General features: G+C 34.8%; 90 protein-coding genes, 1 tRNA gene and 1 pseudogene (2 of these 92 only partly in view). 57 read left to right on the top strand and 35 right to left on the bottom strand.

What is annotated here, in order from left to right; translation table 11 throughout:
* Together BJB63x_RS06200 and BJB63x_RS06195 are read left to right on the top strand one after the other, a co-directional pair.
* Positions 1-202, top strand: a pseudogene (locus BJB63x_RS06200) (response regulator transcription factor) (it extends 522 nt beyond the left edge of the window).
* A 39-nt stretch (positions 203-241) separates the two neighbouring features.
* Positions 242-2,014 (top strand): sensor histidine kinase, encoded by a 1,773-nt coding sequence (locus tag BJB63x_RS06195; protein ID WP_078719677.1) that lies wholly within the window; start codon positions 242-244, stop codon positions 2,012-2,014.
* A 524-nt stretch (positions 2,015-2,538) separates the two neighbouring features.
* On the opposite strand, the gene grpE is transcribed toward BJB63x_RS06195, so the two are convergent.
* Together grpE and hrcA are read right to left on the bottom strand one after the other, a co-directional pair.
* On the bottom strand, positions 2,539-3,201 hold the full coding sequence (gene grpE / locus BJB63x_RS06190) for a nucleotide exchange factor GrpE (RefSeq protein ID WP_078719441.1): 663 nt from the start codon (positions 3,199-3,201) through the stop codon (positions 2,539-2,541).
* A 120-nt stretch (positions 3,202-3,321) separates the two neighbouring features.
* Positions 3,322-4,392, bottom strand: a complete 1,071-nt coding sequence (gene hrcA, locus BJB63x_RS06185) for a heat-inducible transcriptional repressor HrcA (RefSeq protein ID WP_078719440.1) — start codon at positions 4,390-4,392, stop codon at positions 3,322-3,324.
* 490 nt (positions 4,393-4,882) lie between these two features.
* Between hrcA and rdgB the strand changes: the two genes are divergently transcribed.
* Both rdgB and hemW read left to right on the top strand, forming a co-directional pair.
* Positions 4,883-5,530, top strand: a complete 648-nt coding sequence (rdgB, locus tag BJB63x_RS06180; protein ID WP_078719439.1) for an RdgB/HAM1 family non-canonical purine NTP pyrophosphatase — start codon at positions 4,883-4,885, stop codon at positions 5,528-5,530.
* Complete coding sequence (hemW, locus tag BJB63x_RS06175) at positions 5,527-6,726, top strand: radical SAM family heme chaperone HemW (RefSeq protein WP_078719438.1); 1,200 nt, start codon at positions 5,527-5,529, stop codon at positions 6,724-6,726. The genes rdgB and hemW overlap by 4 nt, the downstream gene beginning before the upstream one ends.
* Positions 6,727-6,784: 58 nt before the next feature.
* Here hemW and dapE read toward each other — a convergent pair whose 3' ends face one another.
* The 3 genes from dapE to BJB63x_RS06160 form a co-directional block, all read right to left on the bottom strand.
* Positions 6,785-7,954, bottom strand: a complete 1,170-nt coding sequence (dapE, locus tag BJB63x_RS06170; RefSeq protein WP_078719437.1) for a succinyl-diaminopimelate desuccinylase — start codon at positions 7,952-7,954, stop codon at positions 6,785-6,787.
* A 189-nt stretch (positions 7,955-8,143) separates the two neighbouring features.
* The gene (locus BJB63x_RS06165; RefSeq protein ID WP_078719436.1) at positions 8,144-8,875 is read right to left on the bottom strand and encodes a M48 family metallopeptidase; all 732 of its coding nucleotides are present in this window, start codon (positions 8,873-8,875) and stop codon (positions 8,144-8,146) included.
* A gap of 34 nt (positions 8,876-8,909) precedes the next feature.
* A complete protein-coding gene (locus BJB63x_RS06160; protein WP_078719435.1) occupies positions 8,910-9,689 on the bottom strand; it encodes an alpha/beta hydrolase in 780 nt (259 codons plus the stop codon).
* A 203-nt stretch (positions 9,690-9,892) separates the two neighbouring features.
* Between BJB63x_RS06160 and infC the strand changes: the two genes are divergently transcribed.
* Together infC and BJB63x_RS06150 are read left to right on the top strand one after the other, a co-directional pair.
* Positions 9,893-10,411 carry a translation initiation factor IF-3 gene (infC, locus tag BJB63x_RS06155; protein ID WP_078719434.1) on the top strand — a complete coding sequence of 173 codons (519 nt, stop codon included), beginning with the start codon at positions 9,893-9,895 and terminating at the stop codon, positions 10,409-10,411.
* A gap of 190 nt (positions 10,412-10,601) precedes the next feature.
* Positions 10,602-12,371, top strand: a complete 1,770-nt coding sequence (locus tag BJB63x_RS06150; RefSeq protein ID WP_078719433.1) for an ABC transporter ATP-binding protein — start codon at positions 10,602-10,604, stop codon at positions 12,369-12,371.
* A gap of 36 nt (positions 12,372-12,407) precedes the next feature.
* Here BJB63x_RS06150 and BJB63x_RS06145 read toward each other — a convergent pair whose 3' ends face one another.
* Together BJB63x_RS06145 and BJB63x_RS06140 are read right to left on the bottom strand one after the other, a co-directional pair.
* Positions 12,408-17,054, bottom strand: a complete 4,647-nt coding sequence (locus BJB63x_RS06145) for a translocation/assembly module TamB domain-containing protein (RefSeq protein ID WP_078719432.1) — start codon at positions 17,052-17,054, stop codon at positions 12,408-12,410.
* Positions 17,054-18,994 (bottom strand): autotransporter assembly complex protein TamA, encoded by a 1,941-nt coding sequence (locus tag BJB63x_RS06140; RefSeq protein ID WP_194284787.1) that lies wholly within the window; start codon positions 18,992-18,994, stop codon positions 17,054-17,056. Before BJB63x_RS06140 ends, BJB63x_RS06145 begins: the two co-directional genes overlap by 1 nt.
* A gap of 447 nt (positions 18,995-19,441) precedes the next feature.
* On the opposite strand from BJB63x_RS06140, the gene BJB63x_RS06135 reads away from it, so the two are divergent.
* Positions 19,442-20,974 (top strand): YifB family Mg chelatase-like AAA ATPase, encoded by a 1,533-nt coding sequence (locus BJB63x_RS06135; RefSeq protein WP_078719431.1) that lies wholly within the window; start codon positions 19,442-19,444, stop codon positions 20,972-20,974.
* An 11-nt stretch (positions 20,975-20,985) separates the two neighbouring features.
* Here BJB63x_RS06135 and BJB63x_RS06130 read toward each other — a convergent pair whose 3' ends face one another.
* Positions 20,986-21,849 carry a transporter substrate-binding domain-containing protein gene (locus BJB63x_RS06130; protein WP_078719430.1) on the bottom strand — a complete coding sequence of 288 codons (864 nt, stop codon included), beginning with the start codon at positions 21,847-21,849 and terminating at the stop codon, positions 20,986-20,988.
* Positions 21,850-22,560: 711 nt separating this feature from the next.
* On the opposite strand from BJB63x_RS06130, the gene gyrB reads away from it, so the two are divergent.
* The 16 genes from gyrB (at position 22,561) to rlmN (ending at position 48,789) form a co-directional block, all read left to right on the top strand.
* Complete coding sequence (gene gyrB / locus BJB63x_RS06125) at positions 22,561-24,990, top strand: DNA topoisomerase (ATP-hydrolyzing) subunit B (protein WP_078719429.1); 2,430 nt, start codon at positions 22,561-22,563, stop codon at positions 24,988-24,990.
* A gap of 123 nt (positions 24,991-25,113) precedes the next feature.
* Positions 25,114-25,896 (top strand): bifunctional demethylmenaquinone methyltransferase/2-methoxy-6-polyprenyl-1,4-benzoquinol methylase UbiE, encoded by a 783-nt coding sequence (gene ubiE, locus BJB63x_RS06120; RefSeq protein ID WP_078719428.1) that lies wholly within the window; start codon positions 25,114-25,116, stop codon positions 25,894-25,896.
* 2 nt (positions 25,897-25,898) lie between these two features.
* Complete coding sequence (gene ubiB, locus BJB63x_RS06115; RefSeq protein ID WP_078719427.1) at positions 25,899-27,485, top strand: 2-polyprenylphenol 6-hydroxylase; 1,587 nt, start codon at positions 25,899-25,901, stop codon at positions 27,483-27,485.
* 81 nt (positions 27,486-27,566) lie between these two features.
* Positions 27,567-28,967 carry a bifunctional phosphopantothenoylcysteine decarboxylase/phosphopantothenate--cysteine ligase CoaBC gene (gene coaBC, locus BJB63x_RS06110; protein WP_078719426.1) on the top strand — a complete coding sequence of 467 codons (1,401 nt, stop codon included), beginning with the start codon at positions 27,567-27,569 and terminating at the stop codon, positions 28,965-28,967.
* Positions 28,968-29,093: 126 nt separating this feature from the next.
* Positions 29,094-29,810, top strand: a complete 717-nt coding sequence (locus BJB63x_RS06105) for a sulfate transporter family protein (RefSeq protein ID WP_078719587.1) — start codon at positions 29,094-29,096, stop codon at positions 29,808-29,810.
* Positions 29,811-30,337: 527 nt separating this feature from the next.
* Entirely contained in the window at positions 30,338-31,243 is a 906-nt protein-coding gene (gene accD, locus BJB63x_RS06100; protein WP_078719425.1) for an acetyl-CoA carboxylase, carboxyltransferase subunit beta, read from the top strand.
* A 32-nt stretch (positions 31,244-31,275) separates the two neighbouring features.
* Positions 31,276-32,580, top strand: a complete 1,305-nt coding sequence (locus BJB63x_RS06095) for a bifunctional folylpolyglutamate synthase/dihydrofolate synthase (protein WP_078719424.1) — start codon at positions 31,276-31,278, stop codon at positions 32,578-32,580.
* Between the two features lie 41 nt (positions 32,581-32,621).
* On the top strand, positions 32,622-33,620 hold the full coding sequence (locus tag BJB63x_RS06090; protein ID WP_078719423.1) for a complex I NDUFA9 subunit family protein: 999 nt from the start codon (positions 32,622-32,624) through the stop codon (positions 33,618-33,620).
* Positions 33,621-33,942: 322 nt separating this feature from the next.
* Positions 33,943-35,340 carry an adenosylhomocysteinase gene (ahcY, locus tag BJB63x_RS06085; protein ID WP_078719422.1) on the top strand — a complete coding sequence of 466 codons (1,398 nt, stop codon included), beginning with the start codon at positions 33,943-33,945 and terminating at the stop codon, positions 35,338-35,340.
* Positions 35,341-35,376: 36 nt separating this feature from the next.
* On the top strand, positions 35,377-37,839 hold the full coding sequence (locus BJB63x_RS06080) for a sensor histidine kinase (RefSeq protein WP_078719586.1): 2,463 nt from the start codon (positions 35,377-35,379) through the stop codon (positions 37,837-37,839).
* Positions 37,840-37,897: 58 nt separating this feature from the next.
* Positions 37,898-39,418: a tRNA (adenosine(37)-N6)-threonylcarbamoyltransferase complex ATPase subunit type 1 TsaE gene (gene tsaE, locus BJB63x_RS06075; protein WP_078719421.1), complete on the top strand. Its 1,521-nt coding sequence runs from the start codon at positions 37,898-37,900 to the stop codon at positions 39,416-39,418.
* A gap of 200 nt (positions 39,419-39,618) precedes the next feature.
* Positions 39,619-42,735 carry a double-strand break repair protein AddB gene (addB, locus tag BJB63x_RS06070; RefSeq protein ID WP_078719420.1) on the top strand — a complete coding sequence of 1,039 codons (3,117 nt, stop codon included), beginning with the start codon at positions 39,619-39,621 and terminating at the stop codon, positions 42,733-42,735.
* On the top strand, positions 42,732-46,190 hold the full coding sequence (gene addA / locus BJB63x_RS06065) for a double-strand break repair helicase AddA (RefSeq protein ID WP_078719676.1): 3,459 nt from the start codon (positions 42,732-42,734) through the stop codon (positions 46,188-46,190). Before addB ends, addA begins: the two co-directional genes overlap by 4 nt.
* Positions 46,191-46,292: 102 nt before the next feature.
* Positions 46,293-46,616, top strand: coding sequence for a thioredoxin (gene trxA, locus BJB63x_RS06060; RefSeq protein ID WP_078719419.1), 324 nt, complete (start codon positions 46,293-46,295; stop codon positions 46,614-46,616).
* A 396-nt stretch (positions 46,617-47,012) separates the two neighbouring features.
* Complete coding sequence (locus BJB63x_RS06055) at positions 47,013-47,516, top strand: invasion associated locus B family protein (RefSeq protein WP_078719418.1); 504 nt, start codon at positions 47,013-47,015, stop codon at positions 47,514-47,516.
* 40 nt (positions 47,517-47,556) lie between these two features.
* Entirely contained in the window at positions 47,557-48,789 is a 1,233-nt protein-coding gene (gene rlmN, locus BJB63x_RS06050) for a 23S rRNA (adenine(2503)-C(2))-methyltransferase RlmN (RefSeq protein WP_078719417.1), read from the top strand.
* On the opposite strand, the gene BJB63x_RS06045 is transcribed toward rlmN, so the two are convergent.
* On the bottom strand, positions 48,786-49,424 hold the full coding sequence (locus BJB63x_RS06045; RefSeq protein ID WP_078719416.1) for a LysE family translocator: 639 nt from the start codon (positions 49,422-49,424) through the stop codon (positions 48,786-48,788). The genes rlmN and BJB63x_RS06045 overlap by 4 nt on opposite strands.
* Positions 49,425-49,618: 194 nt before the next feature.
* On the opposite strand from BJB63x_RS06045, the gene BJB63x_RS06040 reads away from it, so the two are divergent.
* The 3 genes from BJB63x_RS06040 to BJB63x_RS06030 all read left to right on the top strand — a co-directional run bounded on the left by BJB63x_RS06040 (position 49,619) and on the right by BJB63x_RS06030 (position 54,471).
* On the top strand, positions 49,619-50,842 hold the full coding sequence (locus tag BJB63x_RS06040; RefSeq protein WP_078719415.1) for an argininosuccinate synthase: 1,224 nt from the start codon (positions 49,619-49,621) through the stop codon (positions 50,840-50,842).
* A 378-nt stretch (positions 50,843-51,220) separates the two neighbouring features.
* The gene (locus BJB63x_RS06035; protein ID WP_078719414.1) at positions 51,221-52,882 is read left to right on the top strand and encodes a lysine--tRNA ligase; all 1,662 of its coding nucleotides are present in this window, start codon (positions 51,221-51,223) and stop codon (positions 52,880-52,882) included.
* A complete protein-coding gene (locus BJB63x_RS06030; protein WP_078719413.1) occupies positions 52,882-54,471 on the top strand; it encodes a peptide chain release factor 3 in 1,590 nt (529 codons plus the stop codon). Before BJB63x_RS06035 ends, BJB63x_RS06030 begins: the two co-directional genes overlap by 1 nt.
* Positions 54,472-54,810: 339 nt before the next feature.
* Here BJB63x_RS06030 and lptB read toward each other — a convergent pair whose 3' ends face one another.
* The 3 genes from lptB to lptC all read right to left on the bottom strand — a co-directional run bounded on the left by lptB (position 54,811) and on the right by lptC (position 56,804).
* Positions 54,811-55,605, bottom strand: coding sequence for an LPS export ABC transporter ATP-binding protein (gene lptB, locus BJB63x_RS06025; protein ID WP_078719412.1), 795 nt, complete (start codon positions 55,603-55,605; stop codon positions 54,811-54,813).
* A 6-nt stretch (positions 55,606-55,611) separates the two neighbouring features.
* Entirely contained in the window at positions 55,612-56,211 is a 600-nt protein-coding gene (locus BJB63x_RS06020) for an LptA/OstA family protein (protein WP_078719411.1), read from the bottom strand.
* Between the two features lie 65 nt (positions 56,212-56,276).
* On the bottom strand, positions 56,277-56,804 hold the full coding sequence (lptC, locus tag BJB63x_RS06015; RefSeq protein WP_335617797.1) for an LPS export ABC transporter periplasmic protein LptC: 528 nt from the start codon (positions 56,802-56,804) through the stop codon (positions 56,277-56,279).
* Positions 56,805-57,137: 333 nt separating this feature from the next.
* On the opposite strand from lptC, the gene BJB63x_RS06010 reads away from it, so the two are divergent.
* The 7 genes from BJB63x_RS06010 (at position 57,138) to BJB63x_RS05980 (ending at position 62,629) form a co-directional block, all read left to right on the top strand.
* A complete protein-coding gene (locus BJB63x_RS06010; protein ID WP_078719585.1) occupies positions 57,138-57,416 on the top strand; it encodes an integration host factor subunit beta in 279 nt (92 codons plus the stop codon).
* A 15-nt stretch (positions 57,417-57,431) separates the two neighbouring features.
* Positions 57,432-57,743 (top strand): LapA family protein, encoded by a 312-nt coding sequence (locus tag BJB63x_RS06005; protein WP_078719409.1) that lies wholly within the window; start codon positions 57,432-57,434, stop codon positions 57,741-57,743.
* A gap of 134 nt (positions 57,744-57,877) precedes the next feature.
* A complete protein-coding gene (locus BJB63x_RS06000) occupies positions 57,878-58,810 on the top strand; it encodes a class I SAM-dependent methyltransferase (protein ID WP_078719584.1) in 933 nt (310 codons plus the stop codon).
* A gap of 2 nt (positions 58,811-58,812) precedes the next feature.
* Positions 58,813-59,661, top strand: a complete 849-nt coding sequence (locus BJB63x_RS05995; protein ID WP_078719408.1) for a TrmH family RNA methyltransferase — start codon at positions 58,813-58,815, stop codon at positions 59,659-59,661.
* Positions 59,658-60,161, top strand: coding sequence for a signal peptidase II (gene lspA, locus BJB63x_RS05990; protein WP_078719675.1), 504 nt, complete (start codon positions 59,658-59,660; stop codon positions 60,159-60,161). Before BJB63x_RS05995 ends, lspA begins: the two co-directional genes overlap by 4 nt.
* A gap of 715 nt (positions 60,162-60,876) precedes the next feature.
* Positions 60,877-61,650, top strand: coding sequence for a Bax inhibitor-1/YccA family protein (locus BJB63x_RS05985; protein WP_078719406.1), 774 nt, complete (start codon positions 60,877-60,879; stop codon positions 61,648-61,650).
* Between the two features lie 91 nt (positions 61,651-61,741).
* Complete coding sequence (locus BJB63x_RS05980) at positions 61,742-62,629, top strand: endonuclease/exonuclease/phosphatase family protein (protein ID WP_194284786.1); 888 nt, start codon at positions 61,742-61,744, stop codon at positions 62,627-62,629.
* Here the strand turns inward: BJB63x_RS05980 and polA are convergent.
* From polA to BJB63x_RS05955, 5 genes are all read right to left on the bottom strand, one after another.
* Positions 62,626-65,529, bottom strand: coding sequence for a DNA polymerase I (polA, locus tag BJB63x_RS05975; RefSeq protein WP_078719405.1), 2,904 nt, complete (start codon positions 65,527-65,529; stop codon positions 62,626-62,628). The genes BJB63x_RS05980 and polA overlap by 4 nt on opposite strands.
* A gap of 310 nt (positions 65,530-65,839) precedes the next feature.
* The gene (gene dnaQ / locus BJB63x_RS05970; protein WP_078719582.1) at positions 65,840-66,547 is read right to left on the bottom strand and encodes a DNA polymerase III subunit epsilon; all 708 of its coding nucleotides are present in this window, start codon (positions 66,545-66,547) and stop codon (positions 65,840-65,842) included.
* A 19-nt stretch (positions 66,548-66,566) separates the two neighbouring features.
* Entirely contained in the window at positions 66,567-67,160 is a 594-nt protein-coding gene (coaE, locus tag BJB63x_RS05965; RefSeq protein WP_078719404.1) for a dephospho-CoA kinase, read from the bottom strand.
* 212 nt (positions 67,161-67,372) lie between these two features.
* The gene (locus tag BJB63x_RS05960) at positions 67,373-67,969 is read right to left on the bottom strand and encodes a Maf family nucleotide pyrophosphatase (protein ID WP_078719674.1); all 597 of its coding nucleotides are present in this window, start codon (positions 67,967-67,969) and stop codon (positions 67,373-67,375) included.
* On the bottom strand, positions 67,935-68,798 hold the full coding sequence (locus BJB63x_RS05955) for a pyruvate, water dikinase regulatory protein (protein ID WP_078719403.1): 864 nt from the start codon (positions 68,796-68,798) through the stop codon (positions 67,935-67,937). Before BJB63x_RS05955 ends, BJB63x_RS05960 begins: the two co-directional genes overlap by 35 nt.
* Before the next feature lie 626 nt (positions 68,799-69,424).
* Here BJB63x_RS05955 and rho point away from each other — a divergent pair.
* The 6 genes from rho (at position 69,425) to BJB63x_RS05925 (ending at position 76,425) form a co-directional block, all read left to right on the top strand.
* On the top strand, positions 69,425-70,690 hold the full coding sequence (gene rho, locus BJB63x_RS05950) for a transcription termination factor Rho (protein ID WP_078719402.1): 1,266 nt from the start codon (positions 69,425-69,427) through the stop codon (positions 70,688-70,690).
* A gap of 28 nt (positions 70,691-70,718) precedes the next feature.
* Entirely contained in the window at positions 70,719-72,026 is a 1,308-nt protein-coding gene (gene mnmE, locus BJB63x_RS05945) for a tRNA uridine-5-carboxymethylaminomethyl(34) synthesis GTPase MnmE (RefSeq protein WP_078719401.1), read from the top strand.
* Between the two features lie 120 nt (positions 72,027-72,146).
* Positions 72,147-74,015: a tRNA uridine-5-carboxymethylaminomethyl(34) synthesis enzyme MnmG gene (gene mnmG / locus BJB63x_RS05940; RefSeq protein WP_078719400.1), complete on the top strand. Its 1,869-nt coding sequence runs from the start codon at positions 72,147-72,149 to the stop codon at positions 74,013-74,015.
* Positions 74,015-74,674, top strand: coding sequence for a 16S rRNA (guanine(527)-N(7))-methyltransferase RsmG (rsmG, locus tag BJB63x_RS05935; RefSeq protein WP_078719399.1), 660 nt, complete (start codon positions 74,015-74,017; stop codon positions 74,672-74,674). Before mnmG ends, rsmG begins: the two co-directional genes overlap by 1 nt.
* The gene (locus tag BJB63x_RS05930; RefSeq protein WP_078719398.1) at positions 74,671-75,468 is read left to right on the top strand and encodes a ParA family protein; all 798 of its coding nucleotides are present in this window, start codon (positions 74,671-74,673) and stop codon (positions 75,466-75,468) included. Before rsmG ends, BJB63x_RS05930 begins: the two co-directional genes overlap by 4 nt.
* Before the next feature lie 48 nt (positions 75,469-75,516).
* Complete coding sequence (locus tag BJB63x_RS05925) at positions 75,517-76,425, top strand: ParB/RepB/Spo0J family partition protein (RefSeq protein ID WP_078719397.1); 909 nt, start codon at positions 75,517-75,519, stop codon at positions 76,423-76,425.
* Positions 76,426-76,508: 83 nt separating this feature from the next.
* Here BJB63x_RS05925 and gloB read toward each other — a convergent pair whose 3' ends face one another.
* From gloB to dapF, 5 genes are all read right to left on the bottom strand, one after another.
* The gene (gene gloB / locus BJB63x_RS05920) at positions 76,509-77,270 is read right to left on the bottom strand and encodes a hydroxyacylglutathione hydrolase (RefSeq protein WP_078719396.1); all 762 of its coding nucleotides are present in this window, start codon (positions 77,268-77,270) and stop codon (positions 76,509-76,511) included.
* Between the two features lie 73 nt (positions 77,271-77,343).
* Complete coding sequence (locus tag BJB63x_RS05915) at positions 77,344-78,018, bottom strand: septation protein A (RefSeq protein ID WP_078719395.1); 675 nt, start codon at positions 78,016-78,018, stop codon at positions 77,344-77,346.
* Entirely contained in the window at positions 78,015-79,226 is a 1,212-nt protein-coding gene (ftsY, locus tag BJB63x_RS05910; protein WP_078719394.1) for a signal recognition particle-docking protein FtsY, read from the bottom strand. The genes BJB63x_RS05915 and ftsY overlap by 4 nt, the downstream gene beginning before the upstream one ends.
* Before the next feature lie 14 nt (positions 79,227-79,240).
* Positions 79,241-80,524: a tRNA (N(6)-L-threonylcarbamoyladenosine(37)-C(2))-methylthiotransferase MtaB gene (gene mtaB / locus BJB63x_RS05905; RefSeq protein ID WP_078719393.1), complete on the bottom strand. Its 1,284-nt coding sequence runs from the start codon at positions 80,522-80,524 to the stop codon at positions 79,241-79,243.
* On the bottom strand, positions 80,524-81,375 hold the full coding sequence (dapF, locus tag BJB63x_RS05900; RefSeq protein WP_078719392.1) for a diaminopimelate epimerase: 852 nt from the start codon (positions 81,373-81,375) through the stop codon (positions 80,524-80,526). Before dapF ends, mtaB begins: the two co-directional genes overlap by 1 nt.
* 268 nt (positions 81,376-81,643) lie before the next feature.
* Here dapF and BJB63x_RS05895 point away from each other — a divergent pair, with 268 nt between their 5' ends.
* From BJB63x_RS05895 to lpdA, 8 genes are all read left to right on the top strand, one after another.
* Positions 81,644-82,180: an AprI/Inh family metalloprotease inhibitor gene (locus BJB63x_RS05895; RefSeq protein WP_078719391.1), complete on the top strand. Its 537-nt coding sequence runs from the start codon at positions 81,644-81,646 to the stop codon at positions 82,178-82,180.
* Positions 82,181-82,308: 128 nt separating this feature from the next.
* Entirely contained in the window at positions 82,309-83,475 is a 1,167-nt protein-coding gene (gene zapE, locus BJB63x_RS05890) for a cell division protein ZapE (RefSeq protein ID WP_078719390.1), read from the top strand.
* A gap of 294 nt (positions 83,476-83,769) precedes the next feature.
* Positions 83,770-84,732 (top strand): malate dehydrogenase, encoded by a 963-nt coding sequence (mdh, locus tag BJB63x_RS05885; protein WP_078719581.1) that lies wholly within the window; start codon positions 83,770-83,772, stop codon positions 84,730-84,732.
* Positions 84,733-84,827: 95 nt separating this feature from the next.
* Positions 84,828-86,024 (top strand): ADP-forming succinate--CoA ligase subunit beta, encoded by a 1,197-nt coding sequence (gene sucC / locus BJB63x_RS05880; protein ID WP_078719389.1) that lies wholly within the window; start codon positions 84,828-84,830, stop codon positions 86,022-86,024.
* A gap of 3 nt (positions 86,025-86,027) precedes the next feature.
* A complete protein-coding gene (gene sucD / locus BJB63x_RS05875) occupies positions 86,028-86,930 on the top strand; it encodes a succinate--CoA ligase subunit alpha (RefSeq protein ID WP_078719388.1) in 903 nt (300 codons plus the stop codon).
* Between the two features lie 144 nt (positions 86,931-87,074).
* Complete coding sequence (locus BJB63x_RS05870; protein WP_078719387.1) at positions 87,075-90,074, top strand: 2-oxoglutarate dehydrogenase E1 component; 3,000 nt, start codon at positions 87,075-87,077, stop codon at positions 90,072-90,074.
* Between the two features lie 32 nt (positions 90,075-90,106).
* On the top strand, positions 90,107-91,306 hold the full coding sequence (gene odhB, locus BJB63x_RS05865; RefSeq protein ID WP_078719386.1) for a 2-oxoglutarate dehydrogenase complex dihydrolipoyllysine-residue succinyltransferase: 1,200 nt from the start codon (positions 90,107-90,109) through the stop codon (positions 91,304-91,306).
* Between the two features lie 32 nt (positions 91,307-91,338).
* A complete protein-coding gene (gene lpdA / locus BJB63x_RS05860) occupies positions 91,339-92,745 on the top strand; it encodes a dihydrolipoyl dehydrogenase (RefSeq protein ID WP_078719385.1) in 1,407 nt (468 codons plus the stop codon).
* Between the two features lie 122 nt (positions 92,746-92,867).
* On the opposite strand, the gene BJB63x_RS05855 is transcribed toward lpdA, so the two are convergent.
* Both BJB63x_RS05855 and BJB63x_RS05850 read right to left on the bottom strand, forming a co-directional pair.
* On the bottom strand, positions 92,868-94,118 hold the full coding sequence (locus BJB63x_RS05855; protein ID WP_078719673.1) for a saccharopine dehydrogenase family protein: 1,251 nt from the start codon (positions 94,116-94,118) through the stop codon (positions 92,868-92,870).
* Positions 94,119-94,174: 56 nt separating this feature from the next.
* Entirely contained in the window at positions 94,175-95,272 is a 1,098-nt protein-coding gene (locus BJB63x_RS05850) for a carboxynorspermidine decarboxylase (RefSeq protein WP_078719672.1), read from the bottom strand.
* A gap of 164 nt (positions 95,273-95,436) precedes the next feature.
* On the opposite strand from BJB63x_RS05850, the gene BJB63x_RS05845 reads away from it, so the two are divergent.
* Positions 95,437-95,925, top strand: coding sequence for a BA14K family protein (locus BJB63x_RS05845; RefSeq protein WP_078719383.1), 489 nt, complete (start codon positions 95,437-95,439; stop codon positions 95,923-95,925).
* Between the two features lie 218 nt (positions 95,926-96,143).
* Here the strand turns inward: BJB63x_RS05845 and BJB63x_RS05840 are convergent, their stop codons facing one another.
* From BJB63x_RS05840 to BJB63x_RS06760, 3 genes are all read right to left on the bottom strand, one after another.
* The gene (locus BJB63x_RS05840; protein ID WP_078719382.1) at positions 96,144-96,509 is read right to left on the bottom strand and encodes an MliC family protein; all 366 of its coding nucleotides are present in this window, start codon (positions 96,507-96,509) and stop codon (positions 96,144-96,146) included.
* A 541-nt stretch (positions 96,510-97,050) separates the two neighbouring features.
* Positions 97,051-97,242: a shikimate kinase gene (locus BJB63x_RS06690; RefSeq protein WP_442855956.1), complete on the bottom strand. Its 192-nt coding sequence runs from the start codon at positions 97,240-97,242 to the stop codon at positions 97,051-97,053.
* 52 nt (positions 97,243-97,294) lie between these two features.
* Positions 97,295-97,393 (bottom strand): hypothetical protein, encoded by a 99-nt coding sequence (locus BJB63x_RS06760; RefSeq protein WP_442855955.1) that lies wholly within the window; start codon positions 97,391-97,393, stop codon positions 97,295-97,297.
* Between the two features lie 215 nt (positions 97,394-97,608).
* Here BJB63x_RS06760 and BJB63x_RS06605 point away from each other — a divergent pair, with 215 nt between their 5' ends.
* The 4 genes from BJB63x_RS06605 to BJB63x_RS05820 all read left to right on the top strand — a co-directional run bounded on the left by BJB63x_RS06605 (position 97,609) and on the right by BJB63x_RS05820 (position 100,519).
* Entirely contained in the window at positions 97,609-97,770 is a 162-nt protein-coding gene (locus tag BJB63x_RS06605) for a hypothetical protein (protein ID WP_194284785.1), read from the top strand.
* Positions 97,767-98,705, top strand: coding sequence for a site-specific tyrosine recombinase XerD (locus tag BJB63x_RS05830; protein WP_078719381.1), 939 nt, complete (start codon positions 97,767-97,769; stop codon positions 98,703-98,705). The genes BJB63x_RS06605 and BJB63x_RS05830 overlap by 4 nt, the downstream gene beginning before the upstream one ends.
* 78 nt (positions 98,706-98,783) lie before the next feature.
* Entirely contained in the window at positions 98,784-99,740 is a 957-nt protein-coding gene (locus tag BJB63x_RS05825; protein ID WP_078719380.1) for an acetyl-CoA carboxylase carboxyltransferase subunit alpha, read from the top strand.
* Positions 99,741-99,769: 29 nt separating this feature from the next.
* Positions 99,770-100,519 carry a L,D-transpeptidase family protein gene (locus tag BJB63x_RS05820; protein ID WP_078719379.1) on the top strand — a complete coding sequence of 250 codons (750 nt, stop codon included), beginning with the start codon at positions 99,770-99,772 and terminating at the stop codon, positions 100,517-100,519.
* Between the two features lie 153 nt (positions 100,520-100,672).
* Here BJB63x_RS05820 and BJB63x_RS05815 read toward each other — a convergent pair whose 3' ends face one another.
* The 3 genes from BJB63x_RS05815 to BJB63x_RS05805 all read right to left on the bottom strand — a co-directional run bounded on the left by BJB63x_RS05815 (position 100,673) and on the right by BJB63x_RS05805 (position 103,757).
* Positions 100,673-101,734 (bottom strand): CobW family GTP-binding protein, encoded by a 1,062-nt coding sequence (locus BJB63x_RS05815; protein ID WP_078719378.1) that lies wholly within the window; start codon positions 101,732-101,734, stop codon positions 100,673-100,675.
* A gap of 8 nt (positions 101,735-101,742) precedes the next feature.
* Positions 101,743-102,846, bottom strand: a complete 1,104-nt coding sequence (locus BJB63x_RS05810) for a D-alanyl-D-alanine carboxypeptidase family protein (RefSeq protein ID WP_078719377.1) — start codon at positions 102,844-102,846, stop codon at positions 101,743-101,745.
* Positions 102,847-102,941: 95 nt separating this feature from the next.
* Positions 102,942-103,757, bottom strand: a complete 816-nt coding sequence (locus BJB63x_RS05805) for a lysophospholipid acyltransferase family protein (RefSeq protein ID WP_078719376.1) — start codon at positions 103,755-103,757, stop codon at positions 102,942-102,944.
* 116 nt (positions 103,758-103,873) lie between these two features.
* Between BJB63x_RS05805 and thiD the strand changes: the two genes are divergently transcribed.
* Positions 103,874-104,737 (top strand): bifunctional hydroxymethylpyrimidine kinase/phosphomethylpyrimidine kinase, encoded by an 864-nt coding sequence (gene thiD / locus BJB63x_RS05800; protein ID WP_078719375.1) that lies wholly within the window; start codon positions 103,874-103,876, stop codon positions 104,735-104,737.
* Positions 104,738-104,809: 72 nt separating this feature from the next.
* Here the strand turns inward: thiD and BJB63x_RS05795 are convergent.
* Positions 104,810-104,884, bottom strand: a tRNA-Gly gene (locus BJB63x_RS05795).
* Positions 104,885-105,615: 731 nt separating this feature from the next.
* Here BJB63x_RS05795 and holA point away from each other — a divergent pair.
* Entirely contained in the window at positions 105,616-106,668 is a 1,053-nt protein-coding gene (gene holA / locus BJB63x_RS05790; protein ID WP_078719374.1) for a DNA polymerase III subunit delta, read from the top strand.
* A gap of 1,065 nt (positions 106,669-107,733) precedes the next feature.
* Here the strand turns inward: holA and BJB63x_RS05785 are convergent.
* The gene (locus BJB63x_RS05785; RefSeq protein WP_078719373.1) at positions 107,734-109,365 is read right to left on the bottom strand and encodes a hypothetical protein; all 1,632 of its coding nucleotides are present in this window, start codon (positions 109,363-109,365) and stop codon (positions 107,734-107,736) included.
* 1,267 nt (positions 109,366-110,632) lie between these two features.
* Between BJB63x_RS05785 and tsaD the strand changes: the two genes are divergently transcribed.
* Both tsaD and BJB63x_RS05775 read left to right on the top strand, forming a co-directional pair.
* Complete coding sequence (gene tsaD, locus BJB63x_RS05780; protein WP_078719372.1) at positions 110,633-111,727, top strand: tRNA (adenosine(37)-N6)-threonylcarbamoyltransferase complex transferase subunit TsaD; 1,095 nt, start codon at positions 110,633-110,635, stop codon at positions 111,725-111,727.
* Positions 111,728-111,765: 38 nt separating this feature from the next.
* Positions 111,766-112,194 carry an EVE domain-containing protein gene (locus BJB63x_RS05775; RefSeq protein WP_078719371.1) on the top strand — a complete coding sequence of 143 codons (429 nt, stop codon included), beginning with the start codon at positions 111,766-111,768 and terminating at the stop codon, positions 112,192-112,194.
* On the opposite strand, the gene BJB63x_RS05770 is transcribed toward BJB63x_RS05775, so the two are convergent.
* Positions 112,191-112,754, bottom strand: coding sequence for a L,D-transpeptidase family protein (locus BJB63x_RS05770; protein ID WP_078719370.1), 564 nt, complete (start codon positions 112,752-112,754; stop codon positions 112,191-112,193). The two genes, BJB63x_RS05775 and BJB63x_RS05770, sit on opposite strands and share 4 nt — an antisense overlap.
* Positions 112,755-112,820: 66 nt before the next feature.
* Between BJB63x_RS05770 and BJB63x_RS05765 the strand changes: the two genes are divergently transcribed.
* Complete coding sequence (locus BJB63x_RS05765; RefSeq protein WP_078719369.1) at positions 112,821-113,504, top strand: response regulator transcription factor; 684 nt, start codon at positions 112,821-112,823, stop codon at positions 113,502-113,504.
* A gap of 66 nt (positions 113,505-113,570) precedes the next feature.
* Here BJB63x_RS05765 and BJB63x_RS05760 read toward each other — a convergent pair whose 3' ends face one another.
* Both BJB63x_RS05760 and BJB63x_RS05755 read right to left on the bottom strand, forming a co-directional pair.
* Entirely contained in the window at positions 113,571-114,335 is a 765-nt protein-coding gene (locus tag BJB63x_RS05760) for a class I SAM-dependent methyltransferase (RefSeq protein WP_236823886.1), read from the bottom strand.
* A 217-nt stretch (positions 114,336-114,552) separates the two neighbouring features.
* A protein-coding gene (locus BJB63x_RS05755) for a TIGR02302 family protein (RefSeq protein ID WP_078719671.1) crosses the window boundary here: on the bottom strand, positions 114,553-115,343 show its end. The gene runs 1,627 nt beyond the window's last position; the window shows 791 of its 2,418 coding nt (coding positions 1,628-2,418); the start codon falls outside the window, past its right edge; the stop codon is at positions 114,553-114,555.

Below are 115,343 nucleotides of genomic sequence, written 5' to 3'. Positions count from 1 at the left end.
GCAAACTTTAGCACAACGGCCAGGAGTTGTCAAAAGTCGTGATGCTTTAATGGATGCTGTCTATAACGATCAAATTTATGTCGATGATCGCACTATTGATAGTCACATTAAGCGTTTACGTAAGAAATTTAAACAAGTAGATAATAATTTTGCAATGATTGAAACGCTTTATGGTGTAGGCTACCGTTTTCATGAAATATAAAAGCATTTTGCCGCAACAGCTTAAACGGCGAAGAACTAGATGAAAAAAAATACTCTACTTAACAAATCATCAAGCAATTCTTCTCCGATACAATTTTCTATGTTTGTTCATTTGTATTTTCGGATACAACGCCTTTTAAGGCAATTATTTTTTTCTAGTCTAACACGTCGTATTGTTATTTTAAATTTTGCGGCCCTTGGCATTTTAGTTACAAGTATTTTGTATCTTAATCAATTTCGCAATGGTTTGATTGAAGCGAAAATTGAAAGTTTGCGTACTCAAGGAAAAATTATTGCTGGAGCTATTGCAGCATCTGCAACAATAGACACGAATTCTATTTTAATTGACCCTCAAAGACTTTTGGAATTACAAGCTGGAGAAAGTGTTACACCAACACTTCAATCAACTGACACTTGGGATTTCCCAATTAATCCCGAACAAGTTGCCCCACTTTTGCGACGTCTTATTACACCAAAAACAACAAGAGCACGAATATATGATCGGGATGCGACTTTGCTTCTTGATTCACGTGTTCTTTATTCAAGTGGTGAAGTTTTTACCTACAATTTACCTCCTATTGAAATGAAACAAAATTTGTGGGAACACTTAAAATCCTTTTTTTTCAATGTATTCTATAGCAACAGTATTACTGTTGATAGGAGACAAGTAAAAGATAATGAAGCCATCCACCCAGAAGTTTATCTAGCATTAAATGGCTCTTCTGCCACTGCTAAACGACTTAACAGACAAGGTCAATTAATTGTTTCGGTTGCTGTACCTGTTCAACGTTACCGTGCAGTAGTCGGTGCTCTTTTGCTTTCAACTACTGGTTCAGATATTGATGATATTGTAGAAAGTGAAAAATTGATCATTTTTAAAATTTTTGCTGTTGTTGGAAGTGTGTTTTTGGTTCTTTCTATATTTTTAGCTCATACTATTGCTCATCCATTAAGTAAATTATCTTCCTCTGCTAATCGTGTGCGTCATGGCCGTAGTAAGCGAATAAAAATTCCTGATTTTTCAAAACGTGAAGATGAAATTGGTCGTCTTTCCACCTCTATTAGCGATATGACCAATGCTCTTTATACACGCATTGAAGCTATCGAACGTTTTGCAGCTGACGTAAGCCATGAATTAAAGAATCCTCTCACTTCACTGCGAAGTGCTGTTGAAACACTACCACTGACTAAAAATAAAGAGCAACAGACAAAATTGCTTGAAATTATTCAACATGATGTGCATCGTCTTGATCGTTTAATTACCGATATTTCTGATGCGTCGCGGTTAGATGCAGAACTTGCCCGCGAAACTGCTAAAATAGTTGATATGAACTCACTATTGAAAAGTCTTATCCAAGCTATTCGTGAAGTTCATTGTAATAAACAAAATATTGATATTAATTTTAATATTATCCCACGAACTAATGGTAAACCCTATCTTATTGTAGGACATGAATTACGTTTAGGTCAGGTGATTTCAAATCTCATTGAAAATGCACGTTCCTTTGTTCCCCGTAAAAATGGTAAAATTTGTATTACAATGAAAAATAATGCTTCAACTCTCATTTTAACTGTTGAAGACAATGGTCCTGGTATTTGTTCAGAGAATATCGAGCGTATTTTTGAACGTTTCTATACTGATCGGCCAAGTAAAGATGCTTTTGGACAACATTCAGGACTCGGTCTTGCAATTAGTCAGCAAATTATTGAAGCTCACAATGGAACTCTCACAGCAGAAAATATTTTTGATCCCAAATCTAAAAAAGAAAAAATTGGTGCTCGATTTATCATCACTCTTCCGCTTGCCAAATAACTTTTTTTCTAAATGCAAAATAAAGTAATTAACTTTTTATAATCATTTAGGTACAATAAGTTACTAATTATAAAATATCTAGAAAATTATTTTCACCAATCTTCCTGCTACCATTATAAATATATTTAAAGAAGAAAAAAGAAGTCTTAGATAAAATATTAAATAGCCCCTCTATAAACATTTTAGAGAAAGCATATTCTTTAAGATGATTGTACCAAATCAAATAAAACGCAAAGCCATTTATGAAACTGGAAACAAAAAATAATTGAAGTAATTTAAACTATTCATAGTGAAATTTATAATTGCAGGTCTCAATTCACTTAACACCTAAAAACTTTCCCAAATAATTTATTGTTGATGTCCTTAATTTCAAGCAGAACTTTTTGCATAAAAGTATGCACTAAAACACTTGAGCAATTTCTTTTCACAATCAAAAAAGCTTTTTAAACTACTTAGCACAATATTTTATACAGACATAGATTGAAAAACTGCTGACTCACGACAAAATTTCCTTTCCGATATATTTATACCTTTTCAGACTCAACAGAAGTTTCCTTTGTTCCCCCTTTAGTTACACCAACTATTGCAGGACGTAAGACACGTTCACCAATAATATAACCGGCTTGAACAACTTGCTGAACAGTATTCTCTGGCACATCAGCATTGGGAATTTCAAACATCGCTTGATGAAAATGAGGATCAAATTTTTGCCCCTCTGGATCAATTCTTTTCACCCCATGACGCTCTAAAGCTGTCATCATTGCACGCTCGGTCATTTCAACACCTTCAACTAATGTTTTTAAACCGGAATCATTCTCACCTGCATCCTTCGGAATTGCTTCTAATGCGCGATGCAAATCATCAGAAACAGAAAGCATATCACGGGCAAAATTGGCAATTGAATATGTTTTGGCATCAGCTACATCACGCGCTGTCCGACGCCGAAGATTTTCCATTTCTGCTGCGAGACGTAAAATCTGATCTCTCAATTCCTTATTTTCATCTTGCAAAACAACTAAAGGATCAGCAGGCTCAATTTCCTCTGCCTCAGCATCTGGACAAATTTCTTCCTCATGCATCTTTAAAAACTCATCAGCAGCTTGTTTAAGTACGTCACTATCACCCGACTCCTTCAAATTGCAATTTTCAAATGAAGTATCATCAAACCTATTTTTTTCATTAGACATAAAAATTCTATTCCTTCATAAAATTCTATACTCTTGATATCGAAATTTTTCAAACAAAAATCAAGAGCTCTTTAACTTATTCATTAGTACAATGATCACTCCTAGAACTATTAAACCGTACTAACGTAGCAACTGTGATACAAGTTGAGCTGTATAATCAACCATAGGTACAATCCTTGCGTAATTAAGACGTGTTGGCCCAATAACACCCACAGCACCAATAACTCTTTTATGTGTATCGCAATAAGGAGCCACTACCAAAGAAGAGCCAGAAAGTGAAAATAATTTATTTTCTGAACCAATAAAAATACGCACTCCTAATCCTTCATCTGCTAAATCAAGCAACTGCGCCATGCTTTCACGTGTTTCGAGGTCATCAAATAAATGTCGCAAACGCTCTAAATCTTCTCCTGCCTTCACATCTTCAAGTAAATTACTCCTACCACGAACAATCAGATGCATTTTATTATCTGCATCTTCACCTCCCCAAAGAGCTAACCCAGTTTCAACAAGGTGTTGAGAAAATTGATGAAGAGCAGCTCGTGTTTCCGAGCATAAACGTGCAATTTCTAATTTTGCCTCATTAAGTGTACGTCCCCGTATATGGGCATTAAGAAAATTTGTTGCTTCCGTCAGTTGTGCATGAGTCACGCCTTCTGGTAAATGAATAATACGATTCTCAACATCACCTTTTTGTGTGACCAAAACTGCAAGAGCATGCTCTCCATCAAGACTTACAAATTCAATATGCTTTAGTGTACCTTCCTGTTTTGTTGCAAGAACTAATCCTGCCCCTCGTGAAAGATCTGAAAGAATTTGGCTCGCTTGAATTAAAAAATGTTCAACTGATTGTGTATTACCAGCTTCTTTGACTTGATTTTCAATATTCTCACGTTCCTCGGTTGGTAAATCTCCCACTTCCATAAATGCGTCAACGAAAAATCGCAAACCCGATTGTGTTGGCATTCTTCCTGCAGACACATGAGGCGCATAAATCAAACCAAGATGTTCAAGATCACTCATTACATTGCGAATTGTTGCAGGTGATAAAGTCTGTTGTAAAAGTCGCGAAAGATTACGTGAACCCACCGGTTCACCATCATTAAGATAAGCTTCAACGATATGACAAAAAATATCACGTGAACGTTTATCAAGAATTTTTAACGCATCATCAAGGGGTATTTGCTTCATCACAATTGTTTCACCATTTTAAAAATACTTTTTTCTTATATAAGTTTTTCCAAGATATGGTCAAATAATCTAAAATATAGTGCGAAAATATATATCGCGTATTTATTATAATAATACCATTATCAAATACGAATAATCATTTTGGAATAAATATAGAATTATATCTTTTAAACCTAAGAAATAACTATTTTTCTATTGTTTAAACTGATTGCAAACATAGTCAATCGTATTCTGCAATAAATTTTTAAAAACCATTTGAAGCCTATTTATTATGATATATAAATTAATCCATACTATAAAAAATTCACAAATTAAAACCAATATCAATTTTGTTACTTAATAAATAAAAGCATTTATATAAAAAATTTAATGATGATGCATTTTCATTATATTGGAATTATCAAAACTACTGCCATCAAATTTTTTATCCTATACAAATAAATCCTTATTCAAACAGAGATTATCGCCTCATTTTAGGAGACACATACACATGAGAAGTATAGCAGTCAAAAAACTCGTCATTGCTACACATAACACTGGTAAAATCCATGAATTTACCACATTGATTGCTCCTTTCGGTGTAACAACACAATCAGCAAAAGAACTCGGCTTGCCTGAACCAAAAGAAACAGGAATAACATTTGAAGAAAATGCTTATATCAAAGCTTTTGCAGCTGCAAAAGCCACAAACCTTCCTGCTTTATCTGATGATTCTGGCATAGAAATAGACGCCTTAAATGGTGCACCAGGTGTTTATACAGCTGATTGGGCTCTCCAACCCGATGGTACATGTGATTTTTTAAAAGCTATGCAAAAAGTAGAAAATGAATTACAAAAAGTTGGCTCTTTTAAAAAAAATCAACGTAAAGGCAGATTTATATCGGTTATTTGCATTGCATATCCGGATGGATATGTAGATTATTTTCGCGGTAGTGTTGAAGGTACATTCATTTGGCCACCACGTGGAAATAAAGGTTTTGGCTTTGATCCTATTTTTTTACCTGATGGATACAAAAATACCTTTGGCGAAATGTCAACAGAACAAAAACATAGCTGGAAACTCAATGGTCAAATCCCTCTCTCACATCGTGCACGTGCCTTTAAACTCTTTGCAGAAAACCTTTTAGCTCTTTCATGACGAAACCCTTTGGCATTTACATTCATTGGCCATTTTGTGTTAGCAAATGTCCTTATTGTGATTTTAATTCGTATGTCCGTATAAATGGAGTAGATCAACCGCGTTTTGCAGCTGCTTTTGAGCGCGAAATGACAACACAAGCCCATGAAATAGGCCTTCGTCATATTACAAGTATTTTTATCGGTGGTGGAACACCTTCCCTTATGACACCTCAAACTGTCGATCGTTTATTACAAGCTATCGCAAAAAACTGGACAATCGATGATAAAGCTGAAATAACACTCGAAGCTAATCCCTCCAGTGTGGAAGCAAATCGCTTCCGTGATTATCACCTAGCAGGTGTTAACCGTTTATCTCTCGGTGTACAGGCACTCAATAATAAGGCATTACATCAACTTGGCCGTCTTCATGACGTTAAACAAGCTCTTTATGCTATTAATTTAGCGCGTGAAATTTTCCCACGTTTATCTTTTGACTTAATTTATGCGCGCCCCAAACAAACACTTAAACAATGGGAATCTGAACTTTTACAAGCTATTAATTTAGCAGCAGACCATCTATCTTTGTATCAACTCACCATAGAAGACGGAACTACCTTTAAAAAGCTTCATACAGCAGGAAAGCTAATCTTGCCAGCATCAGAGCAAGCGGCAAATCTTTATACTCTTACCCAAGAAATAACCACCATGTATGGTCTTCCAGCCTATGAAATATCAAATCATGCGATTCCTGGTGCTGAATCGTGTCATAATCTCCTTTATTGGCGTTACCATGAATATGCAGGATTTGGTCCAGGAGCGCACGGACGTTTTATTAAGCAACCACTGAAAAATTCCTCTCTTTTTTCAGAAACATTACAATCAAAAACTGAAAATCATAACCGTTATGTCACAATAAACGAAAAACATCCTGAAAATTGGCTTAAATTAGTAGAAACTAAAGGCCATGGTTGTATCGACACAGAACAATTGACTCAAGAACAACAAGCTAACGAAATGTTGCTCATGGGCTTGCGTCTTTCAGAAGGACTTAATCTAACACGCTACGAAACTCTAAGTCACCGAAGTTTATCGCCCAAAAAACTTATCAGTTTACAACAACAAGGATTGGTAGAAATGACGAGTAATCAACATTTAAAAGCCACAACAACAGGACGCATTTTGCTTGATCATATTATTTGTCAATTAGCAAACTAAAATCTCTAAAGTCTCATCCCATCATCACACTAAAATAATTACCACCTACATTTACCATTTACGCAAAAAAATCAGTGATAAAACGTTCATAAATAGATGTTAGGTTTTCTATAGCATCAAGAGTCACACATTCATCTACCATATGCATAGTTTGCCCTGGCAAACCAAATTCAACAACTGGGCAATAATTTTTAATAAAACGCGCATCAGAGGTGCCACCAGAAGTTGAACATTCCGGGATGTTCCCTGTTACACTTTTAATAGCATTCGACAAAATTCCAACCAATTTATCATTTTTGGTCAAGAAAACACCCCCTAAACCGTGTATCCATTCAAGCTGATAATATGGTAGTAAGTGATTATTTTTAGAATGCACAGAAGCAAGACGCTTCTCAAGCTCAGCAATGAGTGTTTTCTCTGTCCAAAGATCATTGTAGCGTACATTAAAGCGAATGACTGTTTGTGCTGGAATAATATTGACAGAAAAATTTCCTGTATCAATGCTTGTTAATTCCAAATGACTTGCTTGAAAATCCTTTGTTCCTTGATCCAAGGCAATTTGTGTCAACGCTTGAATAAGCTTACTTGCTAAAGGCAATGGATTTGCTGCTCGCTCAGGAAAAGCAACATGACCTTGGCAACCTTTAACAGTAATAATACCAGAAATAGATCCTCGCCGTCCGATCTTGATCGTATCACCAACAATATTGACGCTTGTTGGCTCACCTACAATGGCTGCATTCCATCTTTCACCTTTTTGTACTGCCCACTCTAAAAGCTTTACTGTACCGTTTATCGCAGGACCTTCCTCATCGCCGGTTATTAAAAAGCTTACCATTCCCTTGAGTGATTGTTTCTCCAAAAACCGAGCCAGCGCTGCTATAAAACAAGCGATCGCACCCTTCATATCAACAGCACCTCGCCCATATAATTTTCCCTGGTTTATTACTCCCTCAAAAGGAGGATAAGTCCAGTTTTCTAGTTCACCGGGCGGAACCACATCACTATGACCAGCAAACATAAGATGCGGACCTTCTTTGCCTATTTTTGCATAAAGATTTTCAACATCTTCTGTATTTTTATCAACAAAAACAGGACGCTCAACAAAAAAACCCATTTTTTTTAAAAAATACTCTAAAGTAGATAAAACTCCTGCTTCATGAGGTGTAATAGAAGGGCAACGAATAAGTGCCTGTAAAAGATGAACAGGATCTTTAAGAACAAGCATAAATGCTATTCCAATCTAAAAAAGTAATTTTAAAAATGCTAAACTTAATCATAAAAAAGATAAAGTGAAAATATATCCAAAATAAAGCAAAGCTTTATTACTCCATCCCTACATAACTAAGCACATATAACAGAATACTACACAGCATACAAAAAACAATACGGACCTAGAAAAGATTGTACTTTTACATTAATGAAAATTAATCCTTTGAAGTGTATAGCCATTTTTTTTTAGCCAAGCCTGATAGGTTTTTCTTTCAGGACAAAGTTTTTCACAAAGAGCCCAAAATCTTTCTCCATGATTCATCTCGATAAGATGAGCTACTTCATGTGCAACAACATATTCAACAACTTCTTTTGGTGCCATAATAAGACGCCATGAAAAAGAAAGGCGGCCATCCGTTGAGCATGATCCCCAACGACTTTTAGTATCTTTATAGCTAATTGATTTGACCTTGCGCCCCACCTTATATGAATAATCAGCTACTAACGGTGCTATAAAAATTTTAGCTTGTTTTTTCAAAACATCAGCAACCCGTCTTGGAAGATGTTCTAATCGACTATAAATAATGATCTGTGACTCTTGTTCAGCATCACCTGCGATAATTTCAGCTACTCCGCGCTCTTCTTTGCGCAATATAACATGTGAATCACCCAATATAGGGATTCTTGAACCCTCTCTGAGATGAAAACCTTCGCTGATAATTCCTCTATGAACAAGATTCTTTTCAATCCAAGATCGATGCTTTTCAATGAAAAATTGAACTACACGAAGCTCGACTGCAGGTGGGGTTGTCAAAGAAATCTCTTGTCTACCTATATCAATACGTAATATAAGGCGACGTGCACTTTTGTGTTCTTTCACCCGCAAAGGTATAATACGATTACTAGAAACAATAAAGTCCTGTTCATAAATAGCCATATACTATATCTCTTATCATCAATGAACATAACCTTTATTTAGCATTGATTTGATCAATCAAAGACATCAATGTCTTTTCAAGACAATCCAAATCTTGGGAACGTGAAAATCGATGATCTGCATCACGAACAAGCGTTAATGTTACATCATGCAAAGGCAAATAATTAAGCAAAGTTAAAGTATGCTGATAAGGTATCTTGTCATCTTCCATCCCTTGTAGAATATGAATTGGACACCCAACATCTATGCATTCTTTCATAACGCAATTGTTTCGACCATCTTCAATCAATGCTTTTGTAAAAAGTAATGGTTCTAAACCATCAGCCGAAGGTCGTTCACAATAACCTTTTTCCTCTAGCATCTTCCATTCCTCTGTACTTAAAGCAGGTTCCACCAAAGTCTGCGTAAAATCAGGAGCAGGTGCAATTAAGATCATACCAACAGGCGCCTTGTTTTTTTGGGTTTGCATCATAGCAAGCCTTATAGCAATCCATCCGCCCATAGAAGAACCAATCAAAATTTGCGGGCCTTCACAATAAGCTTCAATAACAGCTAAACTTTCTTTAACCCAGCGCGAAATTGTTCCCTGAAAAAAATCTCCTTTCGACTCTCCATGACCAGAATAATCAAAACGCAAACAGGAAAAATCATTTTTTTGAGCAAAACTATTAATTCTCGTCGCCTTGCTCCCTAACATATCAGACCGATAACCAGAAAACCAAATTAGACCAGGAGAACGATTGCCTTTGTGATAACGGACAGCAAGAATCGTATCTTCAAATGAAAAAAACTGGCAAGGAATATTTTGATCCATTATCACCCTTTCTCCAGATAATATTCTTTGTTATAAAAATTATAAAAAGAAAATCACTGCATTTCATAATAATATAACAAATAATCTTTATAATGATAATGAAAAAACACGAATTCTAGTTGTTTTTCTCTCTATATATTGTATACTGCTGCGCTACGATTAATTGAAATTAAGGAGCATAGACCATTCGCCGACCATTTAAAATAACTTCTACCTCAAAAGATGGGTTGCGTTCAAATCAAGATATTCGAGTTCCTCGTGTTCAATTAATCAATGATGAGGGACAAAATAAAGGGATAGTTACAACACAAGAAGCGCTAGCTATGGCAGCAGATGCTGGCCTTGATTTAGTTGAGATTGTTCCAAATGCAGAGCCACCTGTGTGTAAAATTGTTGATTTGGGAAAATTAAAATACCAAAATCAAAAAAAGGCAGCTGAAACACGTAAAAAGCAAAAAGTTATCGAAATCAAAGAAATTAAAATGCGGCCAAATGTTGATATTCATGATTATGAAGTCAAACTGAGAGCTATACGCCGTTTTATTGACAATGGCGATAAAGTGAAAATTACTTTGCGTTTTCGTGGTCGTGAAATGACTCACCAAGATCTTGGAATAAAGCTTCTTCAGCGGGTTAAAGAAAATACAAGTGAAATTGCCAAAATCGAGTCTGAACCAAAACTTGAAGGTCGCCAAATTATGATGGTAATAGCACCTAAATAATTTTTAATAATAATTTCGATCATACAAAGTTTATTTAAAGTGCATGAAATGTAATATTTTCAGCGTGAAGGATGTTGTATTTTGCTTTTTAATAAAAAAAATTAATAAGGGTGTTATTTATCCAGAAGCCCTAAAAATTCTTCTATAAAGAATTCTTTGATATTACATAAAAAAATGATAGAAGTGCTGTATGGCCAAAATACAAATATCCTCTTCTGATAAACATCTCATCTTTCGGCTTCTAAAAGACAATTTTCATAAACATGTGCACTTGTACAGTTTAGCCATTATTTCAATGATCATTATTTCCTTTACCACTGTAATCAGTGCATGGATCATACGCGATGTTGTCAATCATATTATTGATGGACAAAATTTTAATATGATTGTTTTTATTTCTAGTGTTATTGCTTTTATTTTCATTCTCAAGGGAATTGCAACTTTTGCTCAAACTTACTTTCTAAACAAAGCAGGCAACAGTATCATCGCTGAACAGCAAAGAAAAATTTATGCACGCCTCATGAAACAAGGCATTTCTTTTTATCAAAATAACACCTCATCTGATCTTCTTGTACGTGTAACTCACAGCGCAACAGCAGCACGCAATATTATTGATATAATTATCACAACATTTGTGCGTGATTTACTTTCTGTTGTTGGTCTTTTGTTTGTTATGTTTATTCAAAATTTCACATTAATTGCCATTACCTTAATAATAGGTCCATTAGCATTTTTAGGAATTCGAATAGCCTTAAAACGGGTTCGCAGCCTCATGGAAAAAGAACTTCTTTCACTCGGGGAAATTATCAAAATCGTGCAAGAAACAGCTATTGGTATTCACGTAATAAAAGCTTTCTCACTCGAAAAATTAATGCAAAAACGCATGAACAAAGCTATTTATAACGTTGAACGACAAGCAAACAGTATTGCAATGCTTGAAGCTGCTACCAATCCAATTATGGAAACACTTGCTGGTATTGCTATTGCAGGCATTATTTGTTTTTCCGGTTATCTTGCAAACCAACGTACAGGTGTTCAAGGTGAATTAATGTCCTTTATTGTTGCTTTACTTCTAGCCTATGAACCAGCCAAAAGATTGGCAAATGTGTGTGTTAAAATTGAATCTGGTCTGGTTAGCATCCGCACGATGTTCGAAATACTTGATCATCCTCTTACAGTTACGGAACATAAAGAAGCTAAAGATCTTAATAAAATGCAAAATTCCATCCGCTTTGAACATGTTTCATTTGCTTATACTGATGATAAGATGGTGTTAAACGATATCAATCTAGAAATTGAAGCAGGAAAAATGACAGCATTAGTAGGACCATCGGGTTCAGGAAAATCGACCTTTATTAGCCTTCTTATGCGCCTTTATGACCCTACTCAAGGACGTATATTGATTAATGATCAAGATATTCGCTATATCACATTTCGTTCCCTTAGGAATTTGATGGCCTACGTAGGACAGGATACTTTTCTATTTCAAGGAAGCGTTAAATATAATATCGGACTTGGAAAAGAAGGAGCAAATGATAGCGATATTATTAAAGCAGCAAAAGCAGCGAATGCTCATAACTTTATTATAGATTTGCCAAACGGTTATGATACACAAGTCAGTGATAATGGCAATAATTTATCAGGTGGACAAAAACAACGTATTGCCATCGCCCGAGCAATGCTTCATGATAGTGAAATCTTGCTTCTTGATGAAGCAACAAGTGCATTAGATTCACATACTGAAGCACAAATCAATGAAGCTCTTGATCACCTTACAGAGGGACGTACAACTATTGTTATTGCTCATCGCCTTTCAACGATTGCACGTGCTCATAAAATTGTTGTGATGCAAAATGGTCATCTCGTTGAACAAGGAACCCAACAGGAATTACTCGCAAAAGAAGAAGGCGTTTATAAAAAACTCCATCACATTCAATTTAAAGAACAGAATTTTAAATAATAGACTTTAGCACTAGTTTTTCACTAAATTTTTCAGTTAATAATCTTTTTCATAGAACAAGCCAAAACTCGTATTTTCTTCACCTCCTATAGCCCCTTTAGCTTTAAGATGGCGTGAAACATCCAAATTAATTGTTCCTTTTGTTGTTCCATTGGATCCTGCTTCAAAACCCAAGTAAATATCATCATGGATATAGCGTCCAACACGTAAACCTGTATTACCTTTTTTATCAACAACAACATCAAGATCATCGAGACCAATACGGGTGCGTAAAGTGTTTAATAAAGATGTATTAGAAGTACTAAAAAGCTCAGCTGCCGCTGCTGTAAGCTGAATAATCTGAAATGGCGACAATTCGTTAAGAGAGCGATTAAAAATCAAACGCGCTAATATTTCATCCTGTGGCAAAACAGGTTGTGAAGAAAACTGAATATCAAGATTATTAATTGTTCCGCTTATTATCATATTAACACGAATATCGCCATTATTACTGTTGGTAATAAAATAAACAGTAGGATTAAGATTACCGTTAAAGCTTGCTTGTCCTTTATCGAAATTAAGACGTCGTGAAAGGATATCAAACCTTCCGCGAATCATTTGCAGTTCACCAACCGGATGCACACCATGCAAAGGACCTTTTAAATTAATGCTTCCTCCTAATTCAGCATCTACCCCTCGACCACGGACAAAAAATTTGTTGTGTGCATTAATTTTTATATCCAACTGCACAACAGAAGAAGATTTTTCAGAAGCATTTTGGTTATGATTGTAATTTTTAACATTAGCTCGTTCAAGTGTTTTTTGAATCGGCACGATTAAATTCTTATGTTTAAAATCCAGAAATGCAGCATTTTGAAAATTATCAGGAATAAGAAGCTCTGCTTTTTCAACTATGATATCACCACCAATAACAAGATCACGTAAAAAATAACCAGTTACTGCCATTTTGCCTGTTAATGTTGCAAAAATCATAGACCCATCATTATAATGGGCATGATCGAGATAAATAACTAAATCTGTCTGTAAATCATTAAAGATGCGACCTGATGCAGAAAGAGATCCTCCATAAAATGAAGAAGCATAAGCATGCTCTAAAATCATATGATCGCCATTCAGTTTGGCTTCAAGCCTTATATTATTCAATTCTAAATTTGTTTGCGTATCTAAAAAATGGCCATTAGATACAGAAAAATGGCCTCCCAACTGTGGTTTAGACAATGCACCACTGAGAGTGCTATCTATTTTTAACGTTCCCGTTACATTTGCACCACGCTCAGCTATAAATTGATTCATAAAAGTAAGAGGCATCGTGCCTTTAACATTCAATTCAGCTCTCGAATCATTTAGAGAAATCTGTCCATTAACAGAAAGATCCAATTCCTTTGCACCGAATGCTATCATATGCTCAATATGAAATGTCGATTTTTTATAAGAACCAAGGATATTCATATTAATTGACTCTAGTCCTTTATGAGTCATTACTGTCAAATTTTGACTATAAAGCTCAAAATGGGTAGACAAACTCTTCCAATCCCCACCAATATCAACTTTACCGACTACTTCTCCTCCAAGAGGTTGCCCCTTAATAAAACCATTGATCAAACGGACAGGGAAATTTTTTAAATTAACATGCAAATCAAAATCGCTCTTATCTAAAGGAACTTTTCCTTCTGCTTGCGCTTGCAATCCGTCTCCACTTAATTCTGCATATAAAAGAAGAGCCTGATCGACTGTTTTTCCTTTGGCAGAAAAAGCAAAAGGCATTATTTTCTTTTCTTGAAAAGAAGCAATCGTCAAATCTTGGCCCTTTACATCGTAGATTATCTCAGGCTTTATTAAACTCCCACAAATCATAATATCTCCTGTCAAAGTCCCGATAGCACCAAGATCTGATTTCCAAAAATTAGCTAAATTAGCAGGAACAGCACTCATTGTAAGATGCAAATTAAGAGTATCTTGAATATTGCCTGCAAGAGCAATTTCACCTTCATTGATAGAAATTCCTAACTTGCTTATTGTTATTTCATTTTTATCAAAGATGATGGTTGCTGGTTTAAGTAATGCTGCATGAAAATTGGCTTGTTTTACATCTATAGTTTCAAGCTGCACTTTTTGTTTCACACCTGTGGATAACCTTTCCGCAATAACGCGCCCAGAAAACTTTGCATTCGTATTATTATGGAATGACGCCTGAACATTAAAAACTGTTTGTCCATTGTTATTTATAGCCTGAGCATTCAAACGATTTATTATCATTAATGGCGTTCGGATATGTTCTGCATTAAAAGAACCTTTAAATTGTATTGCGCCAAAAGGATCGAATATATCAGCTTGTATTGCTAATTTTTTTATTTCATTTTTTGCAAGTATCAAATGGTCAACATTCGCTTTTAAATTTGCTATTTGTTGGTTATTTATTTCATCAAAGATAAAATCTCCCTTCACTTTTCCATTCCCTTTTTGCAAAAATAGTGCAGAAAGTGTTGAAATATCGTTCGCATCAATATGCAAGTTTCCTTTTAAAAAACGTTCAAATGTTTGAGCAATATTACCGGTTATACTTCCATTACCTCCTTTAATATTAATACCTTGAAACTTCCAAATATGGTTGGTGTTATCAAAAGCAGCAGATAGCTGCAATGGTTTCTCAGCAAAAGTTCCCTTTCCTTCTATAAAACCTGTTAAATAGGAGGCAACTGGTGATGTATTATCCATAAGAGCATTCACATTTAATATTGTATTTTGAAGCTTCTTACCAACCAAAAAGGCTTCCGCAATATGAGCATTTGTACTGATTGTTATAAGACTATTATGTCCTCTAGCAGCCCCTTTAATCGTAAGAGTACCATCCATTCTTGGATCTAAAAGAGCTAGTTTAGATATTTGAGCAGAAAAATCTATTTCAGCACTTTCTCTGGAAAAATGGCCATCAGCTTTTATATCGGCAAACTGATTTTTTAAATGGAAATCGTGTATAATTAAACCCATTGTATTCCACGCAATATCACCTGAAAGAAGAAGTTTTCCTTTTAAAAAATGATCAACTGCTTCCCTTCCTATTTTAGCATTGTTGGTAGTGCTTAATAGTTTAAGATCAAAAGCCCCTTCAATTAAATTAAAACTTCCTCTCGCTTTAATATCTGCACTGCCAGAAAATGACTTTCCATTCAATAAACCCAAAGGTGCTAATGTCTGTGCTTGTATACCAAGATCACCTTTAAAAATGAAACGATCCATTTGCCCTTTTAACCAAATAGAAAAATCCTGAGCTGTAATACTAAAATCATGAATTAACATTGGCTTTCCAGAGAGAATATCCGTATCAAAATGTATATGAACTGGTTGATTTAGATTTTCTGCAAAACCATCCTTAATACTTTTAATTCCTTGAAGAGTACCATTAATCTGAATACCTACATGACGAGAAACTAAATTATCAAGATTTTCACTCATACCCCCCATATCAAAAACTGCATCACGAATATGAACATTGTCATTGTTCAAATTATGTATAGCAAGCCGACCTTTCCAGGTTTTTTGTCCTTTACGGCCATAATCAATTGTTAAAGCAAGATTATTCAAATGTATTTTTGTCTCTCGTGGTAAGCGAGTAGATGATTTTCCTTTATCAAAAGCTATTTTGCCATCAACAAAAAGACGTCGTAAAAATCCATCATTCGTTATCTCAGCATTAGCCACAACATCAATTGCATCTCCTTGAATAGTCATATGATTAAGCTGCATCGCACCTTCATTTGTCATCGTTGTTTTTGCTTTTAATGCAACATTAGATTCAAATAGACTACGATATTGAGCAGGCATTAAAAGACCAATTTTTCCCCCTAAATTAGTTAAAAGACTATGGCCTTCTGAAACACCTGTAAGAATAAAATTACCCTCTAAAATAGGCTGCTGATTAGCTTCTAAATGAAGCATAACAACCAAATCATCAAAAGTTCCATTACCTTTAACAGTGAGGTTTAATGCAGGACGCTTTTCAAGCTCAAGAATATTAGCCATAATACCATTTTGTGGCTCATCAGCAATAATATCAATTTTAGCTGTACGACTGTTATTCGATATTCTTGTCAAGATAGAAAAATAACCTGATTCATCTAAACGTTGAACCTCTATATTGGAATCAAACTCATCACTATCTAAGGTTAAATGTCCTTTTAATGATACATCAGAAGCAAGGCCAAAAATATCTTTTTCAAAGGTTACACAATCAACCATCAGTGTATTGACAAAAATTGCTATAGGCAATTTGGGTATGGAAAACTGATCAGCTGCAAAAAAAGAAATTGAGGAAGAACTCTGTGGTTTGCGTAAAAATATAATTTTTTCTGCTGATAGTTGATTAATCTCAACATGTCCTCGCAGTAACGCTAAACGATTCCAATCTACCTTAGTATTTTTAATTTTAAGCCAAATACCTTTATTATCACTCACAGTAATCGTATCAATCGACGCTTGTGAAGATAATGCTCCTTTGATATTATGTAAACGAATTTGTCGATTAGGTGTTGAAAGTTTACGCTCAATAAAAGAGACAAGCCATGAACCACTATCACCTATTTCCTCTTTAGCTAATGAATTTCCTCTCTGAGCAAATATAAAAGAGCTCATCATAAAAAAAGAAAATCCAAATAAAAAAAACCTTAAATACCATATTTTTTTCATTAGAACGCTTGTCCTATACCTACATAAAAACCAAAACGGGGATCACCTTTTTCTCGTTTAAAAGGGAAAGCTACATCAAACCGAAAAGGGCCAAAACCAGTCATATAACGACCTCCAATACCCACTCCCCATTTCATTTGTTGTGAAAAATTAAAATGCGTTTTTTCCCCTACAAAACCACCATCAATAAAACTCACAAATCCTATTTTCTTATTAAAAGAAAGACGTAATTCAGCTGATCCTTCAACAAGAGAACGCCCACCAATAATAGTATTATTTTTTGTTTTAATGCCAATATTGCGATAAGCGTAACCTCTAACAGACCCACCACCACCAGCAAAAAAAAGCGTATCCGAAGGTAATTCAGCTATATCACCCCCGATAATTGTACCAAGTTTTACTCGTGTTGAAAAAATAAAATGATCTTTTGCATCAAACGTCCAATAAGAACGACCTTCTATCGTCATTTTTGTCACAAAATTATCAAAATGCGTTTCATAAAGTGGTTCAAGAATCGCTTCACTATATAAACCTTTTGTTGCATTAACCGTACTATTACGTCCGTCATAAATTAAACCACTCAATAATCCAATCGTAGTGAACTGACGGCTTCCAAAATAATCATCACGTGAATAACCATTAAAAGCAGCTAAGGCAACTCGTCCTGATAACTGATCATTGAAGATATGTGTAATGCCCAACTGTCCTCTGAGAGCTGTTGTAGTATAATTACCTAAAACATCTTGTTCTCCTTTTAATTCTGCTGCAAAATCCGTATCAGGAGTAATGATGCCAGGCTTAATGAATGTTGCTCCCAAAAGATAATCAAAATTCTTCAGACGATAAGATTCTTTTTTTCTACTACTAATACCACTTATTTTAGTTTCAATTTTAAAGCGTTCTGCATGACCAAAAAGATTACTATGCATCCAATAAGCTTCAAGCCCCACACCATCTAATGTTGAATAGCTACCACCAATACCAAAACGTCGTGGCTTACGTTCTTCTAAAATAAGCGTAAGCGGTAAATGACCATCAGGATTAATTGTTTCAGCTTCACGCACAACAACTGCACGAAAAACATCAAGTCGTGCAAGCCGTTTATTTGCTTTGATCAACGCATCAGGATCATATTGCTGACCTGATTTTAATCCTGTCATCCATATAATATAGGCTGAATCGATAAGTGGTTGTTCACTCACATTACGCACATTTAAAGAACTATAATAAGCCTTTTTCCCAGGATTAACTATAATCTGCGCGTCAACAAAGCGCTTAGCATGATCAGCAACTACATCACGACTAACAACACTTGCTTTAGCATAACCTTGTTGACGCCATCTTTCTATTAACCATTGTTCTGCTTTAAGAATAGTTTCAGATTTTGCAATAGAGCCAACCTTATAACCTAAATTTTCCACTGAGAAAATTTCACCTATTTTATATCTTTCAAGAAAAAAAGTTTTATTGAAATTCGCAACATTAAAAACATATTGTGGACCAGCATCAATTGTAATAACGATACTCGATTGAGTTGGTAATTGAGCCAAAGGGCTTAAATCAGCAACTTCTAAACCATTAATCTTAATACTAATGACACCGCCATAACGCCCATCAGCATAGAGAGCAGCAAGTATTGTCCGATAATTTGAACGAGCTTTAGCTAACAAACCAGACGAACTTGCTAATGATTTACCTTGATCAGAAACAAGAGAAGATACAGCTTTAGCTATTTTAACCCCTTCTGGTGGAGCCCCCGGTGGAGCAACCACCTCAATTGTATAAGATTTTTCTGCACCATTTATTCCATATGAGGAAGAAGAGGATTTTTCTTTACCAAATAAATGAAAACCAAAAAGCTCAAATGCTACAACTGACTGCGTAAAAGTAAAGATTAAGCATAAACCTACCACTACGCTATATGCAGTTCTTAATTTCAACGAAATTCTTTTCTGACATATTATCAAATCGGATACTCTTAATAAACATTTTGATATTTTTTTATAAATAAAATCGACTAAAGAATGATAAATCTAATTTTCTATTTAAGTTCTTCATCCATTTAATTAAATAATAGACTTTACTTAAAATATTTGGTTGTCATATTTCTTTTCCGTTTTTCCCTTGTATTCAGAAAATTTTGAAGAACTTTTAGTAAAACAAAATTATGTCTCTATATTTTAATCATTCATTTAGATTACTTTAAATACTTTATTAAAGCATATCTTATCATAGTTAAATTTATGCAAATGCCCCTCTATCATCGCGCTATAAAAATCCTGCATATATATTAAATCTCTTCATCAAAAAGAATATAGAGACAATTCTTGATTTTTATACATAGATATGATTGTCTCTTTTAAAGAAAAGAAGAGGAAAATAAAATAATGGTCGCGCATATTACAACGGTTGCTTTTCGTGGTCTAGAAGCAATTCCTGTTGATGTACAGGTTATGATTTCCTCTGGCAAAATAGGAATGGCTATTGTTGGATTGGCAGATAAAGCGGTCGCAGAAAGTCGAGAACGGATACAAGCAGCTCTTCATGCTTGTGGGCTTTCTATGCCAAATAAACGCGTTACTGTTAATCTTGCGCCAGCTGATTTGCCTAAAGAAGGTTCACATTACGACCTGCCCATTGCAATAGGCTTAATGCTCGCTATGAATCTTCTTCCTTCAGAGATAGCGCAAAAATACATCATTTTAGGTGAACTATCACTTGATGGATCTATTAACTCTGTTAATGGTGTTTTACCAACTGCAATGACAGCATTATCCCTTGATAAAGGATTGATTTGCCCTAACAAATGCGGACCTGAAGCTGCATGGGCAAATGCAGAAATGGATATTCTTGCCCCTGAAACTCTTCTTACTATAATCAACCATTTTAAAGGAACACAAATTCAAAAAAGACCACAACCACATCAATATAACACACAAACCGACTTACCAGATCTCTGTGAGATTAAAGGACAAAAGGCTGCAAAACGCGCACTAGAAATTTGTGCAGCTGGACGGCATAATCTTTTATTTGTAGGTCCTCCTGGTTCAGGCAAATCTATGCTAGCCCAATGCCTACCTTCTATTTTACCACCTCTCGATAGCCGTGAACTTCTAGATGTCGCTCTCATTGCCTCCATTACAGGAGAAACCACATATAATGCCATATCCCACCATCGTCCCTTTCGTTCTCCGCATCACTCCGCCTCTATGGCAGCCATGATCGGTGGTGGGATCAAAGGACGACCAGGAGAAGTATCACTTGCTCATAATGGTGTTTTATTCCTAGATGAATTTCCTGAATTTTCTCCTCAAGTTCTTGATTCTCTTCGTCAACCTTTAGAGAATGGAGAATGTATTATTGCCCGTGCCAATCATCATATCAACTATCCTGCTCGTATCCAACTCATCGCCGCAATGAATCCCTGTCGATGCGGTATGGCTGGTGAAAAAGGCCATGTTTGTTCCAAAGGTATACGGTGTCAAATTGATTATCAATCCCGTATCTCTGGTCCTCTACTTGATCGAATTGATTTACGTATTGATGTCCCTGCTTTAACAGCAATGGATCTCATGCAACAAAAACAGTCGGAAAAAAGTTTTAATGTTGCGAAACGCGTCGCACAAGCGCGCTCTATTCAAGCCAAACGTTTTGCAGCACTAGATCTTCCCCACATCCGAACCAATAGTGACTGTCCTGCAAAAATAATTGAACAAATTGCTATTCCCGATCAAAATGCAGCTAAATTACTACGAGATGTTAGCGAAAAGATGCACATTTCCGCACGTGCTTATCATCGTATTCTTAAAGTTGCACGCACTATCGCTGATCTCGATCAAGCACAGCAACTCGCATGCCATCACCTTGCAGAAGCCATTTCTTATCGGTTAAACAATGAAAGACTCGTAGCCATCGCCTAAGGAATTTTGAATTAATAAAAACTAATTGGAAAATAACGTAAATAAAGCTCCGTAAGCTTGCCATCACGCTCTAAAGATTTTAGAGCATAATTAAGAATATCAACTAATTTTGCATTCTTTTTTGCAACAGCGATCCGCATTCCTGCTCCTAAAAATTGTGGAGCCATATAAGCCCCTCCAACAAAATGACAACAATCCATTGATTGTGGATCATTTATCCATAAAGATAAAACCAATCCATCATCAAAAATAAGATCAATTTCATGATTCTGTAATGCTTTATAAAGCATTTTTCTATCAGTAAATCCCTGCCATTTAGATTTAGAAAAATAACTATGAAATAGTTTTTCATGTGCACTTTTTATCAAAAATCCACTCTTTAAATGATCAAGTTTATCACTTATTGGCTCATTAAGATTCAAAGATTTATATGATACAAAACGTGCAGGAAAACGCAAATAAGTTTGAGTAAAAATAAGATATTGATGCATTTCCATTGTTTCTTCTAAACTAGTAATAATTGCTTCTGCTCCATCATTTTTGAGATGATTTACCAATTCTTCCCGAGGAAGAACTTCCACCTCACATAATTTTTCAAGCTTCAGTTTTACGCAAATAGCACGTAATAAATCAGCATTATAACCTGCAAGATGACCTGTTTTATTAAGAAAGTTAAAAGGAGGAAAATCAAATGTTGTAACAAAACGTAAACGCGCTATATCGGTTATATCAGGCTGTATAAAATGTTCGTATGCATTAAAAAAAGAAGGAAGCCTTCCTCCCGTCCTAGCCTGCACAAAAGGAGAAAAAAAAAAGAGTGATATTATAAAAAAAATTCCAATAAAAGAATTTAATATATCGATAAATTTATTCATTTTTAAAATCTTCCCTCACAAATTACTCATAGCTAACTTGCTATTTTCTTTTTGCCATAGTGTTAAAAACTTAACTAAAAGAGTTTGTATTTTAAATAGGCTAAAATATTCGATATTCTCTAAAATTATTAAAATAATTTAACAGTTTCGATATATTTTTAAAATATCTCTTAATATTAAGATGGATTTTATGGTGTGCTTTTTGGAAATAAAAATATATAAAATTAGTCTTTTAGTGTAGAATAAAGAATTTTCTATAGTAATATTGCCTTTATTCATGTTTTCTTTTTAAATTGTAATTTCTTTTCCATTCCGTAAGAGCGATAATTTAATTTTGTAAATAACAATTATTTTTATCTGTTTCTAGACACGATAAATGCAAAATAGTAAGCTAATGATTTTCTTTCCAAGTAACTTAAATCTCATTTTAAATTTCAAACTATAACCAAGATAACCATTTACTTTTTACAAGAAAAATCTGTTTTCCTCATCATCTTATTATAAAGCAATAATCATGCAATATGTATTTATAAAAAAATTACCATTCGAATATGAAAAAACCTTTATGTCTAATACAGACATAACACATGTTGAATATAGATTTGATATACGGTAAACATCTAATGTTGTTATTCTATAAATAAATGACTAAAATATTAAGTGAAAAAAACTGATGAAATATTGAAATTAAATACAGAAATGGATTGACCTATGAGTGATGAAACAATCTCGCCAATGTGTGGTGACTATGGTGCATCTTCCATTAAAGTGCTTAAAGGTCTTGATGCTGTGCGTAAACGTCCTGGCATGTACATTGGCGATACTGATGATGGTTCAGGTCTACACCATATGGTTTATGAGGTTGTGGATAACGCTATTGATGAAGCCTTAGCAGGTTATGCTACTCTTGTAAATGTCACACTTCATGCTGATGGATCCTGTTCTGTTCGTGATAATGGACGCGGAATTCCAACTGATATTCACCCAACTGAGGGTGTTTCAGCAGCTGAAGTCATTATGACGCAACTTCATGCTGGTGGAAAATTTGATCAAAATTCTTACAAAGTTTCTGGAGGATTGCACGGTGTTGGTGTTTCCGTTGTTAATGCACTTTCTGTTTGGTTGCGGTTACGAATTAAGCGTAATGGCAAAATTCATGAAATGTCGTTTACCAATGGGGTAGCAGATTCTGCATTAAAAATTGTTGGTGATTGCGATTCAGAAAGCGGAACAGAAATAACTTTTTTACCAAGTTCTGAAACCTTTACAATGATTGAATTTAATTTCGAAACTTTAGAGCGTCGTTTACGAGAGTTAGCTTTTTTAAATTCAGGTATACACATCCTTCTTACTGATCAACGTCGTGCTGATGTTCAATCAGTAGAATTGCATTATGAAGGTGGATTAGTTGAATTTGTTAAACATATTGATCAATCAAAAAAAGCTCTTATTGATAATCCTATTTATATCGCAAACGAAAAAGATGGCATGAGCGTAGATGTTGCTTTATGGTGGAACGATTCTTACCATGAAAAAGTATTGTGTTTCACTAATAACATTCCGCAACGGGATGGAGGAACTCATTTAGCAGGTTTCCGTAGCGCTTTAACACGTCAAATTAATGGTTATGCAGAATCCTCAGGTATTGCAAAAAAAGAAAAAATTAATTTAACCGGTGATGATTGTCGTGAAGGATTGACAGCTATTCTTTCCGTCAAAGTACCTGATCCAAAATTTTCCTCTCAGACAAAAGATAAATTGGTTTCTTCTGAGGTGCGTCCTATTGTTGAAAATTTGGTAAATGAAGGTCTTTCATCATGGTTAGAAGAACACCCTAATGAAGCAAAAATTTTTATTAGTAAAGTAGTAGAAGCTGCAGCAGCCCGTGAAGCAGCCCGTAAAGCACGAGAACTTACACGGCGTAAAGGAGCTCTCGATATCACTTCTTTACCAGGAAAACTTGCTGATTGTCAGGAACGTGATCCTACAAAATCAGAAATCTTTATTGTCGAGGGAGATTCAGCCGGCGGATCAGCTAAAAGTGGACGTTCACGTCAAAATCAAGCGATTTTGCCCTTGCGTGGTAAAATTCTCAACGTTGAACGAGCGCGCTTCGACCGGATGCTTTCATCTGAGATGATTGGCACGCTCATCACCGCTCTTGGTACCTCCATTGGGAAAGATGAATTTTCACCAGATAAAGTACGTTATCATAAGATTATTATTATGACGGATGCAGACGTTGATGGAGCACATATCCGCACTCTACTTCTCACTTTCTTTTTTAGGCAAATGCCTGAATTGATTGAACGTGGACATCTTTATATTGCTCAACCACCTCTTTATAAAGTATCACGTGGTAAATCTTTTCAATATATAAAAAATGAAGCAGCATTTGAAGAATTTTTAATTGATGCTGGATTGGAAGAAACAACACTAGAACTTTCAACAGGTGAAGTCTTTGCCGGCACTGATTTGCGTAAACTTGCTGAAGATGCTCGTATGTTACGCCAACTTCTCAATGGTCTTCATACCCGCTACAATCGTAATATTGTTGAGCAGGCAGCAATTGCTGGTATTTTTAGCTCTAAAGCCTTTACAACACCAGAAAAAATTCAAAAAACAGCAGACAATGTGGCAAATCGCTTGAACCTAATTGCCGATAATATGGAGCGTGGTTGGAGTGGTACATGTGCACCAGAAGGAGGACTGCGTTTTGAACGTATTTTGCGTGGTGTTAAAGAGGTTATTACACTTGACGCAGGACTTATAAATTCAGCAGACGCGCGCCAAATTGATCGTATTGCTCAAAATCTCATAGAAATCTATAGTCCTCCTCCTCTCTTACATCGCAAAGATAAATCAGAACGCATCTTTGGACCTATTGGTTTATTAGAAAGCATTTTTAAAAACAGCAAAAAAGGTTTGACTTTACAGCGTTATAAGGGTCTTGGAGAAATGAATGCTGATCAATTGTGGGAAACAACCCTTGATCCTGATGCACGTACTCTTTTACAAGTTAAAATCAATGATGCAACTGATGCAGATTCACTTTTTTCTCGTTTAATGGGTGATGAAGTTGAACCACGGCGAGCTTTTATTCAAGATAATGCCCTAAGTGTCACTAATCTTGATATTTAAAAGCACTCTTTTGTCTTAAGCTGTATATAAACATTATGATTTTATCTGTTATTTTTTCGTATTTGAGCATTTTTTCTATATGTTATTTACGATAAAAGCAAAAACAAGAAAGGTCATGTATCTATGACAGCGGAAACAGAACGCATAGGAATAGAAGGAGGAATGGAACACTCCTTTGGTTTTACAAAAATTGATGAAATGCAAAAACAATCTATGGTTGACAATGTATTTCATTCTGTTGCTGAAAACTATGACAAAATGAATGATATCTTATCTCTTGGGCTCCATCGTATATGGAAAAATTCGATGGTGGCTTGGTTGTCGCCACCAGCTATTTCTAACTGGAAAGCTCTTGATGTAGCCGGTGGCACTGGTGATATTGCTTTTCGTATTCTCAACGCCTCACGCAGAAAAGCTCATGTTACAATCCTTGATATCAATGATTCAATGCTGAGCGTTGGTAAAAAACGTGCACAAAAAAATAATCTTGCCTCCCTTATTGACTTCATTGAAGCCAATGCAGAACTCTTGCCCTTTGAAGATCAAAGTTTTGATGCTTACACTATCGCCTTTGGAATTCGCAACGTACCACATATTGATAAAGCTCTCAAAGAAGCTTTTCGTATTTTAAAACCAGGTGGACGTTTTTTATGTTTAGAATTTTCAAATGTTGAAATGCCTCTACTTGATAAAATTTATGACCTTTGGTCTTTCCATACTATCCCTAAACTGGGTCAACTCATTACAGGTAACCGTGATGCATATCGTTATTTGGTTGAATCGATTCGCAAATTTCCTAAGCAAAATGATTTTGCCCATATGATCAGAAATGCAGGTTTTTCCTCGGTATCATATCGCAATCTTACAGGTGCTATTGCAACACTGCATTCAGGTTGGAAGATTTAAAAATGGTGCCAATTTCTACCTATCTTCAACTGCTACGTGCATTGTTTATCTTTACGCGAGAAGGAGTTATCAGTGCTCTCCCTCGCGATAACCTTCAAGGATTTCCAGCAGTATGTCACCGTATAGCGAGTGCCTTAGCGCGACGCAAAACACAAAAAAAGCACCGATCTGAAAATATATCACACGCTATCAATAAACTTGGTCCGTCTTACGTCAAACTTGGTCAATTTCTTGCTACTCGACCTGATATTGTTGGGCGCGATATTGCAGCTGATTTAGCTCAACTCCAAGACAATGTTCAAACTTTTTCCTGTGCCGATGCAATTATTCAAATTGAAAATTCCCTTGGCCAATCTATTAATGATCTATTCACAGATTTTTACCCACCTATTGCTGCTGCTTCTATTGCTCAAGTTCATCCGGCTGAATATTATGATAAAACAGGTCACAAAAAGAAATGTGCTGTTAAAGTTATCCGTCCTAATATTAGAAATCGTTTTGCAAAAGATCTTAAAGGTTTTTATCTCATTGCTCATTTACAAGAACGTTATATACCTACCTTCCGACGTTTACGTCCTGTTCGCGTCGTTGATACTTTGGCACAAACAACACAAATTGAAATGGATTTGCGTTTAGAAGCAGCCGCCATATCAGAAATGGCTGAAAATACCCAGCATGATGCAGGTTTTCGGTTACCCGAGATTGATTGGGGACGAACAGGACGGAATGTTTTAACAATGGAATGGATCGATGGCATAAAAATGTCCAATATTCCAGCACTTAAAAAAGCTGGTTTCGATTTAAAAGCTTTAGCAGTTACACTCATTCAATCTTTTCTACGCCATACTTTACGCGATGGCTTTTTTCATGCTGATATGCATCCTGGTAATTTATTTGTTGATCCACAAGGATGTATTGTTGCGGTTGACTTAGGAATTACAGGACGGCTTGGAAAAAAAGAAAAGCATTTTCTTGCTGAAATTCTTTATGGTTTTATTACTCGCGATTATTATCGTGTAGCATACGCTCATTTTGAAGCAGGTTATGTCCCATCATATCATAATATTGAAAGTTTTGCTCAAGCTAACCGAGCTATTGGTGAGCCTATTCACGGACAATCAGCGCAAAGTATTTCTATGGCTAAATTGCTCACACTCTTATTTGAAGTTACTGAACTATTTGATATGAAAACGCGACCTGAACTTTTATTATTGCAAAAAACCATGGTTGTTGTTGAAGGGGTAGCACGCTCATTAGATCAAGATTTTAACATGTGGAAAGCTTCTGAACCAATTGTCAAAGAATGGATTAGCAAAAATTTAGGACCCGTAGGACTCGTAAAAGATTTAAGTGAAGGAACACAAGCATTGCTCTCACTGGCACGTCAAACTCCGCAATTGATACAAAATTTCCAGCGGATAGAAGAAGGATTAAGTAAAATGACAAAGACAGGACTTTATCTTTCTCCTGCTACTCTTAAACAATTTGCTTTTGAACAAAGCCGTACCAACCGTTATGGTCGTTATAGCTTATTCATCATTGCTTTTTGTTTGTTTATTTTAACTTTTTTTCTTTTCCCTTCTTTCTAACTTACGCAATATATTAAAAGAAGATGCAATTAATGAAATTATTGCTATCATTTTAATGTCTAGGATACTTGGATATATATTATGGCTAATATTACCCTTCGAAATGTATCACTTGAAGTTCAAGAATTTCTGCGTATACGCGCTGCACAAAAGGGTATTTCTGTAGAAGAAGAAACCATTCACCTATTAAATAATCTCGCAGAAAAATCCATCATATCACCACTACAAGCAAACACTATTGAAAAAAAATCATTAAAATCAAAATCTATCCTTCTTATTATTGGTGGAAGTATTGCAGCCTATAAAACACTTGATTTGATTCGCCGTTTGAAAGAACGTGGAGCACATTTAAATATTGTTATGACAACAGCAGCTCAAAAATTTATTACTCCTCTAGCTGCCGAAGTTCTCAATGGTGGCAGTGTATATAGCGATTTATTCTCACGTGAAGAAGAACAAGATGTTGCTCATATCCGATTAGCGCGTCAGGCTGATTTAATTATTATAGCACCAGCAACTGCTAATCGTATTGCAAAAATAGCTACTGGAATAGCTGATGATTTGGCCAATTGCATCATTTTAGCAGCGCGTTGTCCACTTTTAATTGCTCCTGCAATGAATCCAGCTATGTGGAAGCATCCAACAACTATTCGTAACATTGCAAAATTGCATACAGATGGAGTCCACATGGTAGGACCAGAAGTTGGAGAAATGGCTGAACAAAACGAAAGAGGTTGTGGACGTATGAGTGAACCTCTAACCATTATAGCTTCAGCAGAAGCAATTTTGGGTGCACAAAAAAAATCACTTTGTGGTCGTCACTTCATTGTAACTTCGGGACCTACGCATGAACCAATCGATCCGGTGCGTTACCTAGCTAATCGCTCATCAGGTAAACAAGGACATGCAATTGCAACGGCCTTAGCTAACTTAGGTGCAACAGTGACACTTATTTGCGGACCTGTTAATCTTCCTGATCCAGAAAGAGTAAAAACTATTCACGTAGAAACAGCTTGCCAAATGTTACAAGCTGTGCAAGAAGCATTACCTGCTGATGGTGCTATTTTTGTTGCTGCTGTTTGTGACTGGCGCAACAAAACGCAACATTTACAAAAAATAAAAAAGGAATCCAACCAAACACCATTCTCCTTGCATATGATCGAAAATCCTGACATCTTAGCTACGATCAGTCATGGTCCAAATCGCCCGCCACTTGTGATTGGTTTCGCTGCTGAAACTTCCGATCTTATTACTAATGCACAAAAGAAATGTATTCAAAAAGGGGCAGACTTCATTCTTGTAAATGACGTTTCTTTCCATGTTGATGGTACAAATGTTATGGGTTCTGATACAAATGAAATTTTTTTCGTGAGTAAAAATAATATTGAACACTGGCCAAATATGAGTAAACAAAAAGTAGCTGAAAAATTAGCAGACGTTGTTGTATCATTTTTCTCTTTTTTTTCTCCCATTTCTGAATAAAAAACGAAAAATTTGTTTAAAATGAAAATAATTGACTTTAAATATATAATTTAAGCTGCAAATATTATATATAAGATGTTTTTCATTTCACATCTTTTTTTACTATTTCTTTTTTACCTGTTATTCATGATTTTTACTGCTGCTTATTACGCTCTACAGCACCTTTTCACACAGCAATATCGCACTATGATATGGAAAGTACTAGAACTTACCTTTTTTGTCCTTTTTATAATATGGTTATGTACATACCAGTTTTTTATGCCCTACTTTGCTCTTTGGGTTGCTCATTTTATTCCTGGACTAATAATCTATTGGACAAAATGGATAGAGTTAAGCATACTTATTATTTTTAACCTTGGTCTGTCTTTTTTTATAGCTTTTTTTATTGCTCCAATCGCAGCAATGATTGGGAGTTTTTTCATTGATAACGCTGCTGAAATTATTGAAAAAGAAAATTATCCAAATGAGCCTATTGGAAAATCTATGTCATTTGGATATTCTTTTATTTTTGCTTTAAAATTTTTTATTTTAAGCCTTTTCGGAAATGGAATTGCTTTTTTCTTGTTTTTTATACCCGGTATCAATTTAATTACCTTTTATGTCATTAATGGTTATCTATTTGGTCGTGAATATTTTATATTCACTGCCTATCGTTTTCGATCTAAAAAAGAGGCTCATGCTTTTTTACGTACTCATCACACCACTGTTTTTGGTGCAGGTTTATTGATAGCATTTTTTGTTTCTATTCCTATCCTTAATTTAGTTACACCACTTTTTGCAGCTGCCTTTATGACGCATTTACACAAAATGGTTTCACATCAGACTCCGCGCTCTTCATATTAAAATGATAACATTTGATCAATTAAAATCAGAAAAATAAATGAATAAAAAACATACTTTTATAAAATCAATCCGACTTCATACAATTTTATAATATGAAAAACACGCATTCAAATTTAAACTATGACATTTTTAAATCATTGAAATAACCAATGCTATAATAAAAGCTTGAACCTATTTTTCTAATTATATTTTTCTCAAAATTCCTTACAATAAAGTCTTATTATCAATTATTCATACAATAGCACCATAACGCGATTTGACATTAAAACAAAAAACTAACAAAATAAATTATCTTAATTGATAATAACTTTATTATAGAAAGCATTTTCTAAGCTATTATCATCGCATTCAATGAACAGAGGAAAGCAAACATGATAAATTAAAGCTGTGTGCTCATCCATAAAATAATTAAATGAAACAGTTTATTATCTGTTTTGCACAAAGAAAAAAATAAGTTTAACCATTCAGTCCTACATTCCCTCAACCCACACATAAAGTTTATAACATTTCATAGAGAGGCGACAAAGATGAACTGGATTACAAATTATGTCCGCCCTAAAATCAATTCTATATTAGGGAACCGTGAAATTCCAGATAATCTATGGATCAAAGATCCCACCAATGGCCAAATGGTCTTCCATAAAGATTTGAAAGCTAACCAATATGTGATTCCTAATTCTGGCTATCATATGCGCATTAGTGCCAAAAATCGTCTTATGCATTTCTTTGATGATGGAATTTACACGCTGATTGAAAATCCAAAAGTTGCCATAGATCCATTAAAATTTCGTGATGAAAAACGTTATATTGATCGGTTAAAAGATTATCGTTCTAAGCTTGGTATTGATGATAATATTTTAAATGCAAAAGGTACTATTGAAGGTTTACCAATCATTGCTACTGTTCAAGATTTCGCTTTTATGGGCGGATCACTGGGTATGGCTTCAGGAGAAGCTATTATAAAAGCTTTTCATACTGCCATTACAGAAAAATGCCCTTTAGTTCTTTTTGCAGCTTCAGGTGGAGCACGAATGCAAGAAGGAACATTATCACTCATGCAAATGCCACGTACAACGGTAGCAATCGAAATGATGAAAGAAGAAAAATTACCTTATATCGTGGTTCTTACTAACCCCACTACTGGCGGTGTTACCGCTTCTTATGCCATGCTAGGTGATATCCACATTGCTGAACCTGGTGCTATGATCGGCTTTGCAGGACCACGTGTTATACAACAAACAATCCGTGAAACTTTACCCGAAGGTTTCCAAAGTAGTGAATATCTCTTTGAACATGGTATGATTGATATGGTTGTCTCTCGTTTACAAATGAAAACCACTATTGCAAGGCTTTTACGCTTAATGACAAAAAGTCCTGCAACTCTTAAATCTTCTAATCCATCATCAATTAAATCGGCAAATCCTAACTCTTGAAACAAAATCCATTAAATTATGAAAAAAGCTGTATGCAACAGGTAGTAGATGATTTACTAAAGATCTATCCTAAAAAGTGTGATCTTTCTTTAGATCGTATTTCATGTCTTTTAGAATGTCTCGGTAAACCACATTTAAATCTTCCACCTATTATTCATATTGCCGGAACAAATGGTAAAGGGTCTGCTTCAGCTATTTGCCGAGCTCTCCTGGAAAGTGCAGGCTATCGAGTTCATGTATACAGTTCTCCTCATTTAGTTAATTGGAATGAACGTTTTCGACTCAGTCACAAAGGAGGAAGCCAATTTGTCACAGATAACCTATTGATTAAAACAATTCATCAAATTACAGAAGTGAATTGTAACAAACCTATCACTTTTTTTGAAGTTTTTACAGCAGCTGCCTTTATGTTGTTCAACACACATCCAGCTGATGCAATCATTTTAGAAGTTGGACTAGGAGGGCGTTTTGATGCCACAAATGTCATTAAAAAGCCAGCTGTATCACTTATCATGCCTATTGACTATGATCATGAATTTTTTCTTGGCAATACAATTGAACAAATTGCTTTTCAAAAAGGGGGGATCATTAAATCAGAAGTTCCTGTAGTTATTGGTAAGCAAGATCATGATACAGTTTCTCCTCTTTTAAGTGCTCTTGCTGCCAAAAACAAAGCACCCTATTACATTTTTAACCAAGATTACCAAAGCTATAAAGAACATGGGCGCATGATATTCCAAAATAATCAAGGTCTAATTGATCTTCCACTACCTAAGCTTATTGGCGATCATCAAATTGCCAATGCGGGTGCTGCTATTGAAGCAGTTTACCAAGCAGGCTTTCGACTTTCAGAACAAATCATAAGCAATGCTTTGCAAAATCTTTATTGGCCAGCACGAATGCAGCATCTTACTTACGGACAATTGGTTAATCAACTTCCTCCTGATTTTGACTTATGGTTAGATGGTGGTCATAATCCTGCTGCTGGAAAAGTCATTGCAGAAATATTAGCCCAATGGAAAAAAAGATCAAATTGCCCTATTGTGATGATTGTTGGCATGCTTAATACCAAAAATAGCATTGGTTATTTTAGTCCTTTAGTTAATCTCGTCAAAACAGTATATACAGTCCCTTTGGTTTCCAGCAACATGGGTGTTTGTCCAAAAATTTTAGCAGAATCAGCTCAAAAAGCAGGACTTATCGCTGACCCACAGGTTAATCTAAAAGCTGCATTTCACAAAATTAGTTTAGAACATAAAAAGGCTATTGTCCTAATTGGTGGTTCTTTTTACCTTGCAGGCGATATTTTGCGTGACAATCAAACACCACCATGTTAGCAATCAGGTGTTTTAGCGCTTTAATAGATAGGACTTTGATCATGAAACTTGATTACTCCCTTTATCAAAATCCTAAACTTATCACTGTTTTTGGCGGATCAGGTTTTGTAGGGCGACACATTGTGGAGACTTTAACTAAGCGAGGTTATCGAGTACGTATCGCTGTGCGTTGTCCACAAAAAGCTTATTACATGTTACAAATAGGCGAAGTAGGACAAACACAAATGCTTAAAACTGACGTCAGGAATTATGCTTCAGTCGCACGTGCATTATCCGGAGCAGATGGTGCAGTTTTTCTTCCTGGAAGTTTAGCGCAAACAAACAAACCAAATTTTCAAAATATACAAGTTGATGGTGCACGAAACGTTTCTCAATTAACAACCAAAGCTGGTATTCCTCTCATCTATATGTCAACACTTATCACCGATGAAAATGCTTCATTTTCTTATGCACGTGCTAAAGCTCTGAGTGAGCAAATAGTTCGTAATACACATCCCCAAGCAATTATTATGCGCTCATCTGTTATTTTTGGGCCAGAAGATTGTTTTTTCAACGTTTTAGCAAATTTTTCTCGTTTTATGCCAATTATACCACTTTTTGGTGGTGGACAAAGTAAATTACAACCTGTTTATGTTGGTGATATTGCTAAATTTGTTGTACATGCCTTAGAAGAACATGTTATTTTAGGGAAAAGTTATGACCTTGGTGGACCAAAAGTTCTTACTTTCCAAAGTGTTATTGAAGAGATATTAACAATTATTCACCGAAAAAAAAGAACACTTCCTCTCCCCCTTGCTGCTGGACTTTTTATCGGAGGTTTTTTTGGAACTCTTAGTAAATTACCCCTCTTTCCAACATTCATAACAGCTAATCAAATACGCTTTTTACAAAGAGATCATATTATTTCTCAAGAAGCTAAAGATAATGGATATACTTTAGAAGGAGTAGGAATTACCCCTAAATCGATAACTGCTATTTTACCAAGTTATCTATGGCGGTTCCGTCCAAAAGGTCAGTTCTCTCATAATGTATCAATTTAATATATCTCCTTTTTATAATCAAATTCACTTTCACATTAAAAAAATAAATAGGCCCAGGATAGTAAAGTATCCGTAGGTTTTTTATTTTTTTCAAAATGCAATTTTATTATAATTTTTTCTTGTATCTAATATCCAAAGAACTTCTATAAATTTCTACCCAGCTTTTCACATCATCATTTAAAGTTAATACTTTTCCTGTCGCAAAAACCTATGAGTATTTAAAAAGATTTTTTCATATAAGCAAATACAAATATTTGTATTTGCTTGCATTTTTTTTTAATTTCTCCTACCGTTTTGAAAAAATAATTTTGAAAGAACAAAAATGGCTGCTCAAGATTATATTATCAAAGATATCGCACTTGCTGCTTATGGTCGTAAAGAACTTGATATTGCGGAAATGGAAATGCCTGGTTTAATGGCTTGCCGTAAAGAATTTTCTTCCAGTCAACCTTTACGTGGAGCGCGTATTTCTGGTTCATTACACATGACCATTCAAACAGGTGTTTTGATTGAGACATTAAAAGCAATTGGTGCCGATATACGATGGAGTTCTAGTAATATTTTTTCTACACAAGATCATGCAGCAGCAGCTATTGCAGCTACAGGTACTGCCGTTTTCGCAGTCAAGGGAGAAACACTTGAAGAATATTGGGCTTATATTGATGCAATTTTTCAATGGCCTGATGGCAAGCTTTCCAATCTTATATTAGATGATGGAGGCGATGCTACCAACTACATTTTAATAGGTAGCTGTGCAGAGGAAAACAAAAATATCTTATCTCATCCTACAACAGAAGAGGAAGATTTTTTTTTCAAACAAATTCAAAAACGTATAGCTACCACACCAGGATTTTTTAAGCGTCAGCGTGCAGCAATAAAAGGTGTCAGCGAAGAAACCACAACGGGAGTACACCGCCTTTATCAATTACAAAAAAAAGGGCTTTTGTTTTTTCCTGCCATTAATGTCAATGACAGTGTTACAAAATCAAAATTTGACAATAAATACGGATGTAAGGAATCACTAGTAGATGGTATTCGGCGTGGAACAGATGTGATGATAGCCGGTAAAATAGCTATTGTTTGTGGTTATGGTGACGTCGGTAAAGGTTCAGCAGCCTCTCTTTCAGGTGCTGGAGCACGTGTAAAAGTAACAGAAATTGACCCAATTTGCGCTCTTCAAGCCGCTATGGATGGTTATGAAGTCGTTACTTTGGAAGATACAGCCTCTAGCGCCGATATTATTATAACCACAACTGGAAATAAAGATGTTGTCCGCTTAGAACATATGCGACAAGTTAAAGATATGTGTATCCTAGGAAATATTGGTCATTTTGACAATGAAATTCAAGTATCAGCTCTTAGGAATTTACCATGGACAAATATTAAACCACAAGTTGATATGATTACTTTTCCTGATGGAAAACGCGTAATTTTATTATCTGAAGGGCGTTTGTTAAATCTTGGTAATGCTACAGGCCATCCTTCTTTTATCATGTCAACTTCATTTACTAACCAAGTTTTAGCGCAAATCGAACTCTTTACCAATTCAGAAAACTATAAAAATGAAGTAACGTTTTTACCTAAACATCTCGATGAAAAAGTTGCACGTTTTCACCTTGATCGGTTAGGAATAAAATTAAGCATTTTATCAGAAGAACAAGCGGCCTATATTGGTGTTTCTCCAGAAGGACCTTATAAACCAGATCATTACCGTTATTAGGATATTTTCTTAGTGCAAAAGAAAAAAAGACGCATTGTGCATAGCTTTGGCAACTATATATTCAAAGAAAAAACACAAAAAATTGTTCAAATTTGTATTGGTATTTTTTATTTCTTATTCCTTTTATCTCCAGTAAATGTTGTCGCTCAAACATCAGTATTTCATCTTCTTCCTTCTTTCACTTTGCCAGATGAAATGTGGCTTATCATAGTGTTCTTTGGAAGTATTTCTTGCTCGTCACTTCTCATATCCATAATAGTTATTATAAATACAAAAAGAGCTTTATGGAAATCTTGGAAAATGATTCAGGTTAATCTTTCTGAAAAGCTCAAACATTATGAATGGCTTCTAGAAGAAACAGGCCAATGCCTCTTTATTTGGGACAATCCAACAGCCTTACCCCGTATAATTGGTAGTATTCTGACATTGCAAAAAGCAGGTGTTCATCAAAAAGATTTTCATTGTTTTGAAAAATGGCTTGAAAAAAACTCTTTACAACAATTTGATCAAGCACTTACTCAACTGCGTTGTAATGGTTGCTCTTTTGAACTTTCCGTCACCACTATAAGTAAAATACTATTGCAAGTTACAGGAATTATCGCTGGAACAGTAGCAATCGTTCGATTTCAAGACATTTCAGAACAGCAGAGTGAAAATATTCGATTACAGAAAGATACTATCCAAATTCTCACGGAATTGAAAATGCAACGTAATCTTCTTGATCATATTCAAGAACCAGTATGGATTCGAGATTGTGAAGGAAAAATCTGCTTCACCAACCACGCCTTTCGGGAAATGACAAATTTTCAAGAAGATAATAATATTGTTGATCTTTTCAATGAAACAACACAATGCACAACAGATGAAACAGAAGCAATTTTTCAAAAGCATGTTTATACAGTGGTTAAAGGAGAACGGCATCAATTTCATCTCACACGTATTACAACAAAAGAAGGAATGGCAGCCTTTGCTCGAGATGATAGCTCATATGAAAATCTTGTCAAAGAAATGAGACGTATTCTTCAAAGTCATTGTGAAACACTCGACAAAATTTCAACGGCTGTAGCAATTTTTGATGCCAATCAAAAATTAAAATTCTGCAATCACGCTTTTAAAATTTTATGGCCATTAGAAATCTCTTTTCTAGAAAGTGAACCAAGTCATTCATTGCTTCTTGAACGTTTGCGTGAAAAAGGGTTTATCGGTGAACATCCTGATTGGCGAACATGGAAAGAAGAGCTTTTTAAAGCTTATCGACAAACAGAATCGAATCAACAAATTTGGAATCTTCCTGATGGACGTACAGTGCGTGTTATCTCTAGTCCTCATCCTCAAGGAGGTGTTACCTGGCTTTATGAAAATCTTACAGAAAAAATTGACCTTGAGCGACGCTATAATACACTAATTAAAATACAAGGTGAAACACTTGACAAACTATCTGAAGGAGTTGTGGTTTTTGGTACTGATGGACGTCTGCGTTTATCAAACCCAGCTTTATCGAAATTATGGTCTCTCCCTCATAATTTAATAGTAGAAGGAACGCATATTACCCAATTACAAAACCACTGTTCTAATTTAACAATAGGAGAAGAATGGAAAAAATTTACACAATTCATTACTGGCTTTTCTGAAAAACGTGATGCATATTCAGGCCGCATAGATTTAAAAAGTGGAATAATAATTGATTATACACTCGCACCTTTGCCTAATGGACAAACAATGCTAACTTTTGTTAATGTTACTGACACTGTCCATATCGCACGAGCCCTACAAGAAAAGAATGAAGCGTTAGAAAAATCCGATCGCCTGCGTAATGAATTTGTCCAGCATGTTTCTTATGAATTACGCACACCTCTTACTAATATCATAGGATTTTCTGATATTTTGCGCGATCAAATTTTCGGCTCTATCAATGAACGTCAACAAGAATATCTCGGTTATATTCATTCAGAATCAGGAGTTCTTTTAAATATTGTCAATGATATTCTTGACTTGGCAACTCTTGATGCAGGTATAATGATATTAAATATAAAACCCGTTTACATTGCTGAGGCGATGGCACAAGCAGTAGCACGAGTAGAGGAACGTCTCCATGGACGTCAAATCACACTTTCACAACACATTTCTTCTTCCCTAAAATTTATTTCTGCTGATGCAACACGTTTACATCAGGTTTTTGTGAATGTTCTTAGTAATGCTATTAATTTTGCAACGGAAAAAAGTACAATTGAATTTTGTGCTGATATAAAAGATGATCATATAATATTCAGTGTTCATAATGATGGATCTGATATTCCAACTGATATTCTTGATCGGATTTTTAAACGTTTTGCTTCTCATTCCCATCACGGTGGACGTGCAGGAGCAGGTCTTGGTCTTTCTCTTGTTAAAAGCTTTGTTGAACTCCACGATGGACGCGTTGAAATTTTTACTGGCATGGGTCAAGGGACAACAGTTAAGTGCTTTTTCCCCAATAAGAAAGAAATAGGAGTTTTGTAACCTTGCCTTTTATTGCTGTTGTAAATAAAATTTTTCTCATCAATTTATGGAAATTTGAATGAATTTTAGTTTTTTTCTTGAAAATGAAGAAGCAACTATACTTTTCGCACAAGATTTAGCTCTTGCCCTAAAACCTGGTGATCTTGTAACGTTTCAAGGTGACCTTGGAACAGGAAAATCGACCCTTATACGCTCACTCATTCGTACACTTGCCAATAATTGCACTATGGATGTCCCAAGTCCTACCTTCACTCTTGTTCAAAGCTATAAACTTCCACAATTTGAAGTGCTTCATGCTGATTTTTATCGCCTTTCAAGCATTGAAGAAATTGATGAGTTAGGACTTCATGAATTACGTAAAGAAAATGTTTTGCTCATTGAATGGCCAGAAAAAATAGGAGAGGTTTTAGGACCGGTTACTTTTGCTATTACTTTAAAACATAAACATTTTGGACGTCATATCACCCTTACCTCTGCAGTACATGCTACTGAACGTCTGCAGAGATCTTTTGCAATTCGTAATTTTTTAATAACTCATGGACGCAACCACATTCAGCGTCGTTTTTTAGCTGGTGATGCCTCAGCACGTTCCTATGAACTGTTAGATAATGGAAACCATCAAGAAATCCTAATGAATGCACCAACTATTCAAATGGCACAAGACGTAGACTCTTCCTATGCAGACATAACACATCTCGCAAAAGAGATCAGTCAATTTGTAGGCATTAGTCAACTCATTTTAGATAATGGCTTCTCTGCCCCTCATATTTTTGCCAAAGATCTTGAAAATGGTATCTTGATTTTAGAAGATTTAGGATGTGAAGGACTTTTAGATCAATCAGGTAATCCTATAGAAGAACGTTATATTGCTTGTAGTGAATTGCTAGCTACTTTTCACCAAAAGTCATGGCCTTTAGAAAAGCAATTTGCAACATTTCAACTTCAGATTCCCTTCTATGATTGCCAAGCCATGCAAGCAGAACTTTCCTTATTACTGGATTGGTATCTCCCTTTTCAGAAGAAAAAAACTTTAAACAAAGAACAGCGTGAAATTTTTTTTACCTGTTGGCAACCTTATCTGGATCTTTTAACTCAAGGAGAAAATACTTTTGTTATGCGCGATTATCATTCGCCCAATATTCTTTGGCGTAAACATAAAAAGGATATCGACCGCATTGGTCTCATTGATTTCCAAGATGGTGTAAGTGGGCCAACAGTTTACGATCTTGTTTCTTTAGCACAAGATGCACGTCTTTTTATTTCACCAGAACTTGAAGATAAAATTCTCAACACATATTGCAGTGCACGTCATCAAGCACTCCGCCCTTTTGACGAAGATGAATTCCGCAAACTTTATGTATTTGCAGGTACTCAGCGGGTTTCAAAAATTTTAGGAATTTTTGTACGCCTTCACCAACGAGATGGGAAATCATCTTATCTCAAACATCTACCCCATCTTCAAAATTATCTTATCCGTAATCTTTCACATCCAATCCTTACTCCTTTACAAAGCCTTTATCAAGAAATGGGACTTTTATCAGAAAGTGAAACTCTTAACAGAGATATTTTAAACGTCTAACTATTTTAGACTGAAAAATATCTCCCTGTAACAATTATTTATTACAATGGGATGTGATTATACATGATATTATTTTCACTCACTTCTCCTCAACTTTTGATTAAAATAAATCAACAGGACTTTTCAGTTTCCCCCTGAATAAAAACTAGTATACAGTGAAAAATAATCAATAAGAAAATTATGAATCAAAATAAAGCCAAATGACTCGTAAACCTCGTGTATTTTCTATTTCTCCCGGAACTCCCTTTTTGCCTCATTTTGTTGATGCCCTCCTTTCTGGAATTCTTATTGATAACTTTGCATCAAATGGGAATATCCAAGCTACTCTTGCTGATACTCTTATTTATGTACCAACACGCCGCGCTGCTCGTGCTTTACGTACAGCTTTTTTTGAAAAAAGCCATATGCAGTCTAGCTTTTTGCCAACTATATGTCCTTTAGGGGATATAAATGAAGAAAGTTGCCTTTTTATTGAAAGTAATACAAATACTCTAATCAATACTCCCCCTATTGGAGAAAGTGAACGTCTTCTTCTTTTAGCGCGTCTCATCCGCCTTTGGCGTGAAAATTTGCCTACTCATCTACAATCTATGTTTGGCACAGAAGATGTTTTTATTCCTGCTACTACTGCTGATGCAATCTGGCTTGCACAAGATTTAGCATGCTTGATGGATGAAATGGAAACAGAATCTGTAGATTGGTCAAGACTTAAAGAAATTGTACCCGATATGGTTGCCGAATGGTGGCAAATAACCTTAGATTTTCTCACTATTGTGACACAAAGCTGGCCACAAATTTTAAAAGAAAGACAAAAATCTAATCCTGTTGAATGGCGTAATCAAGCATTTAAAATGCATGCAGATATTTTACACCGCACACAACCTCATAAACCTATTATCGCTGCTGGTGTAACAAGTTCCATTCCTACAATTGCAAATTTTTTAAAGGTAATTGCCTGCTTACCAAAAGGAGCTGTCATTCTTCCAGGCCTTGATCTTCAAATGGATGAAACACAATGGGATGCCTTAGGTGCATTTAATAAAGAAAAAACAATCTTTGATCCTTCTCACCATACTGCTGCTTTTAGCCATCCTCAATATCATTTAAAAAAGCTTTTATCTCTAATGAAATGCCAACGCATTCATGTCCGCGAAATTGGTCAAAAAAGTGCTATAAAAATTCGACGTGCTGCTCTTTTATCAGAAGCGCTGCGACCAGCCTCTACGACAGATTTATGGGCACAAATCGTACGTGATGATTATGAAGATATTTGCGCAGATTGGTCATTAATTGAGGCTCCTAATGAGCGTGAAGAAGCTTTAGCTATTTCTATTGCTTTACGAAACGCTATTGAAGACCCTAAAAAAACTGCAGCTCTTATTACAAATGACCGCAACTTAGCCCGTCGTGTATCAGCTGAATTACAAAGATTCGGAATTGAAGCAAATGATTCAGGTGAAATACCACTTGCGCAAACATTACCTTCAACCCTATTACGACTTCTTTTAGAAAATATTTTTAAACCTGGCGATCCCATTGCTTTTCTTTCTCTTCTCAAGCATCCACTCACAACATTGGAATACAATCGTAATTATTTGCGTGAGATGGCTGAGAATTTTGAATTACTTGTCCTTCGAGGGAACGCCAGTCGTATTAATCTTTGTGAATGTGACCAATTTTTTAAAACATGGATGAAAACACATTCTCATAAAATTTCTAATAATTGTACCCTTTATTTACAAAAAATTGAAGAAGCAGATTTTCTTTGTCATCTTTTAGTCAAAGCAGTTGAACCGTTAGTGTCTTTGATAAAACAAGATAGAGAATGCACCATCAATGAAGCCGCTATAGCAACTGTTGAAGTTTTTGAAAATTTTGGTCGTGATGTTGATAATTCTCTTGAACATCTCTATCAAAATGAGGCAGGCAAAGCTTTAGTAACTTTTTTGCGTGAATTGGTTAGTGATCAATCAGGATTAAAATTTCGTCTTCACGAATGGCCTGCTCTGTTTTCAGCTCTTATGGCTACCCGTTCTGTAAGTCCTTCCCCTGGAGGACATCCGCGTTTATTCATCTGGGGAACTTTGGAATCGCGTTTGCAAACCGTTAATACAGTGGTTATTGGTAGCTTGAATGAGGGATCATGGCCGATAAAAACTCACAATGATGCTTTTTTATCGCGACCAATGAAAATGACTTTAACTCTTGAACCACCAGAACAGCGTATTGGCCTTTCCGCACATGATTTTCAATGGGCTATGGGAATGGATAAAGTGATAATGAGTCGAGCCACACGTGTTAATCATACTCCTTCTGTTCCCTCACGTTGGTTACAGCGTTTAGAAACGGTTGTAGGCAAACAAGTTTGGAAACAAATCTGCACACGAGGAGAAATATTACTGCATTGGGCAAAAATGCTGGATAACACAAACAGCATCACCGCTTCAGAACGACCTTGCCCTGTGCCACCACTTGATATACGTCCACGCCACTTTTCAGTAACCGAAATAGAAATATTACGACATGATCCTTATGCCATTTATGCAAAAAAAATCTTACGACTCAAACCACTTAAAGCACTCATTCATGACCCTTGCTCTGCCGAGCTTGGAACACTTTATCATACTATTCTTGCTGTTTTTTGCACACAAATAAAAAATCAAAACGCCACCGATATGCTGGATATATTGCTGACTATTGGACGTAAAGAATTTGATAAATTAAATTTACCTCCTGATATTGAAGCAATTTGGTGGCTAAATTTTGAAAATTTTGCTCCTTTTTTGATTCAATGGGAACAGAGCCTTGGATCACGAAAACGACATGCTGAAGTCATTGCTCAAAACACACTGATAGGAGAAACAGGAGTAACTCTTTCAGGACGAGCTGATCGTATTGATATTTTGTCAGATAAAACAGTTGAAATCATTGATTTTAAAACTAGTATCCCTCCTTCATCTACACAGGTTATCAACTTATTTTCTCCACAATTAGCTTTAGAAACAGCTTTATTAATTCAAGGAGCTTTTATAGACTTCAAAGATCTCACTCCTTCAAATTTACTTTACATTCCCTTAAAAAGAAAAGGTGAAATTAAGCCCATAGCCATTATAAATAAAAAGGATCAACAAAATGCAATCTCTCTTGGTAAAAAAGCATGGAAACACCTTATCTCACTGATAAATTATTATCAAAATCCACAACAAGGCTATCTTTCACATGCAGTTCCTTTTAAAAAATCTTATGAAAGTGACTATGACCATTTAGCGCGATTATTGGAATGGTCTATTGGTTTCGATAAAGCAGATCAATCATGACTATTTTTTCTATTCCTCAACCAGCTCTTGATACACAAGCAAAAGCCACCCATCCCACAACAAGTGTGTGGGTTTCTGCTAATGCGGGATCTGGAAAAACTCATGTTTTAACCGAACGTGTCATCCGCTTACTTTTAAATGGAACACCTCCAGCTCGTATTTTATGTCTTACCTATACCAACGCAGCTGCTTCTGTTATGCAGTCGCGTATTTTTCGCACACTTTCCAGCTGGAGTGAGTTTGATGATAAACAGCTTCAAATAACCTTATCTAATCTCGAAAATAAACCTGCTAATGCACAAAAACTTGCCAATGCGCGTCAATTATTTGCCCGTGCCCTTGAAACACCAGGTGGTTTAAAAATCCAAACTTTTCATGCATTTTGTGAATCTTTATTACACCAATTTCCACTAGAAGCTAACATTGCTGGCCATTTTGAATTGTTAGATGATATAAACAAAAAAAAATTATTACAGCAAGCCCGTCGTAAACTTTTAACTCATCGTGATGCGCAATTAGCGTTAAAAGAATTGTTTAAAATTATCAATGAAAATAAACTCGACCAATTGCTCTATGAGGCTACCCAAAAACAGCACGAATTATCTGATTTCTTATCTTTTATTCTTTCTGAAAATGGAAAAGAACATTTACGTGCATTTTTTAATTTAGGACCAAATGAAACAAACCAACAACTGCTAGAAAAAATTCAACAAACTGCTGCACTCCCTTCTTATGCAATCAAATATTGTCAAACCTATAGTACCCCAAAAAACAAAGATATAATCGAGAAATTTTTACAGTTAGCAACAGCATCTGATGAAACAAATATCATTAATCTTGTTTCAAGTATTTATTTTTTAAAAATAGGAAAACCACGTAATTTTTCACGATTGTTCTCTAAAAAGTCAGACGAAATTTGGCCCTTTATTGAAAAGGAAATTGAAGACAAACAAAACCAACTTTCCATTCTTTTAGAAAAATATCAATGTGTAAAACTCATTAAACTTAATATAGCTGCTTTTCAGCTTTGTGATATTTATCTCAAAATCTATGTGGATTTAAAAAAAGCCAATAGCCTTTTAGACTTTGACGACCTCATTGAATGTACACTCAACTTATTGCATCACAAAGGTGCAAGCCAGTGGGTACAGTATAAACTCGACCGTGGAATCGATCATATTTTGCTTGATGAAGCACAAGACACTAATCCTAAGCAATGGCAAATTATTCAACTCTTAGCACAAGAGTTTTTTGCAGGTCATAGTCAACGCATAAATACACGTACTGTTTTTGCTGTTGGTGATGAAAAACAATCCATCTATTCTTTTCAAGGTGCTGTACCAGAAAATTTTGCTGAAAATGGTCGAATGATCCAAAAAAAAGTCCAACAAGTTGGACAAAAATTTGAAAAAATACAACTCAATTACTCTTTTCGTTCTACAGCTGACATACTTAAAAGTGTTGATCTTGTGTTCGAAACTCCTGAAAATTATAAAGGACTTTCAGAAGAAAATGTAAAGACAGTACATGAACCTATCCGTATTCATAGTCCAGGGGATGTCATCATATGGGACGCCATCTCCCAAAAAACAAACGAACTTCCTGATGATTGGCTCTCAACTGTTGATGATCTAGATACACCTCAAATACGTTTAGCAGAAAAAATTGCTGAAACCATTGCCAATTGGTTGAAAAATGGTGAAATGCTTCCAGCAAAAAAACGTTTATTGCGTGCTGGTGATATTATGGTTTTAGTTCGTAAACGTGATCAATTTATTCCTGCCCTTTCTCGTGCACTAAAACTACGTCATGTTCCTGTAGCTGGTGCTGATCGTTTACAATTAACTGCCCATATTAGTGTGCGTGATTTAATGGCACTTGCGCGTTTTGTTTTGCAACCGCAAGATGATCTTTCTCTTGCTTGTGTTTTAAAAAGTCCACTTTTTGACCTTAATGAAAATGAACTTTACCAGCTTGCCGCTCAACGTACGGGGTCTCTTTGGGAAAGCCTTTGTATTCATACTTCATCACATACCTCTTTTAAAATTATTTTTGATCGTCTCAATACATATCGTGCTTTAGTTGATAAAATGCCAATTTTTGAATTTTATAGCTATATTCTTAACAATGATAAAGGACGACAAAAAATCCTTGCTCGTTTAGGAACTGAAGCGAATGAAGTGCTTGATGCTTTTATGGATCACACACTCACTATTCAAAAAACTGGATTACCTGGATTACAAGCCTTTTTGGAAATATTGAGTATAAATGAACCAGAAATCAAACGTGAACTTGATCAAAACTGTGAAGAAGTAAGAATTATGACGGTTCACGCTGCCAAAGGGCTGGAAGGAGCTGTTGTCTTTCTGGTTGATCCAGGGAGTGCAATATGGCATCCACAATATGCACCATACTTTCTTAAATTCTCCTTAGGAGATAAACAAACTTTCATCTGGCGTCCAAATGCACAACACCACACAAAGCATTTTGACCAATTGCTTTCACGCTTAAAAGAATGTGCTGAAGAAGAATATAAACGTCTTCTCTATGTTGGTATGACACGTGCTGAAGATCGACTAATTATTTGTGGTTATAGTAATCAGAAAAAAAACTCTAACACATGGCTGCAATTAGTGAAGAAAGCTCTTAAACCTCATGCAGTTTCTATAAAAGGTCCCGCAGAAGATATTGCGGCTTGGCGTTACTGCATCACATCTTCATGTTCAACACCAATGTATCAAGAAATACCCTGTGAAGCTCACCAAGTTTTTCCACCTTTACCGGCTTTTTTTCATGATAAAATGCCTACAAAATCAACTTTATCAAAACCTTTAAGACCCTCTGTTGCTGGAATCATTGATGCCAAGAGTAAATTTTCTCCCAATAAAAAACATCTTAGTCTCTCACCTGTCTTAGGAGAAAAAAATACCAAGGGAATTTTTTCTATTGAATATGGTAATTTTATTCACAAATTGCTGCAACATCTGCCTGATTATCCCCCCAAAAAGCGCCAAGATTATGCGCAATTTTATTTAAATACAAAAGCTTCTCATTGGCATAAAACTCAAAGAGAAAATGCCATTAATCATATTTGGAAAATCTTAGATAATCAAAAACTTAAGCCACTTTTTTCTAACCTTTCATATGCTGAAGTCCCTATAATGGGTATCGTAAAAATTAATGGTAAAGAACAAATGATTTCTGGTCAAATTGACCGTTTATGTATCACCTGTAATAGTGTTTTTTTTGCTGATTTTAAAACTGGTTTTCCACCAAAAAACGATACTGATATTGCTCAACATCATTTATTACAAATGGCTCTTTATAAGAAATTGTTGCAAAATATCTATCCTGATAAAAATATGCAAGCTCTTCTTATTTATATTAAAAAAGCCAAGATCTTTAAACTTCTTCCTGAAAAACTTGATGCACTTCTTGATGAAATCATTTTATAAACATAAAAAAGAAAATTTTTTCTAAAAAATCTATTATAATTTATTTTTGTAATAACTTAAATAAATTATACTCATGTATAAAAAGTAGTAGAGGATAAATCAATGACATGTATAAAAATTGATAATAGCAACTTTGAGAGTGAAGTTCTCACTTCTTCTCTTCCTGTCGTTGTTGATTTTTGGGCAGAATGGTGTGGTCCTTGCAAAAGCATTGCGCCAATCCTTGATGAAATTGCAAAAGAAATGCAAAGCCAGATTAAAGTTGCTAAAATTAACATTGATGAAAGTCCAGAACTAGCTACCCGATATGGAATACGGTCAATTCCTACTTTGTTAATTTTTAAAAATGGAGAAGTATCATCGAATAAAGTTGGAGCTTCCTCTAAAAGACATCTTGCTGATTGGATTAAAAATAGCCTTGGTTAAATTCCTTTGTAATTCTTTTTCCAAATAGAAAGAAGCTCAAGTCGCTTCTTTCTATTTTTGTTTTAAAAAATAAATCAAGTTAAAAATTTTATGGAAAATCAATATATTTTTTCTGTTTTATTCTGGAATCGCATTATAAAAAGCATTAAGCTTTTATATAAAAAAATTTGATTGGATTGAAATTAAAATGTTTTAAAAAAAATCTAGTTATTGAATAAAATAATTCATGTTTTAGTAATAACTAAAAGGTCACAATTGAATCAAAGACTTATTTTGACTAGAATAATATCTTCTTTTTTGAACAATTGAAAGAATTAAGACGTATTACTCCGGCCTTTATTAAACTTTGCTAATGAAAGAAATTTTTTAGAAAATAAAAAAGTGAGCGAGATGAAGATGTTTAAAAAGATTTTTATTGTTGTATGTATTATGATTATGACTTTTTCCAGTCCGGCGTGGACGCAAACACCAAACCGTTTACAGCAGTTTGAAGCGTGGGGAGCTTATTCTTATAAATCACCAGAAAGCACGATTTGTTATATATTATCAGTTCCTTTAAAGGCACTCCCAACAAATGTTAAGCACGGCGATAATTTCTTTTTGGTTACTAAACGTTCTAATTCCCCTGTTTCTTTTGAGCCACAGTTTATGGCTGGTTATACGCTCAAAGAAGGATCAAAAGTTACAGTCACCATTGGAGATAAGAATTTTGACTTTTTTACAAAAGATTCATCAGCTTGGTTAACGTCATCAGGAATGGAAAAACAACTTGTTTCTGCTATGCGTTCAGGAGCAAATATGACAGTAAAAGCTATTTCAAAAAGAGGAACTAACACCATTTATACTTATTCTTTAAAAGGAGTAACTGCTGCTTTAAATATGGTACAAAAATGTAATTAAAATATTTATAATTCTAAAACAACTGACAAAATGGAAAGTCATGGCCATTTCATATGATATTAGATCTGTCGGAACATACAAAGTAAAAGCAGAAAGTACCATAGTAACAAAAGAGTCTAAGTTATCTTTAATTGGTTTAACGCGCGATGAAATGGCACAAGCTTTACAAGTCATTGGTGTACCAGAACATCAAATGCGGATGCGTATACGTCAACTTTGGCATTGGCTTTATGTGCGTGGTGTTTCTCATTTTGATAAGATGTTAAATATTTCTAAGCCAATGCGGGGAATGCTTAAAGATCATTTTTCCATAGCGCGTCCTGAAATTATTGCGGAACAAATATCACAAGATGGTACTCGCAAATGGCTTTTACGATTTCCAGCCTCTGGAGCTGGAAGACCTGTTGAAATTGAAATGGTTTATATCCCTGAAGAAGGGCGTGGTACTTTGTGTATATCATCTCAGGTAGGGTGTACGTTAACCTGTTCTTTTTGTCATACGGGAACACAAAGACTTGTTCGTAACCTAACAGCTGAAGAGATTTTAATGCAATTATTGGTTGCTCGTGATTGTTTAGGTGATTTCCTTGATAAAAATATACCTGATAGTGCAATTATCCCAGTTAAAGGACGTAAAATTACTAATATTGTTATGATGGGTATGGGAGAACCTCTTTATAATTTTGAAGCGGTGAAAAAAGCTTTATTGATTGCTTCTGATGGAAATGGGCTTTCTTTGTCGAAACGCCGAATTACTCTTTCAACCAGTGGAGTGATTCCTGGAATTATAAGAACAGGAAAAGAAATTGGTGTTATGTTAGCTATTTCACTCCATGCGGTACACGATACATTGCGAGATATACTTGTTCCAATCAATAAAAAATATCCTCTTGCTTTTTTAATGGAAGCCTGCCGTAATTATCCTGGTCTTTCGAATGCTAAGCGCATTACATTTGAATATGTTATGCTGAAAGATGTAAATGATAGTTTGGATGATGCAAGACGGTTAGTTAAATTGATTAAAGGTATTCCTGCTAAAATCAATTTGATTCCTTTTAATCCATGGCCTGGGAGCAATTATCAATGTTCTGATTGGGAGCAAATCGAACGTTTTGCTGATATCGTTAATAAAGCAGGTTATGCTTCACCTATTCGCATGCCACGTGGGCGTGATATTTTAGCTGCATGTGGACAACTTAAATCGACTTCAGAGCGCTTACGCAAATCTGAACGTATGCAGCTTGAAAATAAGATTGATAATGAATATGCTTAATTTTTTGACATAAGCAAGCGCAGAGCAAAAATGGTAAAAACTCCCGCAATAAACCAATTTAAAAAACGGGTATAAAAAGGGTTTTGCAATAAACTTTTAGAAAGTTTATTAACCATAAAAATCATAGAAATTGTAATGGGCAAAGAAATAAGAATATAAGAAAATCCTAAAATAAATAATTTTTGTGTAGCCATAGGGTCATTAGCATTGATAAATTGTGGTAAGAACGTCACGTTAAAAAGGATAACTTTAGGATTTAATAGATTAATTCCAATACCAGTTAAATAATTGTGTTTAAGACTATGACATTCTGAAGATGTTTCTTTTAAAGAAAATGTTGAGTGTTGACGCAATGCTTGAAAGGCAAGCCATAAAAGATAAAAAGCGCCAACAATTTTAAGTAGAAAAAAAGCGTATGGTGAGGTAAAAATAAGCGCTGATAGACCAATAGCTACAGCGATAACTTGAATGGTAAAACCCGTTGCACTTCCAAAAGCACAAATAATTCCAGCTTTTTTACCTTGTGCAATAGTACGCCCCACTGAGAGCATAATATCAGGTCCTGGAATAAGAGCAAAAATTAACGCTCCTAAGGAAAATTGTATAATGATAGACCATTCGGGTAAAAATGACATATCAATCTCCTCTATACTTGAAAATAAGTGGTCATGACTTATACCTTTTACATATTTTCTTTTTACACTTTTTCATCTTTTTTTGCATCTTTGTTTTATACTGCTTTAAAAAAATTATTTTAATTTCTTGCACGATTTTGATTTCTGAGTAGAAGATGTGGAAGATAAAGAGAGTAGATATATAGAGATTAAAAATGAAAAAATGGAAAGATATTAAAAAAGTTGTCTTAGCTTATTCAGGGGGATTGGATACATCAATCATTCTCAAATGGTTGCAAAATGAATTAGAGGCTGAAGTTGTAACTTTTACGGCAGATTTAGGTCAAGGAGAAGAGTTAGAGCCTGCGCGTTGTAAAGCCGAAATGCTTGGTGTTAAAAAAATTTATATTGAAGATCTACGCGAAGAATTTGTACGTGATTTTGTATTTCCGATGTTTCGAGCAAATGCGGTTTATGAAGGAGTTTATCTTTTAGGAACGTCGATTGCTCGTCCGCTTATTTCAAAACGTCTTGTTGAAATTGCCAAAGAAACCAATGCAGATGCAATCGCCCATGGAGCAACAGGGAAAGGAAATGATCAAGTACGCTTCGAACTTTCTGCTTATGCTCTTAATCCTGATATTAAAATTATTGCTCCTTGGCGTGATTGGAATTTTAAAAGTCGAACAGATTTGATTGAATTTGCCCATGCGCATCAAATTCCAGTGGAGAAAGATAAACAAGGTGAAGCGCCTTTTTCGGTAGACGCAAATTTACTACATTCATCATCGGAAGGAAAGATTTTAGAAGATCCAGCAATTTCTGCTCCTGAATATGTGCATATGCGTACTCTTTCACCAGAAGCTGCACCAGATCAAGTAACCATAATCACAATTGGTTTTAAAAAAGGGGATGCTATTTCAATTAATGGAGAAGTTTTATCTCCTGCGGATTTGTTAGCTCAATTAAATAATTACGGGCGTGAAAATGGTATCGGCCGGTTAGATTTGGTAGAAAATCGCTTTGTGGGTATGAAATCACGTGGTATTTATGAAACACCGGGAGGAACTATTCTTTTAACTGCTCACCGAGCAATGGAATCCTTAACATTGGATCGTGGTGCAGCTCATTTGAAAGATGAATTAATGCCACGTTATGCAGAACTTATTTATTATGGTTTTTGGTTTTCACCTGAGCGTAAAATGTTACAAGCAGCTATTGATTTATCTCAAGAAAATGTTGAAGGTGAGGTGACGTTAAAACTTTATAAAGGAAATGTTATTGTTGAAGGTCGTCAAAGTGAAAAATCACTTTATTCCGATAAGTTGGTGACTTTTGAAAATGATCAAGGCGTTTATAATCAAAAAGATGCAGCAGGTTTTATTAAATTGAATGCATTACGTTTACGAACATTAGCAGCACGTTCATCGAAATTATAAAATCATTTTGATAAAAGTCATAGGAAAAAGTCTTTTAATATAAAATCTTTATTTAGTATTTTTAAACTTATTTTTATTGGCAAATGCGTTATTTTCGGATTTTTGGTTAGATGCTAGAAGATTTATTTTCTTTTTGATAAAATGTAGTAAGAAAAGCCATAAGTTAATGGAGATTAAAACTCCAATAATTAAAATAAGTAAATTATATCGTGATACTTAATTATATTAAGATAAGAAGGATATGACTGGAAAAGGTTATATATTGATTATGACAAGAATGAAATGAGAAGATTTTTGCTGCTTTTATATTACTATTATTGACGAAAAAGTTTAACAATCATACACCTTGTCATTAAATAATTTATTTTTAGGATAAAGATGATGCTCAATCAGTATGATACCTATAACCTTCCGTCCAAATTAATAGATTCAGCTGTACAATCAAAAGCTTGGCCGTTTGAAGAAGCTCGTAAGATTGTCAAACGTTACGAAAAAATCGGCTCTCCAGAGCATATTTTATTTGAAACAGGTTATGGACCTTCTGGTTTACCCCATATTGGAACTTTTGGGGAAGTAGCACGTACAACTATGGTGCGTCATGCATTTCATATTCTCACCCAAAATAAAATCAAAACAAAACTTCTTTGTTTTTCTGATGATATGGATGGTTTGCGCAAAATTCCTGATAATGTGCCTAATCGAAAAAAAATGGAAAACTATCTTGGTCAACCGCTTAGCCGTGTCCCCGACCCTTTTGGGGATATTTATCCTTCTTTCGGGGCTGCTAATAATGTACGTTTGCGAACTTTCCTTGATCGTTTCGGTTTTGACTACGAATTTGCTAGTGCCACTGATTATTATAATTCTGGCCGTTTTGATGAAACACTTTTAAGAATACTTGTCTGTTATGACAAGATTATGGAAATTATTCTACCAACCTTAGGTGAAGAACGGCGAGCAACTTATTCACTCTTTTTGCCTATTTCTCCACTTTCCGGAAAAGTATTACAGGTCCCTATAATTGCTCGAAATATTGAAAAAGGAACCATTACCTATATCGAACCTGAGACAGGTGATCGCATTGAAACAGAGATTATAGGTGGAAAAGTTAAATGTCAATGGAAAGTGGATTGGGCGATGCGTTGGACTGCGCTCAGAGTTGATTACGAAATGGCGGGGAAAGACCTTATCGATTCAACAAATCTTTCTTCTAAAATTTGTAAAATTCTTGGTGGAAGACCTCCTGAGGGATTTAATTATGAGCTTTTCTTGGATGATAAGGGACAGAAAATTTCTAAATCCAAAGGAAATGGTTTGACCATTGATGATTGGTTAACTTATGCACCAACAGAAAGTTTAGGACTCTATATGTTTTTAAAGCCAAAAACAGCAAAACGGCTTTATTTTGATGTTATTCCAAAAGCTGTTGATGAGTATTATGCACATCTTTCAGCTTATGAGCGTCAGCAATGGAAAGAGCGTCTTAATAATCCCGTATGGCATATTCATAATGGTTGTCCTCCTCAGATTAATTTGCCTGTTTCTTTTGCTATGCTGTTGAATCTGGTTAGTGCTTCTAATGCTGAAAATAAAGAAGTTCTTTGGGGATTTATTTCTCGCTATACTAAAGGAGCTAATGCGCAAACATATCCGATGCTTGACCAGTTAGTGCAATTTGCTCTTAAATATTTTGATATTTTTGTAAAACCAAATAAAAAATTTCGTATACCTGATGAAAATGAACGCTCAACATTGATTCAAATTGACGAAAAATTAGCCAGTTTGCCGAAAACTGTTGATCGAGATACTATTCAAAACGTACTTCTTGATATTGCGCGCTTGACGGAACGCTATCAAGATCATAGCAAAAAAAGTCCAGAAGGAGGGCCTGGTGTTTCAAGTGACTTTTTTCAAATGCTTTATGAAGTACTTTTAGGACAAGAAAGAGGACCACGACTTGGATCATTTATAGCGCTGTATGGAATTGATGAGACGCGCACACTCATTGCTACAGCACTTGCACGATCCGTAGAGGAATAATGGAACATAGAGTGCAAGAAATAAAACGGCGGCGCACATTTGCGATCATTGCTCATCCTGATGCAGGGAAAACAACTCTGACAGAAAAGCTATTATTATTTGGTGGTGCTATTCAGTTGGCTGGTGAGGTGAAAGCAAAAAAAGATCGTATTCAAACCCGTTCTGATTGGATGAATATTGAGCGTGACCGTGGTATTTCAGTTGTCACATCCGTAATGACATTTGAATATAAAAATCATATTTTTAATTTATTAGATACCCCAGGTCATGAGGATTTTGCAGATGATACATATCGCACTCTAACAGCTGTTGATAGTGCTATTATGGTACTAGATGGGGCGCGCGGAATTGAACCTAGAACACTCAAATTGTTTGAAGTATGCCGAATGCGAGATATCCCTATTTTTACTTTTGTTAACAAAATGGACCGTGAAGCACGTGATCCCTTAGAAATTTTAGATGAAATTGAAGAAAAGCTTGCACTTGATACTGCTCCAATTACTTGGCCCATTGGTATAGGAAAGAATTTTGTTGGTACTTTTGATCTTCATCATAATTGTTTTCGCCAACAAGATCATGAGGTAATTTCACAAACGGTTTCTGATCTTCATAAAGTTGCAAACTTGCTTCCTGAAAATCAGCAAGAACTCTTTATTGAAGGAGTAGAGCTTGCTCGTAGTGCTTGCAAAAAATTTAATATTCAAGCTTTCTATGAAGGACATATGACACCCATTTATTTCGGCTCAGCTTTAAGAAATTTTGGTGTTCGTGATTTGATTAACGCATTGGTTGATTTTGGTCCAAGTCCTCGTAATCAGATAGCAGATCAACGGAATATAATGGCTATTGAACCAAAGATGACAGGTTTTGTCTTTAAAATTCAAGCTAATATGGATCCCAATCACCGTGATCGTATTGCATTTTTGCGGGTGTGTTCGGGAACACTTGAGAGAGGTATGAAAACTAAGTTAGTACGAACAGGAAAATCAATGACACTCTCGGCTCCGCAATTTTTCTTTGCTCGTTCACGTCAAATTGCTAATCAAGTATATGCTGGTGATATAGTAGGTATCCCTAACCATGGAACTTTGCGTATTGGGGATACTTTGACCGAAGGAGAAGATATTCTCTTTAAAGGTGTGCCAAATTTTGCACCAGAAATTTTACGTAGCGTTCATTTATGCGATCCTATGAAAGCAAAGAAACTAAAAGAAGCCTTGCAACAAATGGCTGAAGAGGGAGTAGTACAATTATTTATCCCTTATGATGGTTCACTTGCTCTTATTGGTGTAATTGGTGCTTTGCAAATTGATGTTTTAACAGAGCGGCTTAAAGTAGAATATTCTCTACCCGTGAGCTTTGAATCATCGCGTTTTAACGTATGTCGTTGGATTTCTGCAGAAAGTAAAGAAGAGCTTCAAAATTTTCTTATTAATCATCGATCAGCTATTGCGTATGATTTAGATAGCGATCCAGTTTTTTTAGCAGAAAATCATTTTTCGTTAAATTATGAAGCAGAAAGAGCACCAAAAATAAAATTTGTAGCTTTTAAAGATTACCAGGTACGATCTAAGCATAAGGAGCTTTGATTTTAATATAAAGAAATTACTATTTATTATAAATAAAAAACTTAAAAAATAAACTATGAGTATTACAATAATTATAAAAATATTATAGTGAATCTAAATAATAAGTGAATTAGAATATTATTTTCTAATCTTCATTGAATACATTACACTACAGTCACTTTCTTAATTTGAATATTTTAACTATACTCTCATAATTCTTTACAAAAATGTACATTATATTGCTTCTATTAAAACATAATAAAGCTCTCGTTAAAATCAATAAACACTCTTAACACAAGAAAAAAAATTGTTGCTCATAGCAAAGTTTTTAAACTTGAATATTTTATATAAACTAAAAAACTAGAGAGAAAACTGATTTCCTAAATAAATTTTACGGACATCAGCATTATTGATAATGTCATCCGGACAACCATGAACTAACACTTTTCCTGCGTGAATAATATAAGCACGATCAACAAGCTCCAACGTTTCTCGTACATTATGATCCGTTATCAAAACGCCGATACCACGTTGAGTTAAATGACGAACAAGTTGTTTAATATCAGAAATAGCGATGGGATCAATTCCTGCAAATGGTTCATCAAGCAACATAAAATTGGGGCGAGAGGCTAAAGCCCGTGCAATTTCAAGACGTCTTCGCTCACCTCCTGATAAAGAAAGAGCCGGCATTTTACGTAAATGATCAATTTTGAATTCATGTAAAAGCACATCCAATTCTTCAAAACGTTTAAAGTGATCTTTTTGAGTTACTTCCAAAACAGCTTTAATATTATTTTCTACTGAAAGACCACGAAAAATTGAGGCTTCTTGCGGTAAATATCCAATCCCCAAACGAGCACGTCGATACATTGGTAGATGCGTAATATCAAACCCATCAATCCCGATTAAACCACCATCAGATTTGATTAAACCTGTAACCATATAAAAGCAGGTCGTTTTACCAGCACCATTAGGGCCTAAAATACCGACTGTCTCTCCAGCACAAATATTAAAAGAAACACAATTAACAACTTGTTTTCCCCGATAAACTTTAATTAAATTATGAGCAACTAAAGTTCTATTTGAGGTTTCTTTTAAAGCCTCACTTTTAAGAGTGTGTTCAATTGTCTGTTTTTTTCTTTTGATTCCAAACATAAAATCTTAACGACCATTCTTTGAGCTTGATTCTAAAATAATTGAAACACGATTTTTCTTTCCAGATATCTTACATCCTTCAAGAGAAGCTTTTCCAGTTTTCACATTAGCTGTTAATGTGCACCCTTTAGCTACATTATTGCCATCGGTTAACACAACATTATTACCTGTTAAGATTATCATACTCAATTGCCCATCAAAAATAGCTTTATCACCCGTAGCAGTTTGTGTTGCTATTTTAATATAAACCTCACCTAAAGCTTCTATCTTTTTAATATCAGTTGAACCAATCTTTCCAGGAAAAACTGATTTTGTTCGTAATTGATTTATATCATCTGTTAGATGTGCTTTATTGTAATAAATAACTAATTTTGACGTTCGTAAAAGTCTTTCGTTCTGCATTACCGAAACATTACCATTAAAAATAGCAATGCCTTCTTTGTAACGTATTTCTAAAGAATCTGCATGAATTTCTATTGGCTCTTTTCCATTTAATCCATCGATTCCAAAATGAGTTACTGTAGCATATCCATTAACTGGTCCCAATATCACAATACTTAAAACTAAGATACTTATCCATTCTTTACACGATTTTTTTGACTTCATTCTTGATCTGTTTTCTCGTATAAACATACGTATTCTTCTATAAACACTACTTCAAATTCCTTATGCTATTTTTCTTTTTGATCAAGAATGATATGTACTCCCCTTTGAAAATAAATAATTTGTTCTTTCTCACAAACTTGCAGAGCATTCGCCATAAGATGAAGACCTGCGCTTTGAATATTTACAGGTTGATCTGTATTTAATTGGCTCTTAGATAAATTAATATTCGCAGCTATAAATTGTGCAATTATTCCATCTTTCGTTGTAACCGTAAAAGGTTTATCCAATTTTAAATGACTGTTAATATTATCATAAACCCCTTCTTGTGCATTAAGAAAAATTTGCCCCTGTTTGCTTGTAGGTACTTCAGCTGTAATATTTTTTAGTCTAATAATCCCAGAAGACTTAAGCTCTTGAAAAGCTTTTTCTGCCTTAATCCAATAAGGCTTATGAAAATTTGTATACCCCTCCAATCTTGGATTAAGCATTGTTAATTGTGCTATTTCCTCTTCTTCATGATTCAAAAGCACCTTATTAAAAGAAACAAAAATAGAAAAAAATGTAAACCAGCAAAAAACTAATGCTATAATCAATGCAAAAATCGGTAAACAAATTTTGAGCAAGCGAACTTGATAGGAATGAAAATATGTTTTTTTTAAAATATTGTTAAAAGACGATTCTATTAAAAGAATTCATATTGATTACGCATAATCATATTTTTAATTTCCTAGATATTCGGTTTTTTTGATTTATGGAGTTTTTATAAGACATATTTTAATTTTATTTATTGCAATATTCCTTTTATTGGTTTTTTACTTTTAATGATTTATATATTGGAATATATATATACTCTATATATGTAACCCATATGTATGAGACACACAATTGCAACGAAAAATCTTTTTTCATATGAAAGAGGGGTTATTTTGGTTAAATCAGAACTTGTACAAATTATTGCTCGTCATAATCCACATCTTATGCAACGTGATGCAGAAAATGTTGTGAATGCTATTTTTGAAGAAATTTCAGCAGCTCTTGCCAATGGTCAACGTGTTGAACTACGTGGTTTCGGTGCTTTTTCTACAAAAACACGTTCAGCTCGTAATAGTCGCAATCCACGAACAGGTGAAACTGTTATGGTTGAAGAGAAATGGGTTCCTTTTTTCAAAACAGGTAAAGATTTGCGTGAACGGCTTAATACTTAATAAATGAGTAGATTCATGATCATAAAACGTATCCTCTTAGCAGTAATTTTGGTGCCTATTACAGCCTTCTTAATTGGTTTCATCGTTGCTAATCGCCAAGAGGTTATATTAACACTTAATCCTCTTCAAAAAAATTCTGAATATTTTACTTATCAAGCTCCTCTTTTTGTTTGGCTTTTTATTTTTTTTTGTCTTGGTATTTTACTTAGCAGTATAACCAATTGGTTTGCACAACATAAAAACCGTAAAACCTTAAAAGAAAGGAAAGCTGAGATAGAGAAATTAAAAGTATCAATTGCCAATAAAACTAATATAATGACATTTTAATGAAATTTTCTCTATAGTGTCGGATAAAAAGTCTAAAAATGTTTTCTCTTGTCTCATATACATAGTTTAATTAACTTAAGACTCTTATATCATAAGGATTTCAGCTTTCATAACAATATATTATGACACCCAATATGCCCGCACAATGTTTTCAACCACACTTTAGTAACGTATACTTACGAGAGAAATTACCTTTTATTCTAGAAACAGGTGCTAGTGCAGATTATGCTTTAGTTGATTCTGGTAATGGAAAAAAACTAGAGCGTTATGGTTCTTACCATATTATTCGGCCAGAAAGTCAAGCGCTATGGCAACCAGCCTTATCACAAGAAAATTGGGCTAATGTTGATGCAATTTTTACAGGTAATCGAGATGAAGAAGGTATTGGTCGTTGGTTTTTTCCTAAAAAACCACTTGGTGAAACATGGCCACTTTCTTGGAATGGTTTATCTTTTCTGGGACGTTTTACTTCTTTTCGCCATGTGGGTGTTTTTCCGGAACAAGATGCTCATTGGCGTTCACTAGAAGAACAAATTATTAAAACTAATCGTTCTATCAAATTGTTAAATCTTTTTGGCTATACAGGTATTGCATCTTTGATTGGTGCGCGTTCAGGTGCAATTGTTACCCATGTTGATGCTTCTAAAAAGGCTATCGTTTGGGCGAAAGCTAATCAAAAAAAAGCAGGATTATTAGATCGTCCCATTCGCTGGATATGCGACGATGCAGTAAAATTTGTTGAACGTGAACTACGCCGTCAAAAAAGTTATGATTTGATTCTCCTCGATCCCCCTGCTTATGGACGCGGACCTCATAACGAAATTTGGCAATTATTCGATCATCTACCAACGATGATCAAAAACTGCCGTAAACTTTTATCGAACAAACCACTTGCTGTCGTTCTCACAGTTTATTCTATTCGTGCTTCTTTTTATACATTTCATACCTTAATGCATGATATATTTAAAAATCTTGGTGGTACAATAGAGTCAGGAGAACTGATTTTGCGTGAAGAATCTGCTGGACGCGCTCTTTCTACTTCTCTTTTTAGCCGTTGGATTGCTTGAACATGTGTAAACAAAAAACCGGCAAAGTTAAAGAAATTACGTCCCTTAGCAACCCTATTATTAAGGCTCTTAAAGCGCTAAATAAAAAGAAGAACCGTAATCGAGAAGGTATTTTTACTGCAGAAGGATTAAAACTGATCATTGATGCTTTAAATCTTGGTTGGACAATTCAAACACTCATTATTTCTAAAAGCTCACTTAGTAATACCATCATTGAAAATATCGCTGCAAACACTATAACTAAAGGTGGTTCTGTAATTAAAGCCTCACAAAAGGTTATGGAAGCTATTACTCATCGTGATAACCCGCAAAAAGTTGTCGGTATTTTTAAACAACAATGGCACTCCATTGAAACAATCATAAGACGAATCGATGATGTCTATATCGCACTTGATCGTGTGCGTGATCCTGGAAACCTTGGAACCATCATCCGCACTGCTGATGCAGTAGGAGCAAAAGGAATTTTCTTGATTGGCGAAACAACAGATCCCTTTTCACCTGAAACAATACGTGCAACAATGGGATCTATATTTTCCGTACCACTTTACCGTTGTAACGAAAATACTTTTTTAAATTGGTCTACAAATTTTAGAGGTATGATTGTTGGCACACATCTTAAAGGATCTATCGATTATCGCGCAATTGATTTTAAAAATGGTCCCATTATACTCTTAATGGGAAATGAACAACAAGGTTTATCGGATGCCCTTGCAAATCACTGTAATAATCTGGCGCGTATTCCACAACTTGGAAATGCCGATTCACTTAATTTAGCAGTAGCAACAGCTATTATGCTCTATGAAATTCGCCGCCCTTATTTAACTCTTGAATCACGCAAGGATAAAGGATGACACGCAAATCATTGCTCTTTCTTTTTTTCACCTTAATTTTTACAGCAGGACTTGATCAAGGAATCAAATATTGGGTTACGCATACCATACAATTAGGTGTAGAAATACCGATTCTTTCTTTTATTTCTCTCTATCATGTGCACAATTCTGGCATTGCATTTTCATTTCTTTCTTCCTATCCTCATTGGGGGATTATTGCTCTTACGCTTATTATTATTGCTTTTCTTTTATGGTTGTGGAAAAATACTGAAAATGATAAATTTTTATCGCATTTTGGTATTGCTCTTATTATTGGTGGAGCAATCGGTAATCTCATTGATCGTATTCTCTTTCATTATGTTATAGATTATATATTATTTCATATTAATGATGTTTTTTCTTTTGCTATTTTCAATCTTGCTGATACTTTTATCACGCTTGGTGCTGTTGCCTTTTTAATCGAAGAATCTCTTATATTAGCTAAAAAAAAACGTTATCCTAACAATACATCTCTTGAATAAAAAGATCGTTTTCTTTTGTATAAAATAAATAAAGAAACGTTGATTTCTTTTAATTTATAAATCAACTCCTCCTGGTCTCTTCGTAAATGTTCCATGTAACTGTAATTATGTGTGAAAAATTCATTTTTCCATATTAAGATATAGGTAAAAGTTATTTAAAATCCTCTTACAAATTCTAAAAACTAAAGATTAATGCTCACAGAAATCGAAATTCTAACTAACTTAAAAATTAATAGAACTTACTCAAAAGTAAAAAGAATATTGGAATTTTTCTTTCCCATTCGAATAGCATGACATGGTATTAACTTTTTCCACTTTACAGTCGGCATAGAAAACACCCGCTATATTGATTTTCACTTATTCATTTTATTTTTCTTTAGACATTAAAACTAACAAAATATGTACTATTGTTATGCTTACCGTTTTTTACATTAACCACATTTAGAAGAAAAATCATTACTCAAAATTACATTGTATTTCTCTTAATTTGAAAAAGTCACCCTTTTATTACTAATTTGTAAGTTTTTCTTTCAACAAAAATCTCTTGTAATTTTTAAATAAATCTCCATAATAGGTATAAGTGTGCTAGAATTCTGTCAGGGTTTTGAGGAGTTTTTGTATTTGCTTAAAAAAGCTTATATTAAAGACCATAAAAGGATATAAATTTCTTTTAATTCATATATCCTACGGAACATATGCTAAAGGACTTAATATTATGGCTGATTTTAAAAATTTACGTTCGGTATCTGTTTCTAATACTGATGCATCAATTGATCAAGGGTTGCGCAGTTATATGCTGGGTGTCTATAATACAATGGCCATTGGTTTGCTTATTACAGCTGTTGCGGCTTATGCAATCGCATCATTGGTTACGACAACAGATATGAATCAAGCTGCAGCTCAGATCAATGGAAGTGTTTATTTAACATCATTTGGTGTGACATTTTATATGTCACCGTTTTCTTATGTTATTATGTTTGCACCGCTTGTAGCTGTATTATTTCTCAGTTTTAAAATTAATACGCTTAGTACCAGTGTTGCTCGAAGTCTCTTTTTTGCTTACGCTACTCTTGTAGGACTTTCACTATCGTCGATTATTCTACGCTATACGCCAGAAAGCATCGTGCAAACATTTGTTATTACTTCTGCTGCTTTTGGCTCTTTATCACTATATGGTTATACTACGAAAAGTGATCTTACGGCTATAGGTTCATTTTTATTTATGGGCTTAATTGGTTTAATGTTAGCCGTAATTGTGAATGTTTTTCTTGAGTCAAGTGCCTTGCAATTTACGATCTCTGTGATTGGTATTCTCGTTTTTGCCGGTTTAACAGCTTACAATACGCAAAATATAAAGTTGATGTATTATGAAGGAGATGAAGATGACACTCGCGGTCGTAAAATTATCATGGGCGCGTTGAATCTTTATCTTGATTTCATAAATATGTTTGTTTTTTTGTTGCAATTTCTTGGTTCGAATCGGGATTAATAAAAATTATTATTTAAATAAAAGCCCTGTTTTCTTTAGAAAACAGGGCTTTTTAATCTTTAATGTAACCATTGTCTTTAAATTCGTTGACATGATTAAACAATACAAAATAACAAAGAAACTAAAATTCCTTTGGCCTCTTATATCGATCAAGAAAAAATTTCACAATTCTTTATTAAAGACTGCTCATAACTGCTCTGGTTACCAGAAAAATGTAACCTATCATAATGATAACTATGACCTTACTATAGCCTCTTATAATGTCCACAAATGTGTTGGTGTTGATAAAATTTTTAATCCTGCTCGTATTGTGCATGTTATTTCTGAATTACAAACTGATATTCTCGCTCTTCAAGAAGCCGATAAGCGTTTTGGTGAGCGGACTGGTTTGATTGATCTTCAGCTCTTAAAAGCTGAAACAGGGTTAATTCCAGTGCCTCTAAATACCATGTCTCCGAATGGCCATGGTTGGCATGGCAATGCTCTTTTTTTGCGCCAAGGACGTATACATAATATCTCACAAATCACTTTACCTGGTTTTGAACCACGTGGTGCTATAATTGTAGAATTAAAAATGAAGTCAGGTTTTATTCGTGTTATAGCTGCTCACTTTGGTTTGTTACGCCATTCTCGTAATCAGCAAGTCAAAATGCTTCTTGCTCTTCTTAAAAAATATTCTGTTATGCCTACACTTCTTATTGGTGACTTAAACGAATGGCGAAAGGGAAAAGGCTCATCATTAAATTTTTTTTCCCCTTACTTTGATATCACACTTGACGGCGTGTCAAGTTTTCCATCTCGTTTTCCTTTTTTAGCTCTTGATAGAATTTTTGCTTTTCCTCATCAATTAGTAATAAACGTTGAAAGCCATTATTCACCTCTAGCGCGTATTGCTTCTGATCACTTACCCATTAAAGCGTATCTTAATCTTGCAAAAGCAATGGCCATTCTTAAACATAAAATGAATGAAAAAAACTAATGTGCTTCATCCCAATTTTGAGCTACTACAACTTTCACTTCAAGCGGTACAGATAAAGATAATGCGGGCATTGTAGCATTTTCCATAACTTTTTTAACAAGAATCGCAGTTCTTGTACTTTCGGATTTGGGTACTTCGAAGATAAGTTCATCATGTACTTGCAATAACATTTTAGCGGACAATTTTTCTTTTTCTAAAGCACTTTCCATTTGAATCATAGCACGACGAATAATATCTGCTGCAGACCCCTGTATTGGTGCATTGATAGCAGCTCGTTCATTAAAGGCACGAATTTGTGGATTAGCTATTTTTATTTCAGGGAAGTGTATCCGACGACCAAAAATGGTCTCCACATAACCATGATGACGCGCAAACATTTTTGTTTTTTCCATATAATCTTTAATTCCTGTAAATCTTTCAAAATAGAGCTGAATATAATTGCTAGCTTCCTTTCGGGAAATTCCTAATTGATTTGCTAATCCAAAAGACGAAATACCATAAATAATACCAAAATTAATGGCTTTCGCACGTCTACGTATATCTGAAGGCATTCTTTCAACCGCAACTCCAAACATTTGGGAGGCAGTCATAGCGTGGATATCCTGATCTTGGGAAAAAGCTTCTTTTAATGCTGCTATATCAGCAACATGCGCAAGAATACGTAATTCAATCTGGCTATAATCAGCAGATAACAATACATGTCCTTCTGAAGCAATAAAAGCTGATCGGATTTTTCGTCCCTCAGCAGTTCGTATCGGAATATTCTGCAGATTAGGTTCTGATGACGATAATCGCCCTGTCGATGTTGTTGCTAGAGAATAATTTGTGTGAACACGACCTGTTTTAGGCAAAATATAGGAAGGTAAAGCATCTGTATAGGTAGATTTTAGTTTTGCAAGTTGACGCCAATCAACAATTTTTCTTGGTAAAATATAGCCTTCAGCAGCTAACTCTTCCAAAGTTTGTGCCGATGTTGACCATTGGCCATTTTTAGTTTTAGTACCACCAGGCAAACCCATTTTACCAAAAAGTATATTTCCCAATTGTTTTGGTGAAGCAATATTAAATTTTTCACCAACAAGCTGATAAATTTCCTCTTCCAGATTTAAAGCAGCCTGTGCTAACTCTCTTGAAAGACGTGATAAAATCTGGCGATCGACAAGAATTCCGCGTTTTTCCATTCTTGCGAGAATCTCTATCAATGGGCGATCAAGACGTTCATAAATTTTCGTCATTCTTTGTGCTACAAGTTCTTGTTTTAACACTTTCCATAAACGAAGTGTTATATCAGCGTCTTCAGCTGCATATAGAGTCGCCTGTTTCAAATCCACCTGTGCAAAAGAGACTATCTTTTTTCCATTATAAGTCAAATCCTTATAACTAATTGGCCTATGCCCAAGCCAACGTTCAGATAAAACATCTATACCATGGGTTGAAATTCCAGCTTCTAAAGCATAAGATAAAAGCATCGTATCATCAAAAGAACGCATTACAATATCGTGTTGCTTCATCACTAACCAATCATATTTTATATTTTGACCAATTTTTAATATTGCTTGATTTTCTAATACCGGTTTCAAAAGTGCTAAAGCTTTTTGTGTCTCAATTTGTGAAACAATGCGCCCACCTCCCAAAAGATCATTTCCTCCTGCAACATGTTCAAGTGGGATATAAGCCGCTTTTCCAGGCTGTAACGCCAATGAAAAACCAACAAGCTTTGCTTGCATAGGATCAAGAGAGGTTGTTTCAGTATCAAAAGCAAAGTAACCTTGCTCTTCTGCTGCTAACAACCACTCTTTTAGAATTTCTTCATCAAGAATAGTCTTATAGGAATCTCTTGTAATTTTTTGAGTACGGGCTTGATTCTTGCGTTTTCGCGCTAAAATCTGAGGAGAATTTTCAAAAAAATCATGAAATAAGGCTTTATTATTTTTGATACCCAAATCAGCCTCACACGTAGTTTCCTCCCAATTAATATTTATATCCAATGCATCAATAACTGCTGCATCACAAGATGTCTCTTTTGCTACACGACGTGTTAGTGCTGTAAACTCCATAGCTTTCAAAAAAGCAATTAAACGTGGACCGTTTTGTGGTTCTAAAAAAAGATGATCTAAGCTTTTATCTATAGGGACATCCGTCTTAAGTTTAACTAGTTCACGAGAAATTTTTGCTTGCTCACTATAAGCTTGAATATTTTCACGTCGTTTTATTTGCTTAATTTCTGTCACACGTTGCAATAAAAGGTCAAGAGAACCAAATTGATCTAATAATTGTGCCGCAATTTTTGGGCCAATACCAGGAACGCCTGGTACATTATCTGTTGGATCTCCAGTTAAAGCTTGCAAATCAACCATTTTTTCAGGCATTACACCCCATTTTTCTATGACATCAGAAATACCTATATGTTTATCTTTCATGCCATCATATAAAGATACATGTGTGTTTACTAATTGCATCAAATCTTTATCAGAAGAAATAATAGTTGTTTTTGCTCCAACTTGTGTTGCTAATTGAGCATAGGTAGCGATTAAATCATCTGCTTCAAATCCTTCTTTTTCGATACAAGGTAAATTAAAAGCTTTTGTTGCTTGTCGTATTAGCTCAAACTGAGGAATGAGATCTTCTGGAGGTGCTGCTCGATTAGCTTTATATTGAGGATAAATTTGTTTACGAAATGTATTAGATGAATAATCAAAAATAATAGCAACATGGGTTGGAACAACACCAATAGCTGTATTACGAGCATCACAAAGTAATTTCCATAACATATTACAAAAACCAGCGACAGCTCCTACAGGAAGTCCGTCTTTTTTACGCTTTAAAGGTGGTAGAGCATGATAAGCGCGAAAGATATAACCTGATCCATCAACTAAAAAAAGGTGGTCTTTTGCTTTCATAACGATTTTGTTTCTCCATTTTCACATAAAGAAAATACACTTTTATATTTTTCTTGATCCTATTTTGAAATTTATTAGTTTTGCCTCTAAAAAGCCATTTTTTATTGTTATGTATTTACGATATCGTTGCGTTTTGTGTTTAGTACCTAGAGCTTTTCTTTGCTGTTACAGGATATAATAGCTTTGTTTTGTTCCTCCTATGATAGCTGGGGTACAATGTAGCGATGAGGTCGTTGTGGTGTTCCCCTCCCCACAGCGACCGTTTTTTTTAAAGAAAGTTTTTCAATAAAGGCGGAACAGTTTTCTATTTTTAAATAATTTTAAAGTAATTCCATAAAGCTTTATCACCTATACTTTTGATTAAATTAGCATGCATATCTTTTTCCTGTTTACTTAATCTTTGAGGTAAAGTTTGAGAGCGAATTTTAATTGTATGAAAAACATTCTTGCCATCTTGAACATTCATAGCATCAAAACTTTCACAGTTATCAAAACCAAATATTCCCTGTTTTCCACCAATTAACTCAATGTACACATCAGCAAGAATTTCTGCATCAAGTAGAGCTCCATGAAATACACGATGACTATTATCGATTCCAAAACGTTTACATAAGACATCAAGAGAATTAGGTCCCATAGGAAATCTGCGTTTTGCCATAGCCAATGTATCAACGACATTATTAATATTGATAAGAGGTTTATTAACTCGCTCCAATTCTGCATTAAGAAAACCAATATCAAAATTTGCATTATGAGCAACTACCATTGCTCCATCAATAAAATCCAAAAGCTCATCGACGATATCATCAAATTTTTTTTCATTTTTTAAGCGTTCATTCGTTAATCCATGAATAGCAACAACCTCATCAGGAATAACAACTTCTTGTGGATTTAAATAAACATGGAATCGACGTCCTGTAAGATAACGGTTGACCATTTCGATACAACCGATTTCAATTATGCGATCACTTTTTTTATTTAATCCTGTTGTTTCAGTATCAAAAATAATCTCACGCATTGCTCTAACTTTTTCTCTTTTAAGAATCATTTTTTAATAAATTTTTTATCACCTGTAAAACTTGTTGACGTGTATTTTCCAAATCTTTTCCCGTATCAATAATAAAATCAGCGTACTCTCGTTTTTGTTTATCAGATACTTGTTTAGTATTAATAATTGAAAATTTTTCTTCGTTCATATTTGGGCGGTTCATTGCGCGTGTCTTTTGCACTTCTGGTGGTGAAGACACAACAACTACACTATTCACACGATTCTCACTTTTTGTTTCAAAAAGAAGAGGAATATCAAGAACAACTAAATTTTTTTTCTGTTGACGTGCTATATTAATAAATTCTCTTTCTTTTTTCTTCACCAAAGGATGAATTATTTCTTCTAAAATCTTTAATTTTTCACTATCATTGATTAGTATTTCAGAAAGTTTTAGACGATTCACTTGGCCGTTTTCAATAACATCAGGAAAAACATCTTTTATAAGAGACACTATTGGTTCACTTCTATAAAGTTGGTGTACAACCTCATCAGCACTAAAAACAGGAACACCTGCTTGTTTGAAAAAATCAGCAGTTGTTGATTTTCCCATAGCTATTGATCCAGTTAACCCTATAATTTTCATAATTCATTTTCACCTATATATTCTAGGTTGCTTTCCGCAATTCTTTTGTTACTAATGGTTTTATTCTAAACCACCGTTTAAAAACAGGAACAGCTTAGTATAAAATCATCTCAAACCAAAAATTATGAATTTTTGGTGATTTTGAATGATAAATCGGATAACCAACAATACAAGCACAAGAGAACATTTTCTTTTTGTAATTTATTACTAAATTAGCCGTCAATAATTCCTAAATGACGTAATTTAGTTAATAAAGGTAGTAAAGGTAAACCAACAATAGTAAAAAAGTCGCCTTCAATTTTTTCAAAAAGGTGGATTCCTTCTCCCTCAATCTGATAGATTCCTATGCTTCTTAAAATATCTGTTCCTATACGTGTTAAATAACTTTCAATGAACTTTGACGAAAGAGGACGTACTGTCATATAAGCACTAAAAACTTCAGACCAAATTTTTTCACCATTTTGAACTAAAGCAATAGCGCTATGAAGAGAATGCTTTTTTCCTGATAACATATATAAACGTTGACGTGCTTCTTGATCATTTTTTACTTTATGAAAAACTTGACCTTCAAAATCAAGGACTTGATCACAACCAATAACTAATGCATTAGGAAAACGGTCGGAAACATTTTTCGCTTTCATATTTGCAAGAAAGCAACAGAGTTCTTCAGGAGTTTTTATCTTTGCTTTTTTTTCTATTTTCCTTTCATCAAAGGAAGCTCCTTCAATAGAAAATTTTAAACCAGCTCTCTTTAACAATTGGGCGCGATAGGGACTAAGAGATGCTAATATTAATAATTTTTCTATCATATTTTCTTTTTTTCCCTTCACTAAATTGCGATAAAAGTTCAAAAACCGCCGCAGCTGTCTCTTCAATAGAACGCCTTGTAACATCAATAATAGGCCACCCAAAACGTTCACAAATACGTTTTGTATAAATAAGTTCTTCTGCTATTCTAATACGATCAGTATAACTCTCAATAGCAAAATCATTTCCTAAATCTCTGTTTTCACGAATATGTGAAATTCTTTCAGCTGAAGCAATAAAACCGACAATTAAAGCGTTGCTTGCCTCAAAAAGAGTCTGAGGTAAATCAATTCCTTTAACAAGAGGAACATTAGCAGTTTTGATTCCACGATTTGCTAAATAAATACTTGTTGGTGTTTTAGAAGTCCTTGAAATACCTATAAGAATTACGTCTGCATCTATTAAACTATCAGGAGATTGTCCATCATCATGTTCTATTGTGAAATCTAAAGCTTTAATACGACGAAAATAATCCGCATTAAGTTCATGCTGTGCACTTGCACGTAAATTTTTAGGTATTCCAAGATAAGATTGAAAGGCATTTAGAATAGGATCTAATATATCAACACAAGGAACAGAGATTTTTATACATGCTTCATCAATCAGCTGTTTAATTTCTTTATCGACAATCGTGTAAAGAACAATACCTGGTTCTTGCTGTATATCATTAAGAACTCTCTGCAGCTGAATTTTACTGCGAATCATTGGATAAATATGTTCTATTGCCTGTCTTATTTTATATTGCGATGCTATAGCTCTTCCAGCAGAAATGAGTGTTTCTCCCGTTGCATCAGAAATCATATGCAAATGGAAGGATTTTTTTTTAACCACAGAAAATTTAACTCCTTGTTAATAAATGTATATAAAACTCCTAAAATTTTAAAAGAAATTTAAATTTAGACGGAATTTATTATTATTATGCACAAATTCAAAAAGAGTAATAAACAAATTTTGTCTATGGAAAAAAACAAGGATAATACTCTATAAAAGTTTATTATTATTTCTTTGTTCTTTGTTGATAAAACTGAGGATAAATAATAATTCACGTTAAACACAGGTTTAAATAAGAAAAAATAATTTAAAAATTAAATTATTTTATATATGAAAAATAATAAAATAAAAAATAGCAATACTTTTATAAATGATATATAAGAGCTTTTATGTTTTATCAGAGTAAAAATGAATTTAGATAAATGCTATAAATATAGAAATTCACTTTTATTCTTATTAAAAAGGAAATTAAGTAACTTCTAAAATCTCATAGAGATCCTTAAAAGAGGATAAATCTGTTATTATTTCTTTAATATTAATGATTAATCGATACATATAGAAGCAAATTATTAAGAGCAATGCTTGCAGTTCAAAAGAGTTAAGTGTATAATTTTATTTAAAGGAATGTTCTTTTCCCTAAAATTTTCTAAAAATAATTCTCCCCATTAATCAAAAGAGCATATTTTATGCAAGAAATGAAATTACAAGAACTCAAAAGTAAGAATCCAGTTGAACTCGTCTCTTTTGCTGAAACATTAGAAGTCGAAAATGCTTCGTTAATGCGTAAACAAGAGTTGATGTTTGCTATTTTAAAAAAACTTACTTTGCAAAATGTAGAAATCATAGGGGAAGGTGTTGTTGAAGTATTACAAGATGGATTCGGATTTCTTCGATCTGCTGATGCTAATTATCTTCCAGGACCAGATGATATTTATCTTTCACCAACACAAATACAAAGTTTTTCATTAAAAACAGGAGATACTGTTGAGGGTCCTATACGAGGTCCAAAAGAAGGAGAGCGTTATTTTGCTCTTCTTAAAGTTAACACGATTAACTTTGAAGATCCTGAAAAAATTCGTTACAAAATTCATTTTGATAATCTTACTCCCCTTTACTCAAATGAGCGTTTCCAAATGGAAGTACAAGATCCTACAGATAAGGATATGTCGTCACGGGTAATCGATTTGATATCTCCACTAGGAAAAGGTCAAAGAGGATTGATTGTTGCACCTCCACGAACAGGAAAAACAGTTCTATTACAAAATATTGCTCATTCTATTACGACGAATCACCCTGAATGTTATCTTATTGTTTTATTAATAGATGAGCGTCCAGAAGAAGTTACTGATATGCAACGTTCTGTGAAAGGAGAAGTTGTTTCTTCTACCTTTGATGAACCAGCAATACGTCACGTACAAGTAGCTGAAATGGTTATTGAAAAAGCTAAAAGATTAGTTGAATATGGACGTGATGTAGTTATTCTTCTTGATTCAATTACACGTCTTGGACGTGCATATAATACTGTTGTTCCTTCATCAGGAAAAGTTTTAACGGGTGGTGTTGATGCAAATGCTTTACAACGTCCTAAACGCTTTTTTGGTGCAGCTCGTAATATTGAAGAAGGAGGATCTCTAACTATTATAGCAACAGCTTTAATTGATACAGGAAGCCGTATGGATGAGGTTATTTTTGAAGAGTTTAAAGGAACTGGTAATTCAGAAATCGTTCTTGATCGTAAAGTTGCTGATAAGCGTACTTTCCCAGCTATGGATATTTTGAAATCAGGAACACGTAAAGAAGATCTTTTAGTAGCTCGTCAGGATTTACATAAGATTTTTGTTCTTCGTCGTATATTAGCACCTATGAGTGTAACAGATGCGATAGAATTTTTAATTGATAAATTAAAACAAACAAAAAATAATAGTGAATTTTTTGATTCAATGAATACGTAGATTTTTATTTTTAATTAGGATTAATCCTGTGGATACAATCTTTGCTGTTTCAAGTGGATTGTTGCCTTCAGGGGTTGCAATTGTTCGACTTTCTGGTCCTCGTGTTAAGAATATTGTAAAGACACTTTGTGGTTGTTTACCTAAAGCGCGATTGATGCATTACGGGGATCTTATTGCTCGTGATGGAAGCTTTTTAGATTCTGCTCTAACTGTTTTTTTTCCTGCACCTCATAGTTTTACAGGAGAGGACTGTGCAGAATTTCACTTACATGGAAGTAAGGCTGTTGTTAATCGCTTTCTTGATGAGTTGATCACATTTGAAGAATGTCGCCTTGCAGAGGCGGGAGAGTTTTCGCGTCGAGCATTTATTGAAGGTAAATTAGATTTAATTCAAGCAGAAAGCCTTGCTGATTTAATTCAAGCAGAAACGGAAAGTCAGCGGCGTTTAGCGATTATGGGGACGAGTGGTACTTTAACAAAACTTTATCGTGATTGGCGCCGCAGACTTATGACAGCACGTGCTTTAATAGAAGCAGAACTAGATTTCTCTGATGAAAATGATGTTCCTGATTCAGTATCTGATAAAATTTGGCAAGACATAGAGAAACTTTATCATTCACTATGCGAGCATATTTCTGCAGGGGAGCGTGCAAGTATTTTACGTGATGGAATTAGAATTGTTATAGCAGGTGCTCCAAATTCTGGAAAATCAAGTATTATTAATCGTCTTTCCGGAAGATCTGTTGCTATTGTATCAGAAGAAGAAGGAACAACACGTGATGCTTTAGAAGTTAGGTTAGTATTTGGTGGTTTACTTGTTTTTTTTACAGATACTGCTGGTTTAAGAGAAACAGAAAATAAGATTGAACTACTGGGAATAGAAACTGCAAAACAACATGTTATGGAAGCTGACTTAGTTATTATTGTTTATGATATGAATAATCCTCAGGAGGTTAATTTACCAAAAACTTCAGCTGAAATTTGGCATGTAGGTAATAAACTGGATCTTTGTAAAGGGGATAAAACACTTTGGCCAATACAATTTTCTACATTAAGTGGTTTAAATTTTGAATATTTTATAAAAGAGATTGAATTATTCTGTTCACGCCGTTTTACCGAAATTGGAAATGCTGTCCCAGCAAGAAAAAGGCAACTTCAATTATTGAAGGAAACTGCAGAAGAAATTAATTTATCAGTAAATTCTAACTCCCTTGATTTAAGTTTACGTGCCGAACATCTCCGTCGAGCGAGTCATTCACTTGGACGAATTACAGGTGATATTGATGTTGAAGATTTACTTGATATTATTTTTTCACAATTTTGTGTTGGTAAATAATGATTCACGTGAAACATTTCAATTTGTCTATAATTATTTGATAGACAGATCTATAAGATCATGTATTTTATATTCTGTTTCATGTTAATTTTAAAATTAATTCTTTGTGGAATGAATTAAATGCAATCATATGATGTCATTGTTATAGGAGGTGGACACGCTGGTTGTGAAGCAGCTTCAGCTTCGGCACGTGTTGGAGCACGAACAGCACTTGTTACATATCAAATATCAACACTTGGAACTATGTCATGTAATCCGGCTATTGGTGGACTTGGAAAAGGGCATTTGGTTCGTGAAATAGATGCTTTAGATGGTTTAATGGGACAAGCAGCAGATGCTGCTGGAATTCAGTTTAGACTTCTTAATAGACGAAAGGGACCAGCAGTAAGAGGTCCACGTACACAAGCTGATAGACAATTGTATAAAAATAAAATTCAACAACTTTTACAGAAGCAAGATAACTTAGTTCTTATTGAAGATGAGGTTATTGATCTAATTGTTAAAAATGGTCGTGTCTCAGGTGTATTTTTAAAAAAACAAGGAAATATTTATTCTAGTGCTGTTGTTCTAACTACAGGTACGTTTTTGCGTGGACTTATTCATATTGGCAATAAAACATGGTCTGCTGGTCGCATGGGTGAACAATCAAGCATACAACTTGCTGAACGCTTAAAAAATTATGGTGTAAATCTTGGACGATTAAAAACAGGAACACCTGCTCGCCTTAGAAAAAAAACGATTTCTTGGAATAAACTTCTCAAACAACAGGCAGATAAAGAACCTGTTCCATTTTCTTTTTTAACAGAAAAAATTGAGCAACCTCAAATTGAATGTGCAATAACACGAACAAACGAAAGAACTCATCAAATTATTCGTGAAAATATTCATAAATCAGCTTTATATTCTGGAGCTATTGAAGGATTAGGACCACGATATTGTCCTTCAATTGAAGATAAAATTATTAAATTTGGTGATCGTGATGGTCATCAAGTTTTTCTAGAACCTGAGGGATTAGATAATGATACAATTTATCCAAATGGTATTTCTACATCTCTTCCTGAAGATATACAAATCTCTTTTTTGAGAACGATTGAAGGATTAGAAAATGTCGAAATTTTACAACCTGGCTATGCAATTGAATATGACTTTGTTGATCCTAGGCAACTTTCAAAAAATCTAGAATTACGATCTTTACCAGGTTTATTTTTTGCAGGACAAATCAATGGGACAACAGGATATGAAGAGGCTGCAGCTCAAGGTCTTTTAGCTGGGTTAAATGCTGCACGTCAGGTCGGTGGATTAGAAGAAATTATTTTAAGTCGTTCTATAGCTTATATTGGTGTTATGATAGATGATTTAATTTCACGGGGTGTTCATGAACCTTATCGAATGTTTACATCTCGCGCTGAATTTCGTTTATCACTTCGAGCTGATAATGCTGATGCTCGCTTAACACCTTTAGCTCAACAATGGGGAATTATTAGCCAGACTCGTTGGAATTTTTATCAAGAGAAACAACAGCGTCTTGATCAAGCACGTTTAATGTGTCAAAAGCTTTTTTTAACCCCTAACGAAGCATTTATTCATGGATTGCAAATTAATAATGATGGAATTAGGCGTTCTGCTTATGATCTTTTAGCACGTCCTCATATGAATGTAGCACGTCTTGCACATTTTTGGCCACAATTACATTCAATTGATTCCAAAACAGTTGAAGCTTTAGAAATTGAAGCGCAGTATGCAGTCTATTTAGAAAGACAAGCACGAGATATTATAACTCTTCAGAGAGATGAATGTTTAGAAATTCCTTCTTCTCTTAATTTTCAAGAAATTTCAGGCCTTTCGAATGAATTAAAAACAAAAATTCAACAAATATCACCGCGGTCAATTGCTGATGCAAAGAAAATTGATGGTATGACACCGGCAGCGTTATCGCTAATCCTTACATATATTCAACGTCAACAACGTAAAAAAGCAAAATTAGCTTGATGGTTATTTCTGTAGAACAAAAATATCAGTATATTTTAGAAATAATACCTTCTGTTTCACGTGAAACGATGAAACATTTAATACAATTTGAATCTCTAGTGATTCAATGGAATACACATATTAATCTAGTATCTGCTGCAACAATACCAGTTTTATGGACACGTCATATTTTAGATTCTGCACAAATTTATCCTTTAAAAAGTCAATCTCTAAACTGGTGTGATTTTGGATCAGGAGGAGGTTTTCCCGCGATTGTTATTGCTATTTTTCTTAGAGAAAAAAAAGGCGGACATATTGATTTAGTCGAAAGTAATGGAAAAAAAGCAGCTTTCTTACGAAATGTTATTGCACAACTTAAACTTCCAGCAACAGTCCATCATTGTAGAATCGAAGATGTATATCAAAAAATAAAAGCTCCGGATGTTCTGACAGCAAGAGGTTTAGCTTCATTAGACATTCTTTTAGAGCTTATGTCACCTTGGTCAACACAAAAAACAATTGCTCTTTTGCAAAAAGGTCGGGATTACATTAAAGAAATAAAAAATGCTACTGCCAATTGGCACTTTGATCTGCTAAAACATGAAAGTAAAATTGATGAAAATTCTGTTATTTTAGAAATTTCTCGTGTTCAATCATGTAAAAAGGGTAAAACAAAATGAGCGAAACACGAATTATAGCTATTGCAAACCAAAAAGGTGGGGTAGGTAAAACAACGACGACGATTAACCTTGCAACAGCTTTAGCTGCTATTGGTGAAAATATTCTTATTATGGATATTGATCCACAAGGAAATGCAAGTACAGGATTGGGAATTGACCGTAATAGTCGTCCTTTATCATCTTATGATGTTTTGGTTTCTGGAATCTCAGTTGCAGAAGCTGCTTTGAAAACTGCTGTCCCTAATCTGCATATTGTTCCGTCTACACTTGATTTATTAGGCATTGAAATGGAAATTGCTTCTTCACAAGATCGTATTCAACGATTACGTAAGGCTCTTTGTCATGATTCAAAAATAGCCAAAAAATTTAATTACATTTTGATTGATTGTCCCCCTTCTCTTAACCTTTTGACGTTAAATGCTATGGGAGCAGCAAATTCTGTTTTAGTTCCAATGCAATGTGAATTTTTAGCTCTTGAAGGTTTAAGCCAATTACTTGAAACTGTGAAAAAAGTACGGTCTATTTTAAACACATCTTTAGAAATTCAGGGTATTGTTTTAACAATGTATGATGGACGGAATAATCTTTCAAATCAAGTTGTTGAAGATGTTCGCTCTTTTATGGGAGAAAAAGTTTATCGTACTGTTATTCCACGTAATGTACGTGTGTCTGAAGCTCCTTCTTTTGGCAAACCAGTACTGCTTTATGATCTCAAATGCGCTGGTAGCCAAGCTTATCTTCGGTTGGCGTCGGAAGTTATTCAACGTGAAAAGCAAGCACAAGCTGCAGCTTAGTTAGAAAGTGTAAGAAAAATAATTTTAAAAATTTTAAAGAGAAAAATTATGAATAATGATCAATCAAAAAAAAGACTAGGACGCGGGTTAGCAGCATTGATTGGGGATATCAACTTAAATGGCAATCCTGCATATTCAGCAAGTTTTGATAAATTCACGTCGAAGCCTAGTGTTGCTTCTATAGGCTCTGAAAGATTTGTTCCTATTGAATTTATTTCTCGTAATCCAAATAATCCAAGACGCCAGTTTACTGATCCGGAACTTGATGATTTAGTGCAATCAATTCGTCAACATGGTATTGTTCAACCCATAATCGTTAGACCTTCTCATATTCATCCTAACCAATTTCAACTAATTGCTGGTGAAAGAAGATGGCGGGCTGCACAACGAGCTAATTTAAGTGAATTGCCCGTTATTATTCGCGATGTAGACGATAAAACTGCTTTGGAATTAGCAATTATTGAAAATGTTCAACGAACTGATCTTAATCCTATTGAAGAAGGAATAGGATATGAGCTTTTGTTAAATGAACATGGATATACTCAAGCAGATTTAGCAGAAATTATTGGAAAAAGTCGTAGTCACGTAACGAATACTCTTCGCTTGTTAAAATTACCACAAAAAGTGCAACAACTTTTAACAGATGGTCAGATTTCAGCCGGTCATGCACGTTGCCTTGTTACTGTTGAAAATCCACAAGAATTAGCTGAAAAGATTATTCGTGAAGGACTCTCTGTACGCCAGACAGAAATACTCGCACATAAATATGGAATTTCTAAGATTAGAAAACAAATTCCAATCAAAAAAGATATAGAAACACAATCCTTAGAGAAATTACTTACTGATGTGATCGGAATGAAAGTTATCATTCGACATGGTAAGAAAGGTGGTAATTTGAAGATCCATTATTCCTCATTAGAGCAGTTAGATGATATTTGTCGACGTTTGCAAAGCTGATCTAAAAAATAAATTCAATTGTATATTTAAAACTAAGTTTCAAATTTTTCTATTTTAAAAGAGGGTGTTATCTATAAATAAAGTTAAAAATAATCTCTTCTTTTACGGATTTCAGCAAAGACTTCTTCATCTGTCGCGTTTTCCATTGCGAGATTTTTTCTTAAAATAGTATCGTCCCAACGAAGAAATGGATTTATGGCTTTTTCTTGTCCTAAAGTCGTTGGTAAGGTCATAGCATTTTGCGCGTGTAACAAAAAAACCTCTTCTACTCTTTTATGAAGTTTTCTATTTTGTGGGTCAATAGTCAATGAAAAAAGAGCGTTTTTTTTAGTATATTCATGTCCGCAATAAAAGATTGTTTCATCAGGAAGTTGACGGAGTTTTTTTAAAGAGGTTAACATTTGTAAATGTGTCCCTTCAAAAAGACGTCCACAACCGAGTGAAAAAAGCGTATCTCCAGTAAATAATAAATTAGCTTGAGGAAAATAATAAGATAATGCTCCTAATGTATGGCCAGGTGTTGAAAAGGCAGTAAGAGTATATGTACCAAAACAAAAATTTTCATTAGATTGAAATGTATGATCAAGAGGAGCAATTTTTTTTCTTTCTGCTTCTGGTCCAATAATCACAGCATTATAGACTTGTTTTAATTCTGCAAGTGCTTCTACATGATCATGATGATGATGTGTGACAAAAATAAATTGAAGTGTCCAGTTTCGCCGATTTAGAATGTTTTGAATTGCTTTGCCTTCAGGGGCATCAATAGCAGCCGTATAACCGCTTTTTTCATCATGAATGATAATACCAAAATTATCTTTTCGACAGATAAATTGTTCAATTAACATTTCTCTTCTCAACAGTGTATGTTAAATTTAGAAGCAATTCGTGGTGATAAATTCGCAATGTGAAGCAGGATTATTAATCTTTTTTTGTTAAATTTTTTGAATGTTTGATGATAAGGGGCATTTGTGTCAGCATAAATAGAAATGTTATAGGCATAACACCAAATACTTTAAAATTAGTCCAAAAATTGTCGTTAAAATTACGCCAAATGATTTCATTTAAAATAGCAAGAAAAGCAAAAAAATATGCCCAACGATAAGTAAGTTTATTCCATCCACATTCGTCAATTTTCAAACCGGAATCAAAAACATAACGCAAAAGTGGTTTTTTTAAAAATAACCCACTAAATAAAATAAAAGAAAATAGGCCATTAATGATAGTAGGCTTCATTTTAATAAAAGTATCATTGTGAAGCCAAAGAGTTAAAAAACCAAAAACAAGGATGAATATTCCTGAAATAAGTGGAATTATAGGAATTACACGAGCAAGAAACCATGATAAGCTTAAGGCAATAATGATTGCTATCATAAAAAGAGCTGTTGCAGGAAAGATAGGTTTATCAAAGCCTTTAAAAAATTCGATATTATTTATCAACCATTCACCTTTATAATTAGCAAGGAAAAAAACAATTAATGGTCCCATCTCTAAAAGAAATTTAAGAAGTGGCAAAGAAAGTGTTTTTTGATTGTTATCGTTTTTTTTCAAATCAGGGTCATTATATGAATTATGTTCAAAAAGAGAAAATTTCATGTGTGTTTTCCTATAATAGCTTCGGCAAAATCAGATGCAGAAAAAGGCTCGAGATCCTCAACATTTTCTCCTATACTAATAAAATGAACAGGCAGTTTATGTTTAGATGCAATGGCAACAAGAATTCCCCCTCGCGCAGTACCATCAAGTTTTGTCATAACTAAGCCATTTACACCAGCAATATCACGAAAAATATTCACTTGGTTGAGTGCATTTTGTCCTGTGGTTGCGTCAAGTGTTTGAAGAATCGTATGAGGTGCTTGAGGATTATGTTTACCCAAGACACGAATAATTTTTGCTAATTCATCCATTAATTCAATTTTATTTTGCAAACGTCCTGCTGTGTCAATAAGTAAAACATCACAGCCTTCTTTTTTAGCTTTTTCATAAGCATCAAAAGCTAAGCTTGCAGCATCTGCACCAAGCTTGGTTGAAATAACAGGAGCTTTTGTACGTTCACCCCAAATATGTAATTGCTCAATAGCTGCAGCGCGAAACGTATCTCCAGCGACAAGCATAACTTTTAGACCTCCTGCAGTTAGTTTAGCAGCTAATTTTCCAATAGTTGTGGTTTTTCCAGTTCCATTTACACCAACTAATAAAATAACATGAGGTTTATGATTAAGGTCGATTTCCAATGGAAAAGCAACTGGTTCGAGCACTTTTTTGATTTCATTAGTCACAATAGTATAAATGTCTTTTGGAGATAAATTTTTTTCATAACGACCAGTAGCTAATATATCAATAATACATGTTGTTGTTTCTATACCAAGATCTGCTTGAATGAGAATATCTTCTAATTCTTGTAGTGTGTTTTCATCGAGTTTTTTTTTGATAAAAAGCGTACTAATTGAATCACTTAATTGTTGTGAAGAAAGAGATAATCCTTGTTTAAGACGTTCAAACCATGCCGCGTTTTTTTGTTCAACAGTTGAGGTAGATAAAGGCTCTTTAATTTTTTTTTCTATAATCGTATCAGCAACGATCACTTTACGAGAGGATTCTTCAGGAGATTCGATGAATGTTGTCTCTTGTATTTTCTTTTGTTCTCGTTCTTCCCTTTTTACGTCTTTAGAATAATATTTGGTTTTTGTATTTTCACTTTTATCTTCATTTTGTTTTTCCTCATTGAGTTTTTGCTTTTTTTTAATTGTTTTTTCTTTAGATGTATTAAAAGAGAGTATTTTTTTGATAAAAGACTTTTTCATGAGGATTTTCTCACTTAGGCTGCATTTGATTCAGGAAGTGTGGCAATTAATTTATTTCCGTCGTGATCAATAATGAAAGCTTTAATAATTGTTCCAGCTTTAGCACCTTTAATTTGTGTAAGCGTATAATCTTCGGTCCTTCCAATATCGTCTCTTTCAACAAGAATTGTTTGTTGGCTATTTTTTAGATGAAAAAGATGTTTTTGGTAAGCTTTTTCGCCCTCTTTACGTAATTTTTCTGCACGAATTTTGATTATTTCACGGTTAATTTGTGGCATACGCGCAGCAGGTGTTCCCTCCCTTGGGCTGAAGGGGAATACATGGAGATGTGTCAAGCCACATTCATTAATTAAAGTCAAACTATTTTGAAACATTTCTTCTGTTTCAGTCGGAAAACCAGCAATCAAGTCGGCACCATAAACCATTGTAGGACGCTTAGCGCGTAAGTTTTGACAAAATTGAATTGCATTTTCACGCAAATGCCGTCGTTTCATCCTTTTTAAAATCATATTATCACCGGCTTGTAAGGATAAATGCAAATGTGGCATTATTCTTTTTTCATATGCTAAAAGATTAATTAATTCTTGATCTGCTTCAATAGAATCAATGGATGAAAGACGCAATCGTGGCAAATCAGGAATATGGTGTAAAACGGTTGAAATTAATTTTCCTAAAGTGATTTTTCCAGGTAAATCAAGGCCATAGCTTGTGAGGTCTACACCTGTTAAAACGATTTCTTGAATACCATTACCTACAAGCTGTTTAATTTGTTCAATAATGATGCCCATGGGGACTGAGCGTGATGGTCCACGGCTATAAGGGATGATGCAAAATGTACAACGATGATCGCATCCATTTTGCACTTGGACGAAAGCACGTGTGCGTCCTTCTAATGCATTAATCATATGCGGAGCAATTTTATGGACTTCCATAATATTATTAACGCGGAGTTTTTCATCATGATTAATGCCGAAGTCAGGAAGTTGACGATAGGAATGAGCATGAAGTTTTTCCTCATTGCCTAAGATCAGATCGACTTCTTTCATAAGAGAAAAACTTTTTCCTTCTATTTGTGCTGCACATCCGGTAACAATAATGCGCGCATTAGGATTTTCTCGTTTAGCTTTTCGAATTGCTTGTTTAGCTTGTCTTACAGCTTCAGCAGTGACTGCACAGGTATTAAAAATAATCGCACTGTCTTTAATTTCATCAAGACCAGCAGCAGTACTTTCTTTACGTATGATTTCCGATTCATAACTATTGAGTCGACAACCAAAGGTCACAATTTCTATTGTCATTAAAAAGAATCCTTTTTGTAGTCCCCCGTTAAAGGGCTTAAAAGACCACTAAATTCATATTCTACTGGGCCTGTCATTATGATATAATCATCTTCTCGATAAAGAATGGAAAGATTTCCTCCCGGTAAATTAACATTAATACAGCGTTCTGTTAATCCACGTCGATAGGCAGCTACTGCACTAGCGCAAGCAGCACTACCACATGCTTTTGTTAATCCTACTCCACGCTCCCATGTTCTTAAAATTAAGCTGTTCCTTGATGTTACAAAAGCAATGGAAATATTACACCGTTCTGAAAAAAGCGGATCATGTTCGAGTTTAGGGCCGTATTTTTCTAGAGGAATATGCTGGATATTGTATTCAACGAAAAAAATAGCATGAAGATTTCCAATAGAAACAAGAAAAGCATCTTTTAAAGGTCCGGCAGTTATTTCTACGTGACTGGTATCAGGTATTTCATAGGCAAGAGGCATGTTTTTTGCGTCAAAATTTGGGCACCCCATGTTAACAGAGATCAGACCATTGGCTTGACGTTTACCTTCAACAATACCAGAAGGTGTTTCTAATTGAAAACTTTCACCAAGATTATGATTCGTCAGCCATTCAATAACGCAACGTGTACCATTACCACAAGCTTTTGCTTTTGAACCATCAGCATTCCAGATTTCAATACGAAAGTCAGTTCCATTTTTGGTTGACGGATGAATCGTCATAATTTGATCAAAATACGTTTTTGGCTTTTTAGCTAAAGCAAGAATTGCTTGCAGTGTAATATTATGTTTGCTTTCACGCATATCAGCAACAATAATTTTGTTTCCAAGACCGTTCATTTTGCTAAATGGGGTTTTCATAAGATTTCTTTATTTTTTGTGCAAAGGTAAGTTTGGTAAAGAAATATAATGGCTGAAAATTTTCTAAATTACCAGTATTGATATAAATAAAATAAGCGGTAGTGAATATTATTATTCAAAATGAACAATTTTCATCATGATCGCATGTTTTTTTGTTATGTTTTTCTTATTTTATTAATTTATCTTTGTAAAATGGTGTATTTACATAAAATATGCCCACTTAAGTTTTTTGAGTAAGCTTTTTATTTTCATAAGAAAGAGTGAAGATATGATATTTTCAAAAATTTCATTTTCCGTTGCATTATCAATTATAGCTATCTTAAGTGGTTGTTCAACCTCAAGGTTTGGTAAAAGTGATGGAAACAACATAGCGGAAGTTTTTTATCCTGTTCAGCAAGTGTTAGAACCTAAAGCATCTGATACATTAAAGTCTGAGATGTTAAGTTCCTCAGATTATGAAAAGGAATACACTCAAAATGATGTGCAGTTAACTAACTTTGAAACACCAAACGATGCGATTGATTTATTATCCACGAGTATTGCTGGTGTATGGAACATCTCTATTGGCGGTAAATCTTGCCGAATAGCAACTCCACGAACAAAATTTGGTTCAGGGTATCGTGCTAGCCCTTTAAATTGTCCAAGAATATTTGCTAAAGTTAATTCATGGGCTGTTAAGGAGAAAAAATTATATTTTTATGATAAATCTGGAAGTGTTGTTGCGGTTCTTTATTCTTTCGGAAGAGATTATTTGGAAGGGCGTACGCTGGATAATCAACAAATTATTTTAGATCGCTCATTCTAAACTACTTATTGAAACGGGAAATATATACACAAATTTGCATTATTTAATCACGAAATGATGCAAAAAAGAAGCGTTTCTGTCTATAAAATTTGTATTTTTTCAGAATGATTTGAAAAAAGGATATTTGGATGGTTTTAGTTTCGATGCGCTATGAAGAACTTGTTTCTAAGGGAGAAATTAGTTTTGATGCAGCTCAATGGAATTTAACAAAACATTTTGATGATTTATTACAAGAAATTTCAGCACAAAAGATTTCTCGGCCTTGGACATTCTGGCATTTTTTTAAGAAACAAAAGTACTCTTATGTTTCAAAACAATATAGTGCTGATGATTTAGTTCAGGGACTGTACATTTATGGTGAGGTCGGGCGAGGTAAAACCATGCTCATGGATTTATTTTTCTCTTGTTTGCCAGAAGGTAATAAAAAACGCGCTCATTTTAATGATTTTATGGCTGATGTACATGAACGTATTAATGAACATCGACAAGCATTTAGAAATGAAAAATCCAAGAAAAATGATCCTATTTTAGTAGTTGCAGAAAATCTTGCACGAGAAACCCGTGTGCTTTGTTTTGATGAATTTAGTGTAACAGATATTGCGGATGCTATGGTGCTCGGTCGTCTTGTTTCCGCTTTATTTAATCAAGGAGTAATTTTTGTTGCTACTTCAAATGTCGCTCCTGATAATCTTTATTACAATGGTTTGAATCGAGAACTCTTTATGCCTTTCATTCAAATTTTAAAAACACGAGTCTTTGTTATTAATCTTGATGCAAAGACAGATTATCGCCTTGAGAAATCAAATCCACAAAATATGTTTATAACTCCATTGGGGCAAGCTGCAGATGAAAGCATGGATCATGCATGGACATTAGTTTTACAAGGCCAAAAAGAAACATCTGATAATATATCTGTGAAGGGGCGTTCTATTCATGTTCCACGTTTTGGTGCAGGATGTGCACGCTTTAATTATCAGGATCTTTGTGCAAAGCCTTTAGCAGCAGTTGATTATTTAGCGTTAGGGGAGAATTACCATACGATTTTTATTGATCACGTTCCTGTTATGGATGATGCACGTCGCAATGAAACTAAACGGTTCATTTTGCTTATTGATATTCTTTATGAACGCCACATAAGACTTTTTATATCCGCGGAAGCAGAACTTGAGCAGTTATATAAAGGGCAGGCACAAACAACAGAAACATTTGAGTTTCGAAGAACGCAATCACGTCTATTTGAAATGCAAAGCCAAGATTATCTCAATATTTGGGCAGAACAATTTTTAAAGAAATAAATGAATCTTTACTTTACCTTTACGTAATCTGCTAAAATAATAACCCATTGAATTTAAAAATGTTGTAATAATTCTGTTGTATTTTTTTTTAATTCATCTTATCGATATGATTGTAGTTCAATCACTAACTTTAATATTTTAGAGAAGAGTTTCTAGCAATGAAAAAAAATTTAGTGAACCTTGATCATCTTGTTCCTAGGCGGTCTTATTAAAAGTGGGATTAGATTTAAGTGAAAATATTTAATCTGTAGCATGGGGAGTTTTGCGCTTAGTATTAAAGAAGAGGAAGTGAAAATGGCACGGAAGAAAATAGCTTTAGTTGGCTCAGGTATGATTGGTGGTACTTTAGCGCATTTAATAGGGCTCAAGGAGCTTGGAGACGTCGTTTTATTTGATATTGCAGAGGGATTGCCGCAGGGTAAAGCTTTGGATATAGCAGAATCATCGTCGGTTGAAAGTTTTGATATAAATTTAGCAGGGACCAATACTTATGAAGCCATTGTAAATGCGGATGTTGTTATTGTAACAGCAGGTGTTGCACGTAAACCTGGTATGAGTCGCGATGACCTTTTAGCTATTAATTTAAAGGTTATGAAACAAGTTGGTACGGGAATTAAGAAATATGCACCTTCAGCATTTGTAATCTGTGTTACGAATCCTCTTGATGTAATGGTATGGGCATTGCAGAAGTTTTCTGGTCTTCCAACACAAAAAGTTATTGGTATGGCTGGTATTCTTGATTCTGCACGTTTTCGTTATTTCTTGTCTGAAGAATTTAAAGTTTCTGTTAAAGATGTTACGGCATTTGTTTTGGGAGGCCATGGTGATTCGATGGTTCCTTTGACCCGTTATTCCACTGTTGCTGGTATTTCTTTGCTCGATCTTGTGAAAATGGGTTGGACAACACAAGAGAAGCTTGACCAAATTATTCAACGTACAAGGGATGGAGGGGCAGAAGTTGTGAATTTGTTAAAAACGGGTTCTGCTTTTTATGCTCCAGCCTCTTCTGCTATTGTGATGGCTGAAGCTTATTTAAAAGATACTAAACGTGTTGTTCCTGTTGCTGCTTACCTTTCAGGTGAATATGGTGTTAAGGACATGTATGTTGGCGTTCCTGTTGTTGTTGGCGCTGGTGGTGTTGAACGAGTCATTGAAATTGATCTTAACGACAATGAAAAAGCTGCTTTTGAAAAATCAGTAAATTCAGTGTACGAGCTTTGTAAAGCATGTGTTGCTATCGAACCTAATCTTGGATAATTCGATGATTTAAAAGAGTGTTTGCTAGGTAAAGATAGTTACCTTAAGTGTTTTAAGGATCGATTTAGTGATCCGTAGAAGAAAAGGGAAAATAAATGAATATCCATGAGTATCAGGCCAAACGTTTGCTTCATGAGTATGGTGCGCCAATAGCGAATGGTGTTGCTGTTTATTCTGTAGAACAAGCTGAAAAATGGGTGAAAAAATTACCTGGACCACTTTATGTAGTTAAGAGTCAAATTCATGCTGGAGGCCGTGGAAAGGGGAAGTTTAAAGAACTTAGTCCTGATTCAAAAGGTGGTGTTCGGATTGCAAAATCAGTTGAAGAAGTTGTTGTTAATGTAAAAGAAATGCTTGGTAAAACTTTGATAACTAAGCAAACAGGTCCAGAAGGTAAACAGGTTAATCGCCTTTATATTGAGGATGGTGCTGATATTGAACAGGAGCTGTATCTTTCACTTTTAGTTGATCGTACAGTTGGTCAAGTTGCTTTCGTTGTATCGACAGAGGGGGGGATGGATATTGAAATGGTTGCTGAAGAGACACCCGAAAAAATACTCACTCTTCCTATCGATCCTATGAAAGGCGTTACTTCTAATGATTGCACGAAGCTTTGTGATGCATTAAGATTATGTGATAATGCACGTAAAGATGGCGAAAAACTATTTCCGATACTCTATAAGGCTTTTTGTGAAAAAGATATGAGTCTTCTTGAAATCAATCCACTGATTGTAATGGATAATGGCCGTTTACGTGCTCTTGATGCGAAAGTCTCTTTCGATAATAATGCTTTATTTAGACATCCAGATATTTTGGAATTACGTGACATTTCAGAAGAAGATCCAAAAGAAATTGAAGCGTCAAAACATGATCTTGCTTATGTCGCTCTTGATGGGACGATTGGCTGTATGGTGAATGGTGCTGGTCTTGCTATGGCAACAATGGATATCATTAAATTTTATGGAGCTGAGCCAGCGAATTTTCTTGATGTTGGTGGTGGTGCTTCAAAGGAGAAAGTAACTGCCGCTTTTAAAATTATTACAGCTGACCCAAATGTTAAAGGCATTTTAGTTAATATTTTTGGTGGGATTATGCGTTGCGATATTATCGCTGAAGGTGTGATTACTGCTGTTAAAGAAGTTGGTTTAAAAGTTCCTTTGGTTGTTCGCCTTGAAGGTACTAATGTTGAACAGGGTAAAGCAATTATCAGTGAAAGTGGTTTGAACGTTATTTCGGCTGGTGATTTAGATGATGCTGCTCAAAAAATTGTTGCAGTAGTGAAGGGAGCTTAAGCCATGTCGATTCTTGTTAATAAGGATACAAAAGTTCTTGTTCAAGGCCTTACAGGGAAAACGGGAACGTTTCATACAGAACAAGCGCTTGCTTACCATAGTACACAAATGGTTGGTGGCATTAATCCCAAAAAGGGCGGAGAAACATGGAAGGGATCAAAGGGTGAAACTCTTCCAATTTTTGCTAGTGCTGTGGAAGGTAAAGAAAAGACTGGAGCTAATGCTTCGGTTATTTATGTTCCTCCTGTAGCAGCTGCTGATGCCATTATAGAGGCTATTGACGCTGAGATCGGTTTAATTGTCTGTATTACAGAAGGTATACCGGTTATGGATATGGTTAAGATTAAAGCTAAATTAAAGAAATCGAAATCGCGCTTAATTGGTCCTAATTGTCCAGGTATTCTTACTCCTAATGAGTGTAAAATTGGTATCATGCCAGGTTCTATTTTCAGGAAAGGTTCTGTTGGAGTTGTGTCGAGGTCAGGAACTCTAACGTATGAAGCGGTTTTTCAAACGAGTCATGAAGGACTTGGACAGACGACAGCTATTGGTATTGGAGGTGATCCTGTTAAAGGTACTGAATTTATTGATATATTGGAAATGTTTTTAGCTGATGATGAAACTGAATCTATTGTTATGATTGGTGAGATTGGTGGTTCTGCTGAAGAAGAAGCTGCACAGTTTTTAAGGGATGAAGCAAAGAAGGGTCGCAAGAAACCAATGGTTGGTTTTATTGCTGGTCGTACAGCTCCTCCAGGACGGACAATGGGACATGCTGGTGCAGTGATTTCTGGTGGTAAAGGTGGTGCAGAAGATAAAATTGCAGCAATGGAAGCAGCAGGAATTCGGGTTTCTCCTTCACCATCACAAATAGGCGAAACTTTAGTTGCAGTGTTGAGGGGTTAAAAGAAGATTTTATCTGAATGAATATTAAGCATTAAGATAAAATATGAATTATAAGAATAAAAGCTTTTTTGCAATTTTTCGATTCTTATTTTAAAAATAAGGCGGATATATTAAGGAGACGGAACAGGGTTCCGGAAAAGATGTATGGCAAGGCAGGATGAGAAAAATGATCTTTTTACACAAACATCATTTTTGTATGGTGGAAATGCGGATTATATAGATCAACTTTATGCCGAATATAAAAAAAATCCTACTAATGTTGATCCACAGTGGTGTAATTTTTTTGAAACCTTTCAAGATAATAAGGAAGATGTGATCAAAAATGCTGAAGGAGCAACATGGCAACGGGATCATTGGCCATTAAGGGAAAGTGGAGAGTTAGTTTCTGCTTTAGATAATGATTGGTCTGCTCTTGAGAAGCATTTTGGCGATAAATTAAAAGAAAAAGCAGCAGTTAATGCTGCACAAAATGGAAAGACATCTAGCAAAGAAGATATTATTCAAGCAACACGTGATTCTGTTCATGCACTTATGATGATTCGTGCTTTTAGAGCTCGAGGACATCTTCATGCACAGCTTGATCCGCTTCAACTGGCTGAAAATCGAGAAGATTATAAAGAATTATCTCCAGAAGCCTATGGTTTTAGTCCTGCTGATTATGAACGTCCGATCTTTATTGATAATGTTTTGGGATTAGAGTATGCAACTATCCCGCAGATGCTTGAAATTCTTAATCGTACGTATTGTTCGACGATCGGTGTGGAGTATATGCATATTTCAGATCCTGCTCAAAAAGCATGGATTCAAGAACGTATTGAGGGTCCAGATAAACAAATTGCTTTCACACAAAAGGGTAAAAAAGCTATCCTCAACAAGCTTATAGAGGCAGAAGGCTTTGAGCAATTTTTAGATACAAAATATAAGGGGACAAAACGTTTTGGGCTTGATGGGGGTGAGGCACTTATCCCAGCTCTTGAACAGATTATTAAGCGTGGTGGTGCTTTAGGGGTTCAGGAAATAGTTTTAGGAATGGCTCACCGTGGTCGTTTAAATGTTCTCTCTCAAGTTCTTGAAAAATCACATCGAGCTATTTTTCATGAATTTAAGGGTGGTTCTTATAAACCGGATGATGTGGAAGGATCAGGTGATGTAAAGTATCATTTGGGCACTTCTGCTGACCGTGAATTTGATGGTAAAAAGGTTCATTTGTCGCTTTTGCCTAATCCATCTCATCTTGAGATTGTTGATCCAGTTGTTATTGGAAAAGCACGCGCTAAGCAAGATCAGCTTGTTGGTCCTGAGCGTACTGAGGTTATTTCGTTAAGTGAACGTTCAAAAGTCATGCCGCTTCTTATTCATGGTGATGCAGCTTTTTCAGGACAAGGCGTTATTCAGGAAACATTTGGTCTTTCAGATCTGAGAGGTTACCGTGTTGCGGGTTCGATACATGTAATTATCAATAATCAAATCGGATTTACAACTAATCCACGCTTTTCACGTTCGTCACCTTATCCATCAGATGTAGCGAAAATGATCGATGCGCCAATTTTTCATGTGAATGGAGATGATCCTGAAGCTGTCATTTTTGTAGCAAAAGTAGCAACAGAATTCCGTCAAATCTTTCATAAACCGGTGGTAATTGATATGTTTTGCTATCGTCGTTATGGGCACAATGAAGGCGATGAACCTTCCTTTACACAGCCGCTTATGTATAAAGCGATTCGTAATCACAAAACGATTGTCCAGCTTTATAGTGACCAGCTAATAGCAGAAGGAGTGGTTGACCCTCAAGAATTTGAACAAAAGAAAAAAGCGTGGCGTGATAAGCTTGAAAATGAATTTGAAGCCAGCGCTTCTTATAAACCCAATAAGGCTGATTGGCTTGATGGAAGCTGGACAGGTCTTAAGGCTGCCAGTAATAGTGATGAGCAGCGCTGTGGAACGACAGGCATTGAATTGAAAACTTTAAAGGAGATTGGAAAAAAACTTGTCGAAATTCCGTCAGATTTTCATATACATAGAACGATTCAGCGGTTTTTAAATAATCGTGCTCAAATGTTTGAAACTGGTGAGAGCATTGATTGGGCAACAGCTGAAGCTTTAGCTTTTGGTTCTTTATGTTTGGAAGGAGCACCGGTTCGCCTTTCTGGTGAAGATGTTGAGCGTGGGACCTTTTCGCAACGTCATGCAGTTCTTTATGATCAAGAAAATGAAGCCCGTTATATCCCTTTAAATAATTTACAAAAGGGACAAGCTATTTATGAAGTTGTAAATTCCATGCTTTCCGAAGAAGCTGTTCTTGGTTTTGAGTATGGATATTCACTAGCTGAGCCACGTGGTTTAACACTTTGGGAGGCGCAATTTGGTGATTTTTCTAATGGTGCACAGGTCATTTTTGATCAATTTATTTCATCTGCTGAGCGTAAATGGCTTCGTATGTCTGGTCTCGTGTGTTTATTACCTCATGGTTTTGAAGGACAAGGGCCAGAGCACTCTTCAGCACGTTTAGAGCGTTTTCTGCAACTGTGTGCAGAGGATAATATGCAAGTTGCAAATTGTACAACTCCTGCGAATTATTTTCATATTTTGCGTCGCCAGATTAGACGTGATTTCCGTAAACCATTGATTCTAATGACGCCAAAATCACTTTTGCGCCATAAACGAGCGGTTTCTTTTTTAAGTGAAATGGGACCAGAAACAAATTTTCATCGTTTATTGCTTGATGATGCAGAATGTCTCAAAACCTCTATGATTGAATTACAAAAAGACAGTAAGATTCGTCGTGTTGTTCTTTGTACAGGTAAAGTTTATTATGATCTTTATGAAGAACGTGAAAAGAGAGGAATTGATAATGTTTATTTGTTACGTGTTGAACAACTTTATCCTTTTCCAGCAAAAGCTCTGGTGAATGTATTATCGCGTTTTTTAAAGGCTGAAATTGTTTGGTGCCAAGAAGAGCCAAAAAATATGGGTGCTTGGTCATTTATTGAGCCTTATTTAGAATGGGTTCTGATTCATATTCGTGCACGTTATTCACGTGCGCGTTATGCTGGGCGTTCTGCAAGTGCGTCGCCTGCGACTGGTTTAATGTCGAAACATCTTGAACAGCTTGCCGCGTTTCTTGAAGACGCGTTGGGTTCTTAATTCATTATTACTCTGACGTATGGAAAAATATTATGGCTACTGAAATCCGTGTTCCTACTTTGGGCGAATCAGTTACTGAGGCAACAATTGGCAAATGGTTTAAGAAAATTGGTGAAGCCGTGGCTATGGATGAGCCTTTGGTTGAGTTAGAAACTGATAAGGTAACAGTTGAGGTTCCTTCTCCTGTTGCCGGAAAGTTATCTGAAATCATTACAAAGGAAGGTGATACAGTTGAAGTGAATGCTCTCTTAGGGATAGTTGAAGAGGGAATTAATATCTCTGCGTCAGCTGCATCGCCTTCTGTTACACCTACACCTGCTTCTGTGACAACGTCTCTATCAGCTTCCTCTTTAGGAGAAAGGATGCCTCCTGCACCTTCAGCAACAAAGTTAATGGCTGAAAATAATATAGAGAAAAGCGATATTTCAGGTTCTGGAAAGCGTGGACAGATTCTCAAAGGAGATGTTCTTGATGTTTTAGCACAAAAAGAAAAAACATTGGCTTCTGTTTCTTCTGCTGCATCTGTAAATGCAATGCACGAAGAGCGAGTTCGTATGACAAAATTACGCCAGACAATTGCACATCGTCTTAAAGATGCACAAAATACAGCAGCAATGTTAACCACATTTAATGAAGTTGACATGTCTACTGTGATGGATTTGCGTAAACGTTACAAAGATCTTTTTGAAAAGAAGCATGGTGTTAAGCTTGGCTTTATGGGCTTTTTTACCAAAGCTGTTTGCCACGCGTTAAAAGAGCTTCCTGCTGTTAATGCGGAAATTGATGGAACAGACATTGTTTATAAAAATTATGTTAATGCTGGAATTGCTGTTGGAACAGACAAAGGACTTGTTGTTCCGGTTGTTCGTAATGCAGATCAAATGTCAATTGCAGAGATTGAAAAAGAAATTGGTCGTTTAGGACGTCTTGCTCGTGATGGAAAATTGACGGTTGCTGATATGTTGGGTGGAACATTCACTATTACTAATGGTGGTATTTATGGATCATTAATGTCAACACCGATTTTGAATGCACCGCAATCTGGTATTTTGGGAATGCATGCGATTAAAGAACGTGCGATGGTGGTTGGAGGACAAATTGTAATTCGTCCAATGATGTATTTAGCGCTTTCTTATGATCATCGTATTGTAGATGGCCAAGAAGCTGTTACTTTCCTTGTGCGTGTTAAAGAAAGTTTGGAAGATCCGGAACGTCTTGTTCTTGATTTATAAAAACACAGTTTTTAAGATGAAAGGGAAGACAGATGTCTTATGATGTTGTTGTGATTGGAGCTGGTCCAGGTGGTTATGTGGCAGCAATAAAAGCTACTCAATTGGGTCTCAAAACTGCGGTTATTGAAAAACGTGCAACATTGGGGGGTACGTGTCTTAATATTGGCTGTATTCCTTCTAAAGCATTGTTACATGCCTCAGAATTATTTGCTGAGGCGCAGCATGGTTTTGAAACGCTAGGTATTTCTATTTCTCAAGCTAAGCTTGATCTTGATAAAATGATGGCACATAAAAAAGCTGTTGTAACGGCTAATACAAGTGGTATTTCTTTTTTGATGAAAAAAAATAAAATTGATATTTTTCATGGCACTGCAAAAATTTTAGGTGCAGGTCAGATTGAAATTTTTGCTAAAGATGGTAATCAAAAAAATATTGCAACAAAGAATATTATTATCGCTACAGGTTCAGATGTATCAGGTATTCCAGGTATGAATGTTAAAATCGATGAAAAAGTGATTGTGTCTTCTACAGGAGCGCTTGCTCTTGAAAAAGTTCCTACACGCATGGTGGTTATTGGTGCGGGTGTTATCGGCTCAGAGCTTGGTTCGGTGTGGAGTCGTTTAGGCGCTAAAGTTACTATTGTGGAGTTTCTTGATAAAGTTTTAGGATCCATGGATAGTGAAGTTTCACGGCAATTTCAAAAGTTAATGGAGAAACAAGGGATTGAATATAAGCTTGGTGCAAAGGTAACAGCAGTTACTCAGTATGACTCGGTTGCTAAGGTAACTTTTGAAGCTGTTCAAGGTGGTGGAGCAGAAACTTTAGAGGCTGATGTTGTTTTGATTGCAACAGGACGTTCTCCGTATACGGGTAGGCTTGGTTTAGCAGAGGCAGGTGTTCAGATGGATGAGCGCGGTTTTATTAAAATAGATGCACATTGGCAAACCAATATTCCAGGAATTTACGCAATTGGTGATGTTGTCAAAGGTCCAATGTTGGCCCATAAAGCTGAAGAGGAAGGTGTTGCAGTGGCTGAAATTTTAGCTGGTCAAAAAGGCCATGTTAATTTTGATGTCATTCCTAGTGTTGTTTATACACAGCCGGAAATCGCTAGTGTAGGTAAAACAGAAGAAGAACTTAAATCTGCAGGTATTAACTATAAAGTTGGAAAGTTTCCTTTTATGGCAAATGGTCGTGCCCGCGCAATGCAAAAAAACGATGGATTTGTTAAAATTCTTGCTGATAAAAAGACAGATCAAGTTTTAGGTGCACATATTCTTGGGTTTGGTGCTGGTGAAATGATCCATGAAGTTGCAGTTCTGATGGAATTTGGTGGTTCATCAGAGGATTTAGGTCGTTGTTGTCATGCCCATCCTACCTTATCGGAAGCAGTGCGGGAAGCAGCTTTAGCAGCATTTTCTAAACCTCTTCATACCTAAAATTATTTTTTAACAGGGTTCCATAGTGCTTTTTGAAAGCAGAATGAGAGAGCTTTTTTGCACTGATACCTTTATATTTTGGTAAAACCGCCTTTTTAAAAGACAGTTTTATTGTATTTCGGTTATATGAGTAAATTAAAACTGTAATTTTTATCTTTCTGCTGTTCTCTTACATAGGTTGGAAGTCCCATATGATCGAGATATTTTAGGAAAGGATGTGGTGGTAGTTCTTCTACATTCACCATCGTTTTAACATCCCATGAGCCAATAGCAATAAGAATAGCAGCAGCAGCAGCAGGTACTCCAGCTGTATAAGAAATTCCCTGTGCACCAGTTTCATTAAAAGCTTGTTTGTGATCAGCTATATTATAGATAAAAACTTCTTTTGAATTTCCATTTTTTGTACCTTTAAAAAAATTTCCAATACAAGTTTTTCCTTTATAATTTGGTGCTAAAGAGGCTGGATCAGGTAAAACAGCTTTCACAACTTTCAAAGGAACAACTTCTTGACCTTCTGCTGTTCTGATAGGCTGTTCGGATAAGAGTCCAAGATTTTTGAGAACGGTAAAGACAGTAATGTAATGTTCACTGAAACCCATCCAAAAACGAATATTGGGAACATCAAGATTTTTGGATAAGGAATGTATTTCATCGTGTCCTGTCATGTAAGCCTTTTGTTTTCCAACAACCGGTAAATCCCATTCATGACTAATTTCAAACATTTGGTTAGAAGTCCATTGTTTATTTTGCCATGACCACACTTGTCCTGTGAATTCCCGAAAGTTAATTTCTGGATCAAAATTTGTGGCAAACCAACGTCCATGACTTCCGGCATTGATATCAATAATATCAATATCGGTAATTGTATCGAAATAACTATCGCGTGCTAATGCTGCATAAGCATTAACAACACCAGGATCAAAACCTGCTCCTAAAATAGCAGTGATACCAGCTTTTTCGCATTCCTGACGTCTGGGCCATTCATAATTGCCATACCAAGGGGGTGTTTCACAAATTTTCAAAGGGTCTTCATGAATCGCTGTATCGATATAAGCGCATTTGGTTTCAATACAAGCTGAAAGAACAGACATATTAAGAAAAGAGGAACCAACATTGATAACGATTTCGCATTTTGTCTTTTGAATAAGTTTGATAATTTTTTCAACATCCATTGCATTGAGTGCATGACTTTTGATAATGCCTTCCACCTTTGTAGCTTTTTTTTCTTGAATGGAAGCAATGATTGCGTCACATTTTTTTTGTGTTCGTGAAGCGATATGAATTTCACCAAGAAGATCATTGTTTTGGGCACATTTATGAGCAACAACTTGTGCAACACCGCCAGCACCAATAATGAGAACGTTTTTTTTCATTTTGGATTCATCTCCTTTTAATACTGCTGCATGATGATTTTTATTTGTTATGTTTGTTATGAAAGGCTGTTTTTGTAATCATTATAGCTAAATTGACGTTGAAGTTTTAAAGTCCCATTACATTCTTTAATGACAATGGCAGGCATTGCAACGCCATTAAACCAATTTTTTTTAACCATTGTGTATCCTGCAGCATCTTGAAAGGATAATTTGTCACCTATTTTCAGGGGTTCAGGAAATTGAAATGTTCCAAAAATATCTCCAGCAAGACAGGATTTACCGCAAACCATAATCTCATAAGGACCGTGATTTGGCTCTAATTTAGCATTTTCACGATAGATTAAAAGATCAAGCATATGTGATTCAACTGAGCTATCAACAATAGCAAGATTTTTTTTATTATATAATGTGTCAAGAACGCTAACTTCTAATGTAGTACTTTTGGTAATAGCGGCTTCTCCTGGTTCTAGAAAAACAGTTACGCCGTAGGTTTGAGAAAAACATTTTAAACGTTCTGCTAAATCTTCTAAAGGATAATTTTCAGCAGTAAAATGAATTCCTCCACCGAGACTAACCCAATCAACTTCGATGAAAAGTTCTTTAAATTTTTCTTCAATTTGGTTAAGCATTTGATTAAAAAGATTAAAATCACTGTTTTCGCAATTATTATGGATCATCAAACCGTTAATAAGGGGTAAGACTTCTTTAATAGCATTCTGATTAGTTTCTCCTAAACGGCTAAAAGGACGAGAAGGATTTGCAAGATCAAAATTTGATGCACTGATCCCTGGATTCAATCTTAAGCCTCGTTGAATAGTTTTTGTAGCGTTAGCAAAACGTTTCAGTTGTTGAATTGAATTAAAAATAATTTTATCTGCATAACCACAAGCTTCGTCAATTTCATTATCTGCCCATGCAACTGAATAGGCATGGGTTTCTTTACCAAATTTTTCTTTTCCTAAACGAAGTTCATAAAGGGATGATGATGTGGTACCATCCATATAATGGGACATAATATCAAAGAGACTCCATGTTGCAAAGCACTTTAAAGCGAGTAAAATTTTCACTCCTGATATTGCTCGTAAGTGGGTAATAGTCTTCATATTTTTTATGAGTTTAGGTTTATCAATAAGATAATAAGGAGTTCCAATCATTTGTTATCTGTTCTCTTTTGAAGGATCTTATTATTCATATTAACGTTTAGTACATATAGCAACAGAATGTCTCAAGAAAAAATGGTAGTGAGAAAATCTATTTTTGTTTTTCAGTAAAAAGACTTTCTGTAATTCGTTTCTATTAAGTTGTTTTGAGATGTGTTATGTCTATCATTAAAAGTTTATGTTACATTTTGTCCATTGTAACGATTGTCAGTATTTTCATTATAACACCCAATATTTCTAATATAGTGTACAATAATGGCACTGAGGCAAAAGCAGTTGATCAGCTTTCTGTTCAAGATAATCGAGCTCTTTTGATTGTTACTGGTCGTAAGGAATTGAATGGTTTTAAAGGTTATCGCCATTATCGACATGGTTATCGCAAATATAGTGATGGCTGGTGGTATCCTGAAAAAGCATTTGTTGTATATACATATTCAGATGTAAAAGATACGCCCCTAAATGCTATATCAACCCAAAAATACAACCCTACTGTTTTTTCCTCTTTAGAGAAAAAAGAATTGTGGAGCGTAAAGGGCCATATTGATTATTGTAAGGCTCGTTATCTTTCTTATAATCAAAATGATAATAGTTATCAACCTTTTCATGGACCTCGCAAGCAATGCTTTTCTAGCTTTTTCAAGGAGTAAAGAATATAAAAGGTAAAAAGCTTTAATTTGTATTCACGAAATATTGTTGATGATTTTTTGTTTATGACAGCACAAGTAACTTCTCTCCTACTGTCACAAACAGCAGTTCATCAAGAACAATTAGAAGATTTTTTAAAAAAAATCACTTTCTCTTTTATTCCATAAGAAAAAAAAGAAATCATAAAATTCAAACGAATATAGAACTAATTAGCAAGAGCTTATTTCTTTTCTTCTACTTTACAGAAAATAGGTTTCTTTTCTTCTGGATCATTAATAAGATCAACGAATGTAACTTCGTTTTTAGATACCCACCAAATATACTGTGCTCCTGCATATTTTGATCCTGAAGCAGCAATAACATTTGCAGCGACAATGTGTTCGCCTTTCCATTTGAAATCAACTAACGAAATATTCCCAGCATTGAGATAGGTTGCTTCGATTTTTTCTTTAATCGCTCCAGTATCACATTGATAAACAACGTTTTCTATCATAGGTTCTGGCACATCTGGTACATCGATGACTAGTGAGCCAGCAAAAGCAGTGATCGGGTTGAAGAGTAATAAACTTAAGTAGAATTTTTTCATGATGATTCATCCAAAATAGAAATTGTAATTTATGTGATGGTGTCTACGGCAGGATTCGAACCTACGACCCCAGGATTCATACCACTTCGATTTTCACCGCCAGCTTTGTTAGAAAAACCGTTTGTGGTCTGGACTGTCTCTTCACCTTAAAGCTTGTTCTTCTTAGGTGCTGCCCGTTCAGTCTCTACACCTTTCTCTTTATTTAATAAAGAGACTTGGCTCGGGATTGACATACAAATTCCTGTGAAGTTTTCCCCGAATTTGAGCAGATTCACTTTTAGGATTTCTCCTGAAAGTGCCCAATTCTTTAGGAATCCTGTGCTCTATCCCACTGAGCTACGCAGACCCAATCACATTTAATTTTATAACGAAAGCGCCAATATTAATCAATCATTATAAACATTTATTAAAGCGTTTTCATTAATTTTTTGTGTCAGAGAATTTAAAACGGTATTTGGTGCAACATTTTGTACTACTTTTTGCTGTGATTGTTAGTCGTTAAATTTGCTTTTGCATAGATAGGGTAATTTTATTGTATGAATTATTGCATAATTTCTGGGTTTTTTTTCTGAAGAAATGGTCGAGTAGGACGCTTTAAAACACGTTCAATGAGAATATCGAAATCTGCTTTAAGCCATATTGATATCCTATTTTGACGAATGGTTTTCTGGATATTTTGCTTTATATAAGCTTCTCCACCTTTTCCTAAAATGAGAGAGTTTTTTTTGAGGATCTTTAAAATGATGCGTTATTTAAAAGATCGAAACTCTGTTTCTCCATAAATTTCAAAAAATTCGGAATTTGTCATTATGTGCTGCTTTTTCAATTTCTTGATTAGAATCATAAAAAGGTAAATTAAGCATGGTGGTGACATATTTTCCAATGACTGATTTATCATACTACTTATGGGACCGACAAAAATGATTACTCATTGATTAAGACACGATAAGGGTTGATTTTTTATTTGTGTCATGGGGATATTTGTAGAATGATTATTTTTCATGATTTTATTTCGATATTTATCTTTCTTAAAGTCAAGACCTGTTAATCTTTATCAAGTATGATAGGAAACTAAGATTTTTTTTGGAATAGTTTGTTTATGCCAACATTAACGCGATTTTTAATAATATTTTTCATTTTAATTGCTGCTCTTTTTAGCATTATGATTGCCCTTATAGTTTATGTTGAACCAGTGACAGTGGATATGCGTATTCATGTGCCTTTAGATTTATTAAATTCATCTTCGAAAGAAAATGAATGAAAAATGATGCTGTCATAGATCATTTTCTTGAAATGATGAGTGTAGAGCGAGGGGCTTCTGTTCGTACACTTTTAGCTTATCAACATGATTTAAAATGGGCGCAAAATAAATTATCTTTACGCTCTCTTTCATTTTTTTCAGCACAAAGAGAAGATTTGATCAATCTTTTATCTTTTATGCAGACTGCTGGCTGTGCTGCAACTTCACAAGCACGCCGTTTATCAACTTTACGTCAATTTTTCCAATTCCTTTATGCTGAAGGATTAAGAGGGGATGATCCTTCTAGTGATATTGATTCACCTCGTCAAGTACGTCCTTTACCAAAAATTATTAGTGAAAATACGGTGACAAAATTACTTGATTTTGCACAGTTGGAGACAAGTCAAAAAGAGTATGGATCCCAGGATTATTTCCGTGCTTTGCGTCTTCAGGTCTTACTTGAAATGCTTTATGCAACAGGATTACGTATTAGTGAACTCGTAAGTCTTCCGGTTCAGGCTGTACGGGGGAAAGAACAATTTATTTTGGTTCGCGGTAAGGGTGAAAAAGAGCGAGTAGTACTTTTATCAAAGAAGGCACGCCAAATTTTGTCGCAGTGGTTAATTCTGCGGGATCAAGGGAAAGATGCAACAAGTTTTTATCTTTTTCCTGCTCGTTCATCAACGGGATATATTGCGCGCCAATTTGTTGCCCGTGGATTAAAAGATCTCGCTAAAAGAGCAGGAATACGGAGTGAAATCTTCTCTCCTCATGTGTTGCGTCACGCTTTTGCAAGTCATCTGTTGCAAAATGGTGCTGATTTACGCGTGGTTCAAAATTTGTTAGGTCATTGCGACATTTCTACAACCCAAATTTATACACATGTATTAGAAGCTAGGCTTTATCGTTTGGTTAATGAGCATCATCCGCTTGTTGATCAGTGTAAGGTTAAATAAAGAGAAGATGATCTTTTGAAAAAGACTTTAATAAAATAAATTATAAGTGTATAAATTGTACAAAATAAGTTGGGTACAATGTATAATTATCTTGATTTTGAAAAACCAGTTGCTGATCTTGATCTGCAAATTCTTGAATTAAAAAAAATCGCTCAAGAAAAAGGGAGTCTTGATATGAGCGATGAAATTGCGCGTCTCGAAATGCGTTCTCAAACAGCTTTGCGAGATCTCTATAAAAAATTGTCACCATGGCAAAAAACACAAGTAGCTCGTCACCCTGATCGACCTCATTTTATGGATTATTCAGTGCAATTGTTGACTGATGTTACACCTTTGGCAGGTGATCGTAAATTCGCTGAAGATGCAGCTATTCAAGCTGGTTTTGCACGCTTTAAAGGTGAAGCAATCGCTTATATAGGTCAAGAAAAAGGTCATGATACCCAAACCCGTTTGCACTATAATTTTGGTTCTGCGCGGCCAGAAGGATATCGTAAAGCTGTGCGTATTATGGAAATGGCGGATCGTTTTCAATTACCATTACTGACTTTTGTTGATACGGCGGGTGCTTATCCTGGTGTGAGTGCTGAGGAACGTGGACAGGCAGAAGCAATTGCCCAATCAACGGCAGCAACTTTACGCTTACGGGTTCCTGTTGTTTCCGTTATTATTGGAGAAGGAGGTTCTGGGGGAGCGATAGCAATTGCTGCAGCCAATAAAGTTTATATGTTGGAGCATTCGATTTATTCGGTTATTTCCCCAGAGGGAGCAGCTTCTATTTTATGGCGCGATTCTGCTCGTGCAAAAGATGCGGCAACGAATATGCGCATTACTGCTCAAGATCTTTATAAGTTACATATTATTGATGGTATTATTCCTGAGCCTTTAGGAGGAGCGCATCGTGGAAAAGAGATTGTCATTGAGACAGCAGGTAATATTATTTCAGATGCTTTAAAGTCTATGGCTGATAAGGATGGTGAAACTATTAAACAGGAGCGGCGGGAGAAATATCTTCAAATCGGTCGTTCTTTGAATTAGTATATTTGCTATCGGAGATTTTTTATTCAATGAAATTAAATAGATTTTTTTCAGTGGTATTTTTTATTCTAATTGGAATATTAATGGCATGTCAGGAGAGATTACCTACTTCTTTCAAAGGTAAAGTTCAACAGCCATTACCTCGAGAAATCCTCAATAAAATGGCTATGCATGATATTGATCAGTATGCACCAATTATGATGCGATTTTTTAAAGAAGAAAATATTGCTGAAATTTGGAAGCAAAATCGTTCAGGAGTATTCTTTCTTGTTATGAGTTATAACATTTGTAAATGGTCTGGTCAGCTTGGTCCTAAATATCGAGAAGGTGATTTTCAAGCTCCAGAAGGTTTTTATACCATTCAGGCAAATCAAATGAATCCTTATTCGAAATATTATCTTTCTTTTAATATAGGTTTTCCTAATCTTTATGATCGGATTCATGGCCGTACAGGGAGCTATATTATGGTTCATGGAGCTTGTTCTTCTGTAGGCTGTTATTCAATGAATGATAGCAATATGGCACAAATCTACGCTTTCGCGCGGGATGCTTTTAGAGGTGGGCAAAAGGAATTTCAATTACATGCTTTTCCTTTTCGCATGACTAATGCTAATATGCGACGTCATCACGCAAGTCCTCATTATGAATTCTGGAAGATGCTCAAGGAAGGCTATGATTTTTTTGAAATAAAACGTAAACCTCCCAAAATTAATGTTTATAATAAACGTTACGTTTTTGATCATTTTACTGATGAAGCTTCAGTTGCTAGAGCCTTATGACAGTGAATTGTATCATAAAATATACGATTTTTGTATGTTACAAGACCTGCTAATTCTTTCATAGTAATATATTAACCTTAATAATAGTGGAGTATGAGTATATTGGAGAATAAATGATGTGCAAATGTTTGATTTATTAATAGACAAAGGAGATTAAAATTTTACTCCTGGAATAATTAAAGGGTTATTTAACATAGCAGCTTTGTCTGGAGTATCTATTGCTGGGTTATTTAAACAAGCATCAAACAATTTTTGTATTGCTTCTTTTTCAACGCCATTAGTAATAATGACAAAACGAGTTTTTGTGATTTCTTCTGGCCATGTCGGAAGCCTTATTGGTGGATGAAAAAATGTTTGTACACCATGAAGAACAAGTGGACTATGTGGATTATCGTGCAATGCGATAAGTGCTTTTACACGGAGTAATTTTTCACCATAAAGATCTTTTAGGAGATCTAGGAAAGCTTCTAACGTAGTGGAGTGAATCGGTTCATTATAGTCTAATGAAAAGGCGCGAAAGTTTTGGTAATGAGAATGATTATGTGGAACAGTGGGGAGCCATTTTTTTATCTCTATATTATCTCCTTTTTCATTCAAAATTATTTTGTTTATTAATTCATGTGGTTTACATTGATCAGAATGGGAGTTGATAATTTGCGCTGTAGGATTAAGAGCTTTGAGTTTGTTGGTGAGCAAATCGAGAGGAATTTTATGATCAATAAGATCGGTTTTTGTAAGAATAATTTTATCAGCTAAAGTCAGTTGTTTTTGTATTTCAGGAGAATGTTCGAGGATGGAAAAAGAGTTTAATGCATCAAATGTTGCAATAACAGCATCAATAGCTAATACTTGAATTAAAAAAGGATGACTTAGAATGGCTTGTAAAATAGGGGCAGGATCAGCTAAACCTGTTGTTTCAATTATAATGCGATTCAATTTTTGGGGATATTGTGTTTGGGTGTGATCAATCAAATCAACTAATGTGTCGATTAAATCACTGCGCAAATTGCAGCACAGACAGCCGTTTGTTAATTCAATAATTCCTTCGGTTGCTTTTTCAACAAAGAGATGGTCGATACTTACTTCACCGAATTCATTAATGATAACAGCACTGTTGGCTAAAAGAGGGTCTCGTAGCAAATAGTTGAGAACAGTTGTTTTACCAGAACCTAAAAAACCGGTAATGAGAGTAACGGGAATACGTGTTGTCTGCATTTGAAATATTAAATGTGATTGACTGCTTTTATCATAGAGTGATAGGGAGGTCGTTTATGTGGAATGGGAATTTCTCGTATTATTTTTCCATTGATTTTTAATGCTTTTGGTGCGTTAATGAGTTTTACTTGCAAAGGAAGAATAGAAGAAGGTAAAGGGGTAATTAAAGGAGACGTGAGAATGATATTTCCTTCTTCATCATAAGAATCTAAGCGCATTTTTAGAGCTTCAGGTGTGCATATTTGTTGTCTCATATCGGTTGTTTGTGATATTTTTGTACCATAAGGTTCTAATGTTGCTAATGTTGATTGGGGAGATCCTTTGTCTGAAAATCCTGCATCAAGCAGTTGTGCTGCTTTTTCTTCTCTTTTATTGACACTGTCCGATCCTAAAATAACAGCTATAATTGTTCGCTTATTTCTTGTTGCTGAAGCAACAAGATTGAAGCCAGAAGCACAAATAAATCCTGTTTTCATACCATCTATGCCATCAAAACGACCAATAAGATTGTTTGAATTCAATTGGATTTTTTGTCCATTGCCAAAATCAATGGCTGCAATAGAAAAATAATGAGCATATTGAGGAAATTCCCGACGAATTTGAACCGCTAAAAGAGCAATGTCTCGGGCTGTGGAGTAATTATTTGGATCTGGTAACCCACTTGTATTTGTAAAATTAGTTCCAAACATGCCTAGACGTTGAGCTTCGGCATTCATTTGTTGTACAAAAGCTTCTTGTGAACCAGAAATAGCTTCACTTATAGCAATAGCTAGATCATTTGTGGATTTAACCAGAGTAATTTTTAAGGCTGTATCAAGTGTGAGAATAGAGCCAGCTTTATAGCCTGAATTGATGGCAGGTGCTTGCGCTGCATTTTTGCTGATGGTGATGTGCTTGTAGGGTGAAATTTTTCCTGTGCTCATGGCTCGAAAAATGACATAAGCCGTCATTAATTTTGTTAAAGAAGCAGGATACCAACGTTCAAAAGCTTGATTATGCTTTAATATTCTTCCGGTTGTAGCATCAACAGAAATAAAAGGGTGGGCGAGAGTTAGAGAGCTTGTTATACTCAGAGTGAAAGAGAGAAAAAGTTTGTGAAAGAATTGATTCATAAAGTAAATTCCCCCATTATTTCTAGATTTAAATTATCCGATATTATTTAGTTTTATTGTAAAAATTTTTGTGTATACATAAGGAGGATGAATATTTAATCACGCACAGGCTCTTTCCAATTATGACCAAGTATTTGAAGTCTTTGAACAGCAGAGGGTGGCATAGGAGGAGGATTGCGATCTTGAGCAGCTAATAGAAGTAATTCATCACAAGCTTTTTCTGTTTTTTGAATGAGTTGATCTAGGAAATCACGTTTATTTAAACCTGCTTTAATAGGAGGGAGAATACGGACGCGGATTGTTCCTGGATAGCGACGAAAATTATTACGTGGCCAATATAAACCAGCATTGTGGGCAATAGGTACAACTTGAAGTTTAAGTTCATTGTAAAGAGCAGTAATTCCTGGTTTATAATCTGGATCTTGGCCAGGTTGTCTGCGTGTTCCTTCAGGAAAAATGAGAATTTCACGGCCTTGTTTTACTTTTTGTTTTGCATTGTGTAAAATGGTTTTGAGAGCTTTAATAGGACTTGTCCGATTAATCGGAATAATTTGTGTTTTTGCCATATACCAACCAAAAAGGGGAATCCACATTAATTCACGCTTAATAATGAGAACAGGATCATCAAAATAAGGAACGAGGCTAAAGGTTTCCCATGCGGATTGATGTTTTGGAGCAACAATATAAGATCCAGTCGGGAGATTTTCTATACCTTCAATTTCATAGTCTGTTCCAGTAATGTGTTTGTGCAAAAACAGTGTAATACGTGCCCATATTTTAGGTACAATCCACGCCTTTTTACGCGGCATTAAAAAATAAAAGGGCGCGTAAATAACCATTTGTACAAAGGTTGCTGTGTAAAAAACGACTGTAAAAAGAAGAGAGCGAAAGATAAGCACCATATTTCTCATTTCATGTCTATCAAAAAGTTCTATTTATAATACAATTTATATGAGAAAACACCTTTAATTGAAATTTTTTCGAAAACTTCTTTTAAAAATATTTAAAAATTTAGGGAAAAAAGCATATGAGATCACAGATTGGTAAAGATAAGTTTTTTATTCCACGAATTTTATCTATTGCTGGTACTGATCCTTCTGGGGGTGCTGGAATGCAAGCTGATTTAAAGGTTTTTTCAGCAATGAAAGCTTATGGTATGAGTGTAGTTACAGCTGTTGTAGCTCAAAATACACAGGGTGTGCAGGCTTTTCAAGCGTTGGATGCATCTTTTGTTGCTGATCAAATTGATTCGGTTTTCGAAGATATTCATGTTGATGCCGTTAAAATTGGGATGGTAGCAAATGCTCAAATTGCGCAGGTCATTGCAGAGCGTTTAGCTTATTATAAAGCCCCTTTTATTGTTTTTGATCCGGTTATGGTAGCAAAAAGTGGTGATGTTCTTTTGAAACCTGATGCGGTTGAAGTTATTCGTAATGTTCTTATTCCTATGTCGACATTGATTACACCAAATTTACCTGAGGCAGCCATGTTATTGAGACGTGAAGTGAAATGGTCATTAGATACTATGTATCAATGCAGTGCGCAGCTTTTGGCATTGGGTTGTGGTGCTATTTTATTGAAGGGTGGGCAGCTGAATGTTCTTGCTTGTAAGACTGGAAATCATTACGATCTCTCTAGCCCAGATCTTTATTGTGATTCTAAAGGTGCTATAATGCTTGACGCTTCCCGTTTTATCACAACTAATGATCATGGTACTGGTTGTACTATTTCAGCCGCGATTGCAGCACTTTTGCCTAAATTGTCTTTAGTTGATGCAGTCAAAAAAGCTAAAAATTATTTGAATAATGCTTTATCTGCTTCAAATGTTTTACAAGTAGGAAAAGGACGAGGTCCGCTTCATCATTTTTGTGAATTGTGGGATCATAAATGAAAAGGATTCTTAAAAAAAGCTTTATATTTTTAAGAATTAGTTCACATTTTAGAATAAATCCACGCTAATTAATGGAGCGGGCGATGGGATTCGAACCCACGACCCCAACCTTGGCAAGGTTGTGCTCTACCCCTGAGCTACACCCGCTTGAGAATTTGAAATATTTTTTCTTAAACATTATCTATGGCGTAGGCTTTTCTGAATTGCAACAAAAAAATAATATTTTGCATGATTTATTTTTTTGATGTTTAAAATGAGAATAAAGATTTGTTTTAAAAGTGCTTTTTAGGTCAATTATTCTCTATGATTATTTTACCATTAAAGGTTATGATCGTGTTGAAAAGTAAGATTATGTCTTATTGTAATCACTTTTTTGGGAATGAAAATTTGATAAAAGCAGAAGATCACATTAACAGTGCTCTTTATAGAAGATTATAAGTTTCTAGAAACGGTAATTTTTAAAAATAAAATTGTCTGGTGAAATTTTTATTTTGAAAAGTCTCTTCAGAATAATATGAATAATGCTGTTAATAATTCTTAATCAAGAATTTTGTTGTTGCTACTGCATGTGGATAAATGGTTTAGTGTTTGATGCGTCTTCTTCAAGATTAGATTTAAAAACAGCTTATTTTATGATCTTTTGGCGAAGAATTATTAAAGAAAAAAAGAAATCGTTAGATAATTTAGATAATAATGAATTCTGTGCATTAGATTTTTGATTATAGAGAGCAGATTACGATGTTGCATAGTGGAAAATAATCTGAAACTGAGACATTGTCAAACAGAGTGTAAAAGTTTAGATGTGGATAGTTCAATTGAACTATTTCAGAGGTTTTTTAGTGAAGCTTTTGATGATAGACTTTTAATGGATTAATGTTTTGGCTCAGAAGAAAGCACATGAAGTTGATCAGTTTTTAGAATATTTTTCGCGTTCTTTTCCCATTGTTTTGATTTATGGACCAGATCGCGGTCTTGTTTGTGAACGTGCTCGGCGTTTTGCTAAGCTCACCCAAGTGGCGATAGAAAATCCTTTTTCAACTGTTCGTTTGGATGCTACTGAAATTGATAAAGACCCTGCACGATTAGGAAATGAAGCGCGTACTGTGTCACTCTTTGGTGGTGATCGTTTAATATGGGTATCGAATGGTGCTAACCACAAAGGCTTTCTTAAAGCACTTAAATTTTTAATAACAGAACCACCAACAACAAGTTTTATTTTAATTGAGGCAGGAGATTTAAAAAAAGGAGTAGGATTACGCAATATTATTGAAACGGCACCAACAGCAATTGCTTTGCCTTGTTATGCAGATGACATTCATTCTCTTAATGTATTGATTGATGAGGTTTTAGAGGAGTTCAATATAACTGTTTCTTTGGAAGCGCGTCAATTTTTGCACCAAAATATAGGTGAAGATCGTCTTGCATCACGTAGTGAATTGGAAAAGATTTGTCTTTATGCTTTAAAAAAGACTCATGTTACTCTTGAGGATGTAAAAGCTGTTGTTAGCAATGTGAGTGCTTTTTCTCAAGATGAAGTAATTGATGCTATTTTACTGGGAGATTTAGTAGGTTTTGAGATTTATTTTAGTCGTTATGTAGCTATGAACAGCACATTTTTCTTTATTTTGAATGTAGCTCAAAGACATTTTCAACAGTTACAGCTTTTACGTTATCAAGTGGAAATTGAAGGTAAAAATTCTTTTGCAGCAGTTGCTCAAACACGACCACCAATTTTTTTTCAAAGAAAAAAAACAGTTGAACAAGCTTTAAAATATTGGAGTTTGGAGCAGATTTTATATGCGATGGAAAAAATACAATCCACTATCTTAGAGAGTCGTAAAAACCCACTTTTGAATAAAACAATCATTCACAAAGCTCTGTTAGAACTGGCAGTTATTGCAAAACACCAAAAGGATTCACGAGATATCTAATTATATCCAGACCGGTTTTTGTGGTATTTTTATGAATATGCGCAGCAGAAATTTTCTTTTCTCAATTATTGTATATAATGCAATGTCATAGCTTGTTGTGTTTCATCATAAATAGATTATTGGGCAAGTTCTTTAGAAGAATGTGCGTGATGCTGATCATATATTTTAGGGTTAGGGATAAACATCATATACTTCTTGATAACGTTAATTAACTGATGCTATCTTAAGATTAAGAATTATTACTTTTTTAGTAATACGACATAACAAGTCATTAGCTGCTATTTGCTTGTCTATAACAAGAAGTAATGATAAAGTTGGTTCTGCTGATATCAGGAAAATAATTGCATAAATCACTTTAATATATTACAGAAATTCTTGGTTGGTAACATCTGATTAAAAGTATTTATATAATTATCTGCTCATATCAGATTTGTCCTAGTTCCTCAGAAATAGACGCTTTCTATTATTATCAAATCTTCTATTTAACTAGTTAGATCGATTTTATCAGAATTTTAATAGAGGAACTTAGAAACTTCTATCATGATCAAACTGAAACTTTTCATGGTATTTAAAATTTAAAAACATATCTAAAAGCTCAACCATTTCTTACCATTCTCATGAGATTTGATTATCCACTAACTTGAATAGCTACTTTTGTTCAGTTTTGTATAGAGACCTTCCTCTTAGCTTAAAAATATTTGCCCACAATTCTTTTTACATTTGGTTATAGTAACATATATGTAAACAAACATAGGATACACTCATACAGTATGTGCTCATAACTGCTTCTAAGCAGTCATTAAGTAAACTAAGATGCTGTAAAAGTGTATCCTACTAAGTACAAAATGTTATGTTTTAGTACTTATTACTTTATGCTGTTTCATAAAGTCTTTTTGTAAAATATAATAACCAACCTTAATTATTTTTGCTTTTGTAATTTAGCCTCTATAATCTCTAGTAAGTTTTTCTTATTAAGAAAACTTTTTTCAAAAAATGTAATTTCCCATAAACTTACAAATTAGCACAAATAATTAACTTTATTTTCGATATGCGTAATCCTCAATTTTAAATCTGCATAGCTTTGCCATTATTAACATTTTTATAGTTAGTTTCATTATTAATATCATCATAAATCACATTATTCTCATTAAGAGTTTGATTTCCATTCTCGTTAATATTAAATTTATCCTCGTTGATATTAAATGCGTCGCCAAAAACTGCATCTCTCTTAAAAATGTGTATATCCTTAACCTCAGCGTTGCCGAAAACACGGGCTTCACCGAAAATTGAAGCGTTGCCAAAAACTTGAGCGTCACCGAAAACTTTGGCATTTTCGTAAACCTTCGCAGAACCATAAATTTTGGCATTTTCATTAACTATAGCATTTTCATAAACTTTAGCATCCTCATAAATTTCAGTATTTCCGAAAATCTGAGCATTTCCAAAAATTCTAGAATCGCCATAAACTTTAGCAAAATCCGAAATTTCGGTATCACCGTAAACCTTAGCATTGCCCAAAGCTTGAACATTATCACGAATTTTAGCATTTTCGAAAATGAGAGCATTTTCGAAAACCCTAGCATTTCCACTAACCGTAGCCATGTCATAAATTTTTGCAGACTGATAAATCTGAGCTTTTTCAAAAATTACAGTTTTTCCAAAAACTTCAGCATTGTCAAAAATTTTAGCATCTTCTAAAATTTGAGCCTCTTCATAAACTCTGGCTTCACCTGAAATTATACTGTTACCACAAATTTGGGCATTTCCCCAAATTTCGACTTTGTCTTTAATCTGAGCATTATTAAAAATTTTAGCATTTTCATAAATTTTAGTGTTTCCCAAAACCTGAGCATTGTCAAAAACCTGAGCTGCACCAGAAACTATGGCGTTTTCAGCAATTTTAGCATTGCCAGAAATCTTAGATTTACCAAAAATTTCCGCATTGCCCAAAACTGTTGCATTTTTTTTAATCTTACCACCCCAAATCTTGGCATCTTGGTAAATATGAGCATTACCACAAACTACGCTCGCTCCAGCAACACTAGCATTGTCATAAATTCTAGCAGTATCATAAACCTTACTATGACCATAAACTTTACTTTTCCCACTAATCTGAGCACTGCCATAAATTTTAGCATTACCATAAACTATGGCACTATGCATGACATAACAATTTCCATAAAGTTGGGCATTTCCATAAATCTTGTTTAGCCCTTTAACTTGAGCATTTCCATAAATTTTAGCATCATTATAAACTTTTGAACTTCCATCAATTTCGGCATTTCCATAAATCATGGCTTTCCCGTGAATTTGAGATGTTCCATAAATCTCAGCTTTACCATAAATTTTGGCTTTTTCATAAACCGTTACCGTTCCACCAACTTTCGCTTTTCCATAAACCTTCGCTTTTCCGTAAACCTTGGCATCATCCTTAATTTTGGCATCTTCATAAACTTTAGCTTCTCCAGTAACCGAAGCACGTGGATAGACCCAACAGTTACCTTCGTGTGACAAATTCCTTTCATTTTGAATAGTACCACCTATATCACCTTCGTGTACATCTGAGAAGGATTTAGCGGCTACAATACGATACATTCCACTCTCTAAAGCTATAAGGGTATATTTTTTTTCTTTTTGATTGTTGTGGTTTTGATTGTTTAATTTTTTCTTTGGTTGGTTTGTTGATTGTAAGGGCATGTAGTAATTCTCTGTTTCGTAGTTTTAATAAGATTTTTAGAAAATTGATACTCCCCCCCCAACATCTACTTATACTATTTAAGAAAGCTTATCGTAGTTGTAATATGCTTATCATTAATATCGAAAAATAACCTCTATAGTCTCCTAATAATTTCACCTCATTAAAGTAATTTTTATAAATCAAAGTGTTTATTTTATAATGCATTAAAAACCAGAATATTATTTTACACATCTCACTATACAAAATAATAATACAAAACAGCCTAATTATTAATAAATTAGTTTAAATTGCAAGTCTTTTGAAGAATAGTATGTTAATTTTATATTATAATTGGCATAAAAGACACATGATATTAATAACGCCTAATCAAGGAAATGCATTTATGTTTTTCTTTTGTAATAAATTACAAACTTAATTTTTATAAATATTTCAGCTAAATATTTGTTATAATATTTAAAATATAAAATCTAATCGTTTTTTTAAGAAAAATGAAGCAATGAAAATTAATAAGATTAGATTTTTATTATTTTTATTCGAAAGTTTAAACTGGAAATTAAAGAAAAATATATTTCATCAGTTACTAATTTGTTTAATTTTTAATTTTGAAATATTATAAACGATTTTTATTATTGCTAAACTAGCAATTAGTAACTCGTTGAAATAATTCTAATGTATAAGTTATGTTGCCAATTTGTTTCAAAGGTATAATTAATGTCATTAAAAATTTCGCTTGCTTTACTAGTTTAAAATTTGTCTTTTCATTACTCATTTAAAAGCAGATCTACTATCTACAATACATTTATAAGATTCAAGAGAGTATTTTTTATTGTGATATTACTTAATTATAAAGAACAAAAGATTTTGGTTTGTGAGGATAGTTATGTAAAAATTTTCATAAATCTACAATCTCTAAAAAGTACGTAATAGACGTAATTTATGAAATTATCTCTCCGATATGAGTACAGTGGCAGTTTGTTATTATTTTTTAATATTAAGAAAGAATTTTAGTCAATAATTTGTTACGTTATGCTAAAGTCGAATGATGATTGGTAGGTCTGTAAGAAATAATTGCTTAAAATTGATGTCATTAGAAAGCACACAGCACCTTTAGCTTGCTTTATAAAGTATCATAAATCTTATAGACTTTATAAGCAAAGTCTTTCGATTCTTAGCTCAGCCAATTTTAGGCGAAATTCTTTTCATCTTTGTATATTCATGATACGTACTATATTTAGAGAATCTTAATAAGATAAAATTTAGCCTAAAATGCATCTGTTGGGAATAGAAACGAGTTGTGATGAAACCGCTGTCGCTGTTGTTGAACGCGACAATGAAGGAAAAAGCCGTATTCTTTCCAATATTATTTGGAGTCAAATTGATCACCACGCACCTTATGGTGGTGTTGTTCCTGAAATTGCTGCACGTGCTCATGTTGAAATTCTTGATGGTTTAATTCTCCAAGCGCTTAAAGAGGCCAAGATAAAACTCAAAGATATTGATGCTATTGCAGCAACAAGTGGTCCTGGTTTGATAGGAGGACTTTTAGTTGGACTTATGAGTGCAAAAGCGTTAGCCTTTGCTACCGAAAAGCCTTTTATTGGAGTCAATCACCTAGAAGGACATGCTTTAACAGCTGTTTTAACGCATAATGTTAGTTTTCCTTATTTATTGCTCTTGGTTTCAGGTGGTCACACGCAAACAATCCTTGTCCATGAGGTGGGTCATTACCAGCGTTTAGGCACCACGATTGATGATGCTTTAGGAGAGGCTTTTGATAAAACCGCAAAACTCTTAGGTCTTCCTTATCCTGGCGGTCCAGCAATTGAGCAGGCTGCCTTATTAGGGGATAAAAATCGCATTTCTCTTCCACGGCCTTTAAAAGGCGATAAAAGGCTGGATTTTTCTTTCTCTGGCCTTAAAACTGCTGTTCGGCAAATCGCAACAGCTATGGCACCTTTGACAGAAAATGATGTTTCTGACATTGCTGCAAGTTTTCAAGAAGCTGTGATCGATATATTGCAGGATCGGGTTAGTTTGTCGTTGCAACAATTTATTCACCGTTATCCTTTTTCTCATCGTGAGCGATATACTCTTCCTGCTTTAGTTGTGGCTGGAGGAGTTGCTGCTAATCAGGCTATTCGTTCTAGTTTAAAGAAACTCGCTCATCAACACGGCTTTGAATTTGTTGCTCCACCTCTTTCTTTGTGTACAGATAATGCTGCAATGATTGCTTTTGCTGGTGCTGAGCATTTAGTACGGGGACAGGTAAGTTCTCTTGATATCGCACCTCGCTCACGCTGGCCATTAGATGAAAAAGCTTCCCCTTTAATCGGAACAGGACGTCGTGGAACAAAAGTATAAATCTGGAAACTCATAAGATCTAAGCAAAAGGAGACTTCATGGCTTATTGGCTCTTTAAATCTGAACCACATAAATGGTCATGGGATATGCAAAAACAAAGGGGAGTTGATGGTGAACAATGGGATGGTGTGCGTAATTATCAAGCACGCAACAATATGCGCGCTATGAAATATGGTGATAAAGGTTTTTTTTATCATTCAAATCAAGGATTAGAAATAGTTGGCATTGTGGAAGTATGCGCTGAAGCTCATCCTGATTCTACGAGTCTCGATTCACGCTGGGAATGTGTAGATATTCGTGCTATCTGTGATATACCAAATCCTGTTTCATTAAAACAAATCAAAGCTAATCCAAAATTAAAAAATATGTTACTGGTCAGAGCTACGCGCTTATCAGTACAATCGGTTACAGAAGATGAATGGAAAGAAATATGCTTTATGGGAAGATTGAAACTCATAGATCTTTAACCTAAAATAATAATTTTAGTACGTTGGTTAATATAGGGTAAAATACGTCGCATATCACGATATGAAAGTGCAATGCATCCCTCTGTTGGCATATAATTATCTCGTGCTAAATGCATAAAAATAGCACTTCCTTTTGCCATCTTTCGTTCTGTAATATTCCAATCCAGAATAAGACCTATATCATAAAGACCATCTTCACGTTGCATTTTTTCAGCACTTTTACGATAAGGAAGACTTACAAAACGATTATAATTAGCGTCTCCACTTGCATCACACCAACCATCGCGTGCGTGAATGTGGCGGATCGCTAGAGTTGAACGTGGGAAATAACGGTAAAAATTACTGCGAAAGCCCCCTAAACAGCGCATATTTGCTAAAGGAGTAGCTCCATCACCTTCACGCTTAAAAGCAGAAATACCAGTCCGGCCTAAAGCACAAAAAAGACGATGCTGACCAATACAAAGAATACCTCGTGTCTGCATGCCTGGTTGTCGGCGAATGACAATAGAAAAAACAAAAGGTTGTTTTTTATGTATTTTCTTTTTTAATGACACTTGCATCTACTCTTATTTTTATGAAATTATTTTCCATTCAGTTGGAATGTAAATATACCTTATAGGAAAAAAATGAACGACCATACCCTTTTAATTGTTGAGGATGATAATGATCTTCGTTCTATTCTTGTAGAACAATTGCAAATTCATAAAGAATTTACAGTGTTTCAAGCAAAAACTGCTGAAATAGGAATCTCAATAGCTCAAAAAAAAAATGTTGATCTAGCTATTTTTGGTATCGAACTTCCTGATCTTAAAGGTCGTGAAGCTGTCAAAAAATTACGCTCCCAAGGATTTCGTGCTCCCATTATTATGATTGCTGATTGTGATACAGATTGCGATACTATTTTAGGCCTTAAGATGGGTGCTAATGATTATGTAACAAAACCCTTTCGTTTTTCAGCACTTTTAGCTCGCATTCGCGCCCAACTACGCCAATATGAACACAATGAAGATGCGATTTTTTATATTGGCCCTTACACTTTTAAACCCAGGGAAAAACTTCTCATTGATAAGGAGAAGAATGAAATTCGCCTCACAGAAAAAGAAGCAGCAATTCTTAAATATCTTTATAAGACCAGAAATCAAAATGTAAATCGTGAAACGTTATTGGAACACGTTTGGGGCTATAATGCGAATATCATCACTCATACATTAGAAACCCATATTTATCGTTTGCGCAAAAAAATTGAAAAAGATCCTTCTAATGCAGAAATTCTTATTACCGATCATAATAGATATCGTTTGAACATTTAATTGTGTTGCGCACTTATTGTTTTAAGTAAAATCTGGGCCACGTAAATTTTTCTGCAAAAAATCGAATCAGAATAGTATATCTCTTTTGCAAGTTTGTGGTGTTAAAGTAGGAATAAAAACGCGTCGCGATTGGCGACACTGCACTAATAAATCTTGATAGACACGTTTTTGTGCTGAACACATTAAAAGTCCACCAAAATAAGGAAAGATATGGCTGGCCAATGACTCATAAAAAAACGAAAATAATCGCGATACATAGCTTGAAGAAGGTATATAATGTAAAACTTCTTGTATTGATTCAATAATAAAATTAGTTTCTTGAAATAAACGAACTACTTGTTGTCGGCTATAAGGTTCCCCATAGCCAAAAGGTGTATGATCATTACGTGCCCATAATCCACAGCGATTGGGAACAATAATAATGAGCCGACCATTAGGAATCAGAATACGCCATATTTCATTTAGTGTTTCTCGTGAATTTTCTGTGTATTCAAGAGCATGTACCAATAAAACACGATCAACCGAAGCATCAGGAAGAGGTAAATCTTTTTCAAAAACAAGTGCTGTAGCAACTTTATCAGAACAAGGCCAAGGTGACGCTCCTTGACTAGCAGGCATAAAAGCATAACATTGTTTTGAACGTTGACGTAATACAGAAAGATAAGGAAGCGCATAACCAAGACCCATAACCCGTTTATCAATAAGATTAGGCCAAAAAGCATTTAATTGATCACAAAGGGTCATTTTTACGCGCATACCGAGCGTGGAAGTGTAAAAATCTTTTAATGTAATTATATCCAATTTAAAATACCGTTTAGAAACAAATTTCAAGTATTGCAAATTTTCACATACTTAGATTTATATGGCACTTTGCTTTTTTGTCTCAAGAAGAAAAATTTTAATCTTTAATTAAGATTAAAAGCATAGCAGTACAAATTATTTTATGGTCTCTTATATTACGAGTATTATAAACACTGAAATTTATTATCATTTTTATTTATAAAAATTCGCAATATGCTTTTTCCAAGGGGCGATAAAGAATTTCTTCTCAATTAAAATGAAGTAACCTTTCAAGATAATTCTTTTCTTCTTCTGAAATATGATCATTGTTAAGACGTTTGCGGATTTCATCCAAAATTTGCCGTGCGCGCATTTTATCATTTTCTTTTGGTTGAATCACATCTTCTTGTTTCTGATCAATTTCTGGGTAAAGTGGACGTCCTAAAGGATCTTTAGGATTATAAATAGAATTCTGATTATGTCCCGCTTTGTTAAGCATTTCACGCATCTTTTTTAACACATTTTGTGCACCTCGTCGTAAAGCTTCTAAAGCATCTGATTGGTTTTGTATTGAAAGCTCATGATCTTGCTTATCAAAAGCATCTCCTGCAGAATTCATTTTCTCTTCTGCTTCTTTCAATGCATCAATTTGTCCAAATCCTTTTGCTGTCAATTCTTTTTTTAAGATCGATAGTTCAGATTGCAACTCATTCTGGCGTTTTTTTAGGGATTCGCTCTGCACTTTTGGCACAGTGTTTCCATATTGTTGCTCTGTTTCTAAATTGTGTGTCTCATTGAGAATTTCCTGCTGGCGAAGCATTAAATCACCAAGTCGGTCCATCTTTTCTTTCATATGTGTCGTTTGGTTATTGTTTTGCTCATTTGTTTTATAACTTTTCCGTATTTGCAAATGATCAAGTGTTTGTTCAATTTCGGCTAAAAGCTGTTCAGCTGCAGAAGAAGAACCCATTTTAGCCATTTCCTCAATCGAATTCAGTTTTTTCTGTAATGTATCTATAGAAAGATTAACTTCTCTTGAATCTTTGTCTTCTGGTGTTT

This window comes from Bartonella sp. JB63, from assembly GCF_002022665.1.
Taxonomy (GTDB): Bacteria; Pseudomonadota; Alphaproteobacteria; order Rhizobiales; family Rhizobiaceae; genus Bartonella.
Note: the sequence above shows the minus strand (reverse complement) of the source record. Positions and strands in the feature narration are given on the sequence as shown.

Coding starts and splice junctions, on each gene's coding strand:
- tsaE (WP_078719421.1), top strand. CDS start 37,898: ATGAATTTTAGTTTTTTTCTTGAAAATGAAGAAGCAACTATACTTTTC.
- BJB63x_RS06020 (WP_078719411.1), bottom strand. CDS start 56,211: ATGAAGTCAAAAAAATCGTGTAAAGAATGGATAAGTATCTTAGTTTTA.
- tsaD (WP_078719372.1), top strand. CDS start 110,633: ATGCATCTGTTGGGAATAGAAACGAGTTGTGATGAAACCGCTGTCGCT.
- rsmG (WP_078719399.1), top strand. CDS start 74,015: ATGGTTATTTCTGTAGAACAAAAATATCAGTATATTTTAGAAATAATA.
- zapE (WP_078719390.1), top strand. CDS start 82,309: ATGGTTTTAGTTTCGATGCGCTATGAAGAACTTGTTTCTAAGGGAGAA.
- BJB63x_RS05895 (WP_078719391.1), top strand. CDS start 81,644: ATGATATTTTCAAAAATTTCATTTTCCGTTGCATTATCAATTATAGCT.
- addA (WP_078719676.1), top strand. CDS start 42,732: ATGACTATTTTTTCTATTCCTCAACCAGCTCTTGATACACAAGCAAAA.
- BJB63x_RS06030 (WP_078719413.1), top strand. CDS start 52,882: ATGGAACATAGAGTGCAAGAAATAAAACGGCGGCGCACATTTGCGATC.
- BJB63x_RS05915 (WP_078719395.1), bottom strand. CDS start 78,018: ATGAAATTTTCTCTTTTTGAACATAATTCATATAATGACCCTGATTTG.
- BJB63x_RS06160 (WP_078719435.1), bottom strand. CDS start 9,689: ATGGATCAAAATATTCCTTGCCAGTTTTTTTCATTTGAAGATACGATT.
- trxA (WP_078719419.1), top strand. CDS start 46,293: ATGACATGTATAAAAATTGATAATAGCAACTTTGAGAGTGAAGTTCTC.
- coaE (WP_078719404.1), bottom strand. CDS start 67,160: ATGAAAATTATAGGGTTAACTGGATCAATAGCTATGGGAAAATCAACA.
- BJB63x_RS06000 (WP_078719584.1), top strand. CDS start 57,878: ATGCCCGCACAATGTTTTCAACCACACTTTAGTAACGTATACTTACGA.
- polA (WP_078719405.1), bottom strand. CDS start 65,529: ATGAAAGCAAAAGACCACCTTTTTTTAGTTGATGGATCAGGTTATATC.
- BJB63x_RS06150 (WP_078719433.1), top strand. CDS start 10,602: ATGGCCAAAATACAAATATCCTCTTCTGATAAACATCTCATCTTTCGG.
- sucD (WP_078719388.1), top strand. CDS start 86,028: ATGTCGATTCTTGTTAATAAGGATACAAAAGTTCTTGTTCAAGGCCTT.
- BJB63x_RS05825 (WP_078719380.1), top strand. CDS start 98,784: ATGTATAATTATCTTGATTTTGAAAAACCAGTTGCTGATCTTGATCTG.
- thiD (WP_078719375.1), top strand. CDS start 103,874: ATGAGATCACAGATTGGTAAAGATAAGTTTTTTATTCCACGAATTTTA.
- BJB63x_RS06055 (WP_078719418.1), top strand. CDS start 47,013: ATGTTTAAAAAGATTTTTATTGTTGTATGTATTATGATTATGACTTTT.
- ftsY (WP_078719394.1), bottom strand. CDS start 79,226: ATGAAAAAGTCTTTTATCAAAAAAATACTCTCTTTTAATACATCTAAA.
- BJB63x_RS06040 (WP_078719415.1), top strand. CDS start 49,619: ATGAAAAAATGGAAAGATATTAAAAAAGTTGTCTTAGCTTATTCAGGG.
- gloB (WP_078719396.1), bottom strand. CDS start 77,270: ATGTTAATTGAACAATTTATCTGTCGAAAAGATAATTTTGGTATTATC.
- BJB63x_RS05810 (WP_078719377.1), bottom strand. CDS start 102,846: ATGAATCAATTCTTTCACAAACTTTTTCTCTCTTTCACTCTGAGTATA.
- rdgB (WP_078719439.1), top strand. CDS start 4,883: ATGAGAAGTATAGCAGTCAAAAAACTCGTCATTGCTACACATAACACT.
- BJB63x_RS05840 (WP_078719382.1), bottom strand. CDS start 96,509: ATGAAAAAATTCTACTTAAGTTTATTACTCTTCAACCCGATCACTGCT.
- dapE (WP_078719437.1), bottom strand. CDS start 7,954: ATGCTTGTTCTTAAAGATCCTGTTCATCTTTTACAGGCACTTATTCGT.
- BJB63x_RS06035 (WP_078719414.1), top strand. CDS start 51,221: ATGATGCTCAATCAGTATGATACCTATAACCTTCCGTCCAAATTAATA.
- BJB63x_RS05925 (WP_078719397.1), top strand. CDS start 75,517: ATGAATAATGATCAATCAAAAAAAAGACTAGGACGCGGGTTAGCAGCA.
- BJB63x_RS06130 (WP_078719430.1), bottom strand. CDS start 21,849: ATGAATAAATTTATCGATATATTAAATTCTTTTATTGGAATTTTTTTT.
- BJB63x_RS06005 (WP_078719409.1), top strand. CDS start 57,432: ATGATCATAAAACGTATCCTCTTAGCAGTAATTTTGGTGCCTATTACA.
- BJB63x_RS05770 (WP_078719370.1), bottom strand. CDS start 112,754: ATGCAAGTGTCATTAAAAAAGAAAATACATAAAAAACAACCTTTTGTT.
- addB (WP_078719420.1), top strand. CDS start 39,619: ATGACTCGTAAACCTCGTGTATTTTCTATTTCTCCCGGAACTCCCTTT.
- gyrB (WP_078719429.1), top strand. CDS start 22,561: ATGAGTGATGAAACAATCTCGCCAATGTGTGGTGACTATGGTGCATCT.
- BJB63x_RS06605 (WP_194284785.1), top strand. CDS start 97,609: ATGCCAACATTAACGCGATTTTTAATAATATTTTTCATTTTAATTGCT.
- accD (WP_078719425.1), top strand. CDS start 30,338: ATGAACTGGATTACAAATTATGTCCGCCCTAAAATCAATTCTATATTA.
- BJB63x_RS05805 (WP_078719376.1), bottom strand. CDS start 103,757: ATGAGAAATATGGTGCTTATCTTTCGCTCTCTTCTTTTTACAGTCGTT.
- ubiE (WP_078719428.1), top strand. CDS start 25,114: ATGACAGCGGAAACAGAACGCATAGGAATAGAAGGAGGAATGGAACAC.
- BJB63x_RS05870 (WP_078719387.1), top strand. CDS start 87,075: ATGGCAAGGCAGGATGAGAAAAATGATCTTTTTACACAAACATCATTT.
- BJB63x_RS06095 (WP_078719424.1), top strand. CDS start 31,276: ATGCAACAGGTAGTAGATGATTTACTAAAGATCTATCCTAAAAAGTGT.
- BJB63x_RS06135 (WP_078719431.1), top strand. CDS start 19,442: ATGGTCGCGCATATTACAACGGTTGCTTTTCGTGGTCTAGAAGCAATT.
- lptB (WP_078719412.1), bottom strand. CDS start 55,605: ATGTTTGGAATCAAAAGAAAAAAACAGACAATTGAACACACTCTTAAA.
- mnmG (WP_078719400.1), top strand. CDS start 72,147: ATGCAATCATATGATGTCATTGTTATAGGAGGTGGACACGCTGGTTGT.
- BJB63x_RS05830 (WP_078719381.1), top strand. CDS start 97,767: ATGAAAAATGATGCTGTCATAGATCATTTTCTTGAAATGATGAGTGTA.
- BJB63x_RS05855 (WP_078719673.1), bottom strand. CDS start 94,118: ATGAAAAAAAACGTTCTCATTATTGGTGCTGGCGGTGTTGCACAAGTT.
- BJB63x_RS05995 (WP_078719408.1), top strand. CDS start 58,813: ATGTGTAAACAAAAAACCGGCAAAGTTAAAGAAATTACGTCCCTTAGC.
- BJB63x_RS05775 (WP_078719371.1), top strand. CDS start 111,766: ATGGCTTATTGGCTCTTTAAATCTGAACCACATAAATGGTCATGGGAT.
- lpdA (WP_078719385.1), top strand. CDS start 91,339: ATGTCTTATGATGTTGTTGTGATTGGAGCTGGTCCAGGTGGTTATGTG.
- coaBC (WP_078719426.1), top strand. CDS start 27,567: ATGGCTAATATTACCCTTCGAAATGTATCACTTGAAGTTCAAGAATTT.
- BJB63x_RS05980 (WP_194284786.1), top strand. CDS start 61,742: ATGATTAAACAATACAAAATAACAAAGAAACTAAAATTCCTTTGGCCT.
- BJB63x_RS06195 (WP_078719677.1), top strand. CDS start 242: ATGAAAAAAAATACTCTACTTAACAAATCATCAAGCAATTCTTCTCCG.
- BJB63x_RS06045 (WP_078719416.1), bottom strand. CDS start 49,424: ATGTCATTTTTACCCGAATGGTCTATCATTATACAATTTTCCTTAGGA.
- mdh (WP_078719581.1), top strand. CDS start 83,770: ATGGCACGGAAGAAAATAGCTTTAGTTGGCTCAGGTATGATTGGTGGT.
- BJB63x_RS06105 (WP_078719587.1), top strand. CDS start 29,094: ATGATTTTTACTGCTGCTTATTACGCTCTACAGCACCTTTTCACACAG.
- BJB63x_RS05815 (WP_078719378.1), bottom strand. CDS start 101,734: ATGCAGACAACACGTATTCCCGTTACTCTCATTACCGGTTTTTTAGGT.
- BJB63x_RS05845 (WP_078719383.1), top strand. CDS start 95,437: ATGTCTATCATTAAAAGTTTATGTTACATTTTGTCCATTGTAACGATT.
- odhB (WP_078719386.1), top strand. CDS start 90,107: ATGGCTACTGAAATCCGTGTTCCTACTTTGGGCGAATCAGTTACTGAG.
- sucC (WP_078719389.1), top strand. CDS start 84,828: ATGAATATCCATGAGTATCAGGCCAAACGTTTGCTTCATGAGTATGGT.
- ubiB (WP_078719427.1), top strand. CDS start 25,899: ATGGTGCCAATTTCTACCTATCTTCAACTGCTACGTGCATTGTTTATC.
- BJB63x_RS05960 (WP_078719674.1), bottom strand. CDS start 67,969: ATGATAGAAAAATTATTAATATTAGCATCTCTTAGTCCCTATCGCGCC.
- lspA (WP_078719675.1), top strand. CDS start 59,658: ATGACACGCAAATCATTGCTCTTTCTTTTTTTCACCTTAATTTTTACA.
- BJB63x_RS05785 (WP_078719373.1), bottom strand. CDS start 109,365: ATGCCCTTACAATCAACAAACCAACCAAAGAAAAAATTAAACAATCAA.
- BJB63x_RS05930 (WP_078719398.1), top strand. CDS start 74,671: ATGAGCGAAACACGAATTATAGCTATTGCAAACCAAAAAGGTGGGGTA.
- BJB63x_RS06090 (WP_078719423.1), top strand. CDS start 32,622: ATGAAACTTGATTACTCCCTTTATCAAAATCCTAAACTTATCACTGTT.
- dapF (WP_078719392.1), bottom strand. CDS start 81,375: ATGAAAACCCCATTTAGCAAAATGAACGGTCTTGGAAACAAAATTATT.
- dnaQ (WP_078719582.1), bottom strand. CDS start 66,547: ATGCGTGAGATTATTTTTGATACTGAAACAACAGGATTAAATAAAAAA.
- hrcA (WP_078719440.1), bottom strand. CDS start 4,392: ATGAAGCAAATACCCCTTGATGATGCGTTAAAAATTCTTGATAAACGT.
- BJB63x_RS05765 (WP_078719369.1), top strand. CDS start 112,821: ATGAACGACCATACCCTTTTAATTGTTGAGGATGATAATGATCTTCGT.
- rlmN (WP_078719417.1), top strand. CDS start 47,557: ATGGCCATTTCATATGATATTAGATCTGTCGGAACATACAAAGTAAAA.
- hemW (WP_078719438.1), top strand. CDS start 5,527: ATGACGAAACCCTTTGGCATTTACATTCATTGGCCATTTTGTGTTAGC.
- BJB63x_RS06165 (WP_078719436.1), bottom strand. CDS start 8,875: ATGGCTATTTATGAACAGGACTTTATTGTTTCTAGTAATCGTATTATA.
- ahcY (WP_078719422.1), top strand. CDS start 33,943: ATGGCTGCTCAAGATTATATTATCAAAGATATCGCACTTGCTGCTTAT.
- BJB63x_RS05985 (WP_078719406.1), top strand. CDS start 60,877: ATGGCTGATTTTAAAAATTTACGTTCGGTATCTGTTTCTAATACTGAT.
- mtaB (WP_078719393.1), bottom strand. CDS start 80,524: ATGACAATAGAAATTGTGACCTTTGGTTGTCGACTCAATAGTTATGAA.
- grpE (WP_078719441.1), bottom strand. CDS start 3,201: ATGTCTAATGAAAAAAATAGGTTTGATGATACTTCATTTGAAAATTGC.
- BJB63x_RS06145 (WP_078719432.1), bottom strand. CDS start 17,054: ATGAAAAAAATATGGTATTTAAGGTTTTTTTTATTTGGATTTTCTTTT.
- BJB63x_RS05850 (WP_078719672.1), bottom strand. CDS start 95,272: ATGATTGGAACTCCTTATTATCTTATTGATAAACCTAAACTCATAAAA.
- rho (WP_078719402.1), top strand. CDS start 69,425: ATGCAAGAAATGAAATTACAAGAACTCAAAAGTAAGAATCCAGTTGAA.
- BJB63x_RS05820 (WP_078719379.1), top strand. CDS start 99,770: ATGAAATTAAATAGATTTTTTTCAGTGGTATTTTTTATTCTAATTGGA.